The organism is Actinoallomurus soli, from assembly GCF_024055715.1.
Taxonomy (GTDB): Bacteria; Actinomycetota; Actinomycetes; order Streptosporangiales; family Streptosporangiaceae; genus Actinoallomurus; species Actinoallomurus soli.
This window is the reverse complement of the sequence record NZ_JAMXMV010000017.1, coordinates 57672-171898: the sequence shown is the minus strand read 5'-3', so window position 1 is coordinate 171898 and position 114227 is coordinate 57672. Positions and strand designations below refer to the sequence as shown.

Sequence of the window (114227 nt, the reverse complement as noted above, 5' to 3'; positions counted from 1 at the left end):
GGCCGGTATCTCCCCTTGTACTGCAGGACGTTGGCGAGGTTGTTCTTCAGTATCGCGCTGTTCTGCCGGCCCGAGATCTGGCTGAAGATGGCCAGCGACTCCTGGTAGAGACTGGTCGCCTCCCGGTGGAACCCGCGCTGCCGCAGCGCTTCTCCCATGTTGTTCAGCGTCTTCGCCTCGCCGCGGCGGTCCCCGACCCGCCGGTACAGGGCGAGCGCCCGGCGCAGGCAGTCCATCGCGTCTTCGCAGCGGCCCAAGTGCCAGCGGGCGATGCCGCAGTGCGCCAGGCTGTCCGCCTGGCCCCGGTCGTCGCCGATCCTCCGGTAGAGGGCGAGCGCCTCCTGCCCGTAGGCCAGGGCCTCTCGGTTCCTTCCGGAGGACCAGTGGATGACACCGATGTGGTCGAGTGATTCGGCCTCGGCTTGGGGATCCCGAAGCTCGCGGTAGGCGTCGAGGGCGCGTTGGGCGTGGTCCAGCGCATCGCGGAGACGCCCGGTACGGAGCCGGTCGAGGCTGAGTTCGGCCGACGCCTGGGCGAGGTGACGAGCGTCCCCGAGTTCCCGGGCGGCCCGGAGCGCGCGTTCGTGGATCGTCGCCGCCTGCCCCCACTTCCCGGCGGTGTCCAGGAACGCCGCCATCGCGTGCGCGAGACGGACGCCCTGGGTCTTCCATTCGTGGTCGATCGCGTATTCGATCACGCGGAGGCTGTTACGCCACTCCGCCTCCATCCACGCGTGCGCGTCTTCCCGGGTGTTCACGACGGGAACGTCCTCCGCCGGGCGGGACGACGCCGTCGCGGTTCTTCGACGATGCGGATGGAGCAGCCGATCGGCGCGCTGCGCGCTGCGCAGGTAATAGTCCAGAAGCCGGCCCAGCGCCCTGCGCCGCTCTTGTGAGGAGTCTTCGCGTTCGGCCCGATCGCAGGCGTACCCCCGGATGAGGTCGTGGAAGGAGAGCCGCCCTTCCGGCCCCCGGTTGAGGAGGTGGGATTCGACGAGGCCGTCGATGACGGGCGCGACGTCCGATGGCGTCGTACCGCACAGGGCGGCTGCGGCATGCGTCGTGATGTCGATACAGGGATCGATTCCGAGCCGGCGGAAGACCCGCCGTTGGTCCGGCGAGAGCCTCTGGTAGGACGATTCGAAGGCGGCCTGGACGGCGTCGCCGCCGACGCCGACATCGAGGATGGTCGATCCGGCGGTCTGGAGATCATCGACGACCTCCGGCGGCCGTGATCCGGCCCCGCTCCCGATCTGGCTCGCGACCAGATGAATCGCCAGGGGCAGGTGGCCGCACAGGTTCACGATCCGGGTGGCGGTCTCCTCGTCGACGGCGTCGCCGGCGTCGGCCAGGCGGTTGAACAGCACCAGGGATTCGTCCGGCGACAGTGTCTCCAGGGAGATCTGCCGCAGGCCGTCGAGGTTCTTGAGCCTGTTCCTGGCGGTGATGATGGTGAAACAGTCCCGCGCGGCGGGAATGAGGGGCCTGACCTGATCTCCGTCCGCGGCGTCATCGAGCACGATGATCGCCCGCCGCCCTGCCATCTCGGCCTGCCACATGGCGGCGCGCCGCGCCGGCGTCGGAGGAACGCTACCGGCCGGAACGCCGAGCATGGTGAGCAGTTCCGCTAGGGCGCCGGCAGGAGCGAGATGGGGATGGTGGGGATCGTGGGCGTGCAACGGCAGCAGCAACTGGGCGTCGGGATAACGATCGGCGAGGATGTGCGCCGCGTGAACCGCGAGGGTGGTCTTACCCACTCCGGGCATGCCTTCGACGACCACCGCCTGAATTCCCGTTCTGCGCTGATCCGTACCGGTGAGGGCGCGCAGTTCGCGGGTCCGTCCGGTGAAGTGGACCGTGCGCGGCGGTAACGTCTTGGGCTGCGGGCCATGGCCGGGGCTCCGGTGCCGTGGTGTGATGGCCAATTCGCCGTCGCGGGCGAGGATCTGGTGTTGCAGTCTCTGTAGCGTGGCTCCGGGGTCCGCGCCCTGAGTCTCCATCAGCCGCCGCTGGATCCCGCGATAGACGGCCAGCGCGTCGGCCTGGCGGTCGCTTCGGTAGAGGGCGAGCATTAGCTGGGCGGCGAACCGTTCGTCCAGGGGATACCTGGCGACCAGGCGGTGCAGTTCACCGATGATCTCGATGTGGCGGCCCAGACTCAATTCGAGCTCGATGCGTTTCAGCCGGGCGCGGCGGCGTTCCTCCTCAAGGCTTCGGCGCATGGCCGGTGTCCACTCGCCCGGCAGACCGGCCAGCGGCTCACCGCGCCAGAGCTCATCCGCCTGCAGGAGCAGGCCTACCGCCGCCGTCGCGTCGCCGCTGTCGGCGATCGCGTCGGCCTGGCGCCCCAGCCGGCGGAATCGGTGCAGGTCGACGGAGTCGGGATCGGTCGTGAGCGTGTAGGTCTGAGCGTTCGACGTGATCTGCGCGTCACTGCCGGCAGCACGGAGGCGCCCGCGCGTCCGGGAGATATAACTGGACAGATTGCTCCGCGCCTTGCCGGGAGGATCATCCCCCCAGAGCCGGGCCGTGAGGACGTCGCAGGACATCGGCCGGCCGCATTGCATCAACAAGAGGGCGAGGACGCATCGCTCCATCGGCGAACCGAGATCGTGCGAACGCCCATCGATCAATAGTTCGATGGGACCGAACAGATGAAACGCGACGTCACCGGAATTTCGGTCCGTCTCCATCCGCCGTGGACCTCCGCTCACCGCAGACCGCTTGTCCCACAACTCGCGGAAAAGCCTGCGGCACGCTCACATGGGGCCAAATGTGCGACGGATCTGGCCAAGACGTCAAGGTATCGGCTTTCTTCCCCACAGGCTGGAAATGCATACTCGTGAAGAATGTTTCACCCCAGCGTTATTCATTCCTACCAGCGGGATGCAATAACTCCACCATCCAGGGGCGCAAGCCACTTCCTTAGCAGCTACCCCCGCGCCACGGTTTGAGGCTGATCCGGCTGGCGTCCAGGCCCACGCCGGTGACGGCCGCCCAGACCAGATCGCGTATCGCCTGGTAGACGCAGAGCAACGCCCAGGTCTCCTGATAGACCACTTCGGGCGACTTCGAACGCAGATCCGGCTCTCCCGCGCGCTTGTCCTTGATGACGGAGATGGACTCGCGTATCCGCCACCTGCGGGCGTACAACTGGGCGAGCTCGATCGCCGGCGCCTTGTCCGGGTCGGTCAACGAGGTGATCAGCGTGAACGACTCCGGATCCTCCCCTTCCTCGCCCTCGACGGTGTACTCGACGACCCTTACGCGTACGGGCGTCCCCGCCATCGTTGGACCGGTCCACAGGTCGGCCAGGTAGGTGCCGTCGTCGAGGACCTCCACGGGCGGGCCCGCGGCCGAGTCCGTCCGCCACACCAGCCACAGCCCGCGCTCGGTCAGCGAGCTCCACACCTCCGCCCCCGCGAAGCTCCGCCCCGCCAGGAGAAGCGTGTTCTCGTCCACCGAATCGGCGAGTTGGACCGCCCGTCTGTGCGCAGCCGACCGGTCGCCCTCCACCACCGCGTCGATGACGGCACCGGTCGCGCATTCGGCGAGGGCGATCACTCGGACCTGGGGAGGCCTCCGCGGGTCCGGCCGGCAGAACGCCTCGTCGTTGGCGGTCGTGTCCGGGACGTCCACCGCCAGTCCGTCCACCGAGCAGACCCGCCGGTCCCGCCAGAACGCCCCCGGAGTCCCCTGGTCGCCGACCGGGCCCGCGACCTCGCCGAACAGAGCCTCCATCACCTGCCAGCCCAGCCGGGCCCGGGCCTTGGCGATCGCCCCCGTGGTCGGGACCGTCTTGCCGCCCCAATCGGCGCGGATCCAGGCCAGGCCGTCGAGGAGCCTGCCCAGCACGGCGTCGTATCCGGCCCTCGCCCAGACCCACAGGGCCAGCGTGAAGTAGACGGTGAGCCCGGCGGGGAGCACGCGGGTGCGCTGCTCACCTACGCCGGCCTCCTTCACAACGGCGTCGACCAGCGTCGGCGGGAACGTCTTGGCCAGCAGGCCCACCATCACCCTGTCCGGCAGTCGATCGTCGGCGGTCCGCTTCTCCCGAGTGAGGCCGGCCATGCACGAATCTCCTTAAGTCAGTGGTATCGCGGCGATCTCTCGCGTAACCTTCACTCCGTGCAACCCACCCCCAACAGCAACACCGACCGCAGCACGCCCATCAACAAGAAAGCCCTGGCAGGCGCAGCCGCGGGTGTGATCGCGGCCACCGGCGTGGCGGTCATCGCACTCGGCGCCGGCTTGGGACACGCCCGGGACCGGCAGGCGCATCCTAGGGCGAACCACGTCCAGGCGGCTCCGGAAATCTGGATGCCGTCGGCGTCCCCGGAGATCTGGATGCCGTAGAACCGTTCCGGAGTTCTCCGCCTAGCTAGACGAAGCTCACAAAGCACCCCGTCCGGCCTAAAAGACGTAAAGGTTGCGCCCCAGGAAACCCCGACTGGGGCTCACCTCGAGAACCGCCGCTTCCCGGCCTCTGAGGCACCACCAGGGCAGGAGATGATCTCCGGGCCCCGGACGACCCGGTCGGCGCCTGCCCGACCTGCCCCTCACCTGCGTGAGAATTCGTGTATGACCGAATCTCGGGAGATGGCCCCGTACTCCGGCCGGACCGCGTGGGTGTGGAACCTGAAGACCCCGCTGCGAGAGTTCCTGCGGACCGAGACCGGCAGCGCGATGGTGCTGCTGGCCGCGACGATCGTCGCGCTGGTGTGGGCGAACGTCGACCCGTCATCGTACGAACGCCTCTGGCACGCGGCGCTGTCCATCCGCGTCGGCGGCTCGGGGTTGTCGCTGGACCTGCGGACCTGGGTGAACAGCGGCCTGATGACGTTCTTCTTCTTCGTCGTCGGCCTGGAGGCCCGCCGGGAGTTCGACATGGGCGAGTTGCGCGACCGCCGGCGTCTGGTGCTGCCGCTGGTCGCGGGCGTCGGCGGCATGATCGTCCCGATCGCCATCTACCTGGCGGCGAACGGCGGCGGCCCGGCGGCGCACGGCTGGGGCGTCGCGATGTCGACCGACACGGCGTTCGCGCTGGGGATGCTCAGCCTGGCCGCCGCCAAGCTCCCCGCACGGATGCACGCCTTCCTGCTCACGGTCACGGTCGTCGACGATTTCGTCGCCCTGGCGGTCATCGGCGTGTTCTACAGCGAGGCCGTCAGGTTGTCCGCACTTCTGGCGGCGCTCGTCATCTTCGCCGCGATCCTGCTCGTCCGCGCGACGGGCGTGCGGTACGGGATCGTCTTCCTGCTGCTGGGCGCGGCGGGGTGGGTCGCGATGCTCAAGTCCGGTGTCGAGCCCGTCGTCGTGGGCCTGGCGATGGGGCTGATCACGTACGCGTCGCCGGCCGCCCGCACGGACCTGGAGCGCGCCAGCGACCTGTTCCGGTCGTTCCGCGAGCAGCCGACCGCCGAACTGGCGCGGACCGCGACCAGCGGGCTGGCCTCGGCCATCTCTCCGAACGAGCGCCTGCAACTGCTGTTCCATCCCTGGACGAGTTACCTGATCGTTCCCCTGTTCGCCCTGGCCAACGCGGGCATCACGATCAGCGGCGGCCTGCTGTCCCGTGCGTTCACCTCCCCGATCACCCTCGGCATCCTCATCGCGTACGTGGTCGGTAAGCCGCTCGGGATCACCGCGTCGACGTGGCTGCTCACCCGGCTGAGCCGGGGCGGCGTCCGGCCGCCCGTCGGCTGGGCCGCCGTGCTCGGCGGCGGGACGATCGCGGGGATCGGCTTCACCGTGTCGCTGCTGATCGCGACGCTCGCCTTCAGCGGTCCGCCGCTGGAGGAGGCGAAGCTCGGCATTCTCGCGTCCGCGCTGGTCGCGTCGGTCCTGACCTGGGTGCTGTTCCGCCTGACCGCCATGCTCCCCACACAGCTCCGGCTGCGGGCGCTGATGGGCACGGCCGAGGGCATCGTCGACCTCGCGGTGCCGGTCGACCCGGACCGCGACCACATCCGCGGCCCCGAGCGGGACGCGCTGGTGACGCTGGTCGAGTACGGCGACTTCGAGTGCCCGTACTGCGGCCAGGCCGAGCCGGTCGTCCGCGAACTGCTGGCCGGGTACGGCGACGTGCGGTACGTCTGGCGGCACCTCCCGCTGCAGGACGTGCACCCGAACGCGCAGTTCGCCGCCGAGGCGAGTGAGGCCGCGGCCGCGCAGGGGGCGTTCTGGGAGATGCACGACACGCTGATGGACCACCAGGGCGACCTGCGGCTCGGTGACCTCATCCGGTACGCCGAAGAGCTCGGGCTGGACGTCGCGCGATTCCGCCGGGACCTGCGCGAGCAGACCGGCGCCTCCCGGGTCGCCGAGGACGTCCAGTCGGCCGACCTCAGCGGCGTCTCCGGCACGCCGACGTTCTTCATCAACGGCCGCCGGCACCACGGCGCGTACGACATCGAGACGCTCACGGCGGCGGTGCGGGCCGCGAAGGCCCGCGCGCTGATCAGCGCCTGATCCAGGCCGAACGGGCCGAACGAGCCGGATGCGCCGGGGACGTACGAGAATGCGGCCGGATGCTCGTTTTCGAACACCAGTTCGAATAGAATGCGAGTATGAGACGGCGTGTGTACGACGAACCGGTCCAGGTAGAGGTCCTCGCCGATCGCCCCGCCCGCTTCACCTGGGACGGTTGCGGCTACGAAGTGATCACCTTCGTCAAGATGCTCGGGCTCCAGCGGCCCCGCGATGACGTCGACACCCAGCTGTGGCAGGTCCGGGCCCGCGCGGCCGGGAGCCAGACCCCGGCGACGTACGAGCTGCGCCGCGACCACGGCACGTGGCAGCTGGCCGCGGTCTGGGAGGCCGCCGGCCGACCCTGAGGCGGGACGGACCGGGCGGCCGGAGCACGGCTCCGGCCGCCTGGTCACGCCGAGGGAGCGCCCGGGCGGGCGCCGCGGTGCCCGCCCGGGGGTGCTCGCGCGGGCACCGCGGTCCCGCGTCCGCGTACGCTTGGGCCCCTACCGGAATGGGGGTGACGCGGTGGATCCGGCGGCCGTCGGCGGCGACCCGCCCGCCACCAAGCGCCTGCCCCGGGCCCAGCGGCGCGACCAGTTGCTCGCCGCGGCGGAGCGGGTCATCGCGCGGGACGGTCCCCAGGTCTCCATGGACGCCGTCGCCGCCGAGGCCGGTGTCTCCAAACCGATCGTCTACCGTCACTTCGGCGACAAGAACGGCCTGGCCCGCGCGGTCGGCGAGCGGTTCGCCGTCGCGTTGCTGGCCGACTGGCGCGCGGCGCTGGCCGCCCACGCCGATCCACGCGAACGCACCCACGCCGCCATCGACGTCATCCTGCGGCGGATCGACGAGGCCCCGCAGACCTACCGGTTCCTGACGCGGGGCAGCGCGGAGGGCGCTCCGGCCCTCGGCGACGCGCTCGACGCCTTCCTGCGCATGATCGGGGACGACCTGGCGGGCTTCATGGCGTCGGTGAACGAGGACAAGAGCCCCGAGCGGCAGGCACTGCTGCTGACCTGGGGACATGCCATGGTCGGGCTGGTGCGCAGCAGCGCGGACCTGTGGCTCGACCGGCGCCACGTCGGCCGGGAGGAGCTCGTCGCCCAGCTGACGGACCTTCTCTGGAGCGGGTTCGGGGACGCCGGCTGGATGACGGGCGGGCCGCCCGGCACACGCGGTGACGATGCCGGAACCGCTTGACACGGCGGTGCGGAGGAACCCTATGTTACGTGAAGTAACTTATCGACCCCATCGACGTACGGACCGCGGCCGGCCGCCCGCCGCGGATGAGCCGCAGCAGAGCCGCGAAGGAAGAGAAGCCACATGTCCGCAGGCACCGGAACCCCGCTCGGCGTCGCACTGACACGCCTCGCGGCGGCGGAACCCGAGACGCCGGCACTGACCTGCGGCGGGGTCACCCTGTCCCGGCGCGAGCTGGACGAGCGCGCGAACCGCCTCGCGTGGGAGCTGCGCGACCACGGCGTCCGCGTCGGCGACCGCGTCGCGATCGTCCTGCCGAACGGCGTCGACTTCGTCGTCGCGCTGCTGGCCGCCTGGAAGGCCGGCGGCACCCCGGTACCGGTCTCCGACCGCCTGCCGGCCGCCGAACGCGAGCCGGTGGTCGAGCTGGCCCGGCCCGTGGTCGTGATCGCCGCGAGCGGCCCCGGCACTCTTTCCCCGTCTGCGGGGGCCGGCCAGCCGGAGTCGGCGCCACCGGGCATCGTCCCGCAGCCCTGGAAGATCCTCGCCTCCGGTGGCAGCACCGGACGTCCCAAGCTGATCGCCACCGTGGAGCCCGGGATCGCCGAGCGCGCGGGCCTGTTCGGCCTCGGGGCGCAGATGCCGGAGGGCGGTGCGGCGCTGGTGACCGCGCCGCTGACGCACAACGGCCCGTTCATGTCCCTCACCGCGGCCCTGCTGTTCGGCAAGCACGTGGTCCTGATGGAGCGCTTCGACGCGGCGGAGGCGCTCCGGCTCGCCGAGCGGCACCGCGTCGACTGGATGTACGCCGTGCCGACGATGATGCACCGGATCTGGCGGCTGCCGGAGGCCGACCGCACGGCCGCGGACCTGTCGGCGCTGCGCGTGCTGTTCCACCTCGGCGCGCCGATCGCGCCGTGGCTCAAGCAGGCGTGGATCGACTGGCTCGGCCCGGAACGGATCTGGGAGCTGTACGCCGGGACCGAGGCGCAGGCCGTCACCCGCATCAGCGGCACCGAGTGGCTCGCCCACCGGGGCTCGGTCGGCCGCCCGCTGACCGGCGACATCGAGGTCCGTGACGAGCTCGGCCGGCCCCTCGGGCCGGGACGGGTCGGCCAGGTCTGGATGCGCCCGGACGCCGGGCCGACCTACACCTACATCGGCGCCACGGCCCGCTCCGACGGCCGCTGGGAGTGCCTGGGCGACCTCGGCTACATCGACGCCGACGGCTATCTCTACCTCACCGACCGCGACACCGACATGATCCTCGTCGGCGGGTCCAACGTGTACCCGGCCGAGATCGAGGGTGTCCTCGAAGAGCACCCGGCCGTACGCTCGGCCGCCGTCGTCGGGCTGCCCGACGAGGACCTCGGATCGGTGCCGCACGCCATCGTCCAGGCCGACACGGACGTCGACGAGGCGGCGCTGCTCGCCCACCTGCGCGAGCGACTCGCGGCGTACAAGCTCCCCCGGACGTTCGAGTTCGTCACCGAGCCGCTGCGCGACGACGCCGGGAAGATCCGCCGCGCCGCGCTCCGCGCCGCCCGCCTCCCCGCCGGGCCCCGCGCGGCCGCCGGAACCACCTGATCGCGGACGCTCGTCGGTCAGGGCCTGCGCCAGCGGACCGAGTAGCGCCAGTACAGGTGCCGCCGGAAGCGGGCGCCGGGCAGCAGCCGCAGGGCCTCCCTGCGCACCTGGCCCCAGCTCATCTCCGGGTCCGCCATCGGCATGCCCGCCGGATCCGCCTTGCCGCGGACGCGGTCGACGACCATGACGGCCGGCAGGACCGCGACGTCGCGCGCCCAGTCCAGAGGCGTACGGTTGCGGGCCAGGCCGACGACCACCAGGGTCCCGCCGGGGCGCAGCAGATCCGCCATCCGTGTCAGCGCGCTCGTGAAGTCCATGTGGTGGATCACCGCCACCGAGCAGACCAGGTCGTACGCGCCCTCGGGGAACGGGTGCCGGAGGAAGTCGGCCGCCACGAACTCCAGGCCGCCGGACGCGCCGGCGCGTTCGCGCGCCCGCCGGATCATCTCCGCCGAGCGGTCGACCCCGGTGACCCGGCGCGCCCGGGTCGCGAGCCGGCGGGCGAGCAGCCCCTCACCGCACCCGACGTCCAGCGCCGCCTCGCACGGGTCGGGCATCGCGTCGAGCACCAACCGGTGGTAGTGGGTGTTGTGGTTCCAGTAGTCGTGATCGTCGGTGTGGGTCATCGATCGATGATCTCGGATCGGAGGGCCGGCCGGATCGGACACTCGTTTATGTGCTGTTTCACCGGGTAGCGGAGGCACCTGACCGGAAAACGACTGCGAAGGAGATGGACGATGAGCAGTGTCATGGAGAGCATCGACGTCCACGTCCCGGTTCACACGGCGTACAACCAGTGGACCCAGTTCGAGGACTTCCCGCAGTTCATGGAGGGCGTGGAGGAGATCCGGCAGGTCAACGACACGCTCACGCACTGGAAGGTGAAGGTCGCAGGCGCGACCCGCGAGTACGACGCGCAGATCACCGAGCAGCGTCCCGACGAGCGCATCGCCTGGACCTCGGTGGAGGAGCCCAAGAACGCCGGCGTGGTGACCTTCCATCGGCTCGACGACGACAACACCCGGGTCGCCCTGCAGTTGGAGGTCGAGCCCGAGGGCTTCCTCGAGAACGTCGCCGACAAGACCGGAATGGTCAAGCACCGGGCGAAGAACGACCTCAAGCGCTTCAAGGAGTTCATCGAGGAGCGCGGCAGCGAGACCGGCGCCTGGCGCGGCAACGTCGACCGCCCGGACCAGTGACGTCCGCCTCCGGGCCGTCGCCGGACGGCACGGAGTCATGATCCTCGAGCAGGGCCGGGTCCGTCGCGGCGGGCCCGGCCTTCTCGCGTCTGCGCTAACGCGAGAAAAACTCATGTCCTCATCTGGTCAGAGGGCTACTCATCACCCGGCTGTTGGCGGACAGTGATCCACGCGGTCAACTGATCGAGGTGGTCCCCCGTGAGGCGTCTCCCGGCCGTCGTATGCGCCGTCGTACCCGCCCTGCTGATCATGCTCGCCCGGCCGGCGGCGGCGGACGTGTTCCCCGCCGGGCCGCCCAACGACCCGGACTACGCGCCCGTGGAGAACGGCGCGCCGGTGAGCTGTCTCACCACGGCCGCGCCGGGCGGGCAGCAGCACAACCTCTACTCCTTCATCCCGAAGTGCACGCCCCTCGCCAAGGACCCGGAGAAGGCCGCCGGGATGTCGGTCGACGCGGCCTGGCGGGACTACACGACCGGATCACCGGACACGGTGATCGCCTACGTCGAGGGCGGGATCAACTGGCACAACGGGGACGTCGCCGACCTCGCGAACAAGGTCTTCCTGAACACCGGCGAGCTGCCGAAACCCGCCGGGTCGGACACCTACGACCGGGACGGGGACGGCGCGGTCACCGCCGCCGACTACGCCGACGACCCACGCGTGCACGACACGAACGGCAACGGCGTCATCGACCCGGAGGACCTCATCGTCGCGTTCTCCGACGGCAAGGACGACGACGGGAACGGGTTCACCGACGACATCTCCGGCTGGGACTTCTACGACGACCAGAACGACCCCGCGACGCCCGACTCCACGTACGGCCACGCCAACGACCAGCAGCGGGTCGCGGCCGCGCAGGCCGACAACGGGAAGTTCGGCGTCGGCATCTGTCCCAAGTGCCGGCTGCTGCCGGTCCGCGCCGGCGACGAGGCGCTGGACCGTACGGACGACCTCGCGGCCGCGTGGCTGTACGCGGGCCGGGCCGGAGCCAAGGTCATCGTCAGCACGACGGCGGACCTGGGGTACTCCTCCGCGATGCGCCGCGCCGTGGACAAGTTCTGGAACGACGGCGTCGTCATGGTGGAGTCCAGCAACGACTTCGACTCCACGGACCACCAGGGCGGTATGTTCTGGCCGCACGTCATCCCCGGCAACGGCCTGGTCGCCAACGCCGCGGGCGCGCCGGGCGTCCTGGCCAACACGCTGACGAACACCTACCGCGAGCGCTCCAACCTCACGTCGTTCGGCGCGAAGGCGATGTTCTCGGTGGCCACGCAGGGCGGCTCGACGTCCGAGTCGACCCCGACGACCGGCGGGCTGTTCGGCCTGCTGCTCTCCTACGGCGCGCAGGCCGCGAAGGAGAAGAAGATCGACCGGCCGCTGACCAACGCCGAGGCGGTGCAGGTGCTGCGCGCGACCGCGAGCGACGTCGACGACGCGGGCCTGGGCTGGCCCGGACGGCCGGGATGGGACCGGCAATACGGCTACGGCCGCCCGAACGCCGCCAAGGCCCTCGCCGCGGTCGCCAAGGGCGACATCCCGCCCGCGACCTGGATCGAGAGCCCGGACTGGTACTCCCTGTACGACCCGGCGACGACCTCCTCCGTGCCGGTCACCGGGCACGTGGACGCCTCCCGCGCCGGGAGCTTCCATTATCGACTGGAGTTCGCGCCGGGCATCGAGCCCGCCGACTCGGCGTTCATCGAGGCCGGCACGGGGCAGGGCACCGGGACGTACGACGGCAAGGTGGGCACGCTCGACCTGAGCCGGCTGCCGCAGTCCTTCTGGGACAAGGCGTACGCGATGCCCGACGACAAGGAGCTGTCGGCGACCGAGCAGTACACCGTCACCCTGCGGCTGCGCGTGTGGGACGACGCGGGCCGGATGGGCGAGGAGCGCCGCGCCATCGCCGTCCACCACGACGACACGCTGCGGGCGGGGTTCCCGCAGCGCTTCGGGATCGGCGGGGAGAGCCAGCCCGCGCTCGCGGACCTGCAGGGCTCGGGCCACCAGGCCATCGTGTTCGGCGACGCCGACGGCCGGGTGCACGCCATCGACGGGGTGAGCGGCAGGGAGCTGTCCGGCTGGCCCGTGACGACGAACACCGAATCGGCCCGGATCCCCGGCTTCGACCCGGGCCATGAGCCGATCATCGCCCCGGTGGCCGTCGGCGACCTGTTCCACGACGGGCGCCAGGAGGTCGTGGTGACCAGCACGACCGGCCGGACGTACGTCTTCGACGCCCAGGGAAGGCTCCTGCCCGGCTGGCCCAAGACCCTGGACGCGGGCGTGAGCAAACCCGCGATCCCCCGGCCCGCGCTGCCCTACACCCGCCTCCCTCACCAGGGCGCGACCGCCTGTCCCGTCCTCGTCGACCTGGACGGCAAGCCCGGCCTGGAGATCGTGCAGGCCGGCTGGGACGGGCGGCTGCACGCCTGGCACGCGGACGGCTCGGACGTCCCCGGCTGGCCGGTGACCGTGGCGGACCCGCCGAAACCGGCCTCGGGGCTCACCGCGATCGACGACGCGAAGCTCGACGCCACCCCCGCCGTGGCCGACCTCGACGGCGACCACACACCGGAGATCGTGGTGCGCTCCCAGCACTCCGAGAGCCACGGGGCGGGCATCCAGGCGCTCGGCGCGAACTACGTGTACGCGTACCACGCCGACGGCTCGCCGGTGAAGGGCTGGCCGGTGCGGGTGCCGTCGATCATCACGTACTACGGCAGCGCGCAGGAGTTCATCACCGAGGCGGCGAACAGCCCGGCGGTCGCCGACGTGGACGGCGACGGCAAGGACGAGGTCGCCACCGGCCCGTCGTTCTCCGCGACCTTCCTCATCGGCGGCGACGGTACGATCCGGGGTGCCTACGGGCCGCTCAACAACCCGGCGTCCGCCCTGTTGAGCCACGACGCGGCGGCCGTACGGGCGCTGCTGACCGGCTCGTCGCCGACCCCGGCGGTGGACCTGCCCGCGTCGTTCACGACGAGCGGGGCGTTCGGGCGGTTCGGCGACGCCGGGCGGCTCGGGTACGCCGAGTCCGGGTCGGGCGCGGTGTCGCTGATCGCCGCGCTGCTGTACCCCGGCAGCGGCACCGCCATCGCCAACTACGAGCGCGGCTACGACGCCGCGACCACGCTCCCGGTCTCGGGATACCCGCACGCGCGGACCGGCCTGGACTTCCTCGGCGCGCCGCTGATCACGGACGTCACCGGGGACGGCAAGGCCGAGGTCGTCGACGGCGGGGACACCTCGACGATCCACGCGTTCACGCCATCCGGCCAGGCCGCCGGCTTCCCGAAGTTCACCGGCGGGTGGACGTTGTTCTCCCCGTCCGCCGGCGACCTGGACGGCGACGGCCGCACGGACCTGGTGACGACCACGCGCGAGGGTTATCTGTTCGCCTGGAAGACCGACGGCAAACCGGACGCCGAGTCATGGACCTACCACCACGATCAGCGGCGCACCGGGCGGTACGGGACGGACACCCGTCCACCCGGCGCCCTGCGCGACCTTCGCCAGGACGGCACGACCGTGAGCTTCGCCGCGCCGGGCGACGACGGGTACGCCGGCCGCGCCGCGACCTACCGCGTCGACGCCGACGGCAAGATCTCCACCGTCACGGCGACCGTGGACGCGGGCGGCCGGCAGAGTCTCACGATCCCGGCCGGCGCGCGGAAGGTCGTGGTGCAGGCCGTCGACGACGCCGGGAACCTCGGCCCGCCGGCGACCTTCTGAGGGACGACTCGCGGGAGGTGGCCCTCGAGAGGCGCCGTCGGTCTCGAACGGGCCGCCGGCGCCGTGTCACTCCTCCGGCTTGGCGTCCGGGTGGGCCTCGATGAACTTCTCGTAGACCTCGTCGGCGATCTTGCCCCGCTCGCTCACCTCGATGCCCTCGGCGACGGCCCATTCGCGTACGTCGCTGTTGGAGTAGCCGCGCAGGCGCGGCGCCGTGTCCGACGCGCTCTTACGGGCCCGGCCCGCTTGGCGGACCTTGGCCGCCTTCTCGATATACGGCGCGAGCTCTCCGAGGAGCTCTTCGAGACGCTTGAAGTTCTCATCGCCGAGATCGATGGTGTACGTTACGCCAGAAACCTCGAAATCCCGCTTGGCGACGTCTTCGCCGTCATGCCCATCCAAATCATCCACCATTACGACTTTCGTCGCCACGAGGTATTCCTCTCTCAGCTAACTTTGTCGGGGGTTAGGATAATACGAGCGTACGACAGTCGGTGACGCACGCCCGCGACGCCATCGGCCCGGAGCCATCGTCCCAGGTCGACGGGGTTGCCCGGCGGCGAGCCGCGAAGTGCCCCGGGATCCACCTGGTTCGCGCGTTATTCACCGAGCGATATTTACCGAATATCCCCCTTTGAGTGGCTATCCAATAATATCGCAGGGGACATCCGCCCGCGACGTCGCCCGCAGGCCGGGACGACATATCCGTCGCCACGGCCGCCATGCCGGAAAGTGACGGAGCCGGCCGCCCGGCGGCGCTATTCTCCCCACGAATGCAAGGCGATCGGCTGGGGGTGCGCCATAAGCGAGACACCGCGTTCGAGACCCGGACCGCTGCTGCGGTCCCTGCCGTTCGGCATGCTCGCGCTCGTCGCCCTGGTCGACTTCTGGGCGAGCCCGGACATCATATTCCGGCCGATGCTCGTCCTCGGCCCCGCCTTCGCGAGCCTGTGGTGCGGGATCCGGCGCACCGCGCTGGTGGGCCTCACCGCCCTGGCGCTGTCCGCCGCTCTCAGCTACCACCACCACACGCTCGGCCGCCGGCACAACACCCTCACGCTCCTCGCCATGGCCGGAGTCGCGGCGGCGAGCGTCGCGGCCAGCGCCGACCGCAAGAAGCGCGAGCGCATCCTCGCCGACGTCCGGTCCGTGGCCGAGGTGGCGCAGCGCGTGCTGCTCCGCCCCGTCCCCCGGCGCGTCGGATCCATCCACGTCGCCGTCGGTTACACCTCCGCGACGGCGGAGGCCAGCATCGGAGGCGACCTGTACGAGGTCACTCCCACCCCGTACGGCGTCCGGGTCATCGTCGGGGACGTTCAGGGCAAGGGCCTGGAGGCGGTCGAGACGGCCGCGGACGTCCTCGGCGCGTTCCGTGAGGCCGCCTACGACGAGCCCGACCTGACCGGCGTCGCGACCCGCATCGAGGCCGCGCTGCGCCGCCGCCTGGGCGCGGAGCCCACCGGCCGTCCGGTCCAGGAGGGCTCCGGCCGGCCGCCCGCGGCGGGCGCCGGGCGGACGGCGGCGGCCGGCTCCGGGCGCGCGGGAGCGGTCGGTTCCGGGCGGACGGCGGCGGAGGGCGCCGGCGAGAAGTTCGTCACGGCCGTGCTGGCCGAGTTCGGCGACGCCGAGATCGTCACGCTGCTCAACTACGGTCACCCTTCGCCGTTCGTGCTGCGCGGCGGCGGCGAAGGCCGGTTCGCCGAACCCGACGACGTCGCTCCGCCGTTCGGCCTGTCCGACCTCGGCGCCGCCGCCCCGCGCCCCTACCGCATCAAGTTCGCGCCCGCGGACCAGATGCTGCTGTACACCGACGGGGTCGTCGAGGCCCGCGACGGCGAGGGCCGCTTCTACCCGCTGGCCGAGCGCGCGCACCTGCTCACGGCCGCCGATCCCGAACAGGCGCTCGCAGACCTGCGCGCCGACGTCCTCCGGCACGTCGGCGGCCGCATCGCCGACGACGCGGCCATGCTCCTCATCCGGCGCAGGTGAGCCGGGGCGCGGGCGCGCCCGTACTCATGGCAGGCTGGTCCGCCATGACGGCGACCGGGTCCCGAGCGGCCCTTCCCCCCAGCACCGTCCGGCCCGCGGCCCTGCTGGCCGACGTACGAATGCGGGGCGTCGAGGTGACCATGGCCTACGTTCCCGACGAGGCGGAGCGGCGGCGGCGGGCGGCCGCCGGGCTGACCGGCGTGACCCGCGCCGACCTGCTCGACGTTCTGCTGGGGCTGCCGGCCGGGGCGACCGTCCCCTGGACCGCCTTGTCGGCCAGGGAGCGGCGGGCCGTCCGCGAGCTCCCGCCCGGATGCGCCGACCTCACGCCGACGGGCGTCGTACGGCGGCTGCGGCGTCCCCTGCGCCCCGAGCTCGCCATCGTCCGGGCGGCGTCCTGGCGGGCCGGCCTCGACCGCGCCGGGCGGTTCGGCGCGTACTGCGCGCGCCTGGTCGTCCTGCCGGGCCCGCCCGCCGACCTCGGCGAGGCGCGGGCGGAGGCCGACTACTGGGGGGTCGGGCTCGTCGCCGGCACCGAGGTCATCGTGCCCCCTGAACCCTTCGGGAGCCGGGCGCACACGCCCGCCGGCTGGGTGTTCGCCGAGGAGCTCCACCTGCGAACGCTCAGGGCCGCGCCGGCGTGACCCACCCGGCCGTCGCGGAGGCGGTGTCCTCACCGGCCCAGAGCCACAGCGACTCCGGCGGCACGAACACCGGCTCCCGCGCCCGTACGGAGGTGTTGTAGCGGGCGTGCGCGGCGATCGCGTCCCGGCAGAGCCGCCGCCAGTAACGGCGACGGCCGTCCGGCGAGTCGGGGTGGACGAGGTTGCGCGCCCACTCGGTCCAGACCGCGACGCCGTGCAGGCGCGCGTCCTTCCAGTCCTCCTGCCGGAGGAAGCTCACGATGCTCCGGCCGCCGCAGCGGGCGCAGCGGCACGGCGGCGCCGGCCGGTCGCCGAAGCGTTCGGCGAGCACGCTGCCCCGCACGTACGCGAGGAGGTCGGGCACCAGGACGCCGGGCGACCGGTCGTCCCCGTTCGCCGGTCCGTACACCGCGGCCTCGTCCGGCGGGACGATCCGCCGCAGCGCGCCGCTGGTCCCGATCGAGGCGGCCAGGCAACCCTGCGCCACCGCGTCGAGCCCCGCCAGATCCGTACGGAACAGAGCGACGTCCGGGACCTCGGTGACGAGGCGGCGCAGGCCGAGCAGGCCGTTCATCATCCGCCGCGGCGGGTCCGGCCGGCCGCCCAGCATCACCGCCTTCGCGATCGGCGCCTGGGCGAGCACGCCGATCGCCTTGTCGATCAGCCCCGGCGCCAGCCATCCGGCGTCCAGGGGAAGCGACAGGATGACGTCGTCGCGGCCCAGGCCGACCGCGCCCTCGATCGCCGCCTCCACGGCACCGAAGTCCGCCGCCCGCAGGTACCCGGTGGGAGTGAGCGCCGCGTCCGCGCCCGCGTCGATCTGCCCCTGGACGCGCTCCTCCAGGGTGATCTCCATCAGCCCGTCGCCGCCGTCGTCGAACGGGCGATCGCGGGTGGCGACCTTCGCCTCCGCCGCCGCGAGGTCGAACAGGATCGGGCCGCCGAACGCCTGCTCCTCCCGGCACCGCCGGGCCGCCCGCACCGGGTTGGCACCGGTCAGCACCAGACCGCCGCCCGTGCCGACGAGCGCCGCGAGGTCGGAGGCGTCCGACGGACGGGCATGCGCGAAGACCCGGCCGGCCAGCACCGCGACGGCGCCACCGCGGGCTCTTCCTCCCGCCCCCATCGACTCGCCGGACGCCTGGACTCGCCGGACCGGCGGAACCGGACGACGCATCGTGCGCAATCACCTCAGGAAGTGAAGGCGGAACTCCACTCTCGACGGTGCGCGACGATAACCGCGTAGTCAATGCCCAGGTCGGCCCGGCTTCGGTAAAGCGATGGCCGTGCGGGCCTCGAGCCGGGTCGGCGAGGTCCCGGGGCGGCGCGCTCGCGAACCCCTCGATCGCCGGTTCGATCGACGAGAACGGCCCCTACTCGGGGTCCCGGCTCTCCTCCCGGTGCGTGAACAGGGAGAGCAGACCCTCGATACGGTGATCGGCCTCGGCCGGATGACGGAAGCGACGTGTCGGATCGATCGTGTAGTGGTTGCGCCGGCCGACGCGGGTCCGGGTGAGATAACCCGCGGCCTCGAGGTCGGTCACGATCGTCTGGGCGGCCCGCTCGGTGATGCCCGCGACGGCCGCCATGTCCCGCAGCCTCGCCTGTGGGTTCCGGGCGATCTCCAGAAGTACGCGAGCGTGATTCGTCAGAAAGGTCCAGTGCCGGATGGGTCCACCATCCGCGGGCGTGCCCATGGTGCTCCTCATGCGATCCGCGTTCGGGCCGGTCACCGTGCTGCCCGGGGACGCAAATCAGGAAGTTCGTTTCCGGTATCGGTTGACGTGGTTCTCTCCTCCAGGCATGCTCGGGACATGCGGATTAACAGGCGGCCCCTACGAGCGCACCCTCGTGATGTTAGTGGCCGTCATGGCAGAACGTAACGGACACACGGCAGAAACGATCATGCCGGGCGCGAGCCTCGTCCTGTACGAGGACCGCCAACTCAGGATCATCCAGGTGACACCCCCGGACACGGTGCTTCTGAGGGGCGACGTCGACGTCACCAACAGCCCCGCCCTCGCCGACGCGCTCGCCCGCGTCGCGGCGGAGTGGGGGAACGTGACGGTCGACACCGAGGGCCTTCACTTCATCGACGTCTCCGGCTGGCGCATCCTCGTGGGCCCCGGCTCCCGCCGCGGCCCCCGGCCCCGGCTGCTGAACATCGCTCCCTGCGTCCACCGCCTGAACCAGCGCATGAACGCCCTCTGACCGGCTCCGGTTTCCCGCCCTTGACAGTCAAGCGGCGATGCGGTGATTCTGATCAGCCAGTGCATCGCGCTGAGGGGGGCACGAACGGTGGCCGAGCGCATCAATGGCTCATCGGGGATCAGTACGGCCTGCTCGCGAGACCCGTGATGTGGCCTACGGCATGAGCACACCGCGTAAGTCGCCTCCTCCGGCGCCGCGAGTGGACATCACACCGGAGACGGTGGATCGGGCGGCGGCCAACTTCGCAACCGGGCAGCAGGATCTGATCAGGACGTATACGACGCTGTCGCAGAAGCTGGCCGCGCACTCGGCGGGGATGGCGGGATTCGACAAGGCGGCCCATCAATTAGCGGCGTTCTATGATCCGGCGGCGAAGGCCGCCTTCCAGGCGTTCCACACCGCGATCGAGGCTTTGGGCGGCACCTCACTGGGGCTGACCCAGACGATCAACAATCATCTGGCCGCCGACCACCATTCGCGCGCCGACAACCCCGGCGACCCACCGCCGCAGTATCCGGTGCATCCGGTGACACAGAACTTCGCCGTGGCCGCCGCCCCTCCGTCGGTGATCGGAGCGATGAGCTGGGCGCCGCACACCACCGTGCCGCTCATTCGCGTCAGACTTCCACATCTGCCCGGATGGGTCGACGACCTCATCGGCACTTCGGACGACTGGCCGCAGGGCAACCCCCAGATGTTCGACCAGACGGGCGACGCCTGGAGCGAGGCCGCGAAGGAGATCGGACAGATCGCATCGTGGCTCGACTGGACCATCACCACGATCCTCGATCCCGCGGACAACGCCGAACACAGCGCGGTCGCCGACTACTGGGCCACCCTTTACCGCCCCGCCGACTCCACCACCGTCCTGTCCGGCCTGTCCACCATGTGCCAGGCCCTGGCCCATGCCTGTCACGAGTACGCGCAGGCCATTCGCGATGCCACCAAGATCGTCACTGGTGAGCACATCGCCGAGATCATCATCCTGCTCAGCGCCGAAGCGGCCGCAGGCCTCTTACGGAGGGCGCTGGGGCCCCTTCTTCGCCGTGCCGGCGCCTTCATGCTCCGCTCCGTCACCGGCATCGCCACACGCTGGGCCATCCGCGAAACACTCGCCGACCTTCTCAAAGCCATCGCCGACACGAAGATCGTCACGGTGGTGAAAGCCGGATTCGACAAGACGGTCGGCCGCGCGCTGGGCAAGGAGTTGGACAGGGCACAGACGTTCGCCGACTCCGAACTCGCCAAGACCGCGGACACCCCGGCCAAGCGAGGTATCGCGTACGAGAAGTACTTGAGAGAAAAGCTGGGCGGAGAGGAGTCGTTCAAGGCGGCCAACAGGCAGTTCGACGGTAAATACGTCGGCACACAAGGACAAACATGGTTCGAGGCCAAGTCAGGCGAGTACTGGAAACGAATACTCGAGAATCAGAAAGATTACAATAAATTCCTATCCCAAACCGGGAATCAGCTACAGATCACCCAGCACGAAGGGGTGGGGTTCGAAATAATCTCAGAGAACCCAATCCCCGAAAAGGTGATGAACTGGCTGAACAAAAAGGGGATCCCTTATCGCGTGATACCATAAGACGCGACAGAAAGGATGGCAGGCGATGGGGCGTTCGAGAAGCATTGATCTACAGTTCGGATCGCAGTTGAGCGTCGCGCGCGTGCTCGAACGTCTCGCTTCCGCAGGCTGGCAGGCCGCACACGATAGCACTTTCGATGGCAAGATCAATTTTATGACCGGTGACTTCGATTGGAATCTCTGCGTCGCCGCCGACTACGACGATGTCGTACGCAAGATGGATGATGATCTCTCGCAGGGCTCACCGACCGCGATCGCTCTCTGGCTGCCGGACGGCACTGGCATCAATCTGTTGTTCCACGACGACCGATCGAGTCTAACGATTGAGCCGGGAGCGAATCGGCGCGAGTTGCCCGGGGCGCCCGAGGTCACCGACCTCGCCTGGTACTTCACGCGAACGGTGCCATGCCTGGCGGATCTCGGCCTCGACGGTCTCACCGCGATCGATGGCTACGAGTGAACCGAGTCCGGCCTTCGTCTCATCCCGGCCGGGTTCGATGAGCCATCGGCCATGGCAAGGTCAGGTGCCGCCCGGCGGACACGCTCGATCGTAGCCCCAGAAGGCGCCTTCCTCGGCAGAAGAATCTAGAATCACGGCAAGCAGAGGAACGGCGGCGGCAATGACCGAAGATATCCGGATATGCATGCCCGCATGCGCGACGGCACCCGGCTTCGCGCGCACGTTGCTGATGCGTCGCCTCAAAAAGTGGAACTATTCTCACATTTCAGACGACGCGGCTCTTATAGCAGCCGAATTGGTGACGAATGCCGTGAAAGCGACTCCCGGCGAGATCATCCGCTTCGTATGCCGCTGGGAGTACGGCGCGCTCTACATCGCCGTGTGGGACCGCAGTCCGGGCCGTCCCGCACCGCCCCCCACAGCCGACCCGGCCCTCGGCGATCCGACCGACCTCGACTTCGACACGAACGGGCATCGGGGGCTGCAGATCGTGGACGCACTCGCCCTGGAGTGGGGATACCGCCCCGATCCCGCCGATCCGAGCGCCGACCCGTCCTACCGCGGCAAATGGGTCTGGGCCCGCGCCGCCGCTCCTCCCTCATCGGAGGATCGCAGCACCGCGGGCACCCTGCCTCTATCGGCCGGAGAGGAATAGCGTCACCGGCCGACCGGCCGGAGGTCAGGAGTCGGCGATGCGACTCAACAGGTCCGCCGCGCGGGCGAGGGTGGCGCGCTCCTCGGGGTCGAGCCGGGCGAGTTGGCGGTTGAGCCAGTCCTGCCGGGCGGCGAGGGCGGCGTCGGCCTGAGCCCTGCCGTCGCGCGTGGGCACGAACAGGACGCGGCGCCCGTCGGACGGGTCCTTCTCGCGGGTCGCGTAGCCGCCGGCGACGAGTCGGTTGACGGTCTGACTCATCGAACCCGGGGTGACGCGCGCACGGTTGCTGAGCTCGGTGAGCGTGAGGGGTCCGTGCTTGCACAGAGCGGCCAGGGCGAGCACGGCGGCGTCGCCGATCTCGCCTTCGGCGCGCTCGGATCGGAAGCGGCTGTAGACGCGGGCGACCGCGGCGCGCAGCGCGGTGCCCAGCTCCGGCACGTCATGGTCGCCGCTCAACGGTCCACTTGCCCGCTCATCCATGAGTCCTTAGTATGCCAAAAGAAAAATCCTTAGTTATACAAAAGAGCTACGTGGCGGGCCGTCCCCGACGCCTTCCGTCACGGACTGAAGAGGTCCCATGCCCGACCCCCTCCCCCTGGCCGGCGACACGGCGAAGCCCGACGGGCCGCCCGCGCGGGCGCCCGAGGCCGCGTTCGGCCTGCGCTTCACGCTGCCGCTCATGCTGGGAACCACCCTGAACCCGGTCAACAGCTCGATGATCGCGACCGGGCTGGCAGCGATCGCGGCCGACTTCCACGTCGGCCCGGGGCAGGCGGCGGGCCTGGTCGCTGTGCTCTACCTGTGCAGCGCGGTCATGCAGCCCACCATGGGCAAGCTCGCCACCCTGTACGGTCCGCGCAGGATCTTCCTGACCGGTGTGGCCATCCTGCTGGTCGGCGGTGTCATCGGCGGTCTCGCCCCGGCCTTCGGCCTCCTGCTGCTGTCGCGGGCCCTGATCGGGGTCGGCTCCTCGGCCTGCTACCCGTCGGCGATGGCACTGGTACGGCGCCGCGCCGAGCGCCTGGCCACCGGCGTTCCGAGCGTGGTGCTGGGCAACTTCTCCATCGCGTCCCAGGTCGTGACCGTCGTAGGGCTGCCGGTCGGCGGCGTGCTGGCGGGGGTGTTCGGCTGGCGGGCACTGTTCTTCGTGAACGTTCCCCTCGCCCTGATCACGCTCGGCTTCGCGGCCCGCCAGGTCGAGCAGGATCCGCCGCCCCGCCGGAGCCGGGGTCTCACCGGCATCCTCGCCGATGTCGACCTCGCGGGCATCGTCCTGTTCGCCGCCTGCGTCGTGAGCCTGCTCATCTTCCTCGACGACCTCGAACGGCCCGCGTGGCCGCTCGCCGGCCTCGCGGCGGCGACGGCCGCCGCGCTGGTCCTCTGGGAGCGCCGCGCAGTGTCGCCGCTGATCGACGTGCGCGCTCTCGCGCGGAGCGGCGCGCTGCGGCGCACGTACCTGCGCCAGACGACGACGGGCCTCGGGGTCTACACGGCCATATACGCCATCACCCAGTGGCTCGAGGGCAGCGCGGGCTACGGCTCCTCCCGGGTGGGGGTGATCATGCTGCCGCTCTCGCTGGTCAGCATGGTTCTCGCCCGCGTCGTCGCGAAGCGCGGCTGGGTCCGCCGGCCCCTGACGCTCGGCGCGCTCGCCATGGCCGGCGGCGGGCTGACGATGGCGGCCGCCCGTCACGATGCCGGGATCGGTCTCCCCCTGGCCATGACCGTGCTGTTCGGGTGCACCAACGGCCTGAGCAACCTCGCCAACCAGACCACCCTGTACGTGCAGACACCGGCCGACGGCATCGCCGTCGCCTCAGGCCTGTTCCGCACCTTCGCCTACATCGGCGCGATCTTCTCCTCCAGCCTCATCGGGATCGCCTTCGGCGACCGGGTCACTGACACCGGCTTTCACCACCTGGGCTGGGTCGTCGTGGGTCTCGGCGCGTTCACCGCGCTGGTCACCGCCCTGGACCGCCGAGTCCCGATCAGCGTCGCCGGAAGGCGCGGGGAGCGGGCCTCGGCCTCCCAGAGCCCTCCGGCGACTCCGCATCCGACAAAGGAAGGCCCCCCTGTGCACCTCAGAATCCTCGCGCTGCTGCTGACCCCCCTCGGGATGCTCCTGCGCCGCAAACGCGCCGGCACCGAGCACAGCGTCCGGAACGCCCCCGAGCTCGCCGCGCCGCGGACGTTCGAGCTGACCTCCCCCTCCTTCGACCACGGCGGGACGATCCCCCTCCGGCACGCCACGATGGATCTGGGGCCCAACCTCTCCCCCGAGCTGCGATGGGCCGGGTTGCCCGAGGGCACGGCCCAGCTCCTCCTCGTCATGGAGGACATCGACGTGCCGACGGCCCGGCCCGGCCTCCACCTCGCCGCTCTCCTCCCACCCGACCCGGCGTACGTCGAGGAGGGAGCGCTCACGCCGGACAATCCCCGCGTCCGCTACCTGCCCGACCATCGCGGCCGCACCGGCTACCAGGGCCCGCGCCCGCTGCCGGGCCACGGCGTGCACCGCTACGGCTTCCACCTCTTCGCCCTGGACGAGGTCATGGTCGACGACGCGACCGACGTGGATCTGCAGCGGCTGCTCCCCCACGTGGAAGGACACGTCCTGGCCGGCGCCTTCCTGGAGGGAATCCTCCGAGGCTGACCACCGCCGGCTCTGCAGCCGGTCCCCCGGCGCGATCAAGATCTATGGCTGGAGGTCGCGCTGGTACCAGGTGCCCGGCTTACCGCCGAGATCGGCCGGGGTGGCCGGGCCGACCGGGACGAACCCGGCCTTGGTCAGCACCTTCTGGGACGCGACGTTGGCGTGGGAGGTGGCCGCCCGCAGCGTGCGCAGCCCGTGCCGCGTCGCCGCGATCCGGCACAGTTCCCGGACGGTCGCGGTCGCCACACCGCGGCCGGCGACCTGCTGCGCGACCCGGTAGCCGAGTTTGGCAGTGCCGTCCTCGATGTCGTACAGGTTGAACCGCCCCAGAACCGAGCCGTCATCGGCGACGAGCACGTAGAAGGCACAGATGCCGGCCTCTTGCTCGGCCAACGAGGCGCTGTGCCGGTCGGGGTACCGGTCGAAGAACTCGTCGCCGCGGTCGGAGATCGAAGCAGCGAAGTAGGCGCGGTTCACCAGCTCGAATGCCAGGACCGCCGCGGCATGGCCGGCATGCAACTTCTCTAGCTCGGGCACCGCCCGACTCTACCCAGATGGCGCGCCGCGACGACCCGTCGCCCCATCCGGCCGATGCGCGTACGGCGAGCGCGCCACAGGCATCCGTGCGGAATACTGACTGCCTGTGACCTGATTGGAAAGGGAGGCGGGGTGGCCGAACAGGCACATCCTGCCGTGGACGAATCGTCAATGCAGTTCATCCGCCGCCACGACGACCAGTCCCAGACGCACGTGTCCGATATCACCCAGCCGGAATGGCTGGTCCTGCGGAGTAAGGACGAGATTCTCGCATGAGTGAGACAGCGATGCCCGGCGCTTCTGCGGCGCGAGGCTCGTGGGCCATGGTCACCGGTTCGACGAGCGGGATCGGGCGGGAGACCGCCCTACGGCTGGCCGAAGACGGATACTCGATCGTGGTCTGCGGCCGTGACAGCGGCCGCGCCGCCGAGACCCGGAAGCTGATCGAGGCGGCCGGAGGACGGGCGGTGGACCTGGTCGCCGACTTCAACGACCCCGCCGCGGTACGCGGCCTGGTCGCCGAGACGAATGAGGCCCTCGACGGCGCGCCCTTGGACGTGCTGGTCAACAATGCCGGCGGTGGCGGTTTCGCGCCGACCGAGGACACGTCAGAGGAGATGTTCGACACGGCGTTCAACCTGAACGTGAAGGCGCCGTACATCCTGGTGGGAGCGTTCGCGCCCGCCATGGCCCAGCGTGGCCGGGGAGCGATCGTCAACGTCGGCAGCCTCAGCACCACCATGGCGGCCTCGGGAACGAGCGCCTTCCAGGCCGCCAAGGCGGCTCTCAGCATGCTGACGAAGTCGTGGACCGCCGAGTACGGACCGCGCGGCGTGCGGGTCAACTCCGTCGATCCCGGCTACATCCTCACCCCGATCAACGAGCACATGCGCGACATGTACGGGGGCTATCTCGCCGGCTTGCCGGCGGGCCGAGGCGGCCGGCCGGAAGAAGTGGCCGAGGCCATCCGCTTCCTCGTCTCGCCCCGGGCCTCCTACATCCACGGCGCAGTGCTGACCGTGGACGGCGGCAAGAACGCGGTCGTCGCGATGTGAACCGTCAGGGTCCGCCTCGGCGGGAGGACGGTGCCCGTGGCCGACGAGGCCCGGGCGGCACCGGGCGTTCGTCGGACAACGGGGCTTCGGCGCGTCAGTGAGCGTCGATGAGCGCGTCGTCCGGCTCACGGCTGCCGCCGCCGGAACCCTCGGGCCGTTGCCGCGGACCGCGCAGGAGAACGTAGACGAAGAGGACCCCCATGACCGCCGCGCCGGCCCACATGGCCCGCTGCCAGCCGTCGACGAAGGACTCCTTGGCGGCTCGGGCCAGCGCCTGCGCCTGGGGACCGGCCTTGCCGGCGGCCGTGAGGGCCTTGACGACCCCTTCGCGGGCGGTGGCGGCGGCGTCGTCCGGCACTCCGTGCAGCCGGGTGTCGATGGCGCCGCGGTAGCCGGCGGTCAGGACCGCTCCGAGCAGCGCGACACCGAGTGCGGTGCCGAACTCCCGGGTGACGTCGTTGAGCGCGGACGCGACGCCTTGCCGCTCACGCGGCAGGGCGCTGGTGATGGCCTCGGTGGAGGGCGTCATCGTCAGGCCCATGCCGAGTCCCATGGCGAGCATGCCGGGGAGGATCGACAGGTAGCCGCCGTCGACGGAGACGAAGGTCGCCATGAGGACCAGCCCGGCGCCGCTCAGGAGGATCCCCGCGGCCATCGTCGAGCGACTGCCGAGGCGCACGGCCACCCTGGGGGCGAGGCCGGAGGCGACCATCATCAGCAGCGCCATCGGCATCAGCGCCAGGGTGGAGCGCAGGCCGGACCAGCCGAGCACCGCCTGGAAGTACGGGAACAGGACCACGAAGATCCCCGCCTGCACGCCGAAGACCGTCAGAAGCGACACGGATCCACTCGCGAGACCTCGCTCGCGGAACAGGCGGACATCGAGGAGCGGAGCCGGCCGGCGCAGCTCCCATGCCACGAATCCGGTGGCGGCGAGGACACCGACGAGGAGGCTCAGCAGCGTCGCGGGCGCGGTCCAGCCGCGTTCGGGACCTTCGTGGAGGAAGAGGACGAGCCCCACCACCGCGACGACGGATGCCAGCGACCCGACCGTGTCGAACGCGTGCCCCGACGCCTCCCGGGAGTTCGGGACGGAACGCAGGGTCATGACGACCGCGACGACGACGAGCACGACCGGCAGGACGAACAACCACCGCCAGCTCGCCACGTCGACCAGGACCGCCGACAGGTACATCCCCAGGATGCCTCCTCCGCCGGCGACGCCGGTCCACACGCCGATCGCCTTGGAGCGCTCCTCCTCCGGAAAGGTCGAGGTGATGACGGCGAGGGTGACCGGCATGATCATCGCCGCCCCCACCCCGCTCAGGAAGCGCGCGGCGAGCATGACCCCGGAGGACGGGGCGAGGCCGGCCGCCGCACTCGCCGCTCCGAAGACGACCAGGCCCGCGAGCAGCACCGGTCTGCGACCCCACCGGTCGCCCAGCGCGCCGAGCGGCAGGAGCGACGCGCCCAGACTGATCGCGTAGATGTTGATGAACCACAGGACCTCGGACTGGGAGGCGCCGAACGCGGCGGTGAGCTCCGGCTGCGCGACGTTCAGCCCGGACACCGAGGCGATGACCGCCATCAGCGCGACACAGACCGCGACCAGGACCGTCCGGCGTCGTCGCGCATCGTGGATGACCGGGTCGGGGACTCTCGCGTCCGTGGACGGGCTCGTACTCATGGCATTCCTCTCACGCGGGCAGGGGGTGTCGGCGCCGGATCAGCGTGCCCCGGCGCCGTCGGATCGTGGATTCAGCGGCGCCGGGTGGCGCGTACGACGACGTCGTCGAGGTGGACCGCCCGGCCCTCGGGGCCGGTGAGCGTGCGGGAGGGCTCTTCGGCGGTGACGATCTCCCACGTCTCGCCGTCCAGGCGCGCGGTGATGGCCGCGGCGGTGACCGACGCCTCGGCGGGCGGGTGGTGCCCGTGGCCGGTGGAGCCCGGGCCGTGCCGGTGCCCCACGATGAGCAGCGTGCCGCCGGGAGCCACCCATGCGGCGATGCGGTCGTAGAACTCCAGCTGCGGCATCGCCGGGTGGGCGTAGTGGGTCATGACCAGGTCGTACGGCGCGTCGGGGCGCCAGACGCTCAGATCGGCCTCGACCCACCGCAGGCGCTCGGTGGCCCCGCTCGCCGTCGCGCGTTCGGCGGCGCGGGCGAGGGCCTCGGCCGAGATGTCGGCCGCAGTGACGTGCCAGCCGTGAGAGGCGAGCCAGATCGCCTCGGCGCCGCCGCCGCAGCCCGCGTCCAGTGCCGTGCCCGGTGTCAGGCCGCCGGTCTCACGCGCGAGGTACGGGTTCGGCGGGTTGCCGCCCATGGTCCCCGGTCCCTCGACGCGCCCCTGCTGCCAGTGCCGCTCCCAGAAGTCCTTGTCGAAGTCGTACGTCATAGATCGTCCTCCTTGTTCGCGCTGGTCATGGTGCAGACGAACGCCGCAAATCCGCAAACGTTGTTGCCGAATGGCAAACTGGGGGGATGGACGAAGCCTTCGAGCGCACTCTCGACGCCGTGGGACCGAGGTTGAAGCACCTCCGGCTGCACCAGGGCGTCACGCTCGCCGATCTCGCGGCGGAGACCGGCATCTCCACCAGCACCCTGTCCCGGCTGGAGGCGGGGCTGCGGCGCCCCACGCTCGAGCAGCTGCTGCCGCTCGCCCGCGCGTACGGGGTCACGCTGGACGAGCTCGTCGACGCGCCACCGACCGGCGATCCCCGCGTCAACCTGCGTCCCATCTCCTGCGGCGACGGCGTGGTCATCCTGCCGCTGACCCGCAGGCCCGGAGGGATTCAGGCGTACAAGTTCGTCCTGCCGGCCGGAAGCGACGACGCCGAGCCCGAGCTGCGCACCCACGAGGGTTACGACTGGGCCTACGTCCTCAACGGAACGCTGCGTCTCGTCCTCGGGGAGCACGACCTCCTCCTCAGGCCCGGGGAGGCCGCGGAGTTCGACACACGCATCCCGCACTGGTTCGGGGCCACCAGCGCCGGCCCGGTCGAGTTCCTGAGCCTTATCGGGAAACAGGGCGAACGCGCGCACGTCCGCGCGGCCCCGAAACGCGGCGCGGCCGGGTGAGGAACCGGCGAGTCGTCTAGAGCGGTCTAGAGCGGTCTAGAGCGGTCTAGAGCGGTCACGGTATGGGGCCGGAGTGCCCGTCTAGGCGAGTTTTCGGGATTCCGCTGCGCTGCGTCTCAGAGGATCCACTCTCCGTAATAGCCGCTCACGCCGGACACAACGGGAGAGTCAATGACGGCCGTACGCGCTCCGCTCAACCCAAGGACGTCTCTCTGGCACATGCTGGCCTACCTGCTCCGATGGGAGCGCGAGAAGAACGGCCTCTCGCTGGTGCAGTGGGGAAAGATCGCCACCGCCGCACCATCGACCGTCTCCAACGTCGAAGCCGGCCGGAGAAAGATCGACGAGAGACAGGCGAAGATCCTCGACTGCCACTTCCAGACCGGCGGCCTCTTCGAACTGCTCCTCTGGTACGCCCAGAAAGGCCACAATCCCGACTGGGCTCAGTCGGTCATCGGATACGAGGCCATCGCCGGGGTGATCCGGATCTACCAAGGCCAGATCATTCCAGCGCCGTTTCAGACCGAGGATTACGCGCGGGCCCTGCTGCTGGCCAGCAGCGATCGGAGTCCACCGGCAGGCGGTATGGCGGCGCGAAGGCTCAGAGGGGACGGCTCGTTAGCCTTCCGGGTAGAACAGGAAAAGCGTGCAGCCCGTCGCCGTCTGGGGGACGTGTGAGGAGCCTGCCGGAGCGTGGATGAAAGAGCCTGCCGGGTAGTCGCGCTCGCCGTCGTTGAAGATGCCGGAGACGACGAAGACCTCCTCGGGACCTGGTTCGTGGACGTCGATCCCCTGCCAGCAGGTGTTCGCGTCCATCTCCAGCACGTAGGCCCCCGCACCATTGCCCCCTTTCCACAGCGGGCGCAGACGGATGCCCGGAAAGAGTTCACGGACCGGTGCGTCCTGGACGTTGGACCACACGTAGGCAGCGGTGCTCTGTTCTGTCGTCATGGGGCCAGCCTGGCGGGGCGACCACCACCGCGCCGAGTGTCAGGAAAGACGTGGAGCGGTACTTTTCCGCCATGCATCGCGTAACGGCACTCGTCCGCCCACCGCAATCGACCTTCGAACTCGCCTGCGCGGCGCAGGTCTTCGGGATCGAGCGGCCGGTACTTCCGGCGCGGTACGCCTTCAGCGTGTGCACGGAACGTCCCGGCCCGGTGGCGACGCTCGCGGCGTACGACATGCTCGTCACCGACGGCTTGGACGCGCTCGACCGGGCGGACACCGTGATCATCCCGGGCTGGCTGCCCATCGACAAGCCACCCTCACCTGCGGTCCTCCGGGCGCTCCGCCGCGCGCACTCCCGTGGCGCGCGGGTGGTCAGCATCTGCTCCGGCGCCTTCGCGCTCGCGCACGCCGGACTGCTGGACGGACGACGGGCGACCACGCACTGGGCGCAGGCCGACGAGCTCGCCGCGCGCTTCCCGAACATCCAGGTCGACTCGGACGTACTGTACGTGGACCACGGTGACGTCGCCACCAGCGCGGGCGCCGGGGCGGGCTTCGACCTGTGCATACACCTCGTACGCCGGGACCAGGGCGCCCGGTACGCCGCCCACATCGCGCGAACCATGGTCATGCCGCCCCATCGCGAGGGCGGCCAGTTGCAGTACTCGGCACCGCCACATCCCACCCAGATCGACGACACCCTCGCGCCGCTGTTGGAGTGGATCGCCGAAAGACTGAGCGAAACGATGACCGTCGAGACCATGGCCGCGCATACGGGCGTCTCAGCGCGTACCCTCACCCGGCGGTTCGTCGAACAGCTCGGCACGAGCCCAGGGCAGTGGCTGCTCGCCCAGCGCGTCGCCAGAGCCCAGGACCTCCTTGAGTCCACCGATCTCCCGCTGGACGCCATTGCCCGCCGCGTCGGTCTCTCCTCGGCAACCAACCTCCGCAGGCGTTTCCTGAACGTCCTGGGCACGACGCCCGGCGCCTACCGCCGAGCGTTCCAGGCCACGCCACGATGACGGCCGATCGACGCAACCGCCCACCGACGACATCCAACCGGCGGAACGCTCTCTCTGGACTGCGACGGAGATCGCCAGAGGCGACAGGTTCGAACGCCTTGTCGGGGTGAATCGTCTGATCTGAGATGGTCTTCACGGTACTGCCGCGATGCATGGTGGTGACTGGTGCTGACACCGATTCGACGACGCCGGGTTGTTCCGCGATCAGGCAATCAGGCCTTGAGACGCCTACGCATACGACCGCTTGCGGCCGGCTTTTGGATTCTGGCCGCCGCGGCGGCTGTCGGAGCGGCGATCTGGGTGACCACCGCCTTGCTGCTCGAAGTGGCGGCCGAGGTGCCGGCAGGGACGGAGCGGGCGAAGGTCAAGGTCGATGCGGTCAGGACCGGCCTGGCCGCCGGCGGCGGCGCCGGCGCGGCAGCCGGGCTGATGCTGGCGTTCCGTCGGCAGCGTCATCAGGAGGTCGCGGCCGCGTTGGCCGATCGCGATGCGGCCGAACGCCGGATCACGGAGTTGTACAACGCCGCCGCCGAGCAACTGGGCTCCGACAAGGCGCCCGTCCGCCTCACCGCCTTGTACACGCTCGAACGGCTCGCCAACGACAACTCCTCTCACCGACAGACCATCGTCAATATAATCTGCGCCTATCTACGGATGCCCTACACTCCTCATGATTCAGTCGACCGGCCGGATAAGCAGCGTCATTCGGCCTGGGGCTTGCTGGGGATCGGCAGGTACCGCGCCGAATTGGAAGCCTCGTCGACTGGACACACCGCAGCCGAAGAACGCGAGGTTCGCCTTGCCGCGCAGCGCATCCTGCGTACCCATTTGAACTCTAACGCCGAGGTTCACTGGGCGGGGCTGGCCTTGGACCTCGTCGGCGCTACCCTCATCACCTTCAGCCTTCGAAACTGTGCGCTGACCAGCGCCGACTTCACCCGCACCAACTTCGTGGGCAGCACCGATTTCACCAAGGCGGTCTTCGCCGGTTACGCTGACTTCACACGCGCCACCTTCACCAACCGCGCCTTCTTCGGCGACTCTACCTTCGGCACGGGCGGCCAGTTTGAAGAGGCGACCTTCGCCGATGGCGCATTTTTCGGTGGAGCGTCCTTCAACTCCGCTTTCTTCGGCGGCGCAATTTTCAATGGCAGCAGCGTTTCATTCATAGGTGCGACCTTCAAAGAAGGCGCCTGGTTCAGAACCGCGGCCCAGCCCGACGTCTCCTACTTCATCGGAGAGACGCTGGTCGGCGGGACGGGATACCGCGGCACCAAGTTCAACGGCGATGCTTACTTCGGCCGAGCGGTCTTCGGTCAGGCCGCCTGCTTTCGGGGAGCAGCCTTCGGGGGGATCGTTGATTTCGATAAGGCACATTTTGATCACCCCCCGGAATTGGCCGATGCCAGGATGACTGACGTTGGGCGAAACCACATTCTGCCCGCAGGCTGGCGGATCGAACGGGGCAGGGGGGCCAGCGGCCGACTTGTCGCTGACACAACGCCACGAGGCGGCCGAACAACGTAGGTGAACCCAGTCGCCGTGGTAGTGGCCTGGGCCTTGGGCCCGCGCAGCCATGAGCCGCCGCCGGCCGCCCAGCCCGCCAGCCTCGCCGTATCGCCGCCGCGGTGGTTTCGACATGCTCAGCGCCGAGAGTCTTCGTCGTTCAGACAACCGAAATCCACGGCCGTACACCAGCGACGGTGAGCAGGCACCGGGGCCCTCGACCGTTTCCTGGGCACGGAACCGTTGTCAGGCTTCCTTGCGGCGCGCGAGCAGGTTGAGCAGTTCGACGGCCACCGCGTCCGGGTCCTCGTAGACCGGGGTGTGTCCGGTGTCGAGCAGGCGCAGCCGCGCGCCCGGGATCGCCTCGGCCAGTTCCCGTGCCTGGTCCGGCGTTCTCGTCGGATCGTGCAGGCCGTGCAGCACGGTGACCGGACAATCGATTTCGGGCAGTGCCGGGGTGAGATCCAGGTCCCGCTGACTGCGCAGTGCGTCCAGCGCGGCCTGGACGGGGACCAAGGCGGCGTAGGCGAGCAGTTCGTCGCGGAAGGCCGGGTCGGGTGGCGTGGCGAATGACCGGTCCAGCACCCTGGCGTGCAGCTGCGGACCCCAGTCCGTGGTCAGCGAGGCCACGATGGCGTCCACGTCGCCATGGCCGCGCATGTGCGCGCCGGTGTCGACAAGGAGTAGGGCGGCCACCAGCCCGGGGTGTCCGGCCGCCAGGCGCAGCGCGATGGCGCCGCCGGTGGAATGCCCAACGACGATCACCGGCGTGCCGTGCCGCCGTGTGATGTGTGCGGCGAGCCGGTCGGCGACCGTGCCGAGGTCCCAGGGACCGGAGTCGGTCATCCAGGACACCGCGTCGAAATCGGCCTGTCCGGCCAGGCGCTGCGCCAGCGGCCGGAACACCGCGGGCGCGCACAACGTGCCCGGAACGGCCAGCACCACGGGCCGTCGTCCGGGCCGCTCGTACTCGACATGCGGAATCTGTGCCGCCACGGCCCGCCTCCTGGGGTTTCGCCAACGTGAGTCAGAACAGGGCGGTCACACGTTAGGGCACGCCGCAGCGCTTCTCGTCGCCAGGTTCCGGTCCACGTGGTCGCCGGGAACGCCGCGGGTCAGGGGGTCAGGAGGCGGCGGGGGCCCGGGCCCTGCTCGGCGAGCACGTCGTCCGGGTTGACGAGCGTGCACTGCTCGAAGGAGAGGCAGCCGCAGCCGATGCACTCGGTGAACCGGTCCCGCATTCGCTCCATCTTCGCGATGCGCTCGTTGACCTCCTGCTGCCAGTACTCGGAGACGCCGACCCAGAAGTCGCGGGTGAGCTCGGCGTCCGGCGGCAGCATGTTGAGGACGTGGCCGACGCAGTCGAGCGGCATGCCGACGCTCTGCGCGGCGCGGATGAAGGCGACCCGGCGCAGCGTCGTGCGGTGGTACCGGCGCTGATTGCCGCTGGTACGGCGGCTGTGGATGAGGCCCTGCCGTTCGTAGAAGCGCAGGGCCGAGGCGGCGACGCCACTGCGCTCGGAGAGCTCTCCGATCGTCAGCTCCTTGGCGATCTTCGGGCGCTGGTGATCCATACCGGGCAGCCTAGCTTGACTTGAACCTTTGTTTAAGTCCGATGGTGGTGCCCACGGCCGCCCCACCGGCGGTCGTGCCACCACCATCGAGACGAACAGGGGTTTCCTCATGTCCGAGAGCACCGAGCGGTTCAGGGTCGCCGTCATCATCGGGAGCGTCCGCGAAGGACGGTTCGGTACGACCGTCGCCGACTGGTTCGCGGACCGGGCCCGGCAGCGTACGGACGTCGAGGTCGACGTCATCGACCTGGCCGAGGTCGGGCTGCCGCTGACGTTCCCGGCGTTCGGGTCGGCGCCGGCGCCCGAGACGGCCCGCGCGCTGGAGAGGGTGACGCCGCGCCTCGCCGCGGCGGACGCGTTCGTCGTCGTGACGCCGGAGTACAACCACAGTTATCCGGCCTCGCTCAAGAACGTCATCGACTGGCATCACGCGGAGTGGCACGCCAAGCCGGTCGGCTTCGTGTCGTACGGGGGCCTGTCCGGCGGGCTGCGGGCGGTCGAGCATCTTCGCCCGGTCTTCGCCGAGGTGCACGCGGTCACGGTCCGCGAGACCGTCAGCTTCCACGGCGCCTGGGAGCGGTTCGACGCGGAGGGGCGGCCGGTCGATCCGGCCGGGTGCGACGCGGCCGCCAAGGCCCTGCTCGACCAGCTGCTGTGGTGGGCCCGCGCGCTGCGCGAGGCGCGCGCCGTCCGCCCGTACGCCGCCTGACGCCGAGCCTCATGTCCAAGGGGATGTTCCCATGACGACCGCCTCCACCTCTCAGCCCGGCACCCGCTCCCGGCCGCCGCGCGGCGCTCCCGCTCCGATGGCCGTCGCCATGGTCATCGTGCTCGGATCGATCATGACGGTCATCGACATGACCATCGTCAACGTCGCCCTCGGCCGGCTCTCCCAGAGTTTCCACGCGCCGGTCGCGACCATTCAGTGGGTGGCCACCGGGTACACCCTCGCGCTGGCCTCGGTGATCCCCGCCACGGCGTGGGCGGTCGGCCGGTTCGGCGCGAAGCGCGCCTACCTGGCGTCGATCGGGGTGTTCACCCTGGGCTCGGCGCTGGCGGGGCTCGCCTGGGACACGGGCTCGCTCATCGGCTTCCGCGCGCTGCAGGGTCTCGGCGGCGGGATGATCACGCCGCTGGCGATGACGATCGTCATCCGGGCCGCCGACCCGGAACGCCGGGGCCGGATGATGAGCGTGCTGGGCATTCCGGTCCTGATCGGGCCGCTGGCCGGGCCGATCCTCGGCGGCTGGCTGGTCGACAGCGCCTCCTGGCGCTGGATCTTCTTCATCAACCTCCCGCTCGGGGCGCTGGTGCTCCTGCTGGCCTGCCGGATCTTCCCGGCCGACATGCCTGAGCCGGGGCACCGCCTCGACGTTCCGGGCCTGCTGATGCTGTCTCCGGGGCTGGCCATCGCGATCTACGGGCTGACCGCCGGGGGTGAGCACGGCGACTTCGGCACCGCGAAGGTGCTCGTCCCGACTCTGGCGGGCGCCGCGCTGGTGGCCGGGTTCGTCGTCCGCGGTCTGACGGCCCGGCATCCGCTGATCGACCTGCGGCTGTTCCGGCGGCGGTCGTTCGCGGCCGCCGCCGGATCCCTGGTGTTCTTCACCTGCGCCTATTTCGGGTCGATGCTGCTGCTGCCGCTGTACTACCAGGTCGTACGGGGGCAGAGCGCGACCGCCTCCGGGCTGCTCGGCATCCCCCAGGTCCTGGCCACCGGCACCACCATGCAGATCGCCGGCCGGCTGATCGACAGGGTGTCCCCCAGGCGGCTGGTCCCCGTGGGGATCGCCCTGGCGAGCATCGGATTCCTCGTCTTCACCCCCCAGGTCCACGCCGACACGCCGTACTGGCACCTCCTCCTGCCGCTCGCCGTGACGGGCGTCGGGGTGGGAATGACGATCATGCCGGCGATGACGGCGGCGACCCGGAACGTCCCGAACGAGGAGGTTCCCGGCGCCAGCACGGCGCTGAACATCACCCAGCAGGTCTCCGCCGCGCTCGGCACGGCGCTGATCTCGGTCGTCCTCGCCGGGGCGATGCGCGACCGGCTGCCCGGCACCGCCGAGCGGGGCATCGGCGCGGTCCGGTCGCTCCCCGCGCCGGCCAGGCACGCGATCGCGCCTCCGCTGGCCGACGCATTCCAGCACACCTACGTCTGGGCCGTGGTCCTGATGGCCCTGGCCCTGCCGCCCGCGTTGTTCCTGCCGCGCCACTTCTCGAAAGGACGGAAGTCATGACCACGGCACTGGTGCTGGGGCCCGGCGGCGTCGTCGGCACGGCCTGGACGGCGGGCCTGATGGTCGGGTTGCGCCGGGCCGGTGTCGACCCGGCGGAGGCCGACCTGATCGTCGGCACCTCGGCGGGCGCGATCGTCGGCGCGATGCTCGCGACCGGCGGGGACCTCGAACGGTTGGGCACCCTGCCGCGGACCGGCACCGAGACATCAGGCCCGGTGGTGGATCCGGCGCGGTTGAACGAGGTGTTCGCCGTGCTGGGCGACCGGAGCCTGGACCCGGTGGAGGCGCGACGACGGGTCGGCCGGATCGCCCTCGCCGGGACGGGCGAGGAGGAGGCACACCGGTCCCGGATGGCCGCCCTGACCGGCACCGGCTGGCCGGACGGCCGGCTGCTGATCACGACCGTCGACGTCGAGTCCGGTGAGCGGCGGGTCTGGAGCCGCGACGACGGCGCGCCACTGGCGTCCGCCGTGGCGGCGAGTTGCGCCATGCCGGGCGTCTACCCGCCGATCACCCTCGGCGGCCGGCGGTACATGGACGGCGCGCTGGCCGGGGGCGTGAACGCGGACCTCGCCGCCGGCGCCGGGGCAGTGATCCTCGTCGAGCCGCTGGCCCACCTCCTTCCGCCGGAGGCGGCGGCCGCGACGCCCACCGTGCGGATCGTCCCCGACCGGGCGGCGATCGAGGCGTTCGGGCCCGACCTGCACGACCGTGCCGCCTCCCCGGCGTCGTACGAGGCGGGAGTCCGGCAGGCGGCCGGCGCCGCCGAGGCGATCCGGGACGCCGGGTCGGCGGCCCGGCTCCGCCCGGGCGGTCCCGAAGGTAAAACAGACCGGCGATCTATGTAAAACACACATATCTCGGCATAGGGTGGGAGATGTCGCTCGGCCGCCGTCCGGGTCGTACAGGGCCGCGGGCGGCCGGCGCCGGGAACACCGGCCGACCACTGACCGGCGCATCTCCGGTGTCGTATCCGCGGGCCGGGCCTGAGCGGAGGAGGTTCCCCTTGTCCGTTTCCACGCCGCCGTCGCTGCCGACACGCCGCGAGCGCCCCTTCGACCCGCCCCGGGAGTACCGCCTGCTGCGGGAGGAGGACCCGGTCAGCCGGCTCTCCTTCCCGGACGGCAAGGTCGGCTGGCTGCTCACCCGGCACGAGGACGTCCGGGCGATCCTCTCGGACCCGCGGTTCAGCTCGGACCGGCTGCGCGCCTCGTCCCCGGTGCGGGCGTTCCCCATACGCCCCGACGAGCCCGTCTTCCGCTCCGGGTCCTTCATCAGCATGGACGCCCCAGAGCACACGCGCTACCGGCGGATCCTCACCCGTTGGTTCACCACCCGGCGGATGCGCGAGCTGACCCCGCGGATCGAGCAGATCGTCGCCGAGCACCTCGACGCGATGGAGCGCACCGGGCCGCCCGCCGACCTGGTCCCCGCCTTCGCGCTGCCGATCCCCTCCCTCGTCATCTGCGAACTGCTCGGCGTGCCGTACGAGGACCGGGCCGCCTTCCAGGACTGGACCAGCATGCTGCTCAAGGTCGGCGCCGACCGGGACACGATCTTCGCGGCCCGCGACGCGATCTGGGACTACATCCGCGGCCTCATCGACCGCAAACGGCGCGAGCCCGACGACGCGCTGCTCAGCAGCCTGGTCCACGACCCGGACAACGGGCTGACGCCGGAGGAGCTGACCGGCGTCGGGCTGCTGCTGCTCGTGGCCGGGCACGAGACGACCGCCAACATGCTGGCTCTAGGGACCTTGACGCTACTGACCCATCCGGAGCAGCTGCGGGCGCTGCGCGAGCGGCCGGAGCTGATCGACGGCGCGGTCGAGGAGCTGCTGCGCTACCTCAGCATCATCCAGTTCGGGCTCGTGCGCGTCGCCCGGGAGGACGTGGAGATCGGCGGGCACCTCGTACGCGAGGGCGAGACCGTGGTCGCCGCGCTGTCCGCCGCGAACCGCGATCCCGAGCACTACCCCGATCCCGACCGGCTCGACATCACGCGGCCCCCGGCGCAGCACGTGGCCTTCGGTCACGGGTTCCACCAGTGCCTGGGCCAGCAGCTGGCCCGTTCCGAGATGAAGGTCGCCTACCCGGCGCTCTTCGCCCGCTTCCCCGGTCTTCGGCCGGCCGTGCCGCCCGAGGACGTGCCGCTGCGGGACGACATGGTCATCTACGGGGCCTACAGCCTGCCGCTCACCTGGTGAACGACCGGCCCGCCCGGCCGCGGCCGCGGCCGGGCGGGCCGGTCGCCGGGCATCAGGTGTGCAGCCACCGCTTCATGCAGGCGAGGAGCTCCTCGGTGTCGACCGGCTTGGCCACGTGATCGGTCGCGCCGGCGGACAGGCTCTTCTCCCGGTCACCGTGCATCGCGCGGGCGGTGACGGCGATGATCGGCAGGTCCGCGAACCGCGGCATCTCACGGATCGCGGCCGTCGTGGCGTACCCGTCCATCTCCGGCATCATGATGTCCATCAGCACGAGCTCGACGTCGTCGTGCTCGCGCAGCACCTCGATGCCCTTCTTGCCGTTGGGCGCGTGGATGACCGACATGCCGTACAGCTCCAGCGCGCTGGAGATCGCGAACACGTTGCGGACGTCGTCGTCGATGATGAGCACCCGGCGGCCGCTCAGCTCGGCGTAGCCGAGCACCTCGGGGTCCTCCTCCCCGGCGGCATCGGCCCGGGCCGGCTCGGTGGGCGGGGTCATGAAGGGCAGCGCGTCGACGAGCCGCCCGCCCGAGAGGTACAGGGTGACGCGCTCGCGCAGCTCGTCGAGGGAGGGCAGCAGCTCGAACGGGTGGGAGCGGGCCCGCCCGGCGGCCAGCCGCTCCTGGGCGGCGCTGAGCCTGCGGCCGGGATGGGCCAGCACCGGCAGGGCGCCGAGTCCCGGCTGTCGGTCGAGCCGGTCGAAGAAGGCCGTCGCCGTGGGGAGGCTCGGGTCGAGGAGGACGCAGGCGTGTGGGGCGTCGAGCAGGGCGGCGACCGCCTCGTCGGCGTCGGCCGCGCTGGTGATCTCCACGTTCCCGTGCGTGTCGGCGAGGTCGGCCGCCGCGCTGCGGGCCAGCGGGGTGAGCAGGCCGCCGTCCTCCTCCAGGACGAGCAGCCGACGCGTCTCGGGAACGACCGGCGCGGCCGCCGGGGACCCGGCGGCGACCGGAAGGGCATCGAGCTCCCCGCCGGAGTACTCGCCGGGCCTCGGTGCCGTCGGTGGCAGGTAGAGCGTGAACGTGGTGCCGTCCCCGACACGGCTCTTGGCGTGGATCTCGCCGCCGAGCAGTCCCGCGACCTCACGGGAGATCGACAGGCCCAGCCCGGTGCCGCCGTACCGGCGGCTCGTCGTGCCGTCGCCCTGCTGGAAGGCGCCGAAGATCGCCTCCAGGTTCTCCTCCGCGATGCCGATCCCGGTGTCGATCACCTCGAAGGCGAGCACCGGCTCGCCGGGCTCCAGGGACGGCAGGGTGACGTCGTCGGCGCGCCGGATCCGCAGCTCCACGCCGCCGCGCTCGGTGAACTTCACGGCGTTCGACAGCAGGTTGCGCAGGATCTGGCGCAGCCGCTGCTCGTCGGTGTAGATCTCGGCGGGCACCTCGTCCGCGATGTCGACCCGGAAGTCCAGCCCCTTCTCCGTCGTGAGCGGCCGGAACGTGGTCTCGATGTCCTCCATCAGCCGGGTGACGGCGATGCTCTCGGAGTGGACGTCCATCTTGCCGGCCTCGACCTTGGACAGGTCCAGGATGTCGTTGATCAGCTGCAGCAGGTCGGTACCGGCCGAGTGGATGATGTTGGCGAACTCGACCTGCTTGGCCGTGAGGTTCCGGCCGGGGTTCTGGGCGAGGATGCGGGCCAGGATCAGCAGGCTGTTCAGTGGTGTGCGCAGCTCGTGCGACATGTTCGCCAGGAACTCCGACTTGTACTTGGAGGCCAGCGCGAGCTGCCGGGCGCGCTCCTCGATCTCCTGCCGGGCCTGCTCGATCTCGAAGTTCTTGATCTCGATGTCGTGGTTCTGCCGGGCCAGCAGCGCGGCCTTCTCCTCCAGCTCGGCGTTGGAGCGCTGTAGTTCCTCCTGCTGGGCCTGCAGCTCCTCGGAGCGGGACCGCAGCTCGGCGGCGAGCCGCTGCGACTCCTCCAGCAGCGCGTCCGTACGGGAGTTGGCGATGATCGTGTTGAGGTTCACGCCCACGGTCTCGGCGAACTGGCGGAGGAAGTCGCGGTGGACCTGTGAGAAGCCGGTGAGTGAGGCCAGCTCGATGACGCCGAGGACCTGCCCCTCGAACACGATCGGCAGCACGATCAGATCGGCGGGCGCGGAGTCGCCGAGGCTGGAGGAGACCTTCACGTATCCGGGCGGGGCCTTGTCGACCGTGATGGTCTTCTTCGTACGGGCGGCCTGACCGACGAGGGACTCCCCCAGCCTGAACTCGCGGTCGGCCGGCGCGCCGGCCTCGTGACCGTAGCTGGCGATCAGGCGCAGGGAGGTCTCGCCGCCGCCGGCGTCGGTGAGGTAGAAGGTGCCGTACTGCGCGGCGACGAGCGGGGTGATCTCGTCCATGATCAGCTCGGCCACCGTCACCAGGTCGCGATGGCCCTGCATCTGGCCGGCGATGCCGGCGAGATTGGTCTTCAGCCAGTCCTGTTCCTGGTTCTCCCGCGTCGAGTCGCGCAGCGACTGCACCATCGCGTTGATGTTGTCCTTGAGCTCGGCGACCTCGCCCTGGGCCTCCACCGAGATCGACCGGGTCAGGTCGCCGGTCGCGACGGCGCTGGTGACCTCGGCGATCGCGCGCACCTGGCGGGTGAGGTTGCCGGCCAGCTCGTTGACGTTCTCGGTCAGGCGCTTCCACGTGCCGGACACGCCCTCGACCTCGGCCTGGCCGCCGAGGCGGCCCTCGCTGCCGACCTCGCGGGCGACGCGCGTGACCTCGGCGGCGAACGACGACAGCTGGTCCACCATCGTGTTGATCGTGGTCTTCAGCTCCAGGATCTCGCCGCGCGCGTCGACGTCGATCTTCTTGGACAGGTCGCCGCGGGCGACGGCCGTCGTGACCTGGGCGATGTTGCGAACCTGGCCGGTGAGGTTGTTCGCCATCGAGTTGACGTTGTCGGTGAGATCCTTCCAGGTGCCGGCGACGTTGGGGACGTTCGCCTGGCCGCCGAGGATGCCCTCGGTGCCCACCTCGCGGGCCACGCGGGTGACCTCGTCCGCGAACGCGCCCAGCGTGTCGACCATCGTGTTGATCGTCTGCGCGAGTGCGGCGACCTCGCCCTGGGCCTCGACGGTGATCTTCTGCGACAGGTCGCCCTTCGCCACCGCCGTCGCCACCTGCGCGATCGACCGCACCTGCGCGGTCAGGTTCGAGGCCATGACGTTGACGTTGTCGGTCAGGTCCTTCCACGTGCCGGAGACGCCCCGGACGATGGCCTGGCCGCCGAGGTTGCCCTGGGTGCCGACGTCGCGCGCGACGCGGGTGACCTCGTCCGCGAACGCGGACAGCTGGTCGACCATCGTGTTGATGGTCTCCTTCAGCTCGAGGATCTCCCCGCGCGCGTCGACGCGGATCTTCTGCGACAGGTCACCGCGGGCGACCGCCGTCGTCACCTCGGCGATCGAGCGGACCTGGTCGGTGAGGTTCGCCGCCATGACGTTGACCGACTCGGTCAGCGCCTTCCAGGTGCCCGACACGCCCTTGACGTCGGCCTGGCCGCCCAGCCGGCCCTCGGTGCCCACCTCGCGGGCCACCCGCGTCACCTCGTCGGCGAACGACGACAGCTGGTCCACCATCGTGTTGATGGTGCTCTTGAGTTCGAGGATCTCGCCGCGGGCGTCGACCGTGATCTTCTGCGACAGGTCGCCCTTCGCCACCGCCGTCGCCACCTGCGCGATCGACCGCACCTGGGCGGTGAGGTTGCCGGCCATGAAGTTCACCGAGTCGGTCAGGTCGCGCCACGTGCCGCCGACGCCCGGCACCTGCGCCTGGCCGCCCAGCCGGCCCTCGGTGCCCACCTCGCGGGCCACCCGCGTCACCTCGTCGGCGAACGACGACAGCTCGTCGACCATCGTGTTGATGGTGGTCTTGAGCTCCCGGATCTCACCGCGGGCGTCGACAGTGATCTTCTGGGACAGGTCGCCGCGGGCCACGGCGGTCGCCACCTGCGCGATGTCGCGGACCTGGCCGGTCAGGTTGCCGGCCATGGCGTTGACCGAGTCGGTGAGGTGCTTCCAGTTCCCCGAGACGCCCGGAACCTGTGCCTGGCCCCCGAGCTTGCCTTCCGTGCCGACCTCGCGGACCACGCGGGTGACCTCGGAGGTGAACTGGGACAGCTGGTCGGCCATGCCGTTGAACACGCCGGCGATCTCGTCCATCAGCCCGTCGCCCGTCTGCGGCAGGCGGGTGGCGAAGTCGCCGTCGCGGACGGCGGTCAGCCCGGCGAGGAGCTGGCGCAGGGCGGCCTCGTCCGCGCCGTCGGGCTCGCGCACTGCCGATCTTGCGACATCCCGCTGAGACATGCCCTCACTCCGATCGTCCGCCCACATGCGCGGCGCAAGTGCTCTTCTGTTAGACCGCCATCTACTTGCCTCATGGCAACCATACTGGCAGTGTTACCGTCGGACGCCCCCGGTCTGCGGCGATGCGACGTTCGCGCTGGGGATTGTCCGTTCCCTTCGGACGAGATAAGGGCTTGACCTGACCGCATCCCTCGGGTGTCACGTGACGCCCAACGTACACGCGGCGGGGCCGGCATGACGGTCCCGCCGGATGACGTCATGCGGCTGACCGCTCTTGTCGCCGAGCAGCGGCAGCGGCTCGAGGACGCGCGCGACCGGACCGCGGCGCGCGCCCTCACGGACATCGCGACGGGCATCCTCGTCGACCGGCTGGGCTGCTCGCCCGCCGAGGCGCTCGGCCATCTGGCGCGCCTCGCGGCCGGCACCGGCACCTCGCTCGTCGACCTGGCGGCGGACCTCGTGAACCTCGCCGCGGACGACCCGCTGGCCGAGGCGGCCCGGCGGGCCGCCGACGAGGGAGGACCCGTTGCGAGCCCCCGGCTGGCGGAGGCAGCCGTCCTCCATGCCGAGGACGGCGACGCGATGGCGGCGGCGCTGCTCGGCGAGACCCTCTCCCTGTCCGACGCCGTCGCCGCCGCGCTGTGGGCGCTGCGCCCCGACGGCGCGCTCGAACTCGTCGGCGCCGCCGGATTCGACCCGCTGGAGCGGGGTCACTGGCGTCGCGTTCCCCCGCAGATGGACAGCCTGCAGCAGCGCGTCGTACGCGACGGCGCGCCGATCTGGTGGCCGGGCGGAGCCGCCCGGCGCCGTGGCGTGCCCCCGCTGACCGGCGCCGGACAGGACGTGGCACGGGCCGTCCTCCCCCTGTCCGCCGACGGCGGATGCGTCGGCGTGCTGGAGATCCGCTGGGCGGCCGGGCTGCCCGGCTTCACGCCGGCCGTACGCGCCGAGCTCACCGCCCTCGCGCGGGTGTGCGCGCAGACGCTGGACGCCAGGCCCGAATCGGCCGACGAGGATCGGCTGCTCGACGCCGCCGCCGTGCTGACCGCGCTGAGCGACGCGTTCCTGCTGCTGAGCCCCGTCCGTGACGCCTCCGGCCGGGTCGTCGACCTGCGAATCGACCGGATCGGCCGCGAGGTCCCCCGCGTGACCGGATACTCCGCCGGCAGCCTCCTGGGACAGCGTCTCTCGCACGTCTCCCCGCAGACGGCCCTGCCCGGGGGGCCGCTCGACGTGAGCCTCGACGTCCTGGAGACCGGCCGGCCCGCCGAGGCCGAGTGGTCGATCGCCGGCGCCGCCGACGAGCCGGTCCACCGCGTGCGCATCGCGCGGATCTTCGACCGTCTCACCTTCACCTGGGACGACGGCGAGCGGATCGGTGCCTCCGGCGCCCTCCTGGAGCAGGTCCAGCGGCTCGGCCGGATCGGCGCCTGGCAGCACGACCTGGTGAGCGGGCGGGTCATGTGGAGCGAGCCGACGTTCGCGCTCTTCGGGCTGCCGCCCTCCGCGCGGGCCATCGGCCTGGAGGAGCTGCCCGGCAACGTCGATCCGCAGGACCGGGTCACCGTACGGCGTTTCCGCGAGCAGCTGCTGCGGCTGCACCGGCCGGCCTTCGCGACGTTCCGGCTCGTCCGGCCGGACGCGTCCATCCGCCAGATCCGCGCCTTCGCCGAGCCGGTCACCGATCCGTCCGGAGCGGTCATCGCGATCCGCGGCGCGTACCAGGACGTGTCAGACCGCTACCACTCCGAGGTCGCCCTGGCGGCGACCCAGGACCGGCTCGCCGACACCGAGCAGCGCGCCGAGGACCAGGAACGCCTGGCACTGCACCTGCAAGAGGCGATCCTGCCGTCGACCGACCAGCCGGTCAGCGCCTTCGGCCTCGACGTCGCCGTCCGTTACCGGCCCGCCGGCGGCGGTCAGCTCGTCGGCGGCGACTGGTACGACGCCGTCGTCCTCCCGAGCAAGAAGGTGCTGCTCGCCGTCGGTGACATCGCCGGGCACGGACTCGACGCGGTGACGGGGATGGTCGCGCTGCGCAACAGCCTCCGCGGCCTGGCGATCACCGGGGCGGGCCCGGCCGAGCTCCTCGGGATGCTGAACAACGTCGCGTACCACCTGACCGGAGGAACGTTCGCCACCGCCATCTGCGCGCTGTACGACCCCTCGGAGCGCTCGCTGCGGTGGGCACGGGCGGGCCACCTTCCCCCCGTCCTGGTCCGCGACGGCGACGCCGGACTGCTGCCCCTGCCCGCCGGATTCCTCCTCGGCCTCGCCCCGGACGCGGTGTACGAGGAGGCCACGACCAGCCTCGAACTCGGCGACGCGCTCCTGCTGTTCACCGACGGCCTCGTCGAACGCCGCGACATGCCCCTCGACGAGGCCCTCCAGGAGCTCATCCGCCTCGCCGGCCGGCCGGTCGGCGACGCGGAGAGGTTCAGTGATCACCTGCTCGACGGCACCATCGCGAACACCAATGACGACACCTGCCTGGTCACGATCCACCTACGCTGACCCGGACGACCGGCGGCGGACTCCGGACGGGTGGCGGTTCGCCCGGCGCGTCGGCGGCGGAGCGGAGTGCGGGAAGCGCCGGCGTGCGCGGTCGACTAAACCGATCGCCGTGGAGGCCCCGTTGTCCGCAGGCGGCTCGCCGGCCGCGATGTGGAAGCCCGCCAGGCCCTCGATCAGGGCCTCGCGCGCGGCGGGCGGCATCTCGCGCAGGACGCGGGCGAACTCGGCCTGCCGGCGCTCGCGGAGCTGGGCGAAGACGGCGTTGCCGTTCCGGCTCAGGGAGACGGCCACGGCGCGGCGATCCGCCGGATCGGTGTCCCGGGAGATGAGCCCCGCCGCCTCCAGCCGGTCGCACAGTCGGCTCGCCGACGACAGCAGCGTGCCGAGCTCGCCCGCGAGCGCGCTGATCGTCATCTCGTGGTTGCGGTCGATGACGGCGAGCGCGCGCAACTGCGTCGCCGAGACTCCGAAGCCGGCGACCTCCTGGGCCCTGTCCCACGCGTTGACCAGCGCGGCCGCATACGCTTCGACGATGGCGGCCTGCCGGTCGATGGGCTGGTGCGCACTGGCCATGGTCACACTTTCGCATATTCGGTGACGGAAAGGCGGATCGCCATGTCGTATGAAGAGCCCGGCCGTGGGAGCCTCGGGGACGGTGACGCCCTGCGCGAGGCCGAACGCCGGATCTGGCTGGCGGCTCCGCACGAACTGGCCGACGTCGCCGAGGAGACGATACGCAAGCTCTGCGGCACCGACGCCGCGGAGATCTATCTGACCGACTACCGGATGGCCTACCTGCAGCCGGTCGCCTCCGGGGAGGCGCCGATCGCGCTGGCCGGCAGCCCCAGCGGGCGGGCGCTGGCCACCGGGGAACCTGTGCTCGAACCGCCCACCACCGTGTCCCCCGGCACCCGGCGGCTCCTGCACCTCCCGCTGACCGTCCTGGGCAACCGGCTCGGTGTGCTGCGCATCACTCTGCCCGATCTCCCGTCCGCCGAGCAGCGGGCCGAACTCCTCGACGTGGCCGCGACGCTGAGCCGCGCGCTGGAGATCGCCGACCGTGCCACCGACCGCTACCGGCAGGCCCGCCGCCGCGAACGCCTGACCCTCGCCGCGGAGATGCAGTGGGAGCTGCTGCCCGGCCGCGTCGGCTCGGCGCCGGAGTACGAGTTCGCCGGTCAGCTGGAGCCCGCCTACTCGGTGGCCGGCGACAACTTCGACTGGAGCGCCGGCCGGGACACCCTGGTCATCTCGGTGACCAACGGGATGGGCGAGGGGACCACGGCGGCGCTCCTGACCCAGCTCGCCGTCGGCGCGATGCGCAACGCCCGCCGCTCGGGCGGCGACCTGCTCGAGCAGTGCGGGCTCGCCGACGAGACGATCTTCCGGCATTACGGCGGCCGGCAGCACGTCGCGACCCTCCTGCTCTGCATCGAGCTGGCGACCGGCGAGGTCACCGCCGTGGACGCGGGCTCACCCGTGATCTACCGGCTCCGGGGCGGCGCCGTCGAGCGGGTGCCGCTCGACCGGCAGCTGCCGCTCGGGATGTTCGGCGACACCCCGTACACCGAGGAGCGGTTCACCGTACGGCCCGGCGACCGGCTCGTCATCGTCAGCGACGGCGTGCACGCCGCGCACCTGCCGGGGGCGAGCGCCGCGTACGAGGAGTTCCTGATGCGCGACCTGTCCGAGTCCCGCCTCCAGCCCCCGGCGGATCTGGTCCGCACCCTGCTGCACCGGTTCGTCGACCGTCACCAGGGCACCCAGCTCGCCGACGACGCCGTCGTGGTCTGCCTCGACTGGAAGGGCCGCTGAGCAGGAGCCGGGAGTGCCCGGGCGCGTCCTCGCCGAGGTGCGCGCCCGGGCGCACGGTCAGTTCCGCGGTCCCGGCCCGTGGTGGCGCGGGCGGCCGCCCTTGCCGCCGGTTCCACCGTTTCCGCCCGGCCTGCCGCCATTTCCGCCGTTCCCGCCCTGGCCGGCGTTCCCGGCGAAGGTGACGCCGGTCACGACGTTGCCGTTCATCGTGAGCTTCGCGACCGGGTTGGCCAGGCCGAAGTTCTGGCACTTCAGGTTCCCGAACGACTGCTGCAACCGCATGCCCAGGAAGGTGAACAGGCTGTCGGCCGCGCCCGGCATCGGGCTGGCCTGGCCCGCCAGCAGCCGCATGTCCTTCCGCAGCCGCGCGGCCTGGGCGGTGTCCATGCCGCGGCAGTACGCCGCCGGCGTCTGCCCGGCGGGCAGCGGAGCCTGGTCCACCCCGGCCCGGTACAGGTCGGTCTTCGCCGTGCTCGTCCGGCCGTTCACCAGCGTCATCGGGTTGTTCAGCGGGACGAGCGCGCTCGGCGCCGTCTGGTGGGCGGCGGCCTGGAGCTCGTCCATCGCCAGTGACGTCACCACGGTGCCGGGATTGGCGAGGTCGGGGGCGGTCCACGGTGTGCAGCCGAGGGCCGGGTCGACGAAGGCGTCCAGGAGCGCGTTGTCACTCGGGTTGGCGAGCGTCCGGGCGCCGGCGAGCCTGCCCTTGTTCGCCGCCGTGTTCTGCGCGATCCGTCCGTCCGCCGTCGCCAGGTACGTCGTCTGGACGTTGTCGCTCTGGTCCTGGTCGACGAGCGCGAAGTCGCGTGTCGACATGCAGGGCATGCCGTCCTTCGCCGTGCCCAGCGCGGGCACCGTCAGCGTGCCCGCCCGGATCGCGGCGTTCGCGGCCCGGAAGAAGGCCGGGGCGTTGCAGTAGGCGAACTGGCCGAAGACCGAGCCGCCCAGGCCGCCCACGCACCTGCCCTGCCGCAGGGCCCCGCCCGTACCGCGCAGGGTCAGGTTGTCGCCGTTGTAGCCGAACCAGATGCCGACCACGGCGCCGGCCGGAAGGGCGGGTGTCACGGGCGCGGCGGCGGGCTGTGCGCCCTGGTCCACGACCAGCGGGCTGTACACCGACAGTCTCCCGGTCGCCGGGTCGATGACCGTCGCCTGGACGAACGCCGACTGGTTGACGTTCGCCTCGTTGCACGGGCCCATCGCCGGGTTCGTCGCGGTCAGCCGGTACGGGGTGGCCAGGCCGCGGGCGCTCAACGGGTCGGCGGGCACGATCAGTGTGCAGTTCGCGTTCGGGTCGGCCGCCGGCGCGCCGCCTCCCGTCGTCGGGGTCGCGCTCGGGCAGGAACTCGGGGTCGCGCTCGGCCGCTTCCGCATCGCCGGAGCGGCGCTCCCGGAGGCCGCGCTCCCGCTCGGGGCGGGCATCGCCGTGCCCGCCGAGCCGCGCGCGCTCGGCAGGGCGGTACCCGCCGACGGCTGCGCGGTGGCGTCGGGCATGGCGGTCCCGGCGGACGGCTGTGCGCCCGCGTCGGGCATCGCGGTGCCGGGCGACGGTGCCACCGCCGGCGCCCCGCCGGATGCGGCGGCGCCGGCCGCGAACCGTGTCGCGGCCCGCACCGCCGGAGAGGGAGCGGCGGTCCCCGGATCCGCGCTCGGCGCACCGGTGAAGGGTGCGCCGCCGGGGTCCGCCGTCCCTGCCCCGGCGGAGGGGCCCGCCGCCGCGCCGCCGGGCGGGGAAGCGGTCGGCGAGGCGGCGGGCGTGGCCCCGACCTTGACCTCCTCGGCTCCCTTCTGCGGGAGCCGACGGCGGCCGGGGCCGGTCCTGGGTGTTCGATGGGTCGGCGCGGCGCTCGCGCTCGGACAGCCGGGCGCGCCGCCGAACGCCGTGAGCCCCATCTTCGTGGTGAGGGCCACGGCCGAACCGGCGGCGAGGACGAGCGCGACCGCCAGCGGGATGAACAGGCGGAACCGCCGCGAGCGGTTCGGGTCCTTCCAGTTCGACCTTTCCAGGTACGACATTCGGTGTCCTCTCGAGAGACCGGTGGGGCGCGCGGCGCGTTCCGCGGGGGGCGGCTCGTGACCTCGCTCAGGTCACGCGGGGCGGCGCGTCACCATTTGGTGGAGACCCGGCCGTTCAGGCCGCCGACGACCTGAGCCTGCGAGCCGGTCGGAGTCGGTGTGGGGGTGACGGTGGGCGGCGTCATGGGGGGCGTGTCCGGCGCGGAGGGGGTCGCGGCCGGCGGCATCGGGACGACCTTGCGGACGAAGCGCCACGCCACCACGCCGACACGGCCGTTGTCGGCGACGACCACGACCGCGTGCGGCGGGACGACGAGGCGGACCGCGTGCCGCCCCACCGCGGCGACGACGGTGGTCGGGCGACGCACGGAGACGGTCGCGCCGGGCACCCGCCGGTCGGTGGCGCGCAGGCGGCCGACGACGCGCCAGCGGTGCCCGGCCTGGCGCAGGACCGCGACGGAGTGCCCCGCCCGTACGTTCCGGACGGTGTAGCGGGTCGTGAGCGCGACGGTCACGGGTCTGGTCCGCTGCCGGGCGGAGGCGGAGGGCCGGGGCGGGTTCGAGGAGTGCGCGGCGGTGCGCCCGGTGTCGTGGGAGGCGGTGTAGGCGCGGTTCTCGCCGACATTCCGGGTCACCGTGGTGGACGGGCCGGTCCCGATCGCGGCGATCGCCACGCCGGCCGCGGTCAGCCCGGCGAGAGTCACGCCGGTGACCTTCGTCGATGTCTTCACGGGGTCGCTCCTTCGTCCGTCGTCCGCGGTCCCGTACGGGACCGCCTGGCGGGACTGCCGTGCGACGTCGCTCCCCGCCTGAACCGCGAGCGCGCACCGGTAGTGCCGCTGAGGAATGTAGGGAGCGGCCAGGGCCCGCAGGGCCCATCGGCGGCCGTGTTCGAATCTCGTAATATTTCGCGGCCGTGGGCGCCGGCGGCGTCATCCCCGCCGTGACCTGGGACGTCCTCCCGTACGTGTCACGCGCCGTACGGGGGCGTGGACAGCGGGAGGCGCACCTCGAAGCGGCAGCCGTGGTCGGTGTTGCGCACCTCGACCGCTCCCGCGTGCGCCTCCACGATGCCGCGTACGATCGCCAGGCCCAGGCCCGCCCCCGAGTCGGGTTCGGGGGTACGGGCGGCGGTCCCGCGCCAGGCGACGTCGAAGACGCGGTCCAGGTCGCCGGGCGGGATTCCGCCGCACGCGTCGGACACCGCCAGCACGGCGTGCTGGTGCCGGCGGCCGGCCTCGACCAGCACGGAGCCCGCGGACGGCGTGTGCCGGATCGCGTTGACCACCAGATTGGTCAGCGCCCGCGAGAGTTCCCGCACGTCGGCGCGTACGACGACCGGGTCGCCGACCTCGGCGCCGAGCAGGACGCCCTGCGCGCGGGCGAGCGGGTTGGTCCCGGCGACCGCCTGGTCGACCAGGTCGGCCAGGGTGACCCATTCCGGGGAGAGGGCGAGGGCCCCGGCGTGGATGCGGGACAGCATGAACAGGTCGTCGACCATCCCGGACAGCCGGTCGACGGCGAGCCGCATCTGCGTGTGGTAGCGGGACGGCTCGGGGGCCATGCCGTCCTCCAGCGCCTCGACCATGGCCCGTAGCCCCGCGAGCGGCGTCCGCAGGTCGTGGGAGACCCAGGCGACGAGCTCGCGCCGGGAACGCTCGAGGCTGCGCTCCCGCTCCCGCGCCTGGGCGAGCCGCGCGCTGGTGAGGCTCAGCTCCCGGCTCAGCTCGCCCATCTCCGCCGTCGAGAGGCTCCCGTCCGCCCCCGGCGCGGCCCCGTGCCCCAGGGCGCGCACGGCGCGGCGGAGCGTACGGCTGTCGGCGACCATCGCGCGCGCCAGCAGCAGCGCCATCGCCGAGGTGACGATCCCGGAGGCGACGCAGACGGTCAGGACGACGCCGAAGTCCTCCGGGGAGATGAACATCTCCTGCGCCGCGACGACCGTGCCGGTGATCATCGCGAGCACGCTGGCCACCGCCAGCACGAACAGCGCGAGCCGCAGGGACCGGCCGCGCAGCGCCCGCATGACCCCTAGGCCGATGAGCCCGACCCCCGCAGCCGAGCCGCCGCCGATCACGATGACGCAGACGTCGTCGCTCATGAGTCCTCCTGCGCCGGAGGGGCGACCGAAAGCGCCGTGCTCGATGGCCCGCTCACGGAGCGTCGCCGTCCTCCGCCGGGGCGGCGGCGTCCGGTCCCGGGTCGAAGCGGTAGCCGACGCCCCAGACCGTGACGATGAGCCGGGGGCGGTGCGGGTCGTCCTCGACCTTCTCGCGGAGCCGCCGGACGTGCACGGTGACGGTGGACTCGTCGCCGAACTCCCAGCCCCAGACGTGCTGGAGCAGTTCCGTCCTCGTGAAGACCTGCCCGGGATGCCCGGCGAAGAAGGCGAGCAGGTCGAACTCCCGGCCCGTCAGCGTCAGCGGCTCGCCCGCCTTGACGGCGCGGCGGCCCGCGGCGTCGAGCGTGAGGTCGCCGATCGTCCGGGTCGGGGGGACGGGCGGCGCGTCGGCCGGCTCCACCGGGGCCGGGTGCGCGCGGCGCAGCACCGACCGGGCGCGCAACACGAGTTCCCGGGGGCTGAAGGGCTTGGTCACGTAGTCGTCCGCCCCGAGTTCGAGCCCGCGTACCCGGTCGCCCTCGGTTCCGCGCGCGGTCAGCATGATGACCGGGACCGGGCCGAGTTCGCGGATCCGGCGGTAGACCTCGAAGCCGTCCAGGCCGGGCAGCATGAGGTCCAGAACGACCAGGTCCGGGAGGTGGGCCTCGGCCGACGCGACCGCCGAGGGGCCGTCGGCCGCGCGGCGTACCCGCAGGCCGGCGCGGGTGAGGTACGCCGTGACCACTTCGGCCACCATCGGATCGTCGTCGACGACCAGCACCTCGGCGGGGGTGTCCACGGTCGGGAGTGTAAGGACGAACCAGCGGAATGGCGGGCGATTCACCCGATTCGTCGGCGGACGCTCGGCGTGTGTCCCCGCCGGTGCCATCGGGGTCGATATGTTTCCCGTATGTCATCACTCCGGGCGAAGCTCGCCTGCCTCGTCGCGCTCACGTCCGCCCTGGCCACCGGATGCGGCGGCGGAGGAGGCTCCGGGAAGAACCCGCCCGGCGCCACGCTGCTCCAGCAGGCGGCCACCGCGACGCGGGCGGTGACCAGCCTCGGCTTCTCGCTGCGCACCTCGGGCCATCCCGATCTCAAGGTCGACAGCGCGGACGCGAAGCTGCTGCGCAACGGGAACGCCCAGGGGTCGGCCAAGACGACCCAGCTGGGCCTGTCGATCCAGCTGGACTTCGTGGTCCTCGGCAAGACCGCCTATCTGCGCGGCTTCACCGGAGGGTGGCAGCAGCAGCCGTTGTCCAAGGTGGCGGGGATCTACGACCCGTCCGCCGTGCTCGATCCGAACCGCGGGCTCGTGCAGCTGCTGTCCACCGCCAAGAACGCCGACACGAAGGGCCGGCAGAAGGTCGCCGGGCAGGACTGCTACGAGGTCGACGCGACGCTCGCCAAGGAACCGCTGTCGCGGCTCGTCCCCGGCATCTCGGCCGACACGCCCGCGGAGCTGTCCATCTCCAAGGCGGACCACCGGGTGCTGAAGGCCGACGTGAAGGTGCCCGGTAAGAACGGCGGCAAGCCCGGCACGGCGACGGTCACCTTCACCGACTTCAACAAGCCGTTCTCGATCACCGCCCCGGCCCGGTGAGCCCTCGACGGCCGGGCGGCTCCCGGCGGATCGCCCTCGGCGTGGGCGGCGTGGTCGTCCTGCTCGCCGCCATCGACGCGTACGTCGTCGTGACCGTCCTGGTGACGATGGTCGGCGACCTCGGCGTCCCGGTGAACCACATCGAGCACGCGAGTCTGGTCGTCACGGCGTTCCTGCTCGGCTACGTGGCGGGCATGCCGCTGCTCGGCATGCTGTCCGACCGGTTCGGCCGCCAGGTGATGGTGCAGGCGTGCCTGGCCGGATTCGCCGCGGGCTCGGCCGTGACCGCGCTGGCCGGCTCACTGCCGGTGCTGATCGCCGGGCGCGGGATCCAGGGCCTGGCCGGCGGGGCGCTGCTGCCGATCACGATGGCGCTGGCGGGCGACCTGTGGGAGGAGCGGCGCAGGCCCGCGGTCCTCGGCGCGGTCGGCGCGCTGCAGGAGCTCGGCAGCGTGCTCGGCCCGCTGTACGGGGCCGGAGTGGCCGCGCTGGTCGGCTGGCGCGGCATCTTCTGGATCAACATCCCGGTCACGCTGCTGGCCATGGCTGCGGTCTGGTGGGCGGTGCCGCGGGGACGCCCGGCCGCCCCCACGCGCGTCGACGTGATCGGGGGGCTGCTGCTGGCCGCCGGGCTGGGCCTGCTCGTCGCGGGCCTGTACAACCCGGACCCGCAGCGGTCGGCGCTGCCCTCGTGGGGTGTGCCGTGCGTCGCCGCCGGCGCGGTGGTGATCGTCGCGTTCGCCGGCTGGGAGGCGCGGGCGCGGACCCGGCTGCTCGACCTGCGCGGCGCCCGGCGCGGCGGGCTGTTCGCCGTCCTCGGCGTCAGCCTCCTCTCGGGCGCGGCGCTGATGATCACGCTGGTCGACGTGCAGCTGATCGCGCAGACCCTGCTGGGACGGACCTCGACCGGCGGGGCGTTCCTGCTCGCCCGCTTCCTCATCCCGCTGGCGGTGGCCGCGCTGGCCGGGGGGCTGGTCGCCCGGCGGTGCGCCGAACGCTGGATCGTCGCCGGCGGCATGCTGGTCGCCGCCTGCGGGTACGCCCGGATCGCCGCCTGGCCCGTACGGTCCGAGGGTCTCCACTACGACCTGGGGGTGTTCGCCGTCTCCCGGGTCGGCGTGGACCTCGCCGTCGCCGGGCTGGGGCTGGGGCTGGTGATCGCGCCGCTGTCGTCGGTCGCGCTGCGGTCCGTGCCGGCCGTACGGCACGGCGTCGCCTCGGCCGCCGTCGTGGTCGCCCGGATGATGGGCATGCTGCTCGGCGTGGCGGGCCTGAGCGCCTGGGGCTTCTTCCGCTTCCACGCACTGACCGCGCACCTCGTCACGCCGCTGCCGATCGGCGTGTCCCAGGCGGAGTTCACCCGCCGGATGGCCACCTACCTTGCCGCGGTGAAGGCGGCCCTGCACACCGAGTACGCCGACGTCTTCTGGGCGACCGCCGGGGTCTGCGTCCTCGCCGCCGTCCTCGGCCTGGCGGTCGGCGGCTCCACCCCGGCCGCCGTCGGCGAGGAGCCCGCGGAGGGTCCGTCCGTTCCCGTCCGCGCCGAGCCACCGTCCGCCTGACCGCGCGCGGTCCGGGTCACTCCGACCCGGATCCGCTGTCGCCGCCCAGATCGTAGACCGCCGCCGGCACGGAGTTCACGTCGGTGGCCTTGACCGCGTGGGCGTGGGCGAACACCGCGTCGAAGTTGGCGGCGTACCCGTCCTCCAGCGCGGCGTCCGCCATGGTGATCATCGCCTCGTCGTGCGAGTGGAAGCCGACCTCGGTGTAGTTGGGGCTGCCGGTCGAGACGACCTTCTGCCGGGTCCCCTGGTAGCCGCCGTCGATCAGCAGGTACTTCGAGTGCGCGTAGACGCGGCCGTTCTCCGACAGGTAGCGGATCTCGGGGTTGCCGTGGCGGCCGCCCGGTTTCGTCAGGCGGCGGGCGACCCTCTGGCCGATCTGGTCGAAGACCACCTGCACGCGGCATCCCTCGTCGTCGAGCTTCCAGAGCCGCTTGGCGATCGGCGCCCACGTGAAGTGGCCCACGCTCAGGCGCAGGCGCGTGCCGCCCGCGCACGACACCTTGTCGAGGGCGTCGCTGATCGGGTCGCCCTTCGCCCACGGGAAGAAGTCGACCCGGTACGGCCCGGACCGCACGCTGCGGTGGTAGTCACCGGTCCGGTGCTGGGCGGCCAGGTCCTGGAAGTAGCGCAGGTAGGCGGCGTGCACTCCGGCGTCCTGGATGGTGAGCGCGTCGTTCCACTGGGTGTCGCGGGCGCCGTCCGTGGCGTTGGCGGACGTCTGCAGCACGACGTCCTTGGCGCCCAGCGCCGAGGAGAAGAGGAAGAACTTGTTGTGGTTGAAACTGGGCCCGATGCAGCCGCGGTCGCGGCCGCAGGTCACGACCCACGAGGGCTTCTTCGTGTCCGTCCCGAGGCCGGCTCGCAGCTTCTTGTACGCGGGGTAGGCCGTCGACTCGTGATCGAGCACGACCTGGACGTGGACCTTGCGCCGGTTCGCGGCGATCAGCTGCCGGGCGGTGTCCAGGCTCGAGAAGTGGTACATCGCGACGGCGATCGTCTCCCCGGCCGGCGTCCCGGCGATCAGCCGGGCGACCTGGTCGGCGATCGCGTCCCGCCTGGCGGAGCCGGCCTGCGGCGCGTTGAAGATCGACCGGACGGCCGGGCTCCCCGTCCCGTCCCCGCCGGGCCGCCCGGCGACAGGACCCGGGTCGGCCGCCGGAGGCAGGCCGGCGGCCGGAGGCAGGCCGGCGGCCGCGAGCGCCGCCGTCGCGGGCGGCAGCGCCCCGGCCGCCAGTCCGCACACGGCGAGCACCGCGATCCTCGCCGTCCACCGCATCGTCACGACTACTCCTGTCTCGGGGGGCTCGGGCGGAGAAACCGCAGGTCAGCGCCCAAGTGCCGGGAATCGTACAGGAGTGGACATCTGGCAATCGAGGTCATAGATGGGACGAAATGGTAAAAATCTTCGGCGTCGTGCCCCGACGGGCAAGGTCCTTCGCTCCCTACCAGCGGTGGACCCGGAGCCGGTGACGCGGGTAACAGGAATCTGCCCTTGATCTGGGGCGGGCGGTGGGCACACGCTCGGGGCATGAGACGCGGATGTTCATGTGGTCACGGGTCCAGCTGCTCCTGCTCCAAGGGATGCTCCTGCGGCTGCAACGGCTGACCGGCCGCCGCACCCGCTGACGCCCGTCCACCGTGGTCCCGCGCCAGGCGGAGCCACGGCCGACGGGTCGTGAACCCGTTGAGGCGCCAGGGCCTCCGGCCGCGGTCCGGTCCCGGAATCGCGGGCGGCGGCGGGACGCGTGCGCCGTCAGGCGATCCAGCCGTTGACGCGCGCGCGGTGCAGGGCCTGCCGGGCCGCCGCGCTGTCGAGCATCTCCAGGCCCCTGACCGCCCAGAACCGCAGCGACTCGTCCTCGCTGTCGAGCTGGGCGGACAGAAGCTCGAGCGCGCCCGGCGACCGGGCCTCGGCGACGAGCTCGAGGAGCAGGCAGCGCAGCTCGTCGTCCTGCTCCTCGCCGAACGCGTCGGCGAGGTCGCCGACGTACGCGTCCGCGTGCTCGCGCAGGAAGTCGAAGCCCTGGGCCCGGATTCCCGGATCCGGGCTGCGCATCGAGTCCAGGGCCCGTGCAACGCGCTGGTTCGCCATCAGTCATCCTCGGCACCGGGTGGTCGTGAACGCACCGCATCGTAGAGGCTTCCTCTGACGATCTTCCGTCTCCCCCGGCGGCTCGGGCAGGGACCGGCATCGAGCATGATGGAAGGGTGACTGGGGCGGGGAATGATGGCGGTGCGTCCGCCGGCGGACGCAGTGGCACGGGACTACTCGGAGCCGATCCGACGTTCGAGACCGCCTTCGCGATGCTGGTCGACCTGGTCGCCGACGGCGACGTCGTCGTCCTGAGCGGGGCCGGCCTGTCCACCGAGTCCGGCATCCCGGACTACCGGGGAGAGACCGGGCGCCGCCGGCGCGCCGACCCGATGACGTACCAGACCTTCGTCGGCAGCGAGGCGGCCCGCCGCCGCTACTGGGCGCGCAGTCATCTCGGGTGGCGGCACGTCGCGCGAGCAGCGCCCAACGCCGGGCACCGGTCCGTGGCCGAGCTGCAGCGTCGTGGCCTGGTCGCCGGGATCATCACCCAGAACGTCGACGGTCTGCACCAGGCCGCCGGCGCGCGCGACGTCATCGAACTGCACGGCAGCCTCGACCGTGTGCTCTGTCTCGGGTGCGGCCGTCGTACGCCCCGCGAGGAGCTCGACGAGCGGCTGAGCGCGGCCAACCCCGGCTGGGACGCCGAGGCCACCGTGATCAATCCGGACGGCGACGCGGTCCTCGACGACGACCGGATCGACTCCTTCACCACCGTCGCCTGCCTGAACTGCGGCGGGGTGCTGAAGCCGGACGTCATCTTCTTCGGTGAGAACGTCCCGCGCCCGCGCGTGGACGACTGCTACGCCCTGACCGAGGGCGCCGGGACGCTCCTCGTCCTCGGATCCTCGCTGACGGTGATGTCGGGGTATCGGTTCGTCCGCCGCGCGGCGGAGCGTTCGATACCGGTCGCGATCGTCAACCACGGCCGCACCCGCGGCGACGGCGAGGCGCTGCTGACCCTGGACGCCCCCCTGGGCGCGACCCTCACCGCGGTCCTCGCCGAGCTCGGTCCCCGGCCGTGAGGACGCCCCGCAGGGGGCGCCTCGCTCACGAGGGGAAGCGCGTGCGGCCGTCCACCGCGCGCCCGTGACGGTCACCGCCGATCCGCTCCTCCCGGCTCACTGATCCGGCAGGAGTTCGCCGTACCCGTGGGCGACGATCCGGGCGGCGGCCTCCTCGTACGACGCCGGGTCCGTTGGCGTCACCGCCGCCAGGCCGTCCACGTATCGGTTGGCCAGGCAGAACATGGCGGCGATCAGCACGGTGTCGTGGATCTCCACGTCGATGGCCCCGGCGGCGCGGGCGGCCGTGATGTGGTCGGGCCGCACGGAGCGCCCGCCCGTCTGCACCGCGCGCGCGATCCGCAGCAGCGCCCTGAGCTTGTCCGTCACGGGGGCGGTGTCGACGTCGGCGCAGACCTGGTCGACCAGGGTCCTGCCCTCGGGCAGCTGGGCCGCCGCGAAGGCCCGGTGCGATGACGCGCAGAAACGGCACTCGTTGAGCGAGGACACGTACGCCGCGATCAGCTCGCGCTCGCCCCGCGTCAGCGGGCTCGGACCCCGCAGGAGGACCTCGGCCATCTCGCCGATCAGCCGGCCGATCTCCGGGCGGTACCGGAGGAGGCCGACGATGCCCGGCGCGTCGTTGCCCAGTTCGATGTACGGCATGGTCTGCCTCTCCGACGTGATGGGGTGGGGTTCGTCTCCGGCCGGGGCCATCACGTCCACGGCGCGGTCGGATACCACAGGTATCCGACGTTCGACAGGAGCCGGACGTCCCAGTAGAGGACGGTGAAGACACCCGCGACCAGGAACGCCGCACCGGTCACGAGCGCCGCCCGTCCCGGACGTGCGGCGACCCACCGGCGCACGCGCCCGCCGGTGAGCCGTACGAGGACGACGGTGATGAGCGCCATGAGCAGGACGTTCCCCAGCGACTGGAGGGCGAAGGCGGCCGCTCCGAAGAAGGGGTCGTGGCTCTGCGCGGCATCACGGAACAGCACCCGGTAGAGCGGGTAGGGACGGCCGATGAGGAACCCGCCGATCATCATGCCGACCAGCACGGACCGCGCCTGCGGGAACCTCCTGGACAGGCGGGCGAGCGGGTCGGGGACGACACCGAGCGCGACCAGTCCGAGCAGGACGAACACGGTGCCGATGACGCCGAAGGCGATCATCGACTGGACGAGGCGCGGCGTGAGGGTGGGCCGGCCCGAAGCCGTCGAGAACTGCGGCATCCGGGTGCCCGCCACGCCGGTGATCGCGCCGTAGGTCGCCGACACGACGACCATGCCCAGGCCGAGCCAGGCGAGCGGCCGCAGCGAGTTCCAGAGCCGTCGCCGCAGGGAGGTCGGCTCGCCCACCATCGGGGCGACTGCGCCGAAGACGGCGATGTTGCAGGCGGTGAACGTACCGGCCAGACCGGACACGAACGCGTAGACGATGCCCGCCGCCGAGCCGGCGATCGGGGTCCGCACGGGATCGTGGCCGAGCAGGGACCCGGCGACGTTCTGGCCGATCGTCTTGTCGACGAACTCGGCCGACCAGACGACGGTGAGGAGGAAGGCCGCCAGGACGCTCGCGCCGATGACGACGGCGCGGCGGGGCGCCGAAAGGGTGTCGCCGGGCACCGGGGCGCGGACGTCGGCGTCGGATGTCACCTGGGCCATGGAGTCCTCCTGGAATAACGGTTGGCGCAGAACCGGCGGCCTCGCAGAGGAAACGTCATTCACATTCATGCGCCCCTGCGATCGCGGATTGCTTCAACTAAATAATCTTCAGAAGTCATGTCAAGGCGGATTTCAGGCCCCTGTCCGGACCTGGTCAGAGACATCCAACTCGCCACCGCAAGCCGACGCCGTACGCGATCTGTAAAGACCAATGGTTGCTGAATTCGAGAAAAATCAAGATCGTGCCGGAACCCTGGCCGGCCGGGCGGCGTCGTACTCAGGAGGACCGAGGTTCCGGGAGGGCCGGATGAACCAGACGTTCGACATCGTGTGGCGCGGTTACGACCGCCGCCAGGTCGACGATTACCTCCGGCGACTCGCGCAGGACCCCGCCGGCACGCCGTTCCCTCCCGCCTTCGACGTGGTGTTGCGCGGCTACGACCGCCACCAGGTGGAGCGGCACCTCGCGGAGGGCGGGGCGGCGGGCCGCCCGGACGACGACGGGCGCGGGCTCCTCGGGGACTTCTTCGACTCCTAAGGTGTGCCCGCTCTCGGTCACCGCTCGCCGGGGGCGGGGTGATCCGTCGCGGGTGTACGGGCGTACGCGCCGCCGAGGATGTTCTCCCGGCCCCACGCGCCGAGAGGGGCCAGCGCGGCGTTGAGCGAGACGCCGCGGTCGGTCAGCGAGTACTCCACCCGGGGCGGCACCTCGTCGTACGCCTCGCGGTGCACGATGCCGTCCTCCTCCAGCTCGCGCAGGTGCGAGGCGAGGACCTTCTCGGTGACGCCCGGCAGATGCCGGCGCAGCTCGCCGAACCGGCAGGGGCGCTCGTTGAGCGCCCACAGGATCAGCACCTTCCACTTCCCGCCGATGACGTCCATCGCGGCGTCGATGCCGCAGATGTACGCCCCGGGCCGTCGCGCGGTCGCCACACGCAGCCCTCCTGCCTGCTCGCTTACCACGGGGTGACCACCCACCTTGAAGTGCGTACTTGATCACCTTTCAGTGCCGGCCCCAGCCTAACCAGCATGAACTCGAACAGAACCTCTCTCACGCTTCTCGGCCTGGGCACGATGGGCACCGCGCTCGCCCGCGCCTGGCTCGCCGCCGGGCACCCGCTGACCGTCTGGAACCGCACCGCGGCCCGTGCCGAGCCCCTCGCCGCCGACGGCGTGACGGTCGCGGCGAGCGCCGCCGAGGCCGTCGCGGCGAACGACCTCGTCGTGGTCTGCCTGCTCGATGACGCGTCGGTCGACGAGGTCCTCGCCGGTACGGACCTGGCGGGCAGGGACCTGGTCGATCTCACCACCGGAACGCCGGATCAGGCACGGACGCGGGCCGCGTGGGCGCGGGCGCGCGGCGCCCGGTTCCTGGACGGCGGGATCATGGCGGTACCGCCCATGATCGGAGCGCCCGGTGCCGGGGCCTACGTTCTCTACAGCGGCTCCCGCGCGCTCTTCGACGCACACCGCGACACGCTGGCCGTGCCCGCCGACACCGAGTACGTCGGAGCCGACCCCGGCCTCGCGGCCCTGCACGACGTGGCGCTGCTGAGCGCGATGTACGGGATGTTCGCGGGAGTCGCGCACGCGTTCGCGCTGATCCGCGGGGAGGACGTCGCGCCGGGCGAGTTCGCGCGGCTGCTGAAGGGCTGGCTGACCGCGATGACCGCCTCGGTGCACGGGACGGCCGAGCGCCTGGTGAGCGGGGACTACACCCAGGGCGTCGTCTCCGACCTCGCCATGCAGGTCGCGGGCACGGCGACGCTGCTGCGCACGGCCGAAGAGCAGGGGGTCAGTCCCGAGCTGCTCCTCCCGTACGTCGGCCTGATGAGGCGCCGCCTGGCCGACGGGCACGGCGACGAGGACACCACGGGCGTCGTCGACCTGCTCGCCCGCCGACCCGTGTCCGCCGGTTGACCTCCGCCACCGGCCCCGCCGAGAGTCCGCCGCCGAATGTCGGCGGGCGCCGATAGGTTCGAGCATGTGATCGAACGCGTGGGGCGGGATCGTGTGCACGACACACCCGGCCGCCGCGCCACCGGAGACGACGCGCCGGTGACGGCGACGGTGGAGCGGCGTGAGCAGCGGGTCGCCGCCGGGGTCGAGGAGCTCGACCGATGGCTGTGCGACCAGGTCGCCCAGGGCCTCGCGCACGCCGATCGCGCCCCGTCCTCGATGTGGGACGGCGTCGCCCGGCGGCTCGTCGACGCCCAGGCCGGCGCGCTGGCGTCCCGGGTGCGGGAGCTCGGTTCGCTGCCCGCCGACGGCCGGCCCGAGCGGCTGCTGGAGGAGTACGCCCTGCTGCGGCTGCTGGTCACTGCGTTCCGTCGTCGCGGCGAGCTGCCCGCACCGCTGCGGGCCACCGTCCGGTCCCATGTCGGATTCCCGGTGAGCCAGGAGGAGGTCCTGGCGGGTGACACGGTGCGGGATCACTGGTACGTCGCGGGGTGCCGTGACGTGGAGCAGGACCGCCTCCTCACCCGCCGCGTCTGGCTGCGCGGCCAGGAGACCGGGCGGCCCGCGCTCGTCCTGTCCTTCGCCGCGCCGGGACGGACGGCGGGCGCGTCGGCGCGCACGCCGGGCGCGCAGGCACGGACACCCGGTGTGCACGGACGAGCGCCGGACGCGCAGGCACGGACGCCGGACGCGCACGGGAGGGTGCCGGACGCGCCGGTTCCCGCGGGACGGGCGCCGGACCGGGCGGGGCGGGCGCTGGACTCGTCGCTCGTCGTCGGCGACACGGTCGACGCCGAGCTGGCCTTCTACCCGGGGGCCCTGGCGCTGCGCGCGCTCGTGGCCGCCCGGCAGGCCGCGCCCGTGCGCCGGCCGCCGCGCGGCACGACCGTGCCGGGGCTGCTCCGGGAGTACGCCGACGCACTGGCCCGCGATCCCTGGCTGGAGCGGTGGCCCGCCGTGCTGGCCGGCGTCCGGCCCGCGCGGGACGAGGCGGGCGGTCCCTGCCTGGTCGACGCGGACGGCGCCGCGCTGCCGCTGCGCGCGTCCGACGTCTGGCGGCTGTGGGCCGTCTCCGGTGGCCGGCCGCTCACCGTCGCCGGCGAGTGGTCGCCGCGCGGGCTGCTGCCGCTGTCCGCCTGGCAGGCCGAGGAAGGAGCCGTGCCGCTGTGACCGATGAGGTGAACCGTGAGCGCGTGGGGTGAGCACGTGACCGCCGCGCTGCTGGGGACGCGGCAGCGGCCGGTGCCGCCGCTCGACGAGGTCCCCGGCGGCTCGGCCGATCCGGCGGCCCGCCTGCTGGACCAGGCGGCGCTGCTGACGGTGCGCAGGCGCGCCGGCCGGCGGCCGGTGAGCGCGGAGCCGACCGCCCCCGCGCCGGCGGAGACCGCACCCGTCGTGCCGGACACGGCGGCCGACCGGTTGCGCCGCATCCTGTCGGGCGAGCATGCCCGTGTCCTGCCCGAGTGGCTCGAGGCGGCGGCCCGGAGCGGCCGCCGGGTCCCGCCGCGGCTGCTCCCGGACCTGCTGCACAAGGGGCGCGCGGACCGGGCGCTACGTCCCTCGATCGCGCGGGCCGCCGGGCGGCGGGGCGTCTGGCTGGCCATGCAGAACCTCGACTGGGCGTACCTCGTCGTGGCCGGCGGTGGTGAGGAGGTCGAGGATCCCGGGGTGTGGTCGACCGGCACCCGGGCTCAGCGCATGGCCCACCTGCTGCGGTCGCGGGCCACCGACCCGGCCGCGGCCCGTACGACGCTGTCCTCGACGTGGGGGCGTGAGCCGGCGCCGGAGCGGGCGCGGTTCCTCACGGCGTTCGAGCGCGGGCTCTCCCTCGCGGACGAGGAGTTCCTGGAGGCGGCCCTGGACGATCGTGGCCTGGAGGTGCGGCGCATCGCGGCCGACCTGCTCGCCCGGCTGCCCGGCTCGGCGTACGCACGGCGCATGACCGAACGGGCGCTCGCCTGCCTGCACCCGGTGGCCGGGCCGGCGGGCGGCCTGGAGCGGATCGCCGTCGAACCACCGGAGCACCACGACGAGGGCATGCGGCGCGACGGCATCCCGTACCACGCGATCGAGCGCGTCGGGAACCGCGCGGGCTGGCTGCGGGAGATCCTCGCCCGTACGCCGCCGTCCACCTGGACCGCGCTGTTCGGCCTGCCTCCGGAGCGCGTCGCCGCCCTGCCGGTCACCACCGGCGCACGGTCCACGCCGGACGAGCACGTCAGGCGGGACGTCCACCTCGGATGGGCCCGCGCGGCGGCGCGGCAGCGGGACGCCGCCTGGGCCCAGACGCTGCTGGCGGGCGACGTCGTGGTCGGCGACGTCCCCGTGCTCGCCGACCTGCTGGACGTCCTGCCCGTCGCCGAGCGTGAGGATCGCGCGGCCGACGCGGTACGCCGGATCGAGGACCACGCCGCCCGTCTCACCGTGCTCGAACGCGTCCCCGGGCCCTGGGCCGGCGCGCTGTCCGACGTGACGATCGCCGCCCTGGCGGATCCCGCCCTCGGGCGGTTCCCCGCCGACCTGTGCCGCCTCGCCGGCGAGCGCCTCGCCCCGGCCGTCGCGCCGCGCCTGGACGAGCTCGCCCGGCGGCACCCCGGCCACCGGCCGCTCGGCGAGCTCGCCGACGTCCTCCGATTCCGGCACGACATGCTCGGGGAGCTGCGATGACCCCGCCCGCGCGGCGAGCGCGGCCCCAGGCGAACGGCGAGTGAGACCGACCGAATGACCCCCGACGAAGGAGCCCCTCCGATGACCGAGGCCGTGCTGCGCCCGCACGCCGAGCACCAGTTCGCCGACGAGCTCGCCCTCCTCGCCGAACGGGACGACCGGCCGCGCCCGCCAGGCTGGCGGCTGTCGCCGCGGGCCGTCACGGTCTACCTCCTGGGCGGGACGCTGCCCGACGGCACGGTCGTCACGCCGAAGTACGTCGGCCCGCGCCGCCTGATCGAGGTGGCCGTCGCCACGCTCGCCACGGACCGGGCGCTGCTGCTGCTCGGCGTGCCCGGCACCGCCAAGACCTGGGTGTCGGAGCACCTGGCGGCCGCGGTCAGCGGCGACTCGACGCTCCTCGTCCAGGGCACGGCGGGCACCGCGGAGGAGGCGATCCGGTACGGCTGGAACTACGCGCGGCTGCTCGCCGAGGGTCCGTCGGAGCAGGCCCTGGTGCCGAGCCCGGTGATGCGGGCGATGCGGTCGGGGGCCGTCGCCCGGATCGAGGAGCTCACCCGGATGCCGTCCGACGTTCAGGACTCCCTCATCACGATCCTCTCGGAGAAGGCCCTGCCCGTTCCGGAGCTGGGCACCGAGGTGCAGGCGCGTAAGGGCTTCACGGTCATCGCGACCGCCAACGACCGGGACCGCGGCGTGAACGACCTGTCCAGCGCGCTGCGCCGCCGGTTCAACACCGTCGTGCTGCCGCTGCCCGCGACGACCGAGGAAGAGGTCGACATCGTCGCCCGCCGGGTCGCCCAGATCGGCACGTCGCTGGAGCTGCCGGAGACCGTCGCCGGGCTGGAGGAGATCCGGCGGGTCGTGACCGTCTTCCGTGAGCTGCGCTCCGGCCGCACCGCCGACGGGCGTACGCGCCTGAAGTCGCCCAGCGGCACGCTGAGCACCGCGGAGGCGATCTCGGTGATCACGAGCGGCCGCGTCCTCGCGACCCACTTCGGCGACAGGGTGCTGCGCCCGGCCGACGTGGCCGGCGGCATCGTCGGCACGGTCGTGCAGGACCCGGTGTCGGACCGCGTGGTCTGGCAGGAGTACCTCGAGACCGTCGTGCGCGAACGCCCCGAGTGGAGCGACTTCTACCGCGCCTGCCGCGAGGTCTCCTGACCGTGGCCGCCCCCGCCCACGAGCGCGTCCGGATCTTCGGGATCCGGCATCACGGCCCGGGTTCGGCGCGGGCGCTCGGCCGCGCCCTGGAGGAGATGCGGCCCGACGTCGTCCTGATCGAAGGACCACCCGAGGCCGACGCCATCGTCGATCTCGCCGCCGACCCCGGCATGGTGCCCCCGGTCGCGCTGCTCGCTCACGCCGTGGACGGCGGGGATGGGCGGCGGGCGGCGTTCTGGCCGTTCGCGGAGTTCAGCCCCGAATGGCAGGCGATCCGCCACGCTCTCCGGGCGAAGGTGCCCGTGCGCTTCTGCGACCTGCCCGCCGCGCACCTGCTCGCGGACCGGCCGCCGGAGGACGTCCCCGCCGATACCGGTGACGCTCCCGGACCGGACGACGGATCCGGCGTCGCCCTGAAGCCGGGCGATGGGTCCGGCGACGCCACAGCGCCGGGTGACGGACCCGGCGTCACCACGGCTCCAGGTGACGGACCCGGTGGCGACACGGCTCCGGACGACGGACCCGGCGGGGCCACGGTGCCGGGGGACGGATCCGGTCGCGGCACCGTGCCGGGCGAGGACTCCGGCGTGGCGGTGGCCGTACGGCTCGATCCGCTGGCCCGGCTGGCCGAGGCGGCCGGTCACGACGACGCCGAACGCTGGTGGGAGGACGTCGTCGAGCACCGCGGCGGCGGCCCCGCGCCCTTCGAGGCCGTCGCCGAGGCGATGGCCGCGCTCCGGGAGCACGCGCCGGCCCTGCCAGAGGACGACCTGCGATGGGAGGAGCGGCGCGAGGCGTACATGCGCCGGACGGTACACCGCGCCCTCAAGGACGGGTACGAGCGGATCGCGGTCGTCTGCGGCGCCTGGCACGTGCCCGCGATCGCCGCCGCGCTCGGCCCCGCCCGCTCGGCCGGCACGCCCACCGCCGCGGGTGACGACCGCGCGCTGCGCGGGCTGCCGGCGACGAGAGTGGCGATGACCTGGGTGCCGTGGTCGTACGGCCGGCTGGCGAGCCGCTCCGGGTACGGCGCCGGCGTCACGTCCCCCGGGTGGTATCACCACCTGTTCACCGCGCCCGACCGCCCGATCGAGCGCTGGTTCACCGCGGTGGCGGCGGTGCTCCGGGCGGAGGACCTGCCCGTGTCGTCCGCCCACGTCATCGAGGCGGTGCGCCTCGCGAACGCGCTCGCCGCCCTGCGCGACCGGCCGCTCGCCGGGCTGGCGGAGGTCACCGAGGCGGCGCTCGCCGTGCTCTGCGAGGGCGCCGAACTCCCCTTGGACCTGATCCAGCGCCGCATGGTCGTCGGCGAGCGCCTCGGCGCCGTACCCGATGGTGCGCCGATGGTGCCGCTGCAGCGGGACCTGCGGGACGAACAGCGGCGGTTGCGGTTCCAGCCGTCGGCGTCCGCCAAGGAACTCGACCTGGACCTGCGAAGGCCCGTCGATCTCGACCGCAGCCGGCTGCTGCACCGGCTCCGGCTGCTGGAGGTCCCCTGGGGGGAGCCCGGCGAGTCCCGGCGCGGCAAGGGGACCTTCCGGGAGACCTGGACGCTGGCGTGGCGGCCCGAGTTCGACGTCCGGCTCGTCGATGCCGGGGCGTGGGGCCTGACGGTGCGAAGCGCGGCGTCCGCGCGGGCACGGGCGCTGGCCGCCGAGGCCGGCGGTCTCGCCGAGCTCACCGCGCTGGCCGAGCGGTGCCTGCCCGCCGACCTCGGCGACGCGCTGCCGGCCGTCATGGCCGCGCTCGCGGACCGGGCGGCGGCCGACACCGACGTCGCCCACCTGATGGCGGCACTGCCCTCGCTGGTCCGCACACTGCGCTACGGCGACGTCCGGGGAACGTCGGCCGAACCGCTCCGCACCGTGGTCGACGGCCTGGTCGTTCGCATCTGCGTCGGGCTGCCCGCGGAGGTGACCGGCCTCGACGACGACGCGGCCCGCGCGCTGCTCGGCCACGTGGACGACGTCCACGACGCGCTGTCGCTCCTCGGCGACGGCGAGCACAGCGCACGCTGGTACGGGATGCTCGCCACCCTGATCGACCGCCCGGGCCTGCACGGCCTCATCGAGGGACGACTCACCCGGCTGCTGCTGGACGGCGGGCTGGTCGACGAGAGGCCGGCCGACGGCCGGCTGCCGGGTGGCGGGCCGGTCGACGACACGGACGGCTCCGCACACGGGAGCGACGGCGCGGACCGGACCGTGGGCGGGATCGGCGACCGGATGGCGCGCGCCGTGTCGGTCGGCGCGTCACCGGCTCGCGCGGCCGCCTGGATCGAGGGGTTCCTGTCCGGTGGCGGGCTGATCCTCGTTCACGACGACCGGCTGCTCGGTCTGGTGGACGCCTGGATCGCCGGTCTGCCGCCGGAGTCCTTCACCGCCGTGCTACCGCTGCTGCGCCGGACGTTCGCAACCTTCGAGGGGCCGGAGCGCCGGTCCATCGGGGAGCGGGTGGCCCGGATCGGGACCGCCTCGGCTCCCGGCCTCCCCGAAGACGAGGCGCTCGATCTCGAACGCGCCGCCCCGGCCGTACGCACGGTCATCGGCATCCTCGGCGGCGCACAGGCCGATTCCGGCAACCCCCAGGCGGATCCCCACAGCCCGTCGACAGATCCCGGCAACCCACGGGCGGATCCCGCTGATCCACCGGCGGATCCCGCCAACCCACCGGGGGATCCCGTCGATCCCCGGACGGATCACGGCAGCCTGCAGGCTGACCTCGAGCGATCGCAGGCTAAACCCGGTCCGGGAGATCGGCCGGGGGCGGCCGGACGGGTGGAGTCGCGGCCGGACGACGGAAGGGGGCGGCCGTGACCGCCGACGCGGAGGCGAACGAGGAGCGGCTGCGACGCTGGCGGCTGGTGCTCGGCGGTGAGGCGGCCGAGGCCACCGGCGCGGCGCTGACCGGTGAGGAAGCGAGGATGGACGCCTCGCTGGACGCGGTGTACGGCACGGGCGGGCGGGGTGCCGGGCGGCGGGGCCGCGGTGCCGGGCTCGGCGCGTCCGCGCCGCAGGTCGCCCGCTGGCTGGGCGACATCCGGGCGTTCTTCCCGTCGACCGTCGTGCAGATCATGCAGCGGGACGCCGTCGAACGCCTCGACCTGACCCGCCTGCTCCTCGAGCCCGAGATGCTGGACGCGGTGGAGCCCGACGTCCACCTGGCCGGCACTCTGCTGTCGCTGAACCGGGTACTGCCCGAGCGGGCCAGGGAGTCCGCGCGGGCCGTCGTCCGCGCGGTGGTCCGTCGGCTGGAGGACCGCCTCGCGCGGCGCCTGAGGTCGGCGGTCGACGGCGCCCTCGACCGGTCCGCGCGGCGGCGCCGTCCCCGGCGCGCCTCCGAGGTCGACTGGCACCGCACCGTCCGCGCCAACCTCCGCCACTACGTCCCGGCGCGCCGGACCGTCGTCCCCGACCACCTGATCGGGTACGCACGGCGGCGCCGGACCGTCGAACGCGACATCGTCCTGTGCGTCGACCAGAGCGGCTCGATGGCGGCGTCAGTCGTCCACGCGGGTGTGCTCGGCGCGGTGCTGGCCTCGATGCCGACGCTGCGCACGTCACTGGTCGCGTTCGACACGGCGGTGGTGGACCTCACCGACCGGCTGCGGGATCCGGTCGAACTGCTGTTCGGCACGCAGCTCGGCGGGGGCACCGACATCAACCGGGCCCTGGCCTACTGCGAGCGCCTGATCACCCGCCCGCGCGAGACCGTCCTCGTCCTGATCAGCGACCTGTACGAGGGCGGGTCGCGCGCCGAGATGCTGAAGCGGGTGGCGGCCCTGACCGCCGCGGGCACGCGGATGGTGGCGCTGACGGCGCTCTCGGACGACGGCGCCCCCGCGTTCGACCACGCGAACGCCGTCGCGCTGGCCTCCCTGGGCGTTCCCGCCTTCGCCTGCACGCCGGACGCGTTCCCCGACCTGATGGCCGCCGCGATCGAGGGCCGCGACCTGACGGAATGGTCCGGACGGTCCGCTTCCGGCCGTTGACGCGCTCCCCGGCCGACGGCGCCGGGAACGCGCGATTTGAGTATTCCCCTACTCACGCCGCCGGCGGGATCGTCGAGAACGATTCGTAGGAAGACGGGGCCCGAAACAACGACGAAAGGGGATGTCGGGTGATCGTACGATCTCGACCGATCCGCTGGGTGACCCTGGTCCAGGGCCTGGATGGAGGGCCGGGAGTAGCGGCTGAGGGAGGTCGGGGAGCGGTGGCCCTGTCCGGAAGCTATTTGCTGGCTGGTTGTGGGGTGGCGGGTTTGGCGGGAGCGGGACCGCTGCCGGGCTTGGCACGTAGCGGTACTTCTTCGATGGCGGTGGCGGCGATGAGGCCGACGGCGGCGATGGCTGCGCCGACGAGGAAGATCTGGTGGGTGGCGTGGGCGACGGCGTGGAGGTAGGCGTCCTTTGCTGCGGCGGTCATGTGCGCGAGGTGGTTGGTGCTTCCTTCGCCTGGTGCGGCGTGGTCTTGGACGGAGCCGGTGAACAGGGAGCCGAAGACCGCGACGCCGAGGGAGCCGCCGACGGTGCGGAACAGGGTCGCGGCGGCGGAGGCGGCTCCGATGTCGCGCAGTTCCACGCTGTTTTGGGCGATGGTGTTGGCCATCTGAAGGGTGAAGCCGGTGCCGATGCCGACCAGGACCATGAACAGGCTGGTGGTGAACCGGGCGGTGCCGGTGTCCATGGTCGACAGCAGGTACATGCCGACCACCAGTGACGCGGTGCCGAGCACGGGGAAGATCTTGTACTTGCCGGTCTTGGTCATCACCTTCCCGGCGATGTTGGAGGCAATGACGGTGCCGGCCATCATCGGGACCAGCAGCAGACCCGAGTTGGTGGCCGAGGCGCCCTGCACGGTCTGCTGGAAGAGTGGCAAGTAGAGCGTGGCGCCGAACATGGCCACGCCCGCGACGATCAGCAACAGGGAGGCGAGCGGGAAGTTGCGGATCTCGGTGAAGATCCGCAGCGGCATGAGCGGGTTAGCGGCCCGCTTCTGGGAGGCGATGAACAGAGCCAACCCGGAGGCGGCCCCGGCGGCGAGGGCGAGGATCTGCCAGGATTCCCAGGCGTAGGTGCTGCCCGCCCAGGTGAAGGCCAGCACAGTCGCGGCGATCGTGCTGGTCAACAGCGTGATGCCCAGCCAGTCGATGACGGCCTTCTCCTTGCGGACCGACGGGACGTGCAGCAGCAGCTGGCACCACACGATGCAGATGATCCCGATGGGGAGGTTGATGTAGAACGCCCACCGCCAGCCGAGGTGGCCGGTGATGAGACCGCCCACCAGCGGGCCGCCGATGCTGCCGAGCGCCATGACGATGGCGACCATGCCCTGGTACCGGCCGCGTTCGCGGGGCGGCAGCAGTGCGCCGATCAGCGCGAACGCTCCTGCGGCGAGCCCGCCTGCGCCGACGCCCTGGACCGCACGGAAGATGATCAACTCGGTCATGGTCGTCGACGCCCCGGACAGGGCCGAGGCGATCAGGAAGAGCACGATCGAGGAAAGGAACATCAGCTTGCGGTTGAAAAGGTCGCCGAGCTTGCCCCAGATCGGGGTCGAGCAGGCCATGGTGAGGGTGTAGGCGGTGACCACCCAGGAGATGTGGTCCAGCCCTCCGATCTCACTGACGATGGTGGGCATGGCGGTGCCGACGATCAGCCCGTCCAGCTGCGCCAGCAGCATGGCGAGCAGGATCCCCAGCAGCACCCAGCGGACGTTCTTGGGCACGGCGGGCTCGGCCGGCTGAGCGGCGCCCGTGGGGGCGGGTGTTGGTGCCGACATGATGGATCACTCCTAGGTGGGGCACTGGTCGAGGCCCCCGGTGCGTTGGCCGTTCAGTGCGCTGCCGTGGCGGTACCGCGGCGCCAGATCGTTCGGATGGACAGGGAGTCGCCGATGCGGGTCGTGGGATCGCCGTCGACCAGGAGCAGGTCGGCTCGTGCTCCGGAGGCGATACGGCCTCGGTCGGTGAGGCCGAACCTGCGGGCCGGTGTGCCGGTCGCCGCGCGAAGCGCCTCCTGAGGGCTGAGGCCCGCTCGGACCAATAGCTGGAGTTCGTGGTGCAGGCTCGCGCCGTGCACGACGCCGCCGTGGGAGGGCACCGGAACCGAGGAGTCGGTGCCGGCGATGATGTCGACGCCCGCGTCGCGCAGTGCCGCGACGGAACCGAGGACGTCCTCGAAGCGCCCGTCCGGGAAGGTGTTGAAGGTCCCGCGCAGCGTTTCGAGCCAGGGCTCGGGCAGTCGCCGTTCCACCCGGGGGTCCTCGGCGAGCACAACGCCGGTACCGCCCATGACCGAGGCGCTGACGGCCAGGCACGGGGTGACGAAGACGCCGGCGTCGGCGATGGCGGCGATGATCTGCGGTGTGTGCGCCTGGTCGATGAACAGGTGCGCGAAGCCGTCCACGCCGACGTCCAGGGCCTGCTGCGTGGCCGCCACGGTCAGGGCATGGGCGATGACCTGCTTGCCGAGCCGGTGTGCCTCGGCCACTCCTGCCTTCAGGGTCTCGGTGCTGATCATCGGTAGGCCGGGGTGCCCCATGACCGCACCGTCCTCGATCATGACCTTGATGTAGTCGGCGCCTTCGGCTACTCGCGCGTTGACGTAGGCCACGGCCTCCTGGGGGGTCGATACCGAGGGCATGGTCCAGCCGCCGCTGTCGGGGGCGTGATCGCCGAGGTCGCCCATCAGCTCGCTGGGGTGTCCTCCGGGCGCCATCAGAGCGAGCAGGGCGGACCGGACGTCGGCGATCTCGTCGTCGGCGCCGATCTGTGCTCGCTGCTCAGGCGTCCAGTACCCCTGCATCTCCAGCTCGGTGGTGACCCCGAACGCCAATGCGAGCCGCAGCCCTTCCAGCGAGGTGTGGACGTGACCGTCGATCAGGCCCGGCAGCAGCGTGCCGCCCTGGCCGTCGACGAGCTCGGCGTCCTGCGGCGGCTGCTGGCCGACAGAGACGATCTCGGTTCCGTCGATGCCCACAGTGCGGGCGTCCAAGACGTGCTCACCGTCGAAAACGCGGACGTTGGTGATGTAGGTCGACATGATTCCTCCAAAAGCGGTCGAAGAGTCGCTGTCCCCACAAGCTAACGAACATGTTCGCTAAGAACAAGTTCGTTCGCTATGGTTCCCACCCATTCGACGGGCGGGCTCGACGACCGGCGAAACGCCCGCCGACACCAGCGATGCCGGATGCGCCCGGGCGAATGTAACGAGCTACGCTCCTCACCGAACCTGGATTTACGCAGCGAGTGCGTAGATAATCACACTGAGCAATGACTCGGTAAGTCGGGCGCGGCTCTACGATTTGTACAGCGCCGAACATGTTCGGTACTGTGGTGTCATGCCTGCCCCTGACGCATCCCCCCGCAGCCGCCGCGACAGGCCCGCCAAGCCGGCCCTCACCGCGGACGGGATCGTCGCTGCGGCCGTCAAGCTGATGAACCAGGGGCACGACCAGGTGACGCTGCGGCTCCTGGCCCGGGAACTCGACACCGGGCCGGCCTCGCTGTACGTCTACTTCCGCAACGCCGACGAACTGCACGCCGCGATGCTGGACGAGATGCTCGGAGAAGTGGACCTCGCCCCTGTGACGGCCCCCGGGGACTGGCGCGAGCGCCTGATGAAGATCCTTGCCTCCTACATCCACATCCTCTACACGCGGCCGAACCTCGCCCGCTCCGCGCTGGTGTCACGGCCACGCGGCCGCAACTACTTCGACCTCATCGAGGCATTGATGAGTGTCCTGTACGAAGGCGGCATGGACACTGAACGCGCAGCCTGGGGAGTGGACCTGCTGCTCCAGCTCGCCACCGCGACCGCCGTCGAACACGGCACCCGCAACCAGGACCCCAACGCCGCGCAGGAATGGCAAGCCTTCCTCACCGCACTGCGCACCATCCGGCCCGACCGGCATCCGCACATTACGGCCGCCACCGCCGAACTGGTCTCAGGCACCCCCGAGGCCCGCAGCCGATGGCAATTCCTCGTCCTGCTCAACGGCATCCTCACAGCCCCCGCCCCGAGCACACGAACCCCCTAAGCTCCGCCTTCAACCTAAAGGGCCCGACCCGACACCCTGACCAGCCCCGGCACGACCACCACGGTCACCGGGCCCCAGCGCTCTTCCACCCAGGCCGGTTGAGGTGGGCGCTCTCAGGGGGCGAGCATGAAGGTGGTGCCGGCCTCGTTGACGGTGGTGGGCCGCAGCGGCCGCCATCCCTCCACAAGCTTGGCGAGCTCATCCTCGATGTCCACGCTGATGAAGCCGAAGGAGTTGATGTTCTCCCGGCGGCCGGGGGCGATGAACGACAACAGCTCGTCGCCGATGTCGCGGCCCTGGTCCCGCAAGGTCCCGATCGCCTTGCCGTAGTACTCGGTCGTCCAAGTGATCACCGCGTTGGTCAGCAGAGTCAGGCACCACGCCTGCTCGGTCTGGTCCTGCAGGTGTGGGCGAACGATGGTGCCCTGTTGGACGTAGTGCAGGTCGCGCCGCAGCACGTGCAGGCTCTCGCCCTTGTTGCGCTGCCGGGAGATCTTCCGCCGGTAGATCGGGTCGGGCAGGTAGCGGGCGGCGTGGATGGTGCGGCGCATCCGCCCCCACTCCTTCAGCGCGCCGCCAGGGTGTTCTGTCCCGAGGCCGCCGACCACTTCCCGACGATCAGCGAGGCGGTGGCCTCCCCGAAATTCAGCGACCCGTCGACCCGCAGCAGGTCCGGATACATCGCGCGGATCAGGTCCTCGTTCCACCGGTCGGCCAGCAGCTTCCCGGCGTGGGGGTAGCGGGCGGTGGTGGCCGCCGGGGTGTCGTCGCGCAGCAGCGTGATCTTGCCCAGGTCCCGGATCCTGGGGGTGAGGGCCTTGCCGACCACGTCGAACAGCCGCACATAAGCGCAGGTCAGCTATAGGGTCGTTGGATTTTGGCGATTGCTACGGGGACTCCACCTCAGGACGGCCGCGTGGCGAGCGGAATCGCCGACGCCTTGGGCGGGCCCGCACGGCATCGCCACGAACCCGCACCGCCTGCCGGCCAACCCGGGCAGCCTGCCGACGAACCCGCACCGCCTGCCAGCGAACCCGTACCGCGTCGCCGGTGGTGCCTGGATAGGGTGACCCACGTGATCCCCTGTTCGCGGAGCCGGCCGTGACGGACGGCGACGCCGCGACGGTCCGGGCACTGACCCGGGTCTGCGCCCCTCCCCTGGTCCCGGAGATCTCCCTGCACCTCGCCGATGAGCCGTTCGCGGCCTGGGAGGCGACGCAGCGCGGCGGAGCCGACTCGGACGTACCGCCGCCGTTCTGGGCGTTCGCGTGGGCGGGCGGCCAGGCCCTCGCTCGCCACGTCCTCGACCATCCGGAGTCGGTGGCCGGGCGGCGTGTCCTGGACCTGGCGAGCGGGTCCGGCCTCGTGGCGATCGGCGCGGCCCTGGCGGGCGCCCGGTCCGTCACGGCCTGCGACATCGACCCCCTCGCCGCGACCGCCATCGGCCTGAACGCCGCGCTCAACGGCGTACACGTCGACGTCCTCGCCGACGACGTCCTCGACCGCGACCTCGACGGAGTGGACGTGATCCTCGCCGGCGACGTCTGCTACGACGCTGACCTCGCCGGGGCCATGATGACGTTCCTGCGCGCGCAGCGACGACGCGGCGTGGAGGTCCTGCTGGGGGATCCGCTGCGGCCCTACCTGCCGGACGGCCTCACGGCCGTTGCCCGGTACGAGGTGGCGGGCACCGCCAACCTGGAGGAGCGTGCGGTCACCGCGGCGGCGGTGTTCGCGATCCCCCGTTGAGCTGCGGGCTCAGGCGGCGTCGTGGAAGACCAGGCCGAGGGCGCGGCGGTGGCCCGACCGTACGGTGCTGACGCCGTGTCGCACGGCGCCCGCCGACCAGCCCCGCTTGGTCCGGACCGGCCGGTCGCGGGTGGTGAAGACGAGGCCGTGGCCCTGCCGGAGCACGGTGGTGGTACCCCGTGACTGGGCGCGCGGCCGCTGCTCGACGAGCAGGAACTCGCCACCCGTGTAGTCGGTGCCGTGCTCGTCCAGACCGATGACGACCTGGAGCGGGAACAGCATGTCGCCGAACACGTCGCGGTGCAGCGCGTTCCAGTCGCCCTCCCGGTAGCGCAGCAGGATCTGGGCGGACCGGCCCTGTCCGGCGGCGTGGCACATCGCGAGCCACTCGTCCAGGTCGTCGGGCCACGGGGCGGGCCGGCCGAGCCGGGCCGCCCAGTCGCGGGCGATCGGCAGCAGGCGCGGGTAGAAGGCGCGGCGCAGCTCGGCGACCGGCTCGGGCAGGTCGTGCGTGAAGTAGCGGTACTCCCCCGAGCCGAACCGGTGACGGGCCATGTCGACCGTCGTGCGGAACAGCTCCGCCCGCTCGTACAGGCCGGCGATGGCGTGGCACTCCTCCGAGGTCAGCAGCCGGGGCGTCAGCGCGCAGCCGTACTCGTCCAACTCCTCGGCGATCGCCGCCCAGTCCGCGGCGTCCACCTGCCGCCTCACCTGCGACGCGGTGTTCTGTGAGCTCATGCCTCCACTCTGTCGCGGAAACGCCCCACCGGACTGGCGGGAATCCGACACGAGGTTCGGCAGGCCGCTACCCGGTCCAGCGGATCACGGCGGCGGCCCACGTGTAACCGGTGCCGGCGGCCAGGAGGAGGACGTGGTCGCCGGGTGTGAGACGGCCCGTCCGTGCCGCGCGGTCGAGGGCGAGGAGCGGGTCCACGCCGCTCATGTGCCCCGTGTCGTCCAGGTACTCGGCGCGGTCCGGCGGCAGGCCGAGCTCCTTGAGCAGGGCGTCGTGCAGGGAGCGCTTGACGTGCAGGGCGCACAGGAAGTCGGCGCGGTCCACGCCCGAGCGGGCCAGCGCGCCGGCCGCCGCCGCGACGAAGTTCGGCAGGCTGACCGGGTCGAGGCGCTCCTTCAGCGAGCGGGGGTCGGGCACGTCGAGGAAGTGCCGCCGCCCGCGTACCGTCCCGGCGTCGGCGGGGGCGACGCTGCCGCCCGCCGGGACCATGACGTCGCCGGAGAACGACCCGTCGGTGAGCATGTGACAGCCGAGGACCTCCGCGCCCTGATCCCGGGTGAACAGCGCGGCCACCGCGCCGTCGCCGAAGTCGTAGGCGAAGCGGGCGCGCGGGTTGCTGTAGTCGATCAGGTACGACTCGCGGGAGGCGCCGACCGCGAGCACGGTGGTGAGCTCCTCCTCGGCGCGAAGAAGGTTCCGGCAGAAGCGCACGGCGACCGGTGCCCCGCACGACACGTACGCCATCTCGAACACCGCCGCCCGCCGCAGGCCCAGCAGGTGGGCGACGCGCGGGGCGGCGTGCCAGACGGCATAGTCCTTCCACGTCGAGCCGAAGTAGACCAGGGCGTCGACGTCGCCGGCGGCGAGGCCGCGCTCGTCCATGAGGCGGCGGGCGGCCGTCGCCGCCATGTCGCTGACGTGCTCGTCCGGCGCGGCGACGTGCTTGCCGCGCAGGCCGAACCGCTCGACCAGCACGTCCTCGGGAATGCCGCTGCGCCGCGCGATCTCCGCGGCCGGCGTCCAGCGGGACGGCAGGTACGCCGCCGTGGCGGCCAGGCCGATCATCCGGCGAACCCCGAGCGGAGCTCGTTCTTGAGCGTCTTGCCGACGGCCGACCGCGGCAGCGCGGGCACCAGCCGTACGTGCCTGGGCACCTTGAACGCCGCGAGGTGCTCCCGGCAGTGCGCGAGCAGCGCGTCGACCGGGACGTCCCCGGCGACGAACGCGCAGCCGACCTCGCCCCAGCGCTCGTCGGGCACCCCGACGACCGCGACCTCGGCGACGCCGGGGAACGCGGCGAGCACCGACTCGACCTCAGCCGGGTAGACGTTCTCGCCGCCGGAGACGTACATGTCCTTCACCCGGTCGCAGATCCGGTAGAAGCCCTCCGCGTCGCGCTCGGCGACGTCGCCGGTGCGCAGCCAGCCGTCCGGGACGGCCTCACGGGTCGCGGCGGGGTTGCGCCAGTAGCCGGTGAAGACGTTCGGCCCGCGCACGACCAGCTCGCCGCGGCCCGGCCCGTCCAGGGGCCCATCCGGGCCGAGGAGCGCCACGTCGACGTGCGGGTACGGCTTGCCCGCCCAGCCGACCCGGCCCGCGACCTCCTCCGGCGGCAGGCACAGGACGTTCGGGGCGGCCTCGGTGAGCCCGTACCCCTGGGTGATCCGCACTCCCCGGTCCAGCCAGGTGCGCAGCAGCGGCTCCGGCATCGGCGCTCCGCCGACGACCACGCACCGCAGCGAGGACAGGTCGGCGGTCGCGAACTCCGGCTGTGCCGCCATGAACTGGTAGGTCGCCGGGACGCCCATCATCGTGGTCACCCGGCGCTCCGCGATGAGCCGCAGCGCGCGACCGGGGTCGAAGGACGGCTCGAGCACGACGGTGGCGCCCTTCCACCAGGCGAGCAGCGGCTGGACGTTCCAGCCGCCGACGTGGAACTGCGGGAGCACCTGCAGGACGACGTCGTCCTCCCGCAGCTCGCAGCCCCGGTCGAGCGACAGGTTCGTCCAGAAGCAGTTCGCGTGGCTGAGCAGCGCTCCTTTGGGCCGGCCGGTGGTGCCGGAGGTGTAGACGATCAGCAGCCCGGCGTCCGGGCCGGGACCCCCGTCGCCGGGAAGGCCGTTCGTCCCGGAACGGGCCGTCGCAAGGTCCGCCGTCGGGAGGTCCGCCGTCGGGAGGTCCGCCGTCGGGAGGTCCGCCGCGACGGCGTCGAGGCCCGCGCGGGTCAGGTCCAGGACGGGGCCGCCGAAAGGCGGGGCGGCGAGGCCGGGCGCGGTGAACAGCATCGCCGGTTCGGCGTCGGCGATCTGGTAGGCGAGCTCCGGCACGGTCAGCCGGACGTTCATCGGGACGAGGATCAGGCCGGCCTTGGCGCAGGCGAAGAACAGCTCGGCGTGCTCCGGCCGGTTGTCCGTCAGCGTCGCGACCCGGTCCCCCGGCCGCAGGCCGCGTGCGACCAGCCCGGACGCCAGTCGCTCCGACCGGTCGTCCAGCTCGGCGTAGGTGATCTCCTCGGTCCCGAACACGATCGCGGTCCGGCGCGGCGTCGTGCGTGCCCGGTCGCGGATCCAGCGCCCGAGGCTCACGAGGCACCCAGCCCGCGCCGGACGAAGGCGTACATCTCCTCGAAGACGTGCTCCGGCACCTCGCCGGCCTCGGCGTCGTCCCGCCACAGGATCCAGCGCATGCCGATCATCTCGCCGACGCCCATCAGCGCCCAGGCGACGACCTCCGGGTCGGCGGGAGTGATCTCCCCGGCGTCCATCGCGCCGCGCAGCCCGGCGACGTATCCGTCCGCGATCGCCTGGTAGTGCCGGCGGAGCGCGTCCGGCGCGGCGAACTCCGCCTGCCGGATGATGCGGTACAGCGCCGGGTGCTCCGCGGTGAACCGGAAGAACCCCCGGAACCCGAGCCGTTCGGCCTCCGCGCGGGTGCGGCCCTGCCGGGCGCCCTCGGACATCGCGCGGCGCACCCGGCGGTTCAGGTCGGCGACGAGCTCGTCGAAGATCTGCCGCTTGCCCGGGAAGTAGATGTAGAAGGTGCCCTGCGCGACCTCGGCCGCCTCGGTGATCTTCACGATCGACGCGTCGTGGTAGCCGAGGGCGCCGAACACCTGCTCGGCGGCGTCCAGCAGGCTGCGCCTGGTGCGCTCCCCCTTCGCCGACAGCGGCCGCCCGCGCGTGCTGGTGGGCGGCGGCTCCTCCTCGATGCGCCAGGCCATCGGCTCAGCCCGCCAGGTGCGCGTGGAACAGCGCGGCGAACTCCTCCGGCCGCTGGGCGTACGGGAAGTGCCCGGTGCCGGCCATCACCTCTTCCCGGTAGGCGCCGTAGCGGTCGAGGACCCGCCGGGTCTGGGCCTCCATGGGCTGGGCGGGGAAGGCGTCCTCGCCCGGCCAGCCGGGGACGTACCCGAGCGCGCCCAGGTGGCCGAGGTCGCACATCGAGGTGTCGGAGACGACCGCGTCCCGATCGCCGTGCACCCACAGCACCGGGGCCCGGCAGCCCGAGTCCGGGAAGGCGCTCCAGTCGAAGTACTTCGGCGACATCGTGTTCAGCACCCCGCGGGCGCCGGGCGCGGTGCCGGGCCAGTGCGGGGACGTCGTCGCGTCGCCGGGGTAGTGGTCGTCGCCGACCCGGGTGCGCAGGATGCCGTCGAGCAGCTCCTCCTCGCTCCGCACGGCCTCGGCGCCCGGGAAGTAGAGCGTCCGGACGACGTTGCGCGGCGACACCGGGTGCCCGTCGGTCCGGTCGCCCTCCCGCATGAGCTTGACCAGGTCCGGGTTGGCCGTGCCGCCGCCCGATCCGGCGAAGTCCGGCGTGCAGGGCGTGCCGTCGAGGCGGGTGCCGCCGAAGCCGTACGGGCTGACGGGCGCGACCAGCGTGATCGTCCGCGCGCGCTCGGGGTGCCGGGTGGCCAGGTCCATGACGACGCCGCCGCCCATGGAGTGCCCGACGAGGTGGACCGACTCCAGGCCGAGCTCGTCGAGCAGGGCGAGGAGGTCGTCGCGGAAGTCGCCGACGCCGCGCGTCGCGTCGATCGGCGCCGGGTCGCTGCGGCCGAATCCGCGCAGGTCCGGGGCGATGCCCCGGTAACCGGGCGGCAGCAGGTGCAGCTGCTCCTCCCAGGCGGAGCCGTCGGACAGGTTGCCGTGCACGAACAGCACCGGCTCGCCCTCGCCGGCCTCTCGCGTGTACAGGGTCATGGGTCCTCCTCCGTCGGAGGGGCGACCCGTGGGGACCGCGCCTTCGACTCCCTCGCTCCGCTCGGTCATGGGTCCCCCTTCGTCGGAGAGGCGACCCGTGGGAGCTGCGCTCTCGGTTCCCTCGCTCCGCTCGGTCATGATTCCCCTCCCGACCGGCTCTTGACGGGGTGCGGCGGCACCGCCAAATTAACAGGTGAATCACCTCTCATAAAAGGGGCGGCGGATGCGCAGAATCCTGGTCGGTCTGATCCTCCTGTTGATGTTCGCGTCGCCCCTTCCGGCGTACGCGACGTCCTCGGTCACGCTCGAGGCGACCTACACCAGCGGCCTGGAGAACGGCTGGGGCAAGGTCGAGCGGTACCGCGACACCTCCTCCGGGTTCGCCGCCGAGGACTATCCGCCGGGCGGCGTCGGCGACCAGACCGGGCAGACGCAACGGCTGTTCGGCGGGGTGGCCGAGCCGCACTCGTCGCGGTTCCTGCTGTACCAGGCGCCGAACGCGCTGACCGGTTCGAAGCCCGTGCCGGTGCTGCTCGTGCACGGCGCGAACCAGACCGCCGACCAGGCGTGGGCCAACCCCAACGTCCTCGGCCCGAACGGCTGCGGCAGCGCGAGCTGTCCCTCCACCGGTCTCATGCAGTACCTCGACGGGCGCGGCTACAAGGTCTTCGCGATCGGCTTCCCGCACAAGACCGGCGACGGGTACTACTGGAGCGAGCAGATCGGCGACGCGGTCAAGCTCATCAAGGCCAAGACCGGCGCGTCCCAGGTCGACGTCGTCGGCTGGTCCAAGGGCGCGTTCAACGCCCGCATGTACGTCTCGTCGCTGCGTAAGTCGTGGGGCACCGCCTACGCCGGCGACGTGCGGCAGCTCATCCTGCTCGGCGGGCCGAACAAGGGCTTCGACTGGGGCTTCCGGCACGGCTGGAGCCACGACTTCGCGATCTTCCCGCAGTGCGGCGGCTCCCTCGACGCGCCCGCGCCGCACACCGCGATGGTCTGCTACGGCCTCTGGTACGACGAGACGCAGCTCAGCTACGAGGGCACGGCGTTCCCCGGCGCGCGGCAGATGCTGTACCGCTGGGACGACGTCTACCCGCTGCCGACGACCGAGCAGGACTGGTACACCACCTACTACGGCGGGCAGGGCTACTACACGAGCGGCCGCGGCATCCAGTACAGCATCGACCAGGGCTCGCTGGTGCAGCCGCTGATCGACGCCGGCGTCCCGGCGAGCGTCCCGGTCTACGAGCTGTGCGGGAACTCCCCGACCATGCCGCTGATGCACAATGAGCACACCGGCCCGTCCGACGGCGCGGTGTTCGTCGCCAGTTGCACCAACACCGCCGGGATCGCGAACCGCGCGGCCTCGGCCACCCTGGCCCTCAACCACCTGCAGCTCGGCTGGGACTCCGGCGCGGAGGCCCAGGTGGCCTCCTGGCTGGGCTGATCGAAACAGACGAGAGGACGGCGATGACGACGGGCACGGTGACGGCGGCGGGCGTACGGATCGCGTACGAGGAGGCGGGCGACGGCCCGCCGCTGCTGCTGATCCACGGCCTCGGCTACCCCCGCTGGGGCTGGGAGCCCGTCGCCCCGCCGCTCGCGAAGACGTACCGGGTCATCACGTTCGACAACCGCGGCATCGGCGGCAGTGACGCGCCTCCGGGGCCGTACGACACCGCGACCATGGCCGCGGACGCGGTCGCGGTGCTGGACGCGGTCGGCGTGCGCCGGGCGCACGTGATGGGCGCGAGCCTGGGCGGAATGATCGCCCAGATGGTCGCCCTGGACCACGCCCACCGGGTCGACCGGCTGATCCTGGCCTGTACGACGCCGGGTGGCGCGGAGGCGTACCCGCTGCCGGAGGCGACGCTCACCCTCATCCGCGAGGCGGCCGGCCTGCCGCCGGAGGAGGCGACGCGGCGCCTGACCGCGAACGCGCTGGCGTCGCCCCGTCCCCTGGAGGACCTGCTCGCCCGCAGGCTCGCCGACCCGCAGGACCCCGCGGCGTGGCAGGCGCAGTCGGCCGCCTCACTCGGCCACGACGCGTACGGGCGGCTGGCCGGCGTCACCGCGCCGACCCTGGTCCTGCACGGCACCGCCGACCGTGTCGTCGATCCCCGCAACGCCCCCCTGCTGGCCGAGCGGATCCCCGGCGCGCGGCTGGAGTGGCTGCCCGACCAGGGACACCTCTTCTTCTGGGAGGACCCCGACGGCACGGTCGAACGGGTGCGGCGCTTCCTGGGCTGAGAGGCGGCTACCCCTCGGCGGGGCCCACGCGGAACCAGTCGAACGCCGCGCCGTCGCCCGACGCGCCGGCCGGGGCGGTGCCGAACAGGCCGAGCGTCGCCCCGATCCACTTGCCCGGGGAGGCGGTGAACGGCCCGCCGAGCGGCTGGAGGCCGTGCCCGTCCGCGTCGGCCGCGAACCGGCAGACGCCGCCCGGGCCGACCTCGATCCGCAGCCGTACCGAGGACCGGCCGTGCGACATCGGGATCGGCGCCACCGCGTCCACCTCGGCCTTGCCCTGGGCGGCCGGTGGCAGAGCGCGAGCCCGGACCCGGTCCGCCGCAGCCCGATCCACGCGTAGCCGTAGCCGAGCACGACCAGCCCGGCCCGCGCTCCCGGCGTTCGCGCGTCCAGCGTGAGGGAGGTCGTCGCGACGAACGACTCGGCGGGGAAGCGCTGGCCCAGGACGTTCGGCAGGAGCCGCAGGTCGGCGGTGTCGGCGCTGGGCGGGCAGGCCAGCCGGAGCCGGCCGCCGCGCAGCGACGCCCATGACGGGTCGGAGTCGGCCTGCCAGGTCCACTGTTCGCCGAGCCGGTGGCCGGTGAACTCGTCGCCGCTCGCGGGAGCGCAGATCTTCGAGGGCCGTCCCACGGCGGGCTTGCGGTAGACCAGCACCGGTTCGCCGCGTCCGCTGCCGTCGTCCTGCCCCATCACCGGCCAGCCGTCGTCCCGCCACCGCATCGGCTCCAGGTGGACCACGCGCCCGTACACCCCGCGGTCCTGGAAGTGCAGGAACCAGTCCTCGCCGCGCTCGGTGGTGACCCAGGCGCCCTGGTGCGGGCCGTTGATCGGGGTGTCGCCCTGCGCCAGGACGATGCGGTTCTCGTACGGGCCGAAGACGCTGCGCGACCGGAACACCGACTGCCAGCCGCCGGTCACGCCGCCGGCCGGAGCGAAGATCCAGTACCAGCCGTCGCGCTTGTACAGCTTCGGGCCTTCGAGGGTGCTGTAGCCGGGGATCTCGTCGCCGTCGACGACGATCCGGCCCTCGTCGAGGAGCCGCCGGCCGTCCGGGCTGATCTCGTGAAGCATGAGCCGGTTGTTGATCCCGGCGCGGCTCTTGGCGAAGGCGTGGATCAGGTACGCCCGGCCGTCGTCGTCCCACAGCGGGCAGGGGTCGATCAGGCCGCGGCCCGCCTTGAGGACGTGCGGCTCGGTCCAGGGGCCGGACGGGTCGACGGCGGTGGTGACGAAGATGCCGTAGTCCGGGTCCGGGTAGACGATCCAGAACCGGCCGGCGTGGTGGCGGATGGAGGGCGCCCACACGCCGTTCCCGAGCTGCGGCGTGTCGTACACGTCCCGGGGCCTCAGTTCGGTCAGCGCGTGCCCGATGATCGTCCAGTTCACCAGGTCGCGGGACCGGAGGATCGGCAGGCCCGGGACCCGGTTGAACGTCGAGGCGGTGAGATAGAAGTACGGCCCGACGCGTACGGCGTCCGGATCGGACCAGTCGGCGTTGAGCACCGGGTTCCGATAGCGGCCGTCCCCGAGGTCGGCGACCCACGGAAGGCCGGCCGACCGCCCGGCCCCGGCCGGGACGCCGGTCGTCGCGGCGCGGGCCGTCGCGGCGCGGGCCGCTCCGCCAAGACCGCCGAGGATCGTCGATCCCGCGGCGACGCCGAGGCCCGTCTGGAGCACCCGCCTGCGACTCCGCTCACCCATCCGCGTCCTCCTTCACCGACGTCCCGCCTCTTCCACATGGGAAAAGGTTTTCCGCTCGCGAGTCTCTCAACGAGTCACGTAACGGACAAGGACGCAGGATTCCCCCGGGACGCCGGACCGGCCGTCTCGGGTGCGGGGCTCACTCCAGGCCGCGGTACTCGAACCAGTCGAAGTCGGCGACGTTCGTGCTCGGCCGCCCCGTGGCACTGGCGTACATGCCGAGATAGGCGCCGATGAAGCCGCCGGCGACCTCGGTGCTCAGCACGGTTCCGTCCACCGTGCCGCCGATCGGCCGCCACGGCGAGCCGGGCACGGCGTACCGGAAGGCGTAGGCCTGGTCGTGGGCCTCCACCGCCAGCCGGACCCGGCCCTCGGGCAGGGCCCCCTCCGCGAGCGTCTCGTCGGCCCCGGCGGCCCTGCGGATCAGGTGGAGCACCCGCCGGCCGTCGCGGAGGGTGACCAGGAGGCGGATCTGGAACTCGTCGTTCTGCAGGAGGACGAGACCGGCGCATTCGTTCGCGCCCTGCGGCGCGAAGTCCAGCGCGGTGTGCGCGGCGAAGCGCGCGTGGCTCTGCGGACGGGCGATCAGGCTCGGGCAGGCGTGCTCGGTCACGGTCTCCGGCCGCAGCCGCAGGCGCAGGTGGCCCGGGCGTTCGGCCAGGTCCCAGAACCGCTCGCGCGGCGTACGGAGCACGTTCCAGTGCGGGCCGAGCTCGGGATCCTCGAAGTTGTCGCAGGCGGGCTCGGCGGGCCAGCGGTGCTCGGGCAGGTCGGGGGCGGCCTCGACGGCCTCGACCCGGCCGGCACCGGGGGCGAGGACCGGCCAGTCGTCCTCCCACTCCACCCTCGCCAGGAAGGTCTCCCGGCCCAGGTTGCCCATGACCCCGCCGGACGGCCGGATCCCGAGCAACACCGCCCACCACTCCCCCGTGCCGGTCTCCACCAGGTCGGCGTGCCCGGTCGCGACGATGGGGTGGCCGGTCCCGAGATGGCGGTGGGTCAGGACCGGGTTGCGCGGGTTCCCCTCGTACGGGCCGGTGACCCGGCGCGACCGTGCCACGGTGACGGCGTGCTCCCGCGCGGTGCCGCCTTCGGCCACCACCAGGTGGTAGAAGTCTCCGACCCGGTAGAGGTGCGGGGCCTCCGCCCAGACGGCGTCGTTCAGCGCGCCGTGCCACAGCACGTGCTCCGGGCCGGTCAGGCTCGGCGTCGCCGGGTCGAACTCCCGCAGCCAGACCTCGGTGTGCCCGTCCGCGTCCACGGGCCGGGTCGCGTGGAACCAGACCCGTCCGTCCTCGTCGAACAGCAGCGACGGGTCGAAACTCTCGGGCTCGCCCAGCCAGTGCGGCTCGGACCACGGCCCGGCCGGATCGGTCGCCGTCACCACGAAGTTGCCGGACGGGCCGGTGCCGTCGACCAGCGTGCAGACCACGTAGAAGGTGCCGCCGGCATGGCGGATCGTCGGCGCGTACAGGCCGCCCGACGGCCGGACACCGTCCAGCGGCAGCTGCTCCGGCCGGTCCAGGACGTGGCCGAGCGGCCGCCAGTGCACCAGGTCCCGGCTGTGGTGGATCGGGAGACCGGGGAACCACTCGAACGAGGAGGTCACCAGGTAGTAGTCCGCGCCGACCCGGCAGATCGACGGGTCGGGGTGGCAGCCCGGCAGAATCGGGTTGCGGAAGGCACGTGCCGACGGCGCCGGCCGTCCTGCGGTGCTCACCATGCCCCGATCAGGCGGCGGGCGGGGCGGTGGACAGCCGGACGCGCAGCTCGGTGGCGAGCTCGACGCGCGGGGTCACGAGCGTCTCGCCGTCCAGGAGCTGGAACAGCGTCCGGGCGGCGACCCGCCCCATCTCCTCGAGCGGCTGGCGCACGGTGGTCAACGGCGGCGACAGCCACTGGCAGAGCGGCAGATCGTCGAAGCCGACGACGCTGAGGTCCGCCGGAACGCTGAGACCCGCCTGGCGCGCCGCCTCGTAGACGCCCATCGCCTGCTGGTCGCTGCCCGCGAAGATCGCGGTGGGGCGGTCGGGCGACTCGAGCAGGTCGCGCGCCGCCTGGAACCCGCCTTCGTACTGGAAGTCGCCGTACCGGATGAGGCCGCGGTCCAGCTCGATGCCCGCGCGCTCCAGAGCGGCCCGGTAGCCGTCGATGCGGGCCTGGGTGCAGAGCATCTCCTGCGGACCGCCGATCGCGGCGATGCGCCGGTGCCCGAGGGAGATGAGGTGCTCGGTCGCCGAGAGGCCGCCCGACCAGTTGGTGGCGCCGACGCTGACCAGGTCGGTGTCGGGCAGGTCCACCGGGTCGATGACGACGAGCCCGACCCCCGCCCGCTCGATCTGCGCGCGCTGCGCCGCGGTGATCCGCGAGGTGACCAGGATCACGCCGTCACTGTGGTGCTGCACGCTGAGCGAGGCCCAACTCGGCGGCCGGGCGTCGTCCCCGCGCACGAGCGACACGACGGTGCCCGTGCCGCGCTCGGCGCACTCCGCCTCGACCCCGCGCAGGATCTCCACCGCCCAGGGACTGTCGAGCCCGCTGATCACCACGTCCACCAGGCCGGACCGGCGCGCCCGTCGCACGCCCGGCGGGAGGTAGCTGTGGGCCTTGAGCAGCCGGGTGACCCGCTCCCGGGTGGCCGCGGCGACGTCGGTCCGGCCGTTGAGCACCTTGGACACCGTCGCCGTGGAGACGCCGGCCTCCACGGCGATGTCGGCCAAGGTGGGCCGGGAGCGCCGACCGGTCGTCTGTTCCGATCCCGTTTCGGCTGGACGTGCCACGCACCCCTCCACATCGTCGACCCGTGTGTTTCGAAGATTAGCGCAATCTTTCGACATCCTCCTAGGAGCAGGTCGCCGGGTCAACGACGGGCGGTGCCGACGCGGTGCGAGGAGAGCCCCGGCGGAGCGCGCCCGAAGGCGAGCTCAATGGTTTTCGAAAACTATCGACCGCCCCTGTGCCCCGCGCCCCGTCCTCTGAGAAGATAGCCGACGTGACCAGCGACGAGCGGATCCCGGGTCCCCCGCAGGTGTTCGACGCCCACCTGCACATCATCGATCCGAGCTACCCGCTCATCGAGAACAACGGCTACCTGCCTCCGGCCTTCACCGTCCCGGACTACCGCGCGCGGACGGCGCCGCTGGGCGTCGTGGGCGGCGCGGTCGTCTCCGGCTCCTTCCAGGGCTTCGACCAGACGTACCTGCTGGACGCCCTCCGGCGGCTCGGCCCGGGCTTCGTCGGCGTGACGCAGCTGCCCGTGTCGGTGACCGACGAGGAGATCACCCGCCTGGACTCGTGCGGCGTCCGGGCCGTGCGGTTCAACGTACGGCGTGGCGGCTCGGAGACCCTCGACCACCTGCGGACGCTGGCCCGGCGCGTGCACGCGGTCGCCCGCTGGCACGTCGAGCTCTACATCGACGCGCGGGAACTGCCGGAGCTGGCGCCGGTCCTGCGGTCCCTGCCCGCGGTGAGCGTCGACCACCTCGGCCTGTCCGAGGAGGGGCTGCCGGCCCTGCTGTCCCTCGTCGAGCGCGGCGCCCGGGTCAAGGCCACCGGGTTCGGACGCGTCGACCTCGACGTGGCGAAGGCCGTCCGCGCGGTGCTCGACGTCAACCCGCGCGCGCTGTTCTTCGGCACCGACCTGCCGTCCACGCGGGCCCGGCGGCCGTTCCAGGACGACGACCTGCGGCTGCTCGCCGACCTGGCCGGGCCGGAGCACGTGGCCGGGGTCCTTCATGACAACGCCGCCGCCTTCTACCGGGTGTGACGCGCCGGCGGCCGGCGAGGAGATCGAACAGGCGGCCGGGTTCCGCGCCGCGCGGGGAGGAGTCCGCCATGCTGCTCGGTGAAGTCCGGGAGGAGATCGTCGACACCTGCCGGCGCCTGTCCGCGGCCGGTCTTCTGCCCGGGACGTCCGGCAACGTCAGCGTCCGGGTCGGCGACCACGTCGCGGTGACCCCCAGCGGGGTGGACTACTCCGAGCTGACCCCTGAGCTCGTCGGCGTGCACGCGCTGGACGGCACTCCGGTCGACGCGCCGCTGAAGCCCACGTCCGAGTTGCCGTTGCACCTGGCGGTGTACGCGGCGAAGGAGACGTCGGCGATCGTCCACACGCACTCGACGGCCGCCACGGTGCTGTCGACACTCGTCGACGAACTGCCGCCGATCCACTACATGATCGCGCTCTTCGGAGGCCCGGTCCGCGTGACGCCCTACGCGACGTACGGCACCCGGGAGCTGGCCGACGCCACCGTCCGCGCGCTGCGCGAGTCCACGGGCTGCATCCTGGGCAACCACGGCACGGTCGCGGTCGGCGCCGATCTGGGCGCGGCCCGCACCGGCGCCGAGTACCTCGAATGGCTCAGCGAGCTGTACCTGCGCGCGGTGAGCGCCGGCAAGCCCCGCCTGCTGGACGCGGAGGAGATCGCCCGCGTGGCCGGAAAGCTCTCCGGCTACGGCCAGACCCCACCGCGCTGACCGCTTCGTCGTCGGATGTGACGATCGCCGCAGGACCCGGCCGGTGGTGTCGGCATCGCCGGGACGGGTAGCCGACCGATCAGAGGCGGACGCACCGCCGCCGCCCTGACGGAAGGAGTACGCCATGGCCGAGTACGAGCGGTCCCGTGCCTTCGACGCGCCTCCCGAGCTGGTGTTCGACGAGGCGTCCGACCCTGACACGATGGACCAGTGGCTGCCCGGAGAGGTACACCTGGAGTCGGCCGACCTGCCCGAGGTCACGGTCGAACACGGCTCCGAGCGAGAACGCGCCCTGATGCGCGCCGAACGCGATCAGCTCCGGGTCGAGTGGGGCACCCGCGACACGGGCGAGTACGCCGGCTGGCTGCAGGTCACCGGCATCGAGCCGGACCGCAGCGAGGCTGTCGTCCACCTGTCCTTCTTCGACGAGGAGCACGCGCCGCCCGGCTCCCGGATCGAGCAGGAACTGACCGAGAGCCTGGACCGCCTGACCGAGAAGGTACGCCACCGCAGCGAGCGGTCCGGCGGATAGCGCCCGCATCCGGTGACCGGCCCACCGCCGGTCACCGACGGGCCTCCCGCCCCGGCGAGAATCCCGTTGCGGGACGATCAAGCCCGGTTACCCTGAATCCGTGTGCCGGTACGGGATGGTCGTCTACAAGGTCCACTACGTCTGCGTGCCCTGTCGCCAGAGCCACAAGTATCCGTGGGACGACCGCGAGCACCTGTGCCCGCGCTGCCGCACGCCGATGACATACGCGGGCCACGACTTCGCCGCACCGCGCAGGGGCGACGACCGTAGGTGGGCCGCCGTGGCCGCCGTCCTCGCCGCCGGCCTGCGCTACGAGGGATTCGAGCCCTGCGGCTGCGGCCAGGACCCGAAGTACCGGCCCCGCACAGGCCCGGAGGTCCGTGCCCGCCGCCGAGCAGGCGCCCGCGAAGGTCTCACCGACGCCCAGTCCCTGTCCCTCCGCGACGTCTCCGACGCCCCTCCCCAACCGCCACGAGACCGGCGGTCGCCCTGACAGCCGCCTCGGGCATCGGATCGCCGCGCTGCGTCCCCCTACGAGACGAAGGTCCCTGGCGATTGCTGCCGTTAGAACGCAGCGATCGCCGGCGATCCGCGGCAGAGCCCGCCGGGAGCGATCGGGCGTTCCACGCCGTGGGCGACGACACGCAAGGAACCGCCGGGCTGGACTTCAGCCGGCGCCGGTCGGCTGAGACCGCCCGTTGGCTCAGTAGTAGAGCTGGTACTCGTCCAGGTAGCGCGACCAGAAGCCGTCCGGATCCGAGAAGGGCACCGGGTCCCAGCGCTGCGTGTCCGCGCGCACGATGTTCTCGGCCTCCTCCCAGTCGTCCGGCGACGGCAGTTCCTCACGCCGCGTCGGTGCCTCCGCCATCACCTTGTACAGCACATAGGCCAGCGAGGACAGATCGCTGTTGATGAGCTCATAGTCGACGGCCTGGTCGGGATCGCTGTGCCAGACAGTGCCGTCGTTCAGGTTCACGAAGGTACGCCCGGTCATCATCCAGCCGAGTTGCTGCAGCCGGCCTTTCGGGGTGTCGACCGGCTCCGGCACGTCGTCGCGTTCGGTGACGCAGCCCTCGGGGATCTGCGGATCACGCTCGATCAGCGAGGTGAACGCCCGGAACAGACCATCGGAGTGGCAGACCCCCACCTCGGTCGCGAACCGCAGATCCACGGGATCGCTCCACACCTCCTGGGCGAACTCCCGCCGGAACCTGACCAGCGCACCCTGCGGCTCGGTGTCGATCACCCGCTGCCACTCGACCGTCACTCGCATACCCGTCGCTCCCCTCTGTCGCGATCGCCGCCATTAGACAGCAGCACCGCCGGCGGATTCCCGCCGGACCGCGCCGGAGGCGATCGGCTCTGATGCTCCGGAATGAACAGGTCGAGGTTCGTTCGCTTCGCGGGCCTGGGCGGGGATCAGATGTCGCCGCGATCCCAGCCGGCGTCGAGGTTCTGCAGGAGTTCCCTGACGACAGGACGGTGATGGCCGCCGGCGGATGGATCCTTCGCGACCCTTCGCAGCATGTCCGCCGCCGCCCGTACCCTCTCTACGACGCCCTCGCGCACGTCCACGAGGCCCCGCTCCGGGTCGTCATGGATCCCGCACTCGGGATCGGCCACGAAGCAACCCCACCAGTCCAACAGCGCGTAAAGAGCCTCCATGCGCGCCGGGCCCGGCTGATCGGCGATCACTTCCAGCAACAGGGCGGTCGCAGGCACCGCGGCCGGGTATAGCGTTCCCGCGTGGTCGTTGCTGACCGCGTACCGCAGATTCGCCACCGCCCTGGCGGCGTGCTCGGCCGACCGAGGATCGCGTAGCGCGTCCACGGCGGCCCGAGCGGACACCGGGTCATAGGCGCGCGCATCGGTGATCCGTGACCGATCGACGGCATTCACTGGCACTCCTGGCGTAGGGACGATCAGGATCGTATGGCCCTGTGCCTGTCAGTGATGGAGTCCAGCGCCGGTCCTGTCGCGACTGGTGGCCTTGCCGCCGTCGTGTACACCCGGGCGTGCCGTTCTGGACCGGGCCTCCCCTCACCTGCCCGATGGCGGCGCGGCCGGCGTCGGCCCTACAGGTGGGCCACCAGGAGTTCTGGGCGTTCCACGCAGTCGGCGACGAAGCGGAGGAAACCGCCGGCCACTCCGCCGTCGCAGACGCGGTGGTCGAAGGTGAAGGACAGCTGCGCCACCTTGCGCAGCCGGATCTCCCCCTCGAACGCCCACGGCCGGTCGGCGATCCGCCCGACGCCGAGCATGGCGGCCTCCGGGTGATTGATGATCGGGTTGGAGCCGTCCACGCCGAACACTCCGTAGTTGTTCAGGGTGAACGTTCCGCCGGTGAGGTCACGGGGGTCGAGCCGGCCGGCCCGGGCGGCCTCGGTGCGCTCGCGGAGCCGGGCTGCCAGCTCGGCCAGCGTCAGGCGGTGCGCGTCGCGGACGACCGGGACGACGAGGCCCCGGTCGGTCTGGGCGGCGAAGCCGAGGTGGACCTGCGGAACCTGGACGATCTCGTCGCGTTCGGTGTCGACGTAGGCGTTGAGCTCGGGGAACCTCCGCAGCCCGGCGACGCAGATCCGGGCGAACAGCGCCAGCATCCCGATGCGGGCGTCGGGGAGCGTACGGGCGAGTCCCTCCTTGAGCTCGACGAGGGGCGTCGCGTCGACGTCGACCCACGTGCTCGCGTCCGGGATCTCCCGCCTGCTGCGGGAGAGCTTCTCGGCGATCGTCCGCCGTACGCCCCGGATCGGGACCCGGACGGGGGCCTGGCCCTCCGCCGAATCCACCGGCTCGGGGGCCACGGTCAGACCGGGGGCCGCCGCCGGAGCCGGGACGGCGGCCTCCGGCGCCTGGGCCGTGGCGGTCGTGGCTCTTCCGGGCCTGGTGGCCGCGGCGATGGCGGCGTCGACGTCCCGGCGGAGCACGACACCGCCGGGGCCGCTCGGGGTGAGGGCGGCGAGGTCGATGGCGTGCGTCCGGGCGAGTTGGCGGACCACGGGTGAGATGACGCGCGGCGCCTCGGGCCGTACGGCCGTCCGGGCGGTCGGAGTGACCACCGCGGCGGCCCGGGGGGCCGTGGCGACCTGAGCCGGGCTGGGTTCACGGCGCTGCGGGAGGGAGATCGTGCGCCCGGCGCGGCGGCGGCGTGAGCGGCGGGCCGCGCTCGTGCCGTAGCCGACGAGGACGTTGCCGGATCCGGCGCGTTCCTCCTCGCGGTACCGCTCGTCGCGGGCTGCGGGGCGGCGTTCGTCGGCGGCCGGTGAGCCCTCCCCCGCCGTGTCGTCCGGTCCGGCCGCGACGGTCACCGCGATGAGGGGCTCGCCGACCGCGATGACGGATCCCGCCTCGCCGTACAGCCTCGCGACCGTGCCCGCGATCGGGATGGGGACGTCGACGGCGGCCTTGGCGGTCTCGACCTCGACGACGTTCTGGTCGACGGTGACGGTGTCCCCCGGTGAGACGCGCCACTCGGTGATCTCGGCCTCGGTCAGGCCCTCGCCGAGGTCGGGGAGCCGGAAGATCACCTCAGTGCCGGTGGCGATCACGCGGCACCACCCAGCGGCAGGAAGCGCGGGTCGGGGCGGTCGTCGCGCTGGAGCCGGTCGAGACTGTCGAGGATCCGGTCGACGTTCGGGAGGTGATGCTGTTCGAGCATCGGCGGCGGGTACGGGATGTCGTAGCCGGTCACCCGGAGCACGGGTGCGTGCAGGCTGTGGAAGCAGCGTTCCTGCACGCGGGCCGCGATCTCCGCGCCGACCCCGGCGAACCCGGCGGCCTCGCTGACGATCACGCACCGGCCCGTCCGGCGCACCGACGCGGCGACGGTCTCGTCGTCGAACGGCACGATCGTCCGCAGGTCGACGACCTCCAGGTCCCAGCCCTCCTCGACGGCGGCCTCGGCGGCCTCCAGGGCGACGGGCACGGTCGGGCCGTAGGCGACGAGGGTCGCGTCGGCGCCCTGGCGGCGGATCGCGGCGCGGCCGAACGGCTCGGTGCGCACCGGCAGGGCGACCTGCGACTTCGACCAGTACAGCTTCTTGGGCTCCAGGAAGATCACCGGGTCCGGGTCCTCGATCGCCTCCCGCAGCAGCGAGTACGCGTCGTCGGCCGTAGCGGGGGTGACGACCTTCAGGCCCGGCGTGTGCGCGTAGTAGGCCTCGCTGGAGTCGCAGTGGTGCTCGACTCCCCCGATGCCGCCGGCGTACGGAATCCTGATCACCATCGGGAGGGCGACCCGGCCGCGGGTGCGGTTGCGCATCTTGGCCACGTGCGAGGCGATCTGCTCGAACGCGGGGTAGGCGAAGGCGTCGAACTGCAGCTCGACGACGGGTCGGAAGCCGCCCATGGCCATGCCGACGGCGAACCCGACGATCCCGGCCTCGGCGAGCGGCGTGTCGAAGCAGCGGTCCTCGCCGAACTCCGCGGTGAGGCCGTCGGTGATGCGGAAGACGCCGCCGAGCCGTCCGACGTCCTCGCCGAAGACCACGACCCGTTCGTCTTCAGTGAGGGCGTCGCGGAGCGCGGAGTTCAGGGCCTGCGCCATGGTGGTGGACGGAGTGGTCACGTCAGCGCCTCCTCGGCCTCGAGTTCGGAGCGGAGCGACGCCCGCTGTTCGTCCAGTTGCGGGGTCGGGACGTCGTAGACGTGGTCGAACATCCCGAGCGGGGTGAGCTCGGGGGCGGCGTTCATCGCGGTGCGCAGCCGGGCGGCGAACTCCTCGGCGGCCGTCGCCGCCTCCGCGACGTCCTCGTCGGAGAGGTGGCCGCGGCGGCGCAGGTACGCCTCCAGCCGGGCGATCGGGTCGCGCCGGCGCCACTCCTCGGCCTCCGCGTCGGTGCGGTAGCGGGTCGCGTCGTCGGCGTTGGTGTGCGATTCGAGGCGGTAGGTGTGCGCTTCGACCAGGAACGGCCCGTGGCCGGAGCGCGCGTGCTCGGCGGCGGCGGACAGCACCGCGAGCACCGCGACCGGGTCGTTGCCGTCGATGCGCTCGGAGCGGATGCCGTACCCGATGCCCTTGTGGGCCAGGGACGGCGCGGCGGTCTGCCGGTCCAGCGGGACCGAAATGGCGTACTGGTTGTTCTGCACGAGGAATACGACCGGCGCCTTGAACACGGCGGCGAAGTTGAGCGCCTCATGGAAGTCGCCCTCGCTGGTCGCGCCGTCGCCGACGCAGGCGAGCGCGATGCGGCCGCTGCCCTTGCGCTGCTCGGCGTAGGCGAGGCCGGCGGCGTGGACGGTCTGCGTCGCCAGCGGGGTGCACTGCGGCGCCACGTGATGGCGGTGCGGGTCGTAGCCGCAGTGGGCGTCGCCGCGCAGCAGGGCGAGGACCTCCGTCGGCTCGATGCCGCGGGTCACCAGCGCCATGGACTCCCGGTATGTGGGGAAGAACCAGTCGCCGTCCTGGAGGGCGAGGACGGCCCCGACCTGGCAGGCCTCCTGGCCGTGGCTCGACGGGTACACGGCGAGGCGTCCCTGCTTGGTCAGCGCCGTCGCCTGGGCGTCGAACCGTCGCCCCACGACCATCGCGCGGTACGCCCGGCGGAGGGTCTCCGGGCTCGGCAGCGGATAACGGGGCCGGCCCCGTACCGCCGCTCCGGTGTCGGTGAGGAAGCGGACCGGCCGCTCCGAGGGGAGCAGCGCCTCCGGGCCGCCGTCGTGCTGTCGATCCGTCATCCGGCCCCGCCTTCCTTGCTCGGCCAGTGCTAGGAATATCGATTGAAATAGGCCAAAAGACCAGTAGGCAGCCGGAAACACGGACGAACTGCTCGACCAGGGGGCACTCATGGATCATCTGTCCTTCGAGGCGACGGGCGACCCCGGTTCCGCCGGACGAACGGCGGCCCCGCTCGACGACGTGGATCGCGCGATCCTCCGCGAGCTGGAGAACGACGGCCGGATGTCCATGCGCACCCTCGCCGAGCGGGTGAGCGTCTCGCGCTCGAACGTCTACGCGCGGGTGGAACGGCTCGTCGCCGAGGGCGTCATCACCGGCTTCACCGCCCGGATCGATCCCGTACGGACGGGGCTGGGCACCGCGGCGTACGTGCTGCTCACGATCGAGCAGCACTCCTGGCGGGAGGTCACCGCGCGGCTGCGCGAGGTGCCCTACATCGAGCATCTGGCGTTCGTCGGCGGCGACGTCGACCTGGTGATGCTGGTGCGCACGCCCGACAACGTCACACTGCGCGACGTCGTCCTCGCCCGCATCCACGCGCTCCCCGGCATCCGGTCGACGCGCACCTGGCTCATCTTCGACGAGGCGGCCGGCAGCCGTCGCCTCCACTGACGCGATCGCGAAGACCTGGGACCGTCGTTTCGGAACCGGCGACGGCCCCCATCACGGCGCGATCTCGTCGCCCTGCCCGCGCGGCCGGCGAGCGGACGGTGAAGGCCGGTTGTCACGAGTCGTGTTCTGATCGCCCTTATCCGCGCGAGGACGGTCATCACGCTCACCGGCTGCGGGTTCTCCCGGACGACGGCCGGCGCGTGCGGTGTCTTCAACGCCCATTCACCGGATCGGCGTGAACCTTTTCGTAAAGCCGCGAGCGGCATTTCGCCGCGTACCCGCGATGCCTCGCGCCGAATGGCGACGGCACCGGCCGGGGCGGGTGCCGGCCCGGTGACGCCGGGGCCGGGGGCCGTGGACCGCGCGGACCGGCTCGCGATGAGGTCTTGACGGGCCCGCGAGAGCAGGAGCATCATCACCCCCAATCTGAGATCGTTCTCACATTGGAGCTTGCATTGAGCCTGGTACGCCAGCCCGTCCGTCCCCTGGCGCCGATTCCCGATACCCTCCGTGGCGATGTCGACGTTGCCGTGACGCCCGAGATCGAGGCCGAGGTGACCGCCTTCGTCGAGAAGGCCCTGAAGCCGACGACCCGGGTCATCTACCTCGTGGGCTGCGGCGGCTCGCTGTTCATGTTCGGGGCGATGCGCTTCATCCTGGAGCGCTCCCCCATCCCCGCGGTGGCGCTGAACGCCGATGAGTTCATGCTGCGCAGGCCGTCCGCCCTCGGCCCGGACTCGATCGTGATCGCCAGCAGCACGAACGGCGGCACCGCCGAGACGGCGCGGGCCGTCCGGTTCGCCCGTGAGGCGGGCGCGCCGGTGCTGCTCGTCACGAAGGACCCGGAGAGCCTCGTCGCCAAGGAGGCGGCGGACATCGTCCTGCACCGCAGCGTCGAGGCCAAGCAGGTCCTCCAGGGGCTCATCGCGTACGCCCTGCTCAAGGCGCAGGGCGTCGCCGACGACTACGACGACGCCGTGGCCGCCTTCCGCTCCTGCTCGGCGGCGTTCGAGAAGTCCGTGCTGGAACTGGACGACCGCCTGCGCGACATCGCGGCGGCGTGCGTGGACGAGCCGTGCGTGTACGTCCTCGGCTCCGGCCCCCTGGAGGGTGCGGCCCAGACGTTCGCGGCCTGCTACCTGCAGGAGATGCAGATCAAGCACGCGGTCGCCACCGGCTCGGGCGAGTTCCTGCACGGCGCGTTCGAGGTCGTCGACGGCGAGGTGCCGGTGATCCTGCTCCTCGGTGAGGACTCCACGCGCCCGATGGGACAGCGGACGCTGAACTTCCTGGAGCGCTACAACCACCGCAACCACGTCATCGACGGCGCGTCCCTGTCGCTGCCGGGCGTGCCGGCGGAGCTGAGGGCCACCGTCGGGGCGTTCATCATGGCCAGCGCGGTCACGGCCCGGCTGGCGCAGCACTTCGAGGCGTTCTCGGGCCGCCCGCTGACCGACCGCCGCTACATGTGGAAGGTCGAGTACTGATGCGGCTCGCCGCCGTCGGTGACAACATCATCGACTGCTATCCGGAGACCGGGCACATGTACCCCGGTGGCAACTGCGTGAACGTCGCCGTCCACGCGGCACGCGCCGGCGCCCGGTCCTCCTACGTCGGATCGGCCGGGCGGGACGAGCGCGGCGACCAGCTCGCCGCCGCCCTCCTGGCCGAGGGCGTCGACGTCTCACGCCTGCGGCGGCCGGCCGGGCCGACCGGCTACGCCACGGTGGTCAACGTCGGCGGCGAGCGCACCTTCGGGCCGTACGACCGGGGCGTGGCGCGGTTCCGGCTCGACGAGGAGGACTTCAAGTTCATCGCGGCCCACGACCTGGCCCACTCCAGCTACTCGGCGCAGCTGGAGGACCAGCTGCCGGCCGTCGCCGAACGCGTGCCCCTGTCGTTCGACTTCGACGAGCACACCGGCGACGAGTACGCCGCCCGGCTGATCCCGCACGTCACGTACGCCTTCTTCTCCGCCTCCCATCTCAGCGAGGCCGAGACCGGCGATCTGCTGCGCTGGGCGTGCGGCCAGGGCGCCCGCGTCGCCCTCGCGACCCGGGGATCGGCGGGCGCGCAGCTCTTCGACGGCCGCGAGCTCCTCGCGGAACCGGCCGCACAGGTCGACGTGGTCGACACCCTCGGGGCCGGAGACACGTTCATCGCCCATATGCTGACCGGCCTGACCTCGGGTTTCGGGAAGCAGGAGACCCTGCGGCGCGCCTGCGCGCACGCCGCACGGGTCTGTACATCCCTCGGTGCCTTCGGGCACGCCAGACCGATCACCTCCGACCTGACACGGCACCTGTCCGCCACAGCAGCAAAGGAATCATGATGACCGGTACCCGTGGTGGCCGCGCGAGCGTGGCCCTGGCCGCGCTCACGGCGTGCGCGGCGCTCTTCCTGTCCGCCTGCGGCGGCAACGACTCCAAGTCCTCCGCCTCCGGGACCTCGCCGGCCGCGCAGGCGGCGGACCCCGCGGTCGCCAAGCTCGTGCCCGCGAACCTCAAGAGCGCCAAGGTCGCCGTCTTCGGGGACTGGGCTCCGGAGGAGTACGTCGAGAACGGCCAGATCAAGGGCTGGAGCGTCGACGTGGCCAAGGCGATGGCGGCCAGGATGGGGATGACCTTCACCTACCAGGCCACCGGCTTCGACGTCATCATCCCCGGGCTGAACAACGGCCGGTACGACCTGGCGGTGGCCTCGCTCGGCGTGACCCCCGACCGGCTGCAGAGCCTGGACTTCGTCCCCCTGCAGAAGGAGGGCACGGCCTTCGGCTGGAAGAAGGGCGCGGGCCTCGACATCACCAGGCTCCAGGACGTGTGCGGCAAGTCCGTCGCGGTGCTGACCGGGGCGTGGGAGTACAAGTACCTCACCGACAACAACGCCAAGATCTGCGGCTCGAATCCGATGAGGATCGAGCAGTTCAAGGACCAGCCCTCCGCCGAGCTGGCCGTCACGTCCGGTCGCGTCCAGCTGGTCGCCGCCGGATCCGGCAAGCTGAAGTACAGCGCCAAGCAGAGCGGCCGGCTCGACACCTCCAGCCTGCTCGTCAACGCCGTCTACAACGGCCTGGGCGTGAAGCAGGGCAGCCCCCTCGGGCCGGCGCTCAAGGCGGCCCTCCAGTCGGTCATCGCCGACGGCACCTACGCCAGGATCCGCGCCAAGTGGGGCGTCAGCAGCCAGGGCGACCTCAAGACCGCCGTCCTCATCACCAAGGCCCACCCCGAGGGCTGAGCCGCCCGGGACCCCTCTGACCTGAAGGAGTCGATGATGACGATCGCGGGCAGCCCCGCCGACCAGGCCGCGCAGGGCGGCGGGTTCCGCAGTGCCGAGGGCGCGCGCAAGGTTCCGCTCCGGCATCCGTGGTGGTGGGTCGGAGGGGCCCTGCTCATCCTGGTCATCGGGATGTTCGTGCAGCTCCTCGTCACCAACAAGAACATGGACTGGTCGACGGTCCTGAGGTTCCTGTTCGACGGCGAGATCCTCAAGGGGCTGCTCAGGACCCTGGAGCTGACCGTCCTCGCCATGGTGATCGGGCTGGCCCTCGGCATCCTGCTGGCGGTGATGCGGCTGTCGGCCAACCCCCTGTTCCGGGCCGTGAGCTGGCTGTGGCTGTGGTTCTTCCGCGGCGTGCCGCCCCTGGTGCAGATGGTGTTCTGGTTCAACCTGGCGACGCTGCTCCCGAAGCTCAAGCTCGGCATCCCGTACGGGCCCGTGCTGGCGTCGTGGGACACCAACACCGTGATCTCGGCGTTCACGGCGGCCATCCTCGGCCTGTCCCTCACCGAGAGCGCGTACGCCGCGGAGATGATCCGCGCCGGCATCCAGGCGGTGTCGAAGGGGCAGACCGAGGCGGCGCTGTCGATCGGGATGTCGCGGTTCCAGGTGATGCGGCGGGTCGTGCTGCCGCAGGCGCTGCGCATCGTCGTGCCGCCGATCGGCAACGACCTCATCTCGATGCTGAAGTTCACCTCGCTGGTGAGCGTCCTCGCCACGCCGGACCTGCTCTACAGCGCACAGATGATCTACTCCCGCAACTACAAGACCATCCCGCTCCTGCTCGTGGCCACCATCTGGTACCTCGTGCTGACCACGCTGCTCACCGTGGCCCAGCAGCAGGTCGAGAAGCGGCTGAAGACGACGCACCACCGGTCCGGCGCGATGAAGAACGTCAAGCGGCTGCGGTTCCTCCCCTCGTTCGGAAAGGCGTGAGCCCGTCATGGTCCCTCTCCTGCGGGTCGAGAAGGTCAACAAGGCGTTCGGCGCGAACCACGTGCTGCGGGACGTGTCGCTGGACGTCCACGCCGGTCAGGTGCAGTGCGTCATCGGCCCGTCCGGGTCCGGCAAGAGCACGCTGCTGCGCTGCGTCAACCGGCTGGAGGTCCCCGACAGCGGGCACGTCTACCTCGACGGGCAGCCGATGGGCTTCCGCTGGAAGGGCGACGCCCTCCGCGAGATGACCTCGTCCCAGCTCGCGGCGCAACGCCGCCAGATGGGCATGGTCTTCCAGGGCTTCCACCTGTTCCCACACCGCCGGGTCATCGAGAACGTCATCGAGGGACCGGTCGTCGTCGGCGGCGTGGACCGGGCGACCGCGCGCGAACGGGCGATGGAGCTGCTGTCCAAGGTGGGCCTGGCCGACAAGGCCGAGGCGTACCCCGACTCGCTGTCCGGCGGGCAGCAGCAGCGCGTCGCGATCGCCCGCTCCCTGGCCATGCGGCCCAAGCTCATGCTCTTCGACGAGCCCACCTCCGCGCTCGACCCCGAACTCGTCGGTGACGTCCTCGCCGTCATGCGCGACCTGGCCGACGAGGGGATGACGATGGTCGTGGTCACGCACGAGATGGGCTTCGCGCGCGACGTCGCCGACCACGTGGTCTTCATGGACGGCGGATGCGTCGTGGAGGCCGGCCCGCCGGGGCACATCTTCGGCGCGCCCGAGCACGAGCGCACCCGCTCGTTCCTGGCCCGGGTGCTCTGAGGTGGAGACCCTGATCCTGTCGGACGCGCAGATCCGGGCCGCCGTCGGCGCCGCCGACGTGGTGGACTCCCAGGATCGCGCCTTCCTCCTGGCCGCCGAGCGCGGGCGTGTACGGTCGGCGCAGGCGCACTACACGACGTTCGCGCCGGACGGCATGGCGTTCGTGCACGGCGCCGCCGCCGACGGGGAGACCGGCGTCGTCTTCAAGACCGGCACCCAGCATCCCCGCAACGCGGACCACGGCCTGCCGACCGTGCACGCGACCGTGACCGTGCACGACCCGGACTCCGGCCGGACCGTCGGCGTGCTGAACGGCGCGACGATCACCGCGCTGCGCACCGCGGGCGGTCTGGTCGCGGCGGCGCGGGCCCTGTCCCCCGGCCGGCCTCACACCGTCGGCGTGCTGGGCGCCGGCGCGCAGGCCACCGAGTTCGCCCTCCTGGCGCACGCGCTGCTCCCGGTCGACCGGTTCCTGATGTGGAGCCCCCGCCTGCAGACCCTCGGCCGGGCGCACCTCGACCAGCGCCTGGCGGACCTGCCGGTCGAGGTGGCCGCGTCACCACGGGACCTGTGCGAGCGCAGCCGTACGATCGCCGCCTGCACCCTCAGCCGTACGCCGGTGATCGAGGGAGCCTGGCTCAGTGCGGGTACGACCGTACTGACGATGGGCTCGTACGCCCCCGACCGGTGCGAGATCGACGTCGCCTGCTCCGCGACGGCCGCCCTGACCTTCACCGACCTGCCCGAACAGGCGCTGCGGTCGACCGGGCCGGTGCTGGAGGCCGTACGGGCGGGCGTGCTGAAGGAGGAGGCGGTGCGTCCGCTCGCCGAGGTGCTGCGCGGTGATCATCCCGGACGCGCCGGCGAAGCGGAAACTGTAGTGTTCCACAGCAACGGCCTGGGGGTTCAGGACGCCGTGCTGGCGTGGCGGGCGTACACCGCCGCCCGCGCGAACGGCATCGGCACCCGGGTCGACCTGTGAACACGCCGCCTCCGCACGACACAGAAGGAACTCAACGTGGCGACTGAACCCGGCTCCCGGGAACGCCCCAAGCGGTCGCGGCCCAACATCAACGACGTCGCGAAGCGCGCCGGCGTCTCACGGGCGACCGCCTCCCGCGTGCTCGGCGGATACGGCTACTCCAGCCAGGAGGTCATCGAGCGGGTGAACCAGGCGGTCCGCGAGCTCGGCTACGAGCCGGACCGCATCGCCCGTACGATGCGCAGCGGAAAGTCCGACGTCATCGGCTTCGTCTGCGCCGACATCTCCGACGCGTTCTTCTCCGCCGCCATGCGCGGCATCTGCGACGTGGCGCTGCGCGAGGGCTCCCAGGTCATCGTCATGAACACCGACGACCGGGCGAGCCAGGAACGACAGGCCACCAAGGTCCTGCTGTCGCACAAGGTCGACGGCATCATCATCACCCCGATCGCGGTGCGCGAACACGGCCACATCGACGCCGTCACCCGCGCCGGCGTCCCCGTCGTCTCCCTCGACCGCCAGCTCAGCGACAGCGGCATCGACAGCGTCGTCGCCGACAACGAGGCCGCGACCGCCGCCGCGATCGGCCACCTCATCGGCCTCGGCCACCGCCGCATCGCCCTCCTCTGCTCCGTCCAGCCCGAGGAGCCGCCCGCGCTGCGCATCGGCAAGGTACGCGCGAGCGTCGCCGGCCCGTCCCGGCCCTCCCACGACCGGGTGCGCGGCTACCTGCGGGCCCTGTCCGCGGCGGGCATCCACCCCGACCGCGACCTCATCGCCCTCGTCCCGCACGACGAGCCGAAGCGCCGCATGCAGGCGGTACAGACGATGCTCGAGCTCGAGGACCCGCCGACCGCGCTGTTCACGGCCGACAGCTACATGACCAAGAGCGCGTTCTCACTGCTCTCCGAGCGTGGCATCGCCATCCCCGGCGACATCTCCCTGCTCGGCTTCGACGACCTGGAGTGGACCACCCTGGTCCGCCCCCGGATCTCCGTCGTCGTGCAGCCGTCGTACGAGATGGGCCGCGCCGCCGCCGAGCAGCTGTTCGCCCAGATAGCCCGGAACGGCGCCCCGGAGGCCGACGCCCGCGGCCGCCGCACCGTCGTCCCGGCCCGATTCCTGGAACGCGACAGCGTCGCCCCCTCCCGCTGACGTCCGCTTCGCCTGTCGGTGCCGACTGCGAGACTCCGCACATGCACGATCGCGTGACCGCCCGCGGAGAACTCCGGGGCGGACGATTCGACCTGCCCGCCGGAGTGTCCGCCGTGATCTTCGACCGGGCACGGATGGTGGACGTGAGCTTCTCCGCCATGGAGTTCACCGACTTCATGGTCCACGGCAGTGAGTTCGAGGGATGCGACTTCTCCGGGACCGCCTTCGACCGATTGTCGATGGGCGCCACCTGCGTGCGAGGACCGTGGGACGGAAGGAACTGGCCGCAGTCGGTCTTCCGGACCTGCGTGTTCCGGCGTACACGCTTCGCGAGGAAGGTCTTCTTCGGCAACGTCCGGTTCGAAGGTTGCGTGTTCGACCGTTCCCGTCTCAGGGAGCAGGTGTTCACCTCCAGCGCCGAGTTCGTCGACTGCGCCTTCCTCGGCCCGGTGAAGAACATCGACTTCTGGGGCCGTCCGGCCCAGCATCAGGCCGCGCTGGGCAGGAGTCACAACGACTTCGCCGGTAACGACTTCACCGGCGCCGAGCTCGACCACATCGCCTTCCACGACATCGACCTGCGGGCTCAGCGTTGGCCCGGCCCGCCCGACTACGCGCTCGTCGACCGGATCAGCGAGCGGGTGGCGGCGGTGCTGCCGTTGGTGGAGCGGTGGCCGGACGCGCACTACCGGGAGGAGGCACGCTCGAGCCTGAAGTGGCTCGTTCTCACAGCGCGGGGTCGGACCGGCGATCAGGCGCTGGTGAGCCCGAACGACATGGGCCGCAAGCTGCCGCCGCCGCTTCGCAGGGAGCTGTTCGAGGCGCTCAGACGCACATCCAGCGATACATCCCCTGTTTGAGTCGCATCGCCTCGCGGGCCGGGTTCCGCAGGTCCGTGATGCGTTCGAGTTCGAACGCATCGAGCAGTTCGTCCTCTGCGTAGCCGTGCAGCCTCGCGTCGTCTACGGCCGCGAGCGCGGCCACGGTATCCGGTGCCATCCGCTCCACGACCGCCCCCTCGCCGTCGTCGGTGACGACTCCGCTGTCACCGAACTCGCTGAGGTCACGCCCGCCAGCCGGGCCGACGCCTCGGAGTTCACCGTGAAGTAGTCGGCGAGAACACCCATGGCGTGCGATCCTTATCCGTGCTCTAAGGCGGCCGCCTCCTGCGCGCGGGGGCGTCGCCGTCGCCGTGGTCGCGGTGCCGCCGTTGTGGTCTCCTTGCCGTCGACGCTGACGAATCAATGACCGGTTCGCCGGGCCTGTGACGTCAACACCGGCGTCACAGTGGCCCACCGACCCGGCTCAGGGACTTCGCGCGTCGCGCAGGGCGGCCTTGCACCCCCCTTCGTACGACGCGCCCGGCCGGGCTGCGCTGTCCGACGGCTCGCGGGACCGGCCCGACGTCCGGCCCGCCGGGCCTTGGCGGGCCAGACGCTCGGTCAGACGGTGAATTCGACGCCCTGGGCCAACGGGAGTTCGCCGGAGTAGTTGATGGTGTTCGTGGCGCGGCGCATGTAGCCGCGCCAGGCGTCGGAGCCGGACTCGCGGCCGCCGCCGGTCTCCTTCTCTCCGCCGAACGCGCCGCCGATCTCGGCGCCGGAGGTGCCGATGTTGACGTTGACGATGCCGCAGTCGGAGCCCTCCGGCGAGACGAACAGCTCCGCCTCGGCCTGGTCGCGGGTGAAGATGCTGGACGACAGGCCCTGGGGCACCGCGTTGTTGAGCGCGATCGCCTCCTCCAGGCTCTCGTACGGCATGACGTACAGGATCGGGGCGAAGGTCTCCTGCGTGACGATCTCGGTCTGCTCCGGCATCCGGACCAACGCGGGCTCGGCGTAGTACGCGCCCGGGGCCTGGTCCGCGAACCTGCGCCCGCCGCCGGCCACCAGCGTGCCGCCCTGGGCGACGGCCGCGTCCAGCGCGCCGCGCATCGCCTCGTACGCGCGCTCGCCGATGAGCGGCCCGACCAGCGTGCCGGCTGTGAGCGGGTTGCCGATCGGGAGGCGGGCGTACGCGTCGGCGAGGCGGCCGACGAGCTCACCGACGACGTCGGTGTGGGCGATGACGCGGCGCATGGTCGTGCAGCGCTGGCCGGCCGTGCCGGCGGCGGAGAACACGATGCCGCGCACGGTGAGGTCCAGGTCGGCCGAGGGGCAGACGATGGCGGCGTTGTTGCCGCCGAGTTCGAGCAGAGAGCGCCCGAAGCGCTCCGCGACGCGCGGGCCGACCGCGCGGCCCATGCGGGTCGAGCCCGTCGCGCTGACCAGGGCGATCCCCGGGTGGTCGACCAGAGCCTCGCCGACCTCGGGGCCGCCGACGAGGACCTGGCTCAGGTTCTCGGGGGCGCCCTCCTCGGCCGCGGCGCGGTCCAGGATCGCCGCGCACGCCAGGGCGGTGAGCGGGGCGAGCTCGGACGGCTTCCAGACGACCGGGTCGCCGCAGACGAGGGCGATCGCGGTGTTCCACGACCATACGGCCGCGGGGAAGTTGAACGCGCTGATCACTCCGACGACGCCCAGCGGGTGCCAGGTCTCCATGAGCCGGTGGCCCGGCCGCTCGGAGCTGATCGTGCGCCCGTACAGCTGGCGGGACAGGCCGAGGGCGTAGTCGCAGATGTCGATCATCTCCTGGACCTCACCGAGCGCCTCGGAGGTGATCTTCCCGACCTCCAGGGTGATCAGCGTGGCGAGGTCCTCCTTGTGCTCGGTGAGCAGCCGGCCGAACCGCTTGACCAGCGCGCCCCGGACCGGCGCGGGGACCCGGCGCCAGGCGAGGAACGCCTCCCGGGCCCGCGCGACGGCGTCGTCGACGGCGCCGGCGTCGACCCACCGGAAGGCGGCCAGGCGCTCGCCGTTGATCGGCGAGGTGGTGTCGACGCCGGCGCCGAGCGCGTCCACGTCCACACCGCAGCGCTTCGCGGTCTCTCGCGCCAGCGCGGCCAGCTCGTCGGTGCCGGGCAGCGTGGTCACCATCAGGGTTCTCCCTCGGGTAGTCGGTTGTCTCAGACGATATTCAGCTCGGGGCGTGCCCCGGCCAGGGCGAAACGCCGGGTGTCGAGGCCGCTGACGTCGACGAACGGCGTGCGGCCGAGGTAGAGATCGCGGACGACCTCCCCGACGGCCGGGCTCATCAGGAAGCCGTGGCCGGAGAAGCCGGTGGCGTAGATGAACCGGTCGACGCCCTCCGCGGTCCCGATCAGCGCGTTGTGGTCGGGCGTCACCTCGTACAGGCCGGCCCAGCCGGTGCCGAAGCCGACGTCCAGCAGGGCGGGCGCGCGGTGGGCCATGGCCTCACCCAGGCGGGGCAGCCAGGCGTCGGAGCGGTCCAGCTTGAAACCGGGCGTCTCCTCGGGGTCGGACATGCCGATCAGCAGCCCGCGCCCTTCCCGGTGGAAGTAGAAGGAGGTGGCGAAGTCGATGGTGAACGCCGTCGGCGGCAGGTCGGGGATCGGCTCGCTGATCAGGATCTGCCGGCGCAGCGGGGTCACCGGCAGGTCGACGCCGACCCATTCGCCGACCTCTCGCGACCAGGCGCCTGCCGCGCAGATCACGGTGTCGGTCTCGATGCGGCCGCCCTCGGTCCGCACCGCGACGATCCGGCCGCCGGCCGTCTCGACGCCGGTCGCCGCGCAGTTCGGGAGCAGCGTCGCGCCGTGCCGGCGGGCCGCGCCCGCGTAGCCGAGGACCACGGACTCGGGCGTGCAGTGGCCGTCGGTGGGCGAGTACGCCGCGGCGAGCAGCCCGTCGGTGTCGATCAGCGGGGACAGCTCCGCGGCCTCGCGCGGCGTGATGATCCGGCTGGGCACGCCGAGGTCGTTCTGGACCGCGACGTTCCGCTCGAACTCCGCGACGGCCTCGGGGGTGTCGAGCAGGAAGAGGTACCCGGGCTTGTGCAGGTCGATCTCCTGCCCGAACCGCTCGGCGAAGGTCTCGAACGTCTGCAGGCTGCGGATGGCGAGCTCGATGTTGACCCGGTCGGAGAACTGCGCGCGCACTCCCCCGGCGGCCTTGGAGGTCGAGCCGGAGCCCAGCGGCCCCTTGTCGATCAGGACCACGTCGGTCACGCCCGCCGCGGCCAGCTCGTACGCCGCGGCGACGCCCATGCAACCGCCACCGATGATGACCGCGGACGCGCGGGCGGGCAGCTCACGACTCATCGAACAGGCTCCTTCTCAGACGTGCTCGGGCACGCGGCGGCGCAGGACCATGGCCTCGCGGACGCGGCTCTGGGCCAGCGCGTACGCCGCCTCGTGGGGGGTGATCTCCGCGCGGCGCGACTCGCGCAGCACGGCCGCCGCGTTGGCGCGCAGCTTGGTGGAGATCATGGAGAAAACGTCCCCGGGCTCCACCTGGAACGGCGAGTACCGGGCGTCCATCGAGTGCGCGGCGGCGACGATGCCACCGGCGTTGGCGATGAAGTCGGGCACCACCGCGACGCCCCGCTTGTGCAGGATCGCGCGGGCGTCGGGGGTCGCCGGGAGATTCGCGCCCTCGACGACCAGCTTCGCGGTGGTCGCCCCGGCCACGTCGACGTCGATGACGTCCTCGCGGGCGGCGGGCACGAGGATGTCGGTCTCCACCGACAGGGCCCGCTCGGGCGGCGCCGCCGGGCCGTACTCGCGGACGCAGTCGTCGCCGAACTCCGCGCTGAGCGCGAGGAGCCGGTCCACGTCGAGGCCGTCGGGGTCGTGCGCGCAGCCCGTCACCGTGGACGCGGCGACCACGACGGCGCCGAGCTCGGCCAGCCTGCGCACGGCGGCCCGGCCCACCGCGCCGAGTCCCTGCACGGCGACGCGGGCGCCGCGCAGCTCCAGGCCGAGTTCGGCGGCGGCCGCGTCGGCCGCCTCCGCGACGCCGTACCCGGTGACGCCGAGCTGGTCGTACGGGAAGCCGCCGAGCGCGCCGGGCAGGCCGACGGCCGCCCCGCGGTCGCCGAGCTCGTCGAGGAGGACGGCGGCGTCGTTCTCGGTCAGGCCCATGTCGAGGCCGAACACGTACTCCTTCGGCACCTCGTTGGCCAGCGCCCGGGCGAACGCGCGCAGGATCTCCTCCTTGTTCGGCGCCGCGGGGTCGGCCACGATGCCGGCCTTGGCGCCGCCGTGGAACAGATCGACGGCGGCCCACTTCCAGGTCATCGTGCGGGCGAGCCGCGCGATCTGCCCGACGGTCACGCCGGGGCCCATCCGGGTGCCGCCCTTGCCCATCCCGCGCGCGGTGTTGTCCAGCACGAGGACACCCCGCATCCCGGTCCTGCGGTCGGACACGCAGACGACCTTCTCGGGTCCCCACTCGTCCATGAGTGCGAAGACGTCATCGCTCACGACAGCGCTGCCCACCTCTCGGTTCGCTCGGTGGGTCCAGCATCGGGGACCGGGCGATACCGGAGGAAGCGGCCGAGCCCCGCCATCTCTGGGCATGGCCGAAGAACTTCTTATGCTGCCTACGCTGCGGCGACGACGCCGGGGAGGTCGTCCGCGAGCCGGGCGGCGGCCTGGCGCAGGGTCTGCACCGCGCCGGTCACCGCCGGGTTCACGGCCGCCGGGCGGTGCGCGGCGAGGACGTGCCTGCGGGCCGTCACCCCGTCGAGCCGGGTCGCGACCACGCCCTCGCCGGGCAGGTGCGCGAGCGCCGGGACGAGCGCGACGCCGAGACCGGACCGCACGAAGCCGTGGATGACCCCGTAGTCGTTGCTGCGGTAGTCCAGCTGCGGTTCGAAGCCCGCCTCGGCGCACAGCCGGCGCAGGCAGGACGCCCCGGCGGTGCCCTCCCGAGGGGCCACCCACGTCTCGTGGCCGAGGTCGCCGGGCGCGACCGCCCCGGCGATGGCGAGCGGGTGGCGTTCGGGCAGCAGGAGCAGCAGATCCTCCGCCAGCAACGGGGTCTCCCCCAGGTCGCCCGGCCAGGCCCGTGGCACCAGGTCGTACCGGTAGACGAGCGCGAGGTCGAGCTCCCCGGCACGTACGAGCGGGATGAGCTCGTCCGGCTCACCCTCGTCGAGGAGGATCTCCACCGACGGGTACGCCCGCGCGTAGGAGGCCAGGCCGATCGGCAGGAGCCGCTGGCTGGCCGTGGGGAAGCTGCCGAGCCGCAGCCGGCCGATCCGGCCCTCCGCCATGCCGCGGGCGTCCTCTTCGAGGGCGTCCAGCGCGGAGAGCGCGTCGGCGGCCCGCCGTACGAGGTAGAGCGCGGCCGGGGTGGGCCTGATCGCGTGGGCGCCGCGCTCGAACAGCGGCATCCGTACCGCCCGCTCCAGCGCCGCGACCTGCTGGGAGACCGCCGAGGCGGTGTAGCCGAGCCGCCTCGCCGCGTCGGCGAACGACCCGGCGTTCACGACGGCGGTCAGTGTCCTCAGGTGGACCGGGTTGAGCATTCCGGGCTTACGGGTCGAGCCGCTCGGCCGGGTCGAGCCGCTCGGCGAGGAGCTGGGCCAGGTGGACGCCCTGGCGGGGCGACAGATCGGCGATCTGCGTGCGGCACGAGAAGCCGTCGGCGAGGACGACGGTCTCCGCGTCCGCCCCGCGCAGCGCGGGCAGCAGCTGGTGCTCGGCGATGGCGACGGACACGTCGTAGTGCCCCTTCTCCACGCCGAAGTTGCCCGCCAGGCCGCAGCAGCCGCCCAGCCGCTGGACGTCCGCGCCCGCCTGCTTCAGCATCTCGGCGTCCTTGCCCCAGCCCATGACGGCGTGGTGGTGGCAGTGCGGCTGGGCCACCACCGTCGTGCCCTCGAACGAGGGCGGCCGCCAGTCCGGGGTCTCGGCCAGCAGCTCGGCCAGTGTGCGGGTCCGCGCCGCCACCGGCGCCGCGACCTCCTCGTCCAGCAGCTCCAGCGCGTCCGAACGCAGGACCGCCGTGCAGGACGGCTCCATGCCCACGATCGGCACGCCCGCCTCGGCGGCCTCGGCCAGCTCGGCGACCGTACGGCCGAGGATCTTCTTGGCCGCGTCGAGCTGGCCGGTGGAGATCCACGTCAGCGCGCAGCACTGGCGGCGCTCGCTGATCTGTGGCCGGTAGCCCGCGGCCTCCAGCACGGCCACCGTCGCCCGGCCGACCTCGGGCGCGAAGTGGTCGGTGAAGGTGTCGACGAACAACATGACCGGACGGCCCTCCGCCGGGCGCTCGTCGCGGGTCCGCTCGAACCACTCGCGGAACGTCCGCGGCGCGAACTCCGGGAGGTTCCGCCGCCGGTCGACTCCGGCGACCGCCAGCGCCGCCCGCCGCAGCCCGGGCACCCGCAGGGTCGCGTTGACGAGGCGCGGCATGCGGCCGGCCAGCCGCGCCCACAGCGGCAGCCGGCCGAGCGAGTAGTGCGCGGCGGGGCGAAGCCGCCCCCGGTAGCTCTGGTGGAGCACCTCGGCCTTGTACGCGGCCATGTCGATCCCCGTCGGGCAGTCCGAGGCGCAGCCCTTGCAGGAGAGGCACAGGTCGAGGGCCTCGTGGACCTCGGGCGAGCGCCATCCGCCGGAGACGAGGGAGCCGTTGACCATCTCCTGCAGGACCCGGGCCCGTCCTCGGGTGGAGTCCTTCTCCTCGCGGGTGGCCAGGTAGGAGGGGCACATCACGCCGCCGGACCCGGTGTTGTCGGCGCGGCACTTGCCCACGCCGGTGCAGCGGTGCACGGACTGGTTGAAGTCGCCGCCGTCGTGGCGGTACGCCAGCGCGAGGCTCTTGCGCACCGGCCGGGCGGCCGGGACCCGCAGGTCGGCGTCGACCGGGCGGGGCCGCACCAGCACCCCGGGGTTGAGCACGTCATTCGGATCGAAGATGCCCTTGACCTGCTCGAACAGGCCGATCGCCGACTCGGAGTACATCCGCGGCAGCAGCTCACTGCGGGCCCGGCCGTCACCGTGCTCGCCGGACAGCGAGCCGCCGTAGCCGGCGACCAGCGTGGCCGCGGACTCCAGGAAGGAGCGGAACCGCTGCGTCCCGCCGGGACGGTCCAGCGGCCAGTCGATCCGGATGTGCAGGCAGCCGTCGCCGAAGTGCCCGTACGGCAGGCCGGTCAGGTCGAACTCGCCCAGCAGCGCCTCGAAGTCGCGCAGGTAGCGGCCCAGCATCGCCGGGGGCACCGCGGCGTCCTCCCAGCCGCCGTGGGCGGGCAGCCCGGCGGGGCTGCGGCCGGCCAGGCCCGCGCCGTCCTCGCGGATGCGCCACAGCGGCGCCGCCTGCGCCGGGTCGGCGACGATCAGCGCGTCCTCGCAGCCGTCGGCGACCCGCCGGGCCCGGTCGAGGACCTCGGTCTCGTCGTCCCCGGCGACCTCGACGAACAGCCACGCCGCCCCGCTCGGCAGCGGCGGCACCGCGTCGGGGCCCTTCCGCGTGCGCACCACGTCGACGATGCGCGCATCGATGCCCTCGCAGGCGGTGGGCAGGTGCTCCAGCAGGGCGGGCGCGGCGTCCCCGGCCGCCGCGATGTCCTCGTAGCCGAGCACGATCAGGACCCGGTGCGCCGGGTCGGTGACCAGGTTCACCGTCGCCTCGGTCAGCACGGCGAGGGTGCCCTCGCTGCCGACCAGCAGGCGGACGACGTCGAACCGGCGCTCCGGCAGCAGGTGCTCCAGCGCGTATCCGGACACCTGCCGCCCGAACCGGGCGAACTCCGTCCTGATCGGAGCGAGGTTCGCGGCGGCGAGCTCGTGCAGCGCGGCCACCTCGGCGGGGCCGCCGGGCGCCGGCGCGCCGAGCGGGGAGGTCAGGTCCAGCGCGGTGCCGTTGCCGGTGACGGCCTTGAGGCCGGCTACGTTGTCGCTGGTACGGCCGTAGCCGAGCGTCCGGGAGCCGCACGCGTTGTTCCCGATCATGCCGCCGATCGTGCAGCGCGTGTGCGTGGACGGGTCGGGGCCGAACCTCAGCCCGTGCGGGGCCGCCGCCCGCTGCAGCTCGGCCTGGACGACGCCGGGCTGGACCACCGCGGTCCGGGTCTCGGGATCGACCTTCACGACCTTCCGCATGTGTCGGCTGAAGTCGAGGACGAGCCCGGGGCCGACCGCGTTCCCGGCGACCGACGTGCCGGCGCCGCGCGCGGTGAGCGGGATCTCGTGGCGCGCGCACAGCTCGACCGCGGCGGCCACGTCCTCGGCGGAACGGGGGCGCGCCACGAGGAGGGGCGGCACCCGGTACAGGGAGGCGTCGGAGGAGAACAACGACCGCGACATCGAGTCGGTCAGCAGGTCGGTGACTCCGCGTCGGCGCAGGTCGTTGGCGAGGTCGGCAGCCCGGTCCATGAGTAGCATGTTACATGCGACCCCTGGCGCTCCGCCCACATTCTCCGTACCCTTCCGTGACACAAGCGACGATCCGGCGGCAAGGAGAGGGGCAGATGGTCGACTCGACCGCACTCCGGGCGGCTTTCGCCCGACGGCTGTCAGCGATGTACGGCACGGAGGTGCCCGCGTACAACACGCTGGTCGACGTCGCGCAGGAGGTCAACCGCGAGGTGCTGGAGCGGATGGGCGCTGACGCGGAACGGCTCGGCTCCATCGACCGCGTGACCGCCGAGCGGCACGGCGCGATCCGCGTGGGCACGCCCGCCGAGATGGCGCAGGTCGCCCGTATCTTCGGCGCGATGGGCATGTACCCCGTCGGCTACTACGACCTGCGCGAGGCCGCGAGCAGCTCGGTGCCGGTCGTCTCCACGGCGTTCCGTCCCGTCGACGAGACGGAGCTGGCCGCCAACCCCTTCCGGGTGTTCACCTCGATGCTGGTGACGGGCGACCGGCGGTTCTTCGACGAGGACCTGGAGCGCAGGCTCGGCGAGTTCCTCGGGGCACGCCGGCTCTTCCCGCCGCGGCTGCTGGAGCTGGCCGACCGGGCCGAGGCCGAGGGCGGCCTGGACGACCGGGAGGCCGAGGAGTTCCTCACCCTCGCGACGCAGGCGTTCGAGCTGTCCCGCGAGCCGGTCTCCCGCAGCTGGTACACCGAGCTGGAGCGGGTCTCCTCCGTCGCCGCCGACATCGGCGGGGTGCCGAGCACGCACGTCAACCACCTGACCCCGCGCGTCCTCGACATCGACGCCCTCTACACGCGGATGAGCGAGCGCGGCATCACGATGATCGACGCGATCCAGGGGCCGCCACGTTGGAACGGTCCCGACCTGCTGCTGCGCCAGACGTCCTTCCGCGCGCTGGCCGAGCCCCGGGTGTTCCGGGAGGACGACGGCCGCGTCGTGGAGGACGACCTGCGGGTGCGCTTCGGCGAGGTCGAGGCGCGGGGCATCGCCGTGACGCCGGCGGGACGCGCGCTGTACGACGAGCTGTCCGCGGCGCTGGACGCCGCGCTCGCGGGGCAGCGGGTGACCGCCGAGGAGCGGGGCGCCGTCGCGGCCAAGCTGTGGGAGGGCCGGGTTCCGTCCACGGAGGCCGAGCTGGTGACCGGCGACCTCGCCTACTTCACCTTTCACACCACGGGCGCGCGGCCCGCGTCCGCTCCCCCGGCCGACCTCGCCGGCCTCCTCGCGGAGGGCTGGGTCACTGCGCGGCCGATCGTGTACGAGGACTTCCTGCCCCGCTCGGCCGCCGGGATCTTCCAGTCGAACCTGACCTCCGACGGGTCCAAGGACGCGACCCGGGCGGGCGCGGACTTCGGCGCCGGCGCGCTGGCCGACGTGCTGGGCCGGCCGCTGCACGATCCGTACGAGCTGTACGCCTCAATCCGGGCGGCCTCGCTGATCCGGGTACGGGACGAACTCGGCCTCGACCGCGAGATTGCCCTGCCCGCGGCCTCTTAGAGGTCCTAACAAAATGATCACTTCGGTCCCACGGTGGCTGCCGGGCAGCTTTGATCATCTTCCGTGAAGAAGGGCGAGCAGCCGCCGTGGATCGTGCGGGACAGCCTGTGGGAGCGGATCGAGCCGCTGTTGCCGAAGGTGGAGCGCCGCACGCGCCACCCGGGCCGCAAGCGGCTGGATGACCGCAAGGTGTTGTGCGGCATCTTGTTCGTGCTGCACACCGGGATCGCGTGGGAGTTCCTGCCGCAGGAGCTGGGGTTCGGGTCGGGGATGACCTGCTGGCGCCGGCTGAAGGAATGGCATGAGGCCGGGGTGTGGGAGCAACTGCATCAGGTGCTGCTGGCCGAGCTGCACGCGGCCGGGAAGCTGGACTGGTCCCGGGCGGTGATCGACAGTTCGCACGTGCGGGCGCTCAAGGGCGGCCCAAAACCGGGCCGAGCCCGGTCGACCGCGCACGAACGGGCTCGAAACACCACGTCATCACCGAAGCGCACGGAATCCCCCTCGCCCTCAGCCTGACCGGCGGCAACCGCAACGACGTCACCCAGCTCATGCCACTGATCCAGGCGATCCCACCGGTCCGCGGGCGGGTCGGCCGACCCCGGCGGCGGCCCGACAGCCTGTACGCCGACCGCGGCTATGACCACGACAAATACCGGCGCAAGGTCTGGAAGAAGGGCATCAAACCCCTGATCGCCCGACGCGGCACCGCCCACGGCTCAGGACTGGGCGTCCACCGCTACGTCGTGGAACGCACGATCGGCCTGCTGCACTGGTTCCGCCGCCTGCGCATCCGCTGGGAGATCCGCGATGACATCCATGAGGCGTTCATGACCCTGGCCGCAGCCATCATCTACTGGCGACGCCTCGTCCGCTGATCTTTCTGTTAGGACCTCTAAGACCGCCTACACCAAAGACGGCATCGAAACGAAGCTCAAGAACGCCGTCTGCGCTGGCACCATTACGCTCTCTGCCGCCCGAAGCGCTATCAAGAACAACTGGACCACCGCGCTACAGGTCACCGGAATCGGCTGAACACTGCGCAACGCGCGAAGAGCAGCCGGCGGCGCGCTCCCCTACATGGCGGTGAACAGCCCGACCTTCATAGACCGCCGGGCTTGAGGTGTCCCCGGCCTGACCTGCCTTCGGCGGTCGCGCCAGCCCTCGCGACGGTAACTCCTCTCCCGGGCAGAGTCAGGCTGGCGCCGCGGGTCTATCCAGTTAGTTAACGGCTCTGTCGCTCTTTCGGCCCTGGCTCACTTCCGGTGGTAACGCTCCGTATGGAACGGACCCGGTGGACGCTTATCCGGAATGCCGACGACATCTGAGCCGGTCAGGAAGCATGTCCGGGGTTCAGTCCGGCGACCTGCCGTA

The 114227-nt window shown here is 72.0% G+C and carries 101 protein-coding genes and 2 pseudogenes (1 of these 103 only partly in view); 55 read left to right on the top strand and 48 right to left on the bottom strand.

The genetic code is table 11. The features are described 5' to 3' along the window. Together NDW01_RS32620 and NDW01_RS32615 are read right to left on the bottom strand one after the other, a co-directional pair. Window positions 1-2549: the 5' portion of an AfsR/SARP family transcriptional regulator gene (locus NDW01_RS32620; RefSeq protein WP_252828197.1), read on the bottom strand. The gene continues 469 nt to the left of window position 1, outside the view; the window shows 2549 of its 3018 coding nt (coding positions 1-2549); the start codon lies at window positions 2547-2549; its stop codon lies beyond the left edge, outside the window. 376 nt (window positions 2550-2925) lie between these two features. Beyond that, a complete protein-coding gene (locus NDW01_RS32615; protein WP_252828196.1) occupies window positions 2926-4071 on the bottom strand; it encodes an IS4 family transposase in 1146 nt (381 codons plus the stop codon). A 57-nt stretch (window positions 4072-4128) separates the two neighbouring features. On the opposite strand from NDW01_RS32615, the gene NDW01_RS32610 reads away from it, so the two are divergent. The 5 genes from NDW01_RS32610 to NDW01_RS32590 all read left to right on the top strand — a co-directional run bounded on the left by NDW01_RS32610 (window position 4129) and on the right by NDW01_RS32590 (window position 9258). Continuing rightward, a complete protein-coding gene (locus NDW01_RS32610; protein WP_252828195.1) occupies window positions 4129-4356 on the top strand; it encodes a hypothetical protein in 228 nt (75 codons plus the stop codon). Between the two features lie 225 nt (window positions 4357-4581). After that, a complete protein-coding gene (gene nhaA, locus NDW01_RS32605; protein WP_252828194.1) occupies window positions 4582-6471 on the top strand; it encodes a Na+/H+ antiporter NhaA in 1890 nt (629 codons plus the stop codon). 98 nt (window positions 6472-6569) lie between these two features. Then, window positions 6570-6836 (top strand): hypothetical protein, encoded by a 267-nt coding sequence (locus NDW01_RS32600; protein ID WP_252786089.1) that lies wholly within the window; start codon window positions 6570-6572, stop codon window positions 6834-6836. 160 nt (window positions 6837-6996) lie between these two features. Then, window positions 6997-7671 (top strand): TetR family transcriptional regulator, encoded by a 675-nt coding sequence (locus NDW01_RS32595; protein ID WP_252828193.1) that lies wholly within the window; start codon window positions 6997-6999, stop codon window positions 7669-7671. Between the two features lie 123 nt (window positions 7672-7794). After that, window positions 7795-9258 carry an AMP-binding protein gene (locus NDW01_RS32590; RefSeq protein WP_252828192.1) on the top strand — a complete coding sequence of 488 codons (1464 nt, stop codon included), beginning with the start codon at window positions 7795-7797 and terminating at the stop codon, window positions 9256-9258. A 17-nt stretch (window positions 9259-9275) separates the two neighbouring features. Here the strand turns inward: NDW01_RS32590 and NDW01_RS32585 are convergent, their stop codons facing one another. Beyond that, the gene (locus tag NDW01_RS32585; protein ID WP_252828191.1) at window positions 9276-9884 is read right to left on the bottom strand and encodes a class I SAM-dependent methyltransferase; all 609 of its coding nucleotides are present in this window, start codon (window positions 9882-9884) and stop codon (window positions 9276-9278) included. A gap of 111 nt (window positions 9885-9995) precedes the next feature. On the opposite strand from NDW01_RS32585, the gene NDW01_RS32580 reads away from it, so the two are divergent. Further along, window positions 9996-10457, top strand: coding sequence for an SRPBCC family protein (locus NDW01_RS32580; RefSeq protein WP_252828190.1), 462 nt, complete (start codon window positions 9996-9998; stop codon window positions 10455-10457). Window positions 10458-10655: 198 nt separating this feature from the next. Next, a complete protein-coding gene (locus NDW01_RS32575; protein ID WP_252828189.1) occupies window positions 10656-14198 on the top strand; it encodes an FG-GAP-like repeat-containing protein in 3543 nt (1180 codons plus the stop codon). 66 nt (window positions 14199-14264) lie between these two features. Here NDW01_RS32575 and NDW01_RS32570 read toward each other — a convergent pair whose 3' ends face one another. Then, a complete protein-coding gene (locus NDW01_RS32570) occupies window positions 14265-14630 on the bottom strand; it encodes a histone-like nucleoid-structuring protein Lsr2 (protein WP_252786098.1) in 366 nt (121 codons plus the stop codon). Window positions 14631-14930: 300 nt separating this feature from the next. Here NDW01_RS32570 and NDW01_RS32565 point away from each other — a divergent pair, with 300 nt between their 5' ends. Beyond that, the gene (locus NDW01_RS32565; protein ID WP_252828188.1) at window positions 14931-16187 is read left to right on the top strand and encodes a PP2C family protein-serine/threonine phosphatase; all 1257 of its coding nucleotides are present in this window, start codon (window positions 14931-14933) and stop codon (window positions 16185-16187) included. A gap of 44 nt (window positions 16188-16231) precedes the next feature. Then, window positions 16232-16831, top strand: a complete 600-nt coding sequence (locus tag NDW01_RS32560; protein ID WP_252828187.1) for a hypothetical protein — start codon at window positions 16232-16234, stop codon at window positions 16829-16831. Here the strand turns inward: NDW01_RS32560 and NDW01_RS32555 are convergent. Both NDW01_RS32555 and NDW01_RS32550 read right to left on the bottom strand, forming a co-directional pair. Beyond that, window positions 16812-18008, bottom strand: a complete 1197-nt coding sequence (locus tag NDW01_RS32555) for a hypothetical protein (RefSeq protein WP_252828186.1) — start codon at window positions 18006-18008, stop codon at window positions 16812-16814. The two genes, NDW01_RS32560 and NDW01_RS32555, sit on opposite strands and share 20 nt — an antisense overlap. A gap of 196 nt (window positions 18009-18204) precedes the next feature. Continuing rightward, a complete protein-coding gene (locus NDW01_RS32550; RefSeq protein ID WP_256513598.1) occupies window positions 18205-18528 on the bottom strand; it encodes a helix-turn-helix transcriptional regulator in 324 nt (107 codons plus the stop codon). Window positions 18529-18700: 172 nt separating this feature from the next. Between NDW01_RS32550 and NDW01_RS32545 the strand changes: the two genes are divergently transcribed. The 4 genes from NDW01_RS32545 to NDW01_RS32530 all read left to right on the top strand — a co-directional run bounded on the left by NDW01_RS32545 (window position 18701) and on the right by NDW01_RS32530 (window position 21745). Further along, entirely contained in the window at window positions 18701-19042 is a 342-nt protein-coding gene (locus tag NDW01_RS32545) for an STAS domain-containing protein (protein ID WP_252828185.1), read from the top strand. Between the two features lie 199 nt (window positions 19043-19241). Continuing rightward, the gene (locus tag NDW01_RS32540) at window positions 19242-20630 is read left to right on the top strand and encodes a WXG100-like domain-containing protein (RefSeq protein WP_252828184.1); all 1389 of its coding nucleotides are present in this window, start codon (window positions 19242-19244) and stop codon (window positions 20628-20630) included. A 25-nt stretch (window positions 20631-20655) separates the two neighbouring features. Continuing rightward, window positions 20656-21090: a hypothetical protein gene (locus NDW01_RS32535; protein ID WP_252828183.1), complete on the top strand. Its 435-nt coding sequence runs from the start codon at window positions 20656-20658 to the stop codon at window positions 21088-21090. A gap of 160 nt (window positions 21091-21250) precedes the next feature. Next, window positions 21251-21745, top strand: a complete 495-nt coding sequence (locus tag NDW01_RS32530) for an ATP-binding protein (RefSeq protein WP_252828182.1) — start codon at window positions 21251-21253, stop codon at window positions 21743-21745. 24 nt (window positions 21746-21769) lie between these two features. On the opposite strand, the gene NDW01_RS32525 is transcribed toward NDW01_RS32530, so the two are convergent. Then, window positions 21770-22225, bottom strand: coding sequence for a MarR family winged helix-turn-helix transcriptional regulator (locus tag NDW01_RS32525; RefSeq protein ID WP_252828181.1), 456 nt, complete (start codon window positions 22223-22225; stop codon window positions 21770-21772). A 97-nt stretch (window positions 22226-22322) separates the two neighbouring features. Between NDW01_RS32525 and NDW01_RS32520 the strand changes: the two genes are divergently transcribed. Continuing rightward, the gene (locus tag NDW01_RS32520; protein ID WP_252828180.1) at window positions 22323-24398 is read left to right on the top strand and encodes an MFS transporter; all 2076 of its coding nucleotides are present in this window, start codon (window positions 22323-22325) and stop codon (window positions 24396-24398) included. 42 nt (window positions 24399-24440) lie between these two features. Here NDW01_RS32520 and NDW01_RS32515 read toward each other — a convergent pair whose 3' ends face one another. After that, window positions 24441-24935, bottom strand: coding sequence for a GNAT family N-acetyltransferase (locus NDW01_RS32515; protein ID WP_252828179.1), 495 nt, complete (start codon window positions 24933-24935; stop codon window positions 24441-24443). Window positions 24936-25067: 132 nt separating this feature from the next. On the opposite strand from NDW01_RS32515, the gene NDW01_RS32510 reads away from it, so the two are divergent. Both NDW01_RS32510 and NDW01_RS32505 read left to right on the top strand, forming a co-directional pair. Beyond that, window positions 25068-25211: a hypothetical protein gene (locus NDW01_RS32510; protein WP_252828178.1), complete on the top strand. Its 144-nt coding sequence runs from the start codon at window positions 25068-25070 to the stop codon at window positions 25209-25211. Then, window positions 25208-25990, top strand: coding sequence for an SDR family NAD(P)-dependent oxidoreductase (locus tag NDW01_RS32505; RefSeq protein ID WP_252828177.1), 783 nt, complete (start codon window positions 25208-25210; stop codon window positions 25988-25990). The genes NDW01_RS32510 and NDW01_RS32505 overlap by 4 nt, the downstream gene beginning before the upstream one ends. A 94-nt stretch (window positions 25991-26084) precedes the next feature. Here NDW01_RS32505 and NDW01_RS32500 read toward each other — a convergent pair whose 3' ends face one another. Together NDW01_RS32500 and NDW01_RS32495 are read right to left on the bottom strand one after the other, a co-directional pair. After that, window positions 26085-27677: an MFS transporter gene (locus NDW01_RS32500; RefSeq protein WP_252828176.1), complete on the bottom strand. Its 1593-nt coding sequence runs from the start codon at window positions 27675-27677 to the stop codon at window positions 26085-26087. Between the two features lie 71 nt (window positions 27678-27748). Then, complete coding sequence (locus NDW01_RS32495) at window positions 27749-28384, bottom strand: class I SAM-dependent methyltransferase (protein WP_252828175.1); 636 nt, start codon at window positions 28382-28384, stop codon at window positions 27749-27751. A gap of 86 nt (window positions 28385-28470) precedes the next feature. Between NDW01_RS32495 and NDW01_RS32490 the strand changes: the two genes are divergently transcribed. Together NDW01_RS32490 and NDW01_RS32485 are read left to right on the top strand one after the other, a co-directional pair. Beyond that, complete coding sequence (locus tag NDW01_RS32490) at window positions 28471-29067, top strand: helix-turn-helix domain-containing protein (RefSeq protein ID WP_252828174.1); 597 nt, start codon at window positions 28471-28473, stop codon at window positions 29065-29067. Between the two features lie 219 nt (window positions 29068-29286). Next, window positions 29287-29745, top strand: a complete 459-nt coding sequence (locus tag NDW01_RS32485; protein ID WP_252828173.1) for a Scr1 family TA system antitoxin-like transcriptional regulator — start codon at window positions 29287-29289, stop codon at window positions 29743-29745. On the opposite strand, the gene NDW01_RS32480 is transcribed toward NDW01_RS32485, so the two are convergent. Further along, window positions 29686-30018, bottom strand: coding sequence for a cupin domain-containing protein (locus NDW01_RS32480; RefSeq protein WP_252828172.1), 333 nt, complete (start codon window positions 30016-30018; stop codon window positions 29686-29688). The genes NDW01_RS32485 and NDW01_RS32480 overlap by 60 nt on opposite strands. 71 nt (window positions 30019-30089) lie before the next feature. Between NDW01_RS32480 and NDW01_RS32475 the strand changes: the two genes are divergently transcribed. Together NDW01_RS32475 and NDW01_RS32470 are read left to right on the top strand one after the other, a co-directional pair. Next, window positions 30090-31040, top strand: a complete 951-nt coding sequence (locus tag NDW01_RS32475) for a helix-turn-helix domain-containing protein (RefSeq protein WP_252828171.1) — start codon at window positions 30090-30092, stop codon at window positions 31038-31040. A 300-nt stretch (window positions 31041-31340) separates the two neighbouring features. Further along, window positions 31341-32567 carry a pentapeptide repeat-containing protein gene (locus tag NDW01_RS32470; protein ID WP_252828170.1) on the top strand — a complete coding sequence of 409 codons (1227 nt, stop codon included), beginning with the start codon at window positions 31341-31343 and terminating at the stop codon, window positions 32565-32567. A 225-nt stretch (window positions 32568-32792) separates the two neighbouring features. Here the strand turns inward: NDW01_RS32470 and NDW01_RS32465 are convergent, their stop codons facing one another. Continuing rightward, window positions 32793-33542 carry an alpha/beta fold hydrolase gene (locus tag NDW01_RS32465; RefSeq protein WP_252828169.1) on the bottom strand — a complete coding sequence of 250 codons (750 nt, stop codon included), beginning with the start codon at window positions 33540-33542 and terminating at the stop codon, window positions 32793-32795. A 119-nt stretch (window positions 33543-33661) separates the two neighbouring features. Continuing rightward, the gene (soxR, locus tag NDW01_RS32460; protein WP_252828168.1) at window positions 33662-34120 is read right to left on the bottom strand and encodes a redox-sensitive transcriptional activator SoxR; all 459 of its coding nucleotides are present in this window, start codon (window positions 34118-34120) and stop codon (window positions 33662-33664) included. Window positions 34121-34229: 109 nt separating this feature from the next. Here soxR and NDW01_RS32455 point away from each other — a divergent pair, with 109 nt between their 5' ends. The 4 genes from NDW01_RS32455 (at window position 34230) to NDW01_RS32440 (ending at window position 38566) form a co-directional block, all read left to right on the top strand. Then, the gene (locus NDW01_RS32455) at window positions 34230-34829 is read left to right on the top strand and encodes an NADPH-dependent FMN reductase (RefSeq protein WP_252828167.1); all 600 of its coding nucleotides are present in this window, start codon (window positions 34230-34232) and stop codon (window positions 34827-34829) included. Window positions 34830-34860: 31 nt separating this feature from the next. After that, the gene (locus NDW01_RS32450; protein WP_252828166.1) at window positions 34861-36360 is read left to right on the top strand and encodes a DHA2 family efflux MFS transporter permease subunit; all 1500 of its coding nucleotides are present in this window, start codon (window positions 34861-34863) and stop codon (window positions 36358-36360) included. Continuing rightward, window positions 36357-37208, top strand: a complete 852-nt coding sequence (locus NDW01_RS32445; RefSeq protein WP_252828165.1) for a patatin-like phospholipase family protein — start codon at window positions 36357-36359, stop codon at window positions 37206-37208. Before NDW01_RS32450 ends, NDW01_RS32445 begins: the two co-directional genes overlap by 4 nt. A 158-nt stretch (window positions 37209-37366) precedes the next feature. Next, window positions 37367-38566, top strand: coding sequence for a cytochrome P450 (locus NDW01_RS32440; protein WP_252828164.1), 1200 nt, complete (start codon window positions 37367-37369; stop codon window positions 38564-38566). 52 nt (window positions 38567-38618) lie between these two features. On the opposite strand, the gene NDW01_RS32435 is transcribed toward NDW01_RS32440, so the two are convergent. Further along, entirely contained in the window at window positions 38619-42866 is a 4248-nt protein-coding gene (locus tag NDW01_RS32435) for a HAMP domain-containing protein (RefSeq protein WP_256513589.1), read from the bottom strand. Window positions 42867-43100: 234 nt separating this feature from the next. On the opposite strand from NDW01_RS32435, the gene NDW01_RS32430 reads away from it, so the two are divergent. Continuing rightward, window positions 43101-45380: a SpoIIE family protein phosphatase gene (locus NDW01_RS32430; protein WP_252828162.1), complete on the top strand. Its 2280-nt coding sequence runs from the start codon at window positions 43101-43103 to the stop codon at window positions 45378-45380. Here the strand turns inward: NDW01_RS32430 and NDW01_RS32425 are convergent. Then, window positions 45372-45953 carry a MarR family winged helix-turn-helix transcriptional regulator gene (locus NDW01_RS32425; RefSeq protein ID WP_252828161.1) on the bottom strand — a complete coding sequence of 194 codons (582 nt, stop codon included), beginning with the start codon at window positions 45951-45953 and terminating at the stop codon, window positions 45372-45374. The genes NDW01_RS32430 and NDW01_RS32425 overlap by 9 nt on opposite strands. 42 nt (window positions 45954-45995) lie before the next feature. On the opposite strand from NDW01_RS32425, the gene NDW01_RS32420 reads away from it, so the two are divergent. Beyond that, the gene (locus NDW01_RS32420) at window positions 45996-47195 is read left to right on the top strand and encodes a PP2C family protein-serine/threonine phosphatase (RefSeq protein WP_252828160.1); all 1200 of its coding nucleotides are present in this window, start codon (window positions 45996-45998) and stop codon (window positions 47193-47195) included. A 57-nt stretch (window positions 47196-47252) separates the two neighbouring features. On the opposite strand, the gene NDW01_RS32415 is transcribed toward NDW01_RS32420, so the two are convergent. The 4 genes from NDW01_RS32415 to NDW01_RS32400 all read right to left on the bottom strand — a co-directional run bounded on the left by NDW01_RS32415 (window position 47253) and on the right by NDW01_RS32400 (window position 52111). Next, complete coding sequence (locus NDW01_RS32415; RefSeq protein ID WP_252828159.1) at window positions 47253-49211, bottom strand: hypothetical protein; 1959 nt, start codon at window positions 49209-49211, stop codon at window positions 47253-47255. 89 nt (window positions 49212-49300) lie between these two features. Then, window positions 49301-49942 carry a hypothetical protein gene (locus NDW01_RS32410; RefSeq protein WP_252828158.1) on the bottom strand — a complete coding sequence of 214 codons (642 nt, stop codon included), beginning with the start codon at window positions 49940-49942 and terminating at the stop codon, window positions 49301-49303. A gap of 239 nt (window positions 49943-50181) precedes the next feature. Next, on the bottom strand, window positions 50182-51312 hold the full coding sequence (locus NDW01_RS32405; protein WP_252828157.1) for a sensor histidine kinase: 1131 nt from the start codon (window positions 51310-51312) through the stop codon (window positions 50182-50184). A gap of 52 nt (window positions 51313-51364) precedes the next feature. Further along, window positions 51365-52111, bottom strand: a complete 747-nt coding sequence (locus NDW01_RS32400; RefSeq protein ID WP_308211831.1) for a response regulator transcription factor — start codon at window positions 52109-52111, stop codon at window positions 51365-51367. Between the two features lie 111 nt (window positions 52112-52222). Between NDW01_RS32400 and NDW01_RS32395 the strand changes: the two genes are divergently transcribed. Together NDW01_RS32395 and NDW01_RS32390 are read left to right on the top strand one after the other, a co-directional pair. Beyond that, window positions 52223-52915, top strand: a complete 693-nt coding sequence (locus NDW01_RS32395; protein WP_252828156.1) for an LppX_LprAFG lipoprotein — start codon at window positions 52223-52225, stop codon at window positions 52913-52915. Continuing rightward, window positions 52912-54477: an MFS transporter gene (locus NDW01_RS32390; RefSeq protein WP_252828155.1), complete on the top strand. Its 1566-nt coding sequence runs from the start codon at window positions 52912-52914 to the stop codon at window positions 54475-54477. Before NDW01_RS32395 ends, NDW01_RS32390 begins: the two co-directional genes overlap by 4 nt. A gap of 16 nt (window positions 54478-54493) precedes the next feature. Here the strand turns inward: NDW01_RS32390 and NDW01_RS32385 are convergent, their stop codons facing one another. Continuing rightward, window positions 54494-55756, bottom strand: a complete 1263-nt coding sequence (locus NDW01_RS32385; RefSeq protein WP_252828210.1) for a phospholipase D-like domain-containing protein — start codon at window positions 55754-55756, stop codon at window positions 54494-54496. Between the two features lie 477 nt (window positions 55757-56233). Further along, window positions 56234-56572, bottom strand: a complete 339-nt coding sequence (locus tag NDW01_RS32380) for a HEAT repeat domain-containing protein (protein WP_252828154.1) — start codon at window positions 56570-56572, stop codon at window positions 56234-56236. 212 nt (window positions 56573-56784) lie between these two features. Here NDW01_RS32380 and NDW01_RS32375 point away from each other — a divergent pair, with 212 nt between their 5' ends. Next, complete coding sequence (locus NDW01_RS32375) at window positions 56785-57597, top strand: NAD-dependent protein deacetylase (protein ID WP_252828153.1); 813 nt, start codon at window positions 56785-56787, stop codon at window positions 57595-57597. A gap of 96 nt (window positions 57598-57693) precedes the next feature. Here the strand turns inward: NDW01_RS32375 and NDW01_RS32370 are convergent, their stop codons facing one another. Next, window positions 57694-58242 carry a carboxymuconolactone decarboxylase family protein gene (locus NDW01_RS32370; RefSeq protein WP_252828152.1) on the bottom strand — a complete coding sequence of 183 codons (549 nt, stop codon included), beginning with the start codon at window positions 58240-58242 and terminating at the stop codon, window positions 57694-57696. Between the two features lie 50 nt (window positions 58243-58292). After that, window positions 58293-59243 carry a hypothetical protein gene (locus tag NDW01_RS32365; protein ID WP_252828151.1) on the bottom strand — a complete coding sequence of 317 codons (951 nt, stop codon included), beginning with the start codon at window positions 59241-59243 and terminating at the stop codon, window positions 58293-58295. A gap of 307 nt (window positions 59244-59550) precedes the next feature. Here NDW01_RS32365 and NDW01_RS32360 point away from each other — a divergent pair, with 307 nt between their 5' ends. Next, complete coding sequence (locus tag NDW01_RS32360) at window positions 59551-59781, top strand: DivIVA domain-containing protein (protein WP_252828150.1); 231 nt, start codon at window positions 59551-59553, stop codon at window positions 59779-59781. Window positions 59782-59798: 17 nt separating this feature from the next. On the opposite strand, the gene NDW01_RS32355 is transcribed toward NDW01_RS32360, so the two are convergent. Then, window positions 59799-60176, bottom strand: a complete 378-nt coding sequence (locus NDW01_RS32355; RefSeq protein WP_308211830.1) for a winged helix-turn-helix transcriptional regulator — start codon at window positions 60174-60176, stop codon at window positions 59799-59801. Between the two features lie 96 nt (window positions 60177-60272). On the opposite strand from NDW01_RS32355, the gene NDW01_RS32350 reads away from it, so the two are divergent. The 6 genes from NDW01_RS32350 (at window position 60273) to NDW01_RS32325 (ending at window position 69024) form a co-directional block, all read left to right on the top strand. Next, window positions 60273-61163, top strand: a complete 891-nt coding sequence (locus tag NDW01_RS32350) for an NAD(P)-dependent oxidoreductase (RefSeq protein ID WP_252828149.1) — start codon at window positions 60273-60275, stop codon at window positions 61161-61163. A 66-nt stretch (window positions 61164-61229) separates the two neighbouring features. After that, on the top strand, window positions 61230-62372 hold the full coding sequence (locus NDW01_RS32345) for an SWIM zinc finger family protein (protein ID WP_252828148.1): 1143 nt from the start codon (window positions 61230-61232) through the stop codon (window positions 62370-62372). A gap of 15 nt (window positions 62373-62387) precedes the next feature. Further along, window positions 62388-63869, top strand: a complete 1482-nt coding sequence (locus NDW01_RS32340; protein ID WP_252828147.1) for a DUF5691 domain-containing protein — start codon at window positions 62388-62390, stop codon at window positions 63867-63869. Between the two features lie 81 nt (window positions 63870-63950). After that, window positions 63951-65033, top strand: a complete 1083-nt coding sequence (locus NDW01_RS32335) for an ATP-binding protein (RefSeq protein ID WP_252828146.1) — start codon at window positions 63951-63953, stop codon at window positions 65031-65033. A 2-nt stretch (window positions 65034-65035) separates the two neighbouring features. Beyond that, complete coding sequence (locus tag NDW01_RS32330) at window positions 65036-67849, top strand: DUF5682 family protein (RefSeq protein WP_252828145.1); 2814 nt, start codon at window positions 65036-65038, stop codon at window positions 67847-67849. After that, window positions 67846-69024 carry a VWA domain-containing protein gene (locus tag NDW01_RS32325; RefSeq protein WP_252828144.1) on the top strand — a complete coding sequence of 393 codons (1179 nt, stop codon included), beginning with the start codon at window positions 67846-67848 and terminating at the stop codon, window positions 69022-69024. The genes NDW01_RS32330 and NDW01_RS32325 overlap by 4 nt, the downstream gene beginning before the upstream one ends. Before the next feature lie 238 nt (window positions 69025-69262). Here NDW01_RS32325 and NDW01_RS32320 read toward each other — a convergent pair whose 3' ends face one another. Both NDW01_RS32320 and NDW01_RS32315 read right to left on the bottom strand, forming a co-directional pair. Next, entirely contained in the window at window positions 69263-70813 is a 1551-nt protein-coding gene (locus tag NDW01_RS32320) for an MDR family MFS transporter (protein WP_252828143.1), read from the bottom strand. Window positions 70814-70866: 53 nt separating this feature from the next. Continuing rightward, window positions 70867-72075: an amidohydrolase family protein gene (locus NDW01_RS32315; protein ID WP_252786172.1), complete on the bottom strand. Its 1209-nt coding sequence runs from the start codon at window positions 72073-72075 to the stop codon at window positions 70867-70869. Between the two features lie 298 nt (window positions 72076-72373). On the opposite strand from NDW01_RS32315, the gene NDW01_RS32310 reads away from it, so the two are divergent. Next, window positions 72374-73072, top strand: a complete 699-nt coding sequence (locus NDW01_RS32310; RefSeq protein WP_252786173.1) for a TetR/AcrR family transcriptional regulator — start codon at window positions 72374-72376, stop codon at window positions 73070-73072. A gap of 113 nt (window positions 73073-73185) precedes the next feature. Here the strand turns inward: NDW01_RS32310 and NDW01_RS32305 are convergent, their stop codons facing one another. Next, window positions 73186-73623 carry a transposase gene (locus tag NDW01_RS32305; protein ID WP_252828142.1) on the bottom strand — a complete coding sequence of 146 codons (438 nt, stop codon included), beginning with the start codon at window positions 73621-73623 and terminating at the stop codon, window positions 73186-73188. Between the two features lie 14 nt (window positions 73624-73637). Further along, window positions 73638-73916 (bottom strand): transposase, encoded by a 279-nt coding sequence (locus NDW01_RS32300; RefSeq protein ID WP_252828141.1) that lies wholly within the window; start codon window positions 73914-73916, stop codon window positions 73638-73640. A gap of 257 nt (window positions 73917-74173) precedes the next feature. Here NDW01_RS32300 and NDW01_RS32295 point away from each other — a divergent pair, with 257 nt between their 5' ends. Continuing rightward, window positions 74174-74821 (top strand): class I SAM-dependent methyltransferase, encoded by a 648-nt coding sequence (locus tag NDW01_RS32295; RefSeq protein WP_252828140.1) that lies wholly within the window; start codon window positions 74174-74176, stop codon window positions 74819-74821. 9 nt (window positions 74822-74830) lie between these two features. Here the strand turns inward: NDW01_RS32295 and NDW01_RS32290 are convergent, their stop codons facing one another. From NDW01_RS32290 to NDW01_RS32270, 5 genes are all read right to left on the bottom strand, one after another. Continuing rightward, window positions 74831-75559 (bottom strand): 2OG-Fe(II) oxygenase, encoded by a 729-nt coding sequence (locus NDW01_RS32290; RefSeq protein ID WP_252828139.1) that lies wholly within the window; start codon window positions 75557-75559, stop codon window positions 74831-74833. 67 nt (window positions 75560-75626) lie between these two features. Beyond that, window positions 75627-76622, bottom strand: coding sequence for a 3-oxoacyl-ACP synthase (locus NDW01_RS32285; RefSeq protein ID WP_252828138.1), 996 nt, complete (start codon window positions 76620-76622; stop codon window positions 75627-75629). Continuing rightward, entirely contained in the window at window positions 76619-78142 is a 1524-nt protein-coding gene (locus NDW01_RS32280; RefSeq protein ID WP_252828137.1) for an acyl-CoA synthetase, read from the bottom strand. The genes NDW01_RS32285 and NDW01_RS32280 overlap by 4 nt, the downstream gene beginning before the upstream one ends. Further along, window positions 78139-78777 carry a TetR/AcrR family transcriptional regulator gene (locus NDW01_RS32275; RefSeq protein ID WP_252828136.1) on the bottom strand — a complete coding sequence of 213 codons (639 nt, stop codon included), beginning with the start codon at window positions 78775-78777 and terminating at the stop codon, window positions 78139-78141. The genes NDW01_RS32280 and NDW01_RS32275 overlap by 4 nt, the downstream gene beginning before the upstream one ends. A gap of 4 nt (window positions 78778-78781) precedes the next feature. Continuing rightward, window positions 78782-79759, bottom strand: a complete 978-nt coding sequence (locus NDW01_RS32270; protein ID WP_252828135.1) for an alpha/beta fold hydrolase — start codon at window positions 79757-79759, stop codon at window positions 78782-78784. A 223-nt stretch (window positions 79760-79982) separates the two neighbouring features. Between NDW01_RS32270 and NDW01_RS32265 the strand changes: the two genes are divergently transcribed. Further along, window positions 79983-81209: an esterase/lipase family protein gene (locus NDW01_RS32265; protein WP_252828134.1), complete on the top strand. Its 1227-nt coding sequence runs from the start codon at window positions 79983-79985 to the stop codon at window positions 81207-81209. Window positions 81210-81232: 23 nt separating this feature from the next. Further along, window positions 81233-82012 (top strand): alpha/beta fold hydrolase, encoded by a 780-nt coding sequence (locus tag NDW01_RS32260; RefSeq protein WP_252828133.1) that lies wholly within the window; start codon window positions 81233-81235, stop codon window positions 82010-82012. Window positions 82013-82019: 7 nt separating this feature from the next. Here the strand turns inward: NDW01_RS32260 and NDW01_RS44505 are convergent, their stop codons facing one another. The 4 genes and pseudogenes from NDW01_RS44505 to NDW01_RS32245 form a co-directional block, all read right to left on the bottom strand. Then, window positions 82020-82253, bottom strand: coding sequence for a beta-xylosidase family glycoside hydrolase (locus tag NDW01_RS44505; RefSeq protein ID WP_406567779.1), 234 nt, complete (start codon window positions 82251-82253; stop codon window positions 82020-82022). Between the two features lie 83 nt (window positions 82254-82336). Then, window positions 82337-83713 (bottom strand): annotated as a pseudogene (locus tag NDW01_RS32255) (family 43 glycosylhydrolase); the annotation flags it as partial. 139 nt (window positions 83714-83852) lie between these two features. Beyond that, entirely contained in the window at window positions 83853-85436 is a 1584-nt protein-coding gene (locus tag NDW01_RS32250; RefSeq protein WP_252828132.1) for a glycoside hydrolase family 43 protein, read from the bottom strand. 7 nt (window positions 85437-85443) lie between these two features. Continuing rightward, window positions 85444-86493, bottom strand: coding sequence for a LacI family DNA-binding transcriptional regulator (locus NDW01_RS32245; RefSeq protein WP_252828131.1), 1050 nt, complete (start codon window positions 86491-86493; stop codon window positions 85444-85446). 212 nt (window positions 86494-86705) lie between these two features. Between NDW01_RS32245 and NDW01_RS32240 the strand changes: the two genes are divergently transcribed. The 4 genes from NDW01_RS32240 to NDW01_RS32225 all read left to right on the top strand — a co-directional run bounded on the left by NDW01_RS32240 (window position 86706) and on the right by NDW01_RS32225 (window position 89214). After that, on the top strand, window positions 86706-87479 hold the full coding sequence (locus NDW01_RS32240) for an amidohydrolase family protein (protein ID WP_252828130.1): 774 nt from the start codon (window positions 86706-86708) through the stop codon (window positions 87477-87479). 68 nt (window positions 87480-87547) lie between these two features. Beyond that, window positions 87548-88189 (top strand): class II aldolase/adducin family protein, encoded by a 642-nt coding sequence (locus NDW01_RS32235; RefSeq protein ID WP_252828129.1) that lies wholly within the window; start codon window positions 87548-87550, stop codon window positions 88187-88189. A gap of 124 nt (window positions 88190-88313) precedes the next feature. Further along, complete coding sequence (locus tag NDW01_RS32230; protein WP_252828128.1) at window positions 88314-88721, top strand: SRPBCC family protein; 408 nt, start codon at window positions 88314-88316, stop codon at window positions 88719-88721. A gap of 100 nt (window positions 88722-88821) precedes the next feature. Further along, window positions 88822-89214 (top strand): hypothetical protein, encoded by a 393-nt coding sequence (locus NDW01_RS32225; protein WP_252828127.1) that lies wholly within the window; start codon window positions 88822-88824, stop codon window positions 89212-89214. Between the two features lie 210 nt (window positions 89215-89424). Here the strand turns inward: NDW01_RS32225 and NDW01_RS32220 are convergent, their stop codons facing one another. From NDW01_RS32220 to pdhA, 5 genes are all read right to left on the bottom strand, one after another. Next, window positions 89425-89994: an SUKH-4 family immunity protein gene (locus NDW01_RS32220; protein ID WP_252828126.1), complete on the bottom strand. Its 570-nt coding sequence runs from the start codon at window positions 89992-89994 to the stop codon at window positions 89425-89427. A 146-nt stretch (window positions 89995-90140) separates the two neighbouring features. Next, window positions 90141-90620 (bottom strand): hypothetical protein, encoded by a 480-nt coding sequence (locus NDW01_RS32215; RefSeq protein ID WP_252828125.1) that lies wholly within the window; start codon window positions 90618-90620, stop codon window positions 90141-90143. 176 nt (window positions 90621-90796) lie between these two features. After that, a complete protein-coding gene (locus tag NDW01_RS32210) occupies window positions 90797-92269 on the bottom strand; it encodes a dihydrolipoamide acetyltransferase family protein (RefSeq protein WP_252828124.1) in 1473 nt (490 codons plus the stop codon). Then, window positions 92266-93267 carry an alpha-ketoacid dehydrogenase subunit beta gene (locus NDW01_RS32205; protein WP_252828208.1) on the bottom strand — a complete coding sequence of 334 codons (1002 nt, stop codon included), beginning with the start codon at window positions 93265-93267 and terminating at the stop codon, window positions 92266-92268. Before NDW01_RS32205 ends, NDW01_RS32210 begins: the two co-directional genes overlap by 4 nt. A 17-nt stretch (window positions 93268-93284) precedes the next feature. Then, window positions 93285-94397 carry a pyruvate dehydrogenase (acetyl-transferring) E1 component subunit alpha gene (gene pdhA, locus NDW01_RS32200; protein WP_252828123.1) on the bottom strand — a complete coding sequence of 371 codons (1113 nt, stop codon included), beginning with the start codon at window positions 94395-94397 and terminating at the stop codon, window positions 93285-93287. A 109-nt stretch (window positions 94398-94506) separates the two neighbouring features. Here pdhA and NDW01_RS32195 point away from each other — a divergent pair, with 109 nt between their 5' ends. The 9 genes from NDW01_RS32195 to NDW01_RS32155 all read left to right on the top strand — a co-directional run bounded on the left by NDW01_RS32195 (window position 94507) and on the right by NDW01_RS32155 (window position 102988). Beyond that, window positions 94507-95010 carry an Lrp/AsnC family transcriptional regulator gene (locus NDW01_RS32195; protein ID WP_252828122.1) on the top strand — a complete coding sequence of 168 codons (504 nt, stop codon included), beginning with the start codon at window positions 94507-94509 and terminating at the stop codon, window positions 95008-95010. Window positions 95011-95540: 530 nt separating this feature from the next. Then, window positions 95541-96497, top strand: coding sequence for an SIS domain-containing protein (locus tag NDW01_RS32190; protein ID WP_252828121.1), 957 nt, complete (start codon window positions 95541-95543; stop codon window positions 96495-96497). Further along, window positions 96497-97342: a PfkB family carbohydrate kinase gene (locus NDW01_RS32185; protein WP_252828120.1), complete on the top strand. Its 846-nt coding sequence runs from the start codon at window positions 96497-96499 to the stop codon at window positions 97340-97342. Before NDW01_RS32190 ends, NDW01_RS32185 begins: the two co-directional genes overlap by 1 nt. Next, window positions 97342-98244: a transporter substrate-binding domain-containing protein gene (locus tag NDW01_RS32180; RefSeq protein WP_252828119.1), complete on the top strand. Its 903-nt coding sequence runs from the start codon at window positions 97342-97344 to the stop codon at window positions 98242-98244. Before NDW01_RS32185 ends, NDW01_RS32180 begins: the two co-directional genes overlap by 1 nt. A 33-nt stretch (window positions 98245-98277) precedes the next feature. Further along, entirely contained in the window at window positions 98278-99222 is a 945-nt protein-coding gene (locus NDW01_RS32175) for an amino acid ABC transporter permease (protein WP_252828118.1), read from the top strand. Between the two features lie 7 nt (window positions 99223-99229). Beyond that, a complete protein-coding gene (locus tag NDW01_RS32170) occupies window positions 99230-99991 on the top strand; it encodes an amino acid ABC transporter ATP-binding protein (protein WP_252828117.1) in 762 nt (253 codons plus the stop codon). Window position 99992: 1 nt separating this feature from the next. Then, the gene (locus tag NDW01_RS32165) at window positions 99993-100973 is read left to right on the top strand and encodes an ornithine cyclodeaminase family protein (protein ID WP_252828116.1); all 981 of its coding nucleotides are present in this window, start codon (window positions 99993-99995) and stop codon (window positions 100971-100973) included. Window positions 100974-101009: 36 nt separating this feature from the next. Beyond that, window positions 101010-102128 (top strand): LacI family DNA-binding transcriptional regulator, encoded by a 1119-nt coding sequence (locus NDW01_RS32160; RefSeq protein WP_252828115.1) that lies wholly within the window; start codon window positions 101010-101012, stop codon window positions 102126-102128. 41 nt (window positions 102129-102169) lie between these two features. Then, a complete protein-coding gene (locus NDW01_RS32155; RefSeq protein WP_252828114.1) occupies window positions 102170-102988 on the top strand; it encodes a pentapeptide repeat-containing protein in 819 nt (272 codons plus the stop codon). Here NDW01_RS32155 and NDW01_RS32150 read toward each other — a convergent pair. The 6 genes from NDW01_RS32150 to NDW01_RS32125 form a co-directional block, all read right to left on the bottom strand. After that, on the bottom strand, window positions 102954-103136 hold the full coding sequence (locus NDW01_RS32150; protein ID WP_252828113.1) for a hypothetical protein: 183 nt from the start codon (window positions 103134-103136) through the stop codon (window positions 102954-102956). The two genes, NDW01_RS32155 and NDW01_RS32150, sit on opposite strands and share 35 nt — an antisense overlap. A 434-nt stretch (window positions 103137-103570) precedes the next feature. Next, window positions 103571-105103 carry an L-piperidine-6-carboxylate dehydrogenase gene (gene amaB, locus NDW01_RS32145; RefSeq protein ID WP_252828112.1) on the bottom strand — a complete coding sequence of 511 codons (1533 nt, stop codon included), beginning with the start codon at window positions 105101-105103 and terminating at the stop codon, window positions 103571-103573. Between the two features lie 29 nt (window positions 105104-105132). Beyond that, window positions 105133-106287, bottom strand: a complete 1155-nt coding sequence (locus tag NDW01_RS32140; protein ID WP_252828111.1) for an NAD(P)/FAD-dependent oxidoreductase — start codon at window positions 106285-106287, stop codon at window positions 105133-105135. 15 nt (window positions 106288-106302) lie between these two features. Beyond that, the gene (locus NDW01_RS32135; RefSeq protein WP_252828110.1) at window positions 106303-107451 is read right to left on the bottom strand and encodes a Glu/Leu/Phe/Val family dehydrogenase; all 1149 of its coding nucleotides are present in this window, start codon (window positions 107449-107451) and stop codon (window positions 106303-106305) included. Between the two features lie 119 nt (window positions 107452-107570). Further along, window positions 107571-108500, bottom strand: coding sequence for a LysR family transcriptional regulator (locus NDW01_RS32130; protein ID WP_252828109.1), 930 nt, complete (start codon window positions 108498-108500; stop codon window positions 107571-107573). Window positions 108501-108507: 7 nt separating this feature from the next. After that, window positions 108508-111351, bottom strand: coding sequence for an FAD-binding and (Fe-S)-binding domain-containing protein (locus NDW01_RS32125; protein ID WP_252828108.1), 2844 nt, complete (start codon window positions 111349-111351; stop codon window positions 108508-108510). A 95-nt stretch (window positions 111352-111446) separates the two neighbouring features. Here NDW01_RS32125 and hglS point away from each other — a divergent pair, with 95 nt between their 5' ends. Next, window positions 111447-112853, top strand: coding sequence for a 2-oxoadipate dioxygenase/decarboxylase (hglS, locus tag NDW01_RS32120; RefSeq protein WP_252828107.1), 1407 nt, complete (start codon window positions 111447-111449; stop codon window positions 112851-112853). 63 nt (window positions 112854-112916) lie between these two features. Next, a pseudogene (locus NDW01_RS32115) lies at window positions 112917-113731 on the top strand (IS5 family transposase). The last annotated feature ends 496 nt before the right edge of the window (window positions 113732-114227 follow it).

Excerpts from the sequence above, each read along its gene's own strand:
- NDW01_RS32615 (WP_252828196.1), bottom strand. The coding sequence starts at position 4,071 with ATGGCCGGCCTCACTCGGGAGAAGCGGACCGCCGACGATCGACTGCCG.
- nhaA (WP_252828194.1), top strand. The coding sequence starts at position 4,582 with ATGACCGAATCTCGGGAGATGGCCCCGTACTCCGGCCGGACCGCGTGG.
- NDW01_RS32600 (WP_252786089.1), top strand. The coding sequence starts at position 6,570 with ATGAGACGGCGTGTGTACGACGAACCGGTCCAGGTAGAGGTCCTCGCC.
- NDW01_RS32590 (WP_252828192.1), top strand. The coding sequence starts at position 7,795 with ATGTCCGCAGGCACCGGAACCCCGCTCGGCGTCGCACTGACACGCCTC.
- NDW01_RS32585 (WP_252828191.1), bottom strand. The coding sequence starts at position 9,884 with ATGACCCACACCGACGATCACGACTACTGGAACCACAACACCCACTAC.
- NDW01_RS32580 (WP_252828190.1), top strand. The coding sequence starts at position 9,996 with ATGAGCAGTGTCATGGAGAGCATCGACGTCCACGTCCCGGTTCACACG.
- NDW01_RS32560 (WP_252828187.1), top strand. The coding sequence starts at position 16,232 with ATGACGGCGACCGGGTCCCGAGCGGCCCTTCCCCCCAGCACCGTCCGG.
- NDW01_RS32555 (WP_252828186.1), bottom strand. The coding sequence starts at position 18,008 with ATGCGTCGTCCGGTTCCGCCGGTCCGGCGAGTCCAGGCGTCCGGCGAG.
- NDW01_RS32550 (WP_256513598.1), bottom strand. The coding sequence starts at position 18,528 with ATGGGCACGCCCGCGGATGGTGGACCCATCCGGCACTGGACCTTTCTG.
- NDW01_RS32545 (WP_252828185.1), top strand. The coding sequence starts at position 18,701 with ATGGCAGAACGTAACGGACACACGGCAGAAACGATCATGCCGGGCGCG.
- NDW01_RS32535 (WP_252828183.1), top strand. The coding sequence starts at position 20,656 with ATGGGGCGTTCGAGAAGCATTGATCTACAGTTCGGATCGCAGTTGAGC.
- NDW01_RS32530 (WP_252828182.1), top strand. The coding sequence starts at position 21,251 with ATGACCGAAGATATCCGGATATGCATGCCCGCATGCGCGACGGCACCC.
- NDW01_RS32525 (WP_252828181.1), bottom strand. The coding sequence starts at position 22,225 with ATGGATGAGCGGGCAAGTGGACCGTTGAGCGGCGACCATGACGTGCCG.
- NDW01_RS32520 (WP_252828180.1), top strand. The coding sequence starts at position 22,323 with ATGCCCGACCCCCTCCCCCTGGCCGGCGACACGGCGAAGCCCGACGGG.
- NDW01_RS32505 (WP_252828177.1), top strand. The coding sequence starts at position 25,208 with ATGAGTGAGACAGCGATGCCCGGCGCTTCTGCGGCGCGAGGCTCGTGG.
- NDW01_RS32500 (WP_252828176.1), bottom strand. The coding sequence starts at position 27,677 with ATGAGTACGAGCCCGTCCACGGACGCGAGAGTCCCCGACCCGGTCATC.
- NDW01_RS32495 (WP_252828175.1), bottom strand. The coding sequence starts at position 28,384 with ATGACGTACGACTTCGACAAGGACTTCTGGGAGCGGCACTGGCAGCAG.
- NDW01_RS32490 (WP_252828174.1), top strand. The coding sequence starts at position 28,471 with ATGGACGAAGCCTTCGAGCGCACTCTCGACGCCGTGGGACCGAGGTTG.
- NDW01_RS32485 (WP_252828173.1), top strand. The coding sequence starts at position 29,287 with ATGCTGGCCTACCTGCTCCGATGGGAGCGCGAGAAGAACGGCCTCTCG.
- NDW01_RS32480 (WP_252828172.1), bottom strand. The coding sequence starts at position 30,018 with ATGACGACAGAACAGAGCACCGCTGCCTACGTGTGGTCCAACGTCCAG.
- NDW01_RS32475 (WP_252828171.1), top strand. The coding sequence starts at position 30,090 with ATGCATCGCGTAACGGCACTCGTCCGCCCACCGCAATCGACCTTCGAA.
- soxR (WP_252828168.1), bottom strand. The coding sequence starts at position 34,120 with ATGGATCACCAGCGCCCGAAGATCGCCAAGGAGCTGACGATCGGAGAG.
- NDW01_RS32455 (WP_252828167.1), top strand. The coding sequence starts at position 34,230 with ATGTCCGAGAGCACCGAGCGGTTCAGGGTCGCCGTCATCATCGGGAGC.
- NDW01_RS32450 (WP_252828166.1), top strand. The coding sequence starts at position 34,861 with ATGACGACCGCCTCCACCTCTCAGCCCGGCACCCGCTCCCGGCCGCCG.
- NDW01_RS32445 (WP_252828165.1), top strand. The coding sequence starts at position 36,357 with ATGACCACGGCACTGGTGCTGGGGCCCGGCGGCGTCGTCGGCACGGCC.
- NDW01_RS32435 (WP_256513589.1), bottom strand. The coding sequence starts at position 42,866 with ATGTCTCAGCGGGATGTCGCAAGATCGGCAGTGCGCGAGCCCGACGGC.
- NDW01_RS32430 (WP_252828162.1), top strand. The coding sequence starts at position 43,101 with ATGACGGTCCCGCCGGATGACGTCATGCGGCTGACCGCTCTTGTCGCC.
- NDW01_RS32425 (WP_252828161.1), bottom strand. The coding sequence starts at position 45,953 with ATGGCCAGTGCGCACCAGCCCATCGACCGGCAGGCCGCCATCGTCGAA.
- NDW01_RS32420 (WP_252828160.1), top strand. The coding sequence starts at position 45,996 with ATGTCGTATGAAGAGCCCGGCCGTGGGAGCCTCGGGGACGGTGACGCC.
- NDW01_RS32415 (WP_252828159.1), bottom strand. The coding sequence starts at position 49,211 with ATGTCGTACCTGGAAAGGTCGAACTGGAAGGACCCGAACCGCTCGCGG.
- NDW01_RS32405 (WP_252828157.1), bottom strand. The coding sequence starts at position 51,312 with ATGAGCGACGACGTCTGCGTCATCGTGATCGGCGGCGGCTCGGCTGCG.
- NDW01_RS32395 (WP_252828156.1), top strand. The coding sequence starts at position 52,223 with ATGTCATCACTCCGGGCGAAGCTCGCCTGCCTCGTCGCGCTCACGTCC.
- NDW01_RS32385 (WP_252828210.1), bottom strand. The coding sequence starts at position 55,756 with ATGCGGTGGACGGCGAGGATCGCGGTGCTCGCCGTGTGCGGACTGGCG.
- NDW01_RS32380 (WP_252828154.1), bottom strand. The coding sequence starts at position 56,572 with ATGGCGAACCAGCGCGTTGCACGGGCCCTGGACTCGATGCGCAGCCCG.
- NDW01_RS32375 (WP_252828153.1), top strand. The coding sequence starts at position 56,785 with ATGCTGGTCGACCTGGTCGCCGACGGCGACGTCGTCGTCCTGAGCGGG.
- NDW01_RS32370 (WP_252828152.1), bottom strand. The coding sequence starts at position 58,242 with ATGCCGTACATCGAACTGGGCAACGACGCGCCGGGCATCGTCGGCCTC.
- NDW01_RS32365 (WP_252828151.1), bottom strand. The coding sequence starts at position 59,243 with ATGGCCCAGGTGACATCCGACGCCGACGTCCGCGCCCCGGTGCCCGGC.
- NDW01_RS32360 (WP_252828150.1), top strand. The coding sequence starts at position 59,551 with ATGAACCAGACGTTCGACATCGTGTGGCGCGGTTACGACCGCCGCCAG.
- NDW01_RS32350 (WP_252828149.1), top strand. The coding sequence starts at position 60,273 with ATGAACTCGAACAGAACCTCTCTCACGCTTCTCGGCCTGGGCACGATG.
- NDW01_RS32335 (WP_252828146.1), top strand. The coding sequence starts at position 63,951 with ATGACCGAGGCCGTGCTGCGCCCGCACGCCGAGCACCAGTTCGCCGAC.
- NDW01_RS32320 (WP_252828143.1), bottom strand. The coding sequence starts at position 70,813 with ATGTCGGCACCAACACCCGCCCCCACGGGCGCCGCTCAGCCGGCCGAG.
- NDW01_RS32315 (WP_252786172.1), bottom strand. The coding sequence starts at position 72,075 with ATGTCGACCTACATCACCAACGTCCGCGTTTTCGACGGTGAGCACGTC.
- NDW01_RS32310 (WP_252786173.1), top strand. The coding sequence starts at position 72,374 with ATGCCTGCCCCTGACGCATCCCCCCGCAGCCGCCGCGACAGGCCCGCC.
- NDW01_RS32305 (WP_252828142.1), bottom strand. The coding sequence starts at position 73,623 with ATGCGCCGCACCATCCACGCCGCCCGCTACCTGCCCGACCCGATCTAC.
- NDW01_RS32290 (WP_252828139.1), bottom strand. The coding sequence starts at position 75,559 with ATGAGCTCACAGAACACCGCGTCGCAGGTGAGGCGGCAGGTGGACGCC.
- NDW01_RS32285 (WP_252828138.1), bottom strand. The coding sequence starts at position 76,622 with ATGATCGGCCTGGCCGCCACGGCGGCGTACCTGCCGTCCCGCTGGACG.
- NDW01_RS32275 (WP_252828136.1), bottom strand. The coding sequence starts at position 78,777 with ATGGCCTGGCGCATCGAGGAGGAGCCGCCGCCCACCAGCACGCGCGGG.
- NDW01_RS32270 (WP_252828135.1), bottom strand. The coding sequence starts at position 79,759 with ATGACCCTGTACACGCGAGAGGCCGGCGAGGGCGAGCCGGTGCTGTTC.
- NDW01_RS32265 (WP_252828134.1), top strand. The coding sequence starts at position 79,983 with ATGCGCAGAATCCTGGTCGGTCTGATCCTCCTGTTGATGTTCGCGTCG.
- NDW01_RS32260 (WP_252828133.1), top strand. The coding sequence starts at position 81,233 with ATGACGACGGGCACGGTGACGGCGGCGGGCGTACGGATCGCGTACGAG.
- NDW01_RS44505 (WP_406567779.1), bottom strand. The coding sequence starts at position 82,253 with ATGTCGCACGGCCGGTCCTCGGTACGGCTGCGGATCGAGGTCGGCCCG.
- NDW01_RS32250 (WP_252828132.1), bottom strand. The coding sequence starts at position 85,436 with ATGGTGAGCACCGCAGGACGGCCGGCGCCGTCGGCACGTGCCTTCCGC.
- NDW01_RS32235 (WP_252828129.1), top strand. The coding sequence starts at position 87,548 with ATGCTGCTCGGTGAAGTCCGGGAGGAGATCGTCGACACCTGCCGGCGC.
- NDW01_RS32230 (WP_252828128.1), top strand. The coding sequence starts at position 88,314 with ATGGCCGAGTACGAGCGGTCCCGTGCCTTCGACGCGCCTCCCGAGCTG.
- NDW01_RS32220 (WP_252828126.1), bottom strand. The coding sequence starts at position 89,994 with ATGCGAGTGACGGTCGAGTGGCAGCGGGTGATCGACACCGAGCCGCAG.
- NDW01_RS32205 (WP_252828208.1), bottom strand. The coding sequence starts at position 93,267 with ATGGCGCAGGCCCTGAACTCCGCGCTCCGCGACGCCCTCACTGAAGAC.
- pdhA (WP_252828123.1), bottom strand. The coding sequence starts at position 94,397 with ATGACGGATCGACAGCACGACGGCGGCCCGGAGGCGCTGCTCCCCTCG.
- NDW01_RS32195 (WP_252828122.1), top strand. The coding sequence starts at position 94,507 with ATGGATCATCTGTCCTTCGAGGCGACGGGCGACCCCGGTTCCGCCGGA.
- NDW01_RS32185 (WP_252828120.1), top strand. The coding sequence starts at position 96,497 with ATGCGGCTCGCCGCCGTCGGTGACAACATCATCGACTGCTATCCGGAG.
- NDW01_RS32180 (WP_252828119.1), top strand. The coding sequence starts at position 97,342 with ATGACCGGTACCCGTGGTGGCCGCGCGAGCGTGGCCCTGGCCGCGCTC.
- NDW01_RS32175 (WP_252828118.1), top strand. The coding sequence starts at position 98,278 with ATGATGACGATCGCGGGCAGCCCCGCCGACCAGGCCGCGCAGGGCGGC.
- NDW01_RS32170 (WP_252828117.1), top strand. The coding sequence starts at position 99,230 with ATGGTCCCTCTCCTGCGGGTCGAGAAGGTCAACAAGGCGTTCGGCGCG.
- NDW01_RS32155 (WP_252828114.1), top strand. The coding sequence starts at position 102,170 with ATGCACGATCGCGTGACCGCCCGCGGAGAACTCCGGGGCGGACGATTC.
- amaB (WP_252828112.1), bottom strand. The coding sequence starts at position 105,103 with ATGGTGACCACGCTGCCCGGCACCGACGAGCTGGCCGCGCTGGCGCGA.
- NDW01_RS32140 (WP_252828111.1), bottom strand. The coding sequence starts at position 106,287 with ATGAGTCGTGAGCTGCCCGCCCGCGCGTCCGCGGTCATCATCGGTGGC.
- NDW01_RS32130 (WP_252828109.1), bottom strand. The coding sequence starts at position 108,500 with ATGCTCAACCCGGTCCACCTGAGGACACTGACCGCCGTCGTGAACGCC.
- NDW01_RS32125 (WP_252828108.1), bottom strand. The coding sequence starts at position 111,351 with ATGGACCGGGCTGCCGACCTCGCCAACGACCTGCGCCGACGCGGAGTC.
- hglS (WP_252828107.1), top strand. The coding sequence starts at position 111,447 with ATGGTCGACTCGACCGCACTCCGGGCGGCTTTCGCCCGACGGCTGTCA.